The 97,392-nt window shown below is 61.6% G+C and carries 99 protein-coding genes; 72 read left to right on the top strand and 27 right to left on the bottom strand.

From position 1 onward, the window contains the following. The 31 genes from tuf to bfr form a co-directional block, all read left to right on the top strand. On the top strand, window positions 1-1,146 hold a 1,146-nt coding region (gene tuf, locus BT125_RS22675), incomplete at its 5' end, for an elongation factor Tu (protein ID WP_072410523.1). Window positions 1,147-1,301: 155 nt separating this feature from the next. Then, the gene (gene rpsJ, locus BT125_RS22670; protein ID WP_003186070.1) at window positions 1,302-1,613 is read left to right on the top strand and encodes a 30S ribosomal protein S10; all 312 of its coding nucleotides are present in this window, start codon (window positions 1,302-1,304) and stop codon (window positions 1,611-1,613) included. An 80-nt stretch (window positions 1,614-1,693) separates the two neighbouring features. Then, window positions 1,694-2,329 carry a 50S ribosomal protein L3 gene (gene rplC / locus BT125_RS22665; RefSeq protein ID WP_003186059.1) on the top strand — a complete coding sequence of 212 codons (636 nt, stop codon included), beginning with the start codon at window positions 1,694-1,696 and terminating at the stop codon, window positions 2,327-2,329. Between the two features lie 12 nt (window positions 2,330-2,341). After that, window positions 2,342-2,944 (top strand): 50S ribosomal protein L4, encoded by a 603-nt coding sequence (rplD, locus tag BT125_RS22660; RefSeq protein ID WP_003186057.1) that lies wholly within the window; start codon window positions 2,342-2,344, stop codon window positions 2,942-2,944. Next, window positions 2,941-3,240, top strand: a complete 300-nt coding sequence (gene rplW / locus BT125_RS22655; RefSeq protein ID WP_002555488.1) for a 50S ribosomal protein L23 — start codon at window positions 2,941-2,943, stop codon at window positions 3,238-3,240. The genes rplD and rplW overlap by 4 nt, the downstream gene beginning before the upstream one ends. A 14-nt stretch (window positions 3,241-3,254) precedes the next feature. Then, the gene (gene rplB / locus BT125_RS22650) at window positions 3,255-4,079 is read left to right on the top strand and encodes a 50S ribosomal protein L2 (RefSeq protein ID WP_003186055.1); all 825 of its coding nucleotides are present in this window, start codon (window positions 3,255-3,257) and stop codon (window positions 4,077-4,079) included. Window positions 4,080-4,095: 16 nt separating this feature from the next. Further along, window positions 4,096-4,371, top strand: a complete 276-nt coding sequence (gene rpsS / locus BT125_RS22645) for a 30S ribosomal protein S19 (RefSeq protein ID WP_002555486.1) — start codon at window positions 4,096-4,098, stop codon at window positions 4,369-4,371. Window positions 4,372-4,382: 11 nt separating this feature from the next. Beyond that, on the top strand, window positions 4,383-4,715 hold the full coding sequence (gene rplV, locus BT125_RS22640) for a 50S ribosomal protein L22 (RefSeq protein WP_003103908.1): 333 nt from the start codon (window positions 4,383-4,385) through the stop codon (window positions 4,713-4,715). 13 nt (window positions 4,716-4,728) lie between these two features. Continuing rightward, on the top strand, window positions 4,729-5,415 hold the full coding sequence (rpsC, locus tag BT125_RS22635; RefSeq protein ID WP_003176422.1) for a 30S ribosomal protein S3: 687 nt from the start codon (window positions 4,729-4,731) through the stop codon (window positions 5,413-5,415). A gap of 12 nt (window positions 5,416-5,427) precedes the next feature. Next, window positions 5,428-5,841 (top strand): 50S ribosomal protein L16, encoded by a 414-nt coding sequence (rplP, locus tag BT125_RS22630; RefSeq protein ID WP_025215754.1) that lies wholly within the window; start codon window positions 5,428-5,430, stop codon window positions 5,839-5,841. Further along, window positions 5,841-6,032: a 50S ribosomal protein L29 gene (gene rpmC / locus BT125_RS22625; RefSeq protein WP_002555481.1), complete on the top strand. Its 192-nt coding sequence runs from the start codon at window positions 5,841-5,843 to the stop codon at window positions 6,030-6,032. The genes rplP and rpmC overlap by 1 nt, the downstream gene beginning before the upstream one ends. Window positions 6,033-6,034: 2 nt before the next feature. Then, a complete protein-coding gene (gene rpsQ / locus BT125_RS22620) occupies window positions 6,035-6,301 on the top strand; it encodes a 30S ribosomal protein S17 (protein WP_003194644.1) in 267 nt (88 codons plus the stop codon). A gap of 23 nt (window positions 6,302-6,324) precedes the next feature. Beyond that, complete coding sequence (gene rplN, locus BT125_RS22615; RefSeq protein ID WP_002555479.1) at window positions 6,325-6,693, top strand: 50S ribosomal protein L14; 369 nt, start codon at window positions 6,325-6,327, stop codon at window positions 6,691-6,693. Between the two features lie 11 nt (window positions 6,694-6,704). Continuing rightward, entirely contained in the window at window positions 6,705-7,019 is a 315-nt protein-coding gene (gene rplX, locus BT125_RS22610; protein ID WP_003186046.1) for a 50S ribosomal protein L24, read from the top strand. A 20-nt stretch (window positions 7,020-7,039) separates the two neighbouring features. Continuing rightward, on the top strand, window positions 7,040-7,579 hold the full coding sequence (rplE, locus tag BT125_RS22605) for a 50S ribosomal protein L5 (protein ID WP_003186044.1): 540 nt from the start codon (window positions 7,040-7,042) through the stop codon (window positions 7,577-7,579). 13 nt (window positions 7,580-7,592) lie between these two features. Next, the gene (gene rpsN / locus BT125_RS22600; RefSeq protein ID WP_003186042.1) at window positions 7,593-7,898 is read left to right on the top strand and encodes a 30S ribosomal protein S14; all 306 of its coding nucleotides are present in this window, start codon (window positions 7,593-7,595) and stop codon (window positions 7,896-7,898) included. Between the two features lie 211 nt (window positions 7,899-8,109). Beyond that, window positions 8,110-8,502: a 30S ribosomal protein S8 gene (rpsH, locus tag BT125_RS22595; protein ID WP_017848802.1), complete on the top strand. Its 393-nt coding sequence runs from the start codon at window positions 8,110-8,112 to the stop codon at window positions 8,500-8,502. Between the two features lie 12 nt (window positions 8,503-8,514). Beyond that, window positions 8,515-9,048 carry a 50S ribosomal protein L6 gene (gene rplF, locus BT125_RS22590; RefSeq protein ID WP_003186039.1) on the top strand — a complete coding sequence of 178 codons (534 nt, stop codon included), beginning with the start codon at window positions 8,515-8,517 and terminating at the stop codon, window positions 9,046-9,048. A 10-nt stretch (window positions 9,049-9,058) separates the two neighbouring features. Beyond that, window positions 9,059-9,409 (top strand): 50S ribosomal protein L18, encoded by a 351-nt coding sequence (gene rplR / locus BT125_RS22585; RefSeq protein WP_003186037.1) that lies wholly within the window; start codon window positions 9,059-9,061, stop codon window positions 9,407-9,409. A gap of 3 nt (window positions 9,410-9,412) precedes the next feature. Further along, window positions 9,413-9,913, top strand: a complete 501-nt coding sequence (gene rpsE / locus BT125_RS22580; RefSeq protein ID WP_003186035.1) for a 30S ribosomal protein S5 — start codon at window positions 9,413-9,415, stop codon at window positions 9,911-9,913. Window positions 9,914-9,915: 2 nt separating this feature from the next. Then, complete coding sequence (gene rpmD / locus BT125_RS22575; RefSeq protein WP_003176408.1) at window positions 9,916-10,092, top strand: 50S ribosomal protein L30; 177 nt, start codon at window positions 9,916-9,918, stop codon at window positions 10,090-10,092. Window positions 10,093-10,095: 3 nt separating this feature from the next. After that, a complete protein-coding gene (rplO, locus tag BT125_RS22570; RefSeq protein WP_003186032.1) occupies window positions 10,096-10,533 on the top strand; it encodes a 50S ribosomal protein L15 in 438 nt (145 codons plus the stop codon). After that, window positions 10,534-11,862, top strand: coding sequence for a preprotein translocase subunit SecY (secY, locus tag BT125_RS22565; RefSeq protein ID WP_003186029.1), 1,329 nt, complete (start codon window positions 10,534-10,536; stop codon window positions 11,860-11,862). 30 nt (window positions 11,863-11,892) lie between these two features. After that, window positions 11,893-12,009, top strand: a complete 117-nt coding sequence (rpmJ, locus tag BT125_RS22560; RefSeq protein ID WP_002555468.1) for a 50S ribosomal protein L36 — start codon at window positions 11,893-11,895, stop codon at window positions 12,007-12,009. 130 nt (window positions 12,010-12,139) lie between these two features. Continuing rightward, window positions 12,140-12,496 carry a 30S ribosomal protein S13 gene (gene rpsM / locus BT125_RS22555; protein WP_003186020.1) on the top strand — a complete coding sequence of 119 codons (357 nt, stop codon included), beginning with the start codon at window positions 12,140-12,142 and terminating at the stop codon, window positions 12,494-12,496. 30 nt (window positions 12,497-12,526) lie between these two features. Continuing rightward, window positions 12,527-12,916, top strand: a complete 390-nt coding sequence (gene rpsK / locus BT125_RS22550) for a 30S ribosomal protein S11 (RefSeq protein ID WP_002555466.1) — start codon at window positions 12,527-12,529, stop codon at window positions 12,914-12,916. A gap of 18 nt (window positions 12,917-12,934) precedes the next feature. Further along, a complete protein-coding gene (rpsD, locus tag BT125_RS22545) occupies window positions 12,935-13,555 on the top strand; it encodes a 30S ribosomal protein S4 (protein WP_003176404.1) in 621 nt (206 codons plus the stop codon). A gap of 22 nt (window positions 13,556-13,577) precedes the next feature. Beyond that, entirely contained in the window at window positions 13,578-14,579 is a 1,002-nt protein-coding gene (gene rpoA, locus BT125_RS22540) for a DNA-directed RNA polymerase subunit alpha (RefSeq protein ID WP_003186012.1), read from the top strand. Between the two features lie 42 nt (window positions 14,580-14,621). Beyond that, window positions 14,622-15,008: a 50S ribosomal protein L17 gene (gene rplQ, locus BT125_RS22535; RefSeq protein ID WP_003186009.1), complete on the top strand. Its 387-nt coding sequence runs from the start codon at window positions 14,622-14,624 to the stop codon at window positions 15,006-15,008. A 223-nt stretch (window positions 15,009-15,231) separates the two neighbouring features. Next, window positions 15,232-16,680, top strand: a complete 1,449-nt coding sequence (locus BT125_RS22530) for a catalase (RefSeq protein ID WP_072410521.1) — start codon at window positions 15,232-15,234, stop codon at window positions 16,678-16,680. A gap of 157 nt (window positions 16,681-16,837) precedes the next feature. Beyond that, entirely contained in the window at window positions 16,838-17,302 is a 465-nt protein-coding gene (bfr, locus tag BT125_RS22525; RefSeq protein ID WP_025215751.1) for a bacterioferritin, read from the top strand. A 101-nt stretch (window positions 17,303-17,403) separates the two neighbouring features. Here bfr and uvrA read toward each other — a convergent pair whose 3' ends face one another. Then, window positions 17,404-20,238: an excinuclease ABC subunit UvrA gene (gene uvrA / locus BT125_RS22520; protein ID WP_072410491.1), complete on the bottom strand. Its 2,835-nt coding sequence runs from the start codon at window positions 20,236-20,238 to the stop codon at window positions 17,404-17,406. A gap of 179 nt (window positions 20,239-20,417) precedes the next feature. Here uvrA and BT125_RS22515 point away from each other — a divergent pair, with 179 nt between their 5' ends. Both BT125_RS22515 and BT125_RS22510 read left to right on the top strand, forming a co-directional pair. Next, a complete protein-coding gene (locus tag BT125_RS22515) occupies window positions 20,418-21,815 on the top strand; it encodes an MFS transporter (protein ID WP_072410488.1) in 1,398 nt (465 codons plus the stop codon). A 9-nt stretch (window positions 21,816-21,824) separates the two neighbouring features. Then, on the top strand, window positions 21,825-22,346 hold the full coding sequence (locus tag BT125_RS22510) for a single-stranded DNA-binding protein (RefSeq protein ID WP_003206078.1): 522 nt from the start codon (window positions 21,825-21,827) through the stop codon (window positions 22,344-22,346). A gap of 123 nt (window positions 22,347-22,469) precedes the next feature. Here BT125_RS22510 and BT125_RS22505 read toward each other — a convergent pair whose 3' ends face one another. Together BT125_RS22505 and BT125_RS22500 are read right to left on the bottom strand one after the other, a co-directional pair. Further along, window positions 22,470-23,090: a hypothetical protein gene (locus tag BT125_RS22505; RefSeq protein WP_170866864.1), complete on the bottom strand. Its 621-nt coding sequence runs from the start codon at window positions 23,088-23,090 to the stop codon at window positions 22,470-22,472. Between the two features lie 176 nt (window positions 23,091-23,266). Then, a complete protein-coding gene (locus BT125_RS22500; protein WP_072410486.1) occupies window positions 23,267-23,821 on the bottom strand; it encodes a cysteine hydrolase family protein in 555 nt (184 codons plus the stop codon). Between the two features lie 98 nt (window positions 23,822-23,919). Between BT125_RS22500 and BT125_RS22495 the strand changes: the two genes are divergently transcribed. From BT125_RS22495 to BT125_RS22485, 3 genes are all read left to right on the top strand, one after another. Beyond that, window positions 23,920-24,915 (top strand): GlxA family transcriptional regulator, encoded by a 996-nt coding sequence (locus BT125_RS22495; RefSeq protein WP_072410484.1) that lies wholly within the window; start codon window positions 23,920-23,922, stop codon window positions 24,913-24,915. 332 nt (window positions 24,916-25,247) lie between these two features. After that, the gene (locus BT125_RS22490) at window positions 25,248-26,351 is read left to right on the top strand and encodes a DUF3182 family protein (protein ID WP_072410482.1); all 1,104 of its coding nucleotides are present in this window, start codon (window positions 25,248-25,250) and stop codon (window positions 26,349-26,351) included. After that, window positions 26,341-27,099, top strand: coding sequence for an alpha/beta hydrolase family protein (locus BT125_RS22485; RefSeq protein WP_072410480.1), 759 nt, complete (start codon window positions 26,341-26,343; stop codon window positions 27,097-27,099). Before BT125_RS22490 ends, BT125_RS22485 begins: the two co-directional genes overlap by 11 nt. A gap of 141 nt (window positions 27,100-27,240) precedes the next feature. Here BT125_RS22485 and BT125_RS22480 read toward each other — a convergent pair whose 3' ends face one another. From BT125_RS22480 to BT125_RS22465, 4 genes are read right to left on the bottom strand one after another with little or no spacing between them, the layout of a single operon-like run. Then, entirely contained in the window at window positions 27,241-28,245 is a 1,005-nt protein-coding gene (locus tag BT125_RS22480) for a lysylphosphatidylglycerol synthase domain-containing protein (RefSeq protein WP_072410478.1), read from the bottom strand. Next, window positions 28,232-29,530, bottom strand: coding sequence for a cardiolipin synthase ClsB (gene clsB / locus BT125_RS22475; RefSeq protein ID WP_072410476.1), 1,299 nt, complete (start codon window positions 29,528-29,530; stop codon window positions 28,232-28,234). Before clsB ends, BT125_RS22480 begins: the two co-directional genes overlap by 14 nt. Continuing rightward, entirely contained in the window at window positions 29,527-30,336 is an 810-nt protein-coding gene (locus tag BT125_RS22470) for an endonuclease/exonuclease/phosphatase family protein (RefSeq protein ID WP_072410474.1), read from the bottom strand. The genes clsB and BT125_RS22470 overlap by 4 nt, the downstream gene beginning before the upstream one ends. Continuing rightward, window positions 30,333-31,259: a DUF72 domain-containing protein gene (locus tag BT125_RS22465; RefSeq protein WP_072410472.1), complete on the bottom strand. Its 927-nt coding sequence runs from the start codon at window positions 31,257-31,259 to the stop codon at window positions 30,333-30,335. Before BT125_RS22465 ends, BT125_RS22470 begins: the two co-directional genes overlap by 4 nt. A gap of 186 nt (window positions 31,260-31,445) precedes the next feature. Here BT125_RS22465 and BT125_RS22460 point away from each other — a divergent pair, with 186 nt between their 5' ends. Next, window positions 31,446-33,533, top strand: a complete 2,088-nt coding sequence (locus BT125_RS22460) for a mechanosensitive ion channel family protein (protein ID WP_072410470.1) — start codon at window positions 31,446-31,448, stop codon at window positions 33,531-33,533. A 126-nt stretch (window positions 33,534-33,659) separates the two neighbouring features. On the opposite strand, the gene BT125_RS22455 is transcribed toward BT125_RS22460, so the two are convergent. Beyond that, complete coding sequence (locus BT125_RS22455) at window positions 33,660-37,973, bottom strand: DEAD/DEAH box helicase (protein ID WP_072410468.1); 4,314 nt, start codon at window positions 37,971-37,973, stop codon at window positions 33,660-33,662. A 238-nt stretch (window positions 37,974-38,211) separates the two neighbouring features. On the opposite strand from BT125_RS22455, the gene BT125_RS22450 reads away from it, so the two are divergent. Continuing rightward, window positions 38,212-39,096 (top strand): sugar nucleotide-binding protein, encoded by an 885-nt coding sequence (locus BT125_RS22450; RefSeq protein WP_072410466.1) that lies wholly within the window; start codon window positions 38,212-38,214, stop codon window positions 39,094-39,096. Next, window positions 39,089-40,018: an NAD-dependent epimerase/dehydratase family protein gene (locus BT125_RS22445; RefSeq protein WP_072410456.1), complete on the top strand. Its 930-nt coding sequence runs from the start codon at window positions 39,089-39,091 to the stop codon at window positions 40,016-40,018. The genes BT125_RS22450 and BT125_RS22445 overlap by 8 nt, the downstream gene beginning before the upstream one ends. Before the next feature lie 137 nt (window positions 40,019-40,155). On the opposite strand, the gene BT125_RS22440 is transcribed toward BT125_RS22445, so the two are convergent. The 5 genes from BT125_RS22440 to BT125_RS22420 all read right to left on the bottom strand — a co-directional run bounded on the left by BT125_RS22440 (window position 40,156) and on the right by BT125_RS22420 (window position 44,396). Further along, window positions 40,156-40,854 (bottom strand): OmpW/AlkL family protein, encoded by a 699-nt coding sequence (locus tag BT125_RS22440; RefSeq protein WP_060740410.1) that lies wholly within the window; start codon window positions 40,852-40,854, stop codon window positions 40,156-40,158. 248 nt (window positions 40,855-41,102) lie between these two features. Then, the gene (locus BT125_RS22435) at window positions 41,103-41,621 is read right to left on the bottom strand and encodes a DUF3299 domain-containing protein (protein WP_025215734.1); all 519 of its coding nucleotides are present in this window, start codon (window positions 41,619-41,621) and stop codon (window positions 41,103-41,105) included. A gap of 11 nt (window positions 41,622-41,632) precedes the next feature. Then, the gene (locus BT125_RS22430) at window positions 41,633-42,898 is read right to left on the bottom strand and encodes an ABC transporter permease (protein WP_072410454.1); all 1,266 of its coding nucleotides are present in this window, start codon (window positions 42,896-42,898) and stop codon (window positions 41,633-41,635) included. Window position 42,899: 1 nt separating this feature from the next. Further along, window positions 42,900-43,610, bottom strand: coding sequence for an ABC transporter ATP-binding protein (locus tag BT125_RS22425; RefSeq protein ID WP_060740412.1), 711 nt, complete (start codon window positions 43,608-43,610; stop codon window positions 42,900-42,902). A 198-nt stretch (window positions 43,611-43,808) separates the two neighbouring features. After that, window positions 43,809-44,396: a DUF2796 domain-containing protein gene (locus BT125_RS22420; protein ID WP_072410453.1), complete on the bottom strand. Its 588-nt coding sequence runs from the start codon at window positions 44,394-44,396 to the stop codon at window positions 43,809-43,811. Between the two features lie 120 nt (window positions 44,397-44,516). Between BT125_RS22420 and BT125_RS22415 the strand changes: the two genes are divergently transcribed. Further along, window positions 44,517-44,864, top strand: coding sequence for a hypothetical protein (locus BT125_RS22415; RefSeq protein ID WP_072410451.1), 348 nt, complete (start codon window positions 44,517-44,519; stop codon window positions 44,862-44,864). Here the strand turns inward: BT125_RS22415 and trxA are convergent. The 3 genes from trxA to BT125_RS22400 all read right to left on the bottom strand — a co-directional run bounded on the left by trxA (window position 44,861) and on the right by BT125_RS22400 (window position 47,052). Then, complete coding sequence (gene trxA / locus BT125_RS22410) at window positions 44,861-45,733, bottom strand: thioredoxin (RefSeq protein ID WP_072410449.1); 873 nt, start codon at window positions 45,731-45,733, stop codon at window positions 44,861-44,863. The genes BT125_RS22415 and trxA overlap by 4 nt on opposite strands. Window positions 45,734-45,931: 198 nt before the next feature. Beyond that, a complete protein-coding gene (locus BT125_RS22405; protein ID WP_072410447.1) occupies window positions 45,932-46,591 on the bottom strand; it encodes a class I SAM-dependent methyltransferase in 660 nt (219 codons plus the stop codon). Further along, window positions 46,588-47,052 carry a YbaY family lipoprotein gene (locus BT125_RS22400; RefSeq protein WP_072410445.1) on the bottom strand — a complete coding sequence of 155 codons (465 nt, stop codon included), beginning with the start codon at window positions 47,050-47,052 and terminating at the stop codon, window positions 46,588-46,590. The genes BT125_RS22405 and BT125_RS22400 overlap by 4 nt, the downstream gene beginning before the upstream one ends. Window positions 47,053-47,179: 127 nt before the next feature. Between BT125_RS22400 and nrdR the strand changes: the two genes are divergently transcribed. The 12 genes from nrdR (at window position 47,180) to BT125_RS22340 (ending at window position 56,000) form a co-directional block, all read left to right on the top strand. After that, entirely contained in the window at window positions 47,180-47,644 is a 465-nt protein-coding gene (gene nrdR, locus BT125_RS22395) for a transcriptional regulator NrdR (protein ID WP_013694316.1), read from the top strand. Further along, the gene (gene ribD / locus BT125_RS22390) at window positions 47,641-48,774 is read left to right on the top strand and encodes a bifunctional diaminohydroxyphosphoribosylaminopyrimidine deaminase/5-amino-6-(5-phosphoribosylamino)uracil reductase RibD (protein WP_072410443.1); all 1,134 of its coding nucleotides are present in this window, start codon (window positions 47,641-47,643) and stop codon (window positions 48,772-48,774) included. The genes nrdR and ribD overlap by 4 nt, the downstream gene beginning before the upstream one ends. 46 nt (window positions 48,775-48,820) lie before the next feature. Continuing rightward, entirely contained in the window at window positions 48,821-49,483 is a 663-nt protein-coding gene (locus tag BT125_RS22385; RefSeq protein WP_053125813.1) for a riboflavin synthase, read from the top strand. Between the two features lie 16 nt (window positions 49,484-49,499). After that, window positions 49,500-50,591 (top strand): bifunctional 3,4-dihydroxy-2-butanone-4-phosphate synthase/GTP cyclohydrolase II, encoded by a 1,092-nt coding sequence (ribBA, locus tag BT125_RS22380; protein ID WP_072410441.1) that lies wholly within the window; start codon window positions 49,500-49,502, stop codon window positions 50,589-50,591. 253 nt (window positions 50,592-50,844) lie between these two features. Then, the gene (gene ribE, locus BT125_RS22375) at window positions 50,845-51,321 is read left to right on the top strand and encodes a 6,7-dimethyl-8-ribityllumazine synthase (protein WP_003206025.1); all 477 of its coding nucleotides are present in this window, start codon (window positions 50,845-50,847) and stop codon (window positions 51,319-51,321) included. Beyond that, window positions 51,318-51,818 carry a transcription antitermination factor NusB gene (gene nusB / locus BT125_RS22370; RefSeq protein WP_003185935.1) on the top strand — a complete coding sequence of 167 codons (501 nt, stop codon included), beginning with the start codon at window positions 51,318-51,320 and terminating at the stop codon, window positions 51,816-51,818. The genes ribE and nusB overlap by 4 nt, the downstream gene beginning before the upstream one ends. Window positions 51,819-51,836: 18 nt before the next feature. Continuing rightward, window positions 51,837-52,802 carry a thiamine-phosphate kinase gene (gene thiL / locus BT125_RS22365; protein ID WP_072410439.1) on the top strand — a complete coding sequence of 322 codons (966 nt, stop codon included), beginning with the start codon at window positions 51,837-51,839 and terminating at the stop codon, window positions 52,800-52,802. Beyond that, complete coding sequence (locus BT125_RS22360; protein WP_053125805.1) at window positions 52,799-53,302, top strand: phosphatidylglycerophosphatase A family protein; 504 nt, start codon at window positions 52,799-52,801, stop codon at window positions 53,300-53,302. The genes thiL and BT125_RS22360 overlap by 4 nt, the downstream gene beginning before the upstream one ends. Before the next feature lie 11 nt (window positions 53,303-53,313). Next, complete coding sequence (locus tag BT125_RS22355; protein ID WP_072410437.1) at window positions 53,314-54,072, top strand: substrate-binding periplasmic protein; 759 nt, start codon at window positions 53,314-53,316, stop codon at window positions 54,070-54,072. Between the two features lie 109 nt (window positions 54,073-54,181). Next, complete coding sequence (ribA, locus tag BT125_RS22350) at window positions 54,182-54,799, top strand: GTP cyclohydrolase II (RefSeq protein WP_014340439.1); 618 nt, start codon at window positions 54,182-54,184, stop codon at window positions 54,797-54,799. Next, the gene (locus BT125_RS22345; RefSeq protein WP_060740421.1) at window positions 54,796-55,215 is read left to right on the top strand and encodes a hypothetical protein; all 420 of its coding nucleotides are present in this window, start codon (window positions 54,796-54,798) and stop codon (window positions 55,213-55,215) included. Before ribA ends, BT125_RS22345 begins: the two co-directional genes overlap by 4 nt. Further along, window positions 55,215-56,000: a cobalamin-binding protein gene (locus BT125_RS22340; protein WP_072410435.1), complete on the top strand. Its 786-nt coding sequence runs from the start codon at window positions 55,215-55,217 to the stop codon at window positions 55,998-56,000. Before BT125_RS22345 ends, BT125_RS22340 begins: the two co-directional genes overlap by 1 nt. A gap of 126 nt (window positions 56,001-56,126) precedes the next feature. On the opposite strand, the gene BT125_RS22335 is transcribed toward BT125_RS22340, so the two are convergent. The 5 genes from BT125_RS22335 to BT125_RS22315 all read right to left on the bottom strand — a co-directional run bounded on the left by BT125_RS22335 (window position 56,127) and on the right by BT125_RS22315 (window position 62,661). After that, window positions 56,127-58,007 (bottom strand): TonB-dependent receptor domain-containing protein, encoded by a 1,881-nt coding sequence (locus tag BT125_RS22335; RefSeq protein ID WP_072410433.1) that lies wholly within the window; start codon window positions 58,005-58,007, stop codon window positions 56,127-56,129. 146 nt (window positions 58,008-58,153) lie between these two features. Then, window positions 58,154-60,052, bottom strand: a complete 1,899-nt coding sequence (dxs, locus tag BT125_RS22330) for a 1-deoxy-D-xylulose-5-phosphate synthase (protein WP_072410431.1) — start codon at window positions 60,050-60,052, stop codon at window positions 58,154-58,156. 115 nt (window positions 60,053-60,167) lie between these two features. Next, the gene (gene ispA / locus BT125_RS22325; RefSeq protein WP_072410429.1) at window positions 60,168-61,055 is read right to left on the bottom strand and encodes a (2E,6E)-farnesyl diphosphate synthase; all 888 of its coding nucleotides are present in this window, start codon (window positions 61,053-61,055) and stop codon (window positions 60,168-60,170) included. Beyond that, a complete protein-coding gene (locus BT125_RS22320) occupies window positions 61,052-61,294 on the bottom strand; it encodes an exodeoxyribonuclease VII small subunit (protein WP_072410427.1) in 243 nt (80 codons plus the stop codon). The genes ispA and BT125_RS22320 overlap by 4 nt, the downstream gene beginning before the upstream one ends. Before the next feature lie 230 nt (window positions 61,295-61,524). Further along, a complete protein-coding gene (locus tag BT125_RS22315) occupies window positions 61,525-62,661 on the bottom strand; it encodes a Fic family protein (protein WP_072410425.1) in 1,137 nt (378 codons plus the stop codon). Window positions 62,662-62,929: 268 nt separating this feature from the next. On the opposite strand from BT125_RS22315, the gene BT125_RS22310 reads away from it, so the two are divergent. The 13 genes from BT125_RS22310 to BT125_RS22250 all read left to right on the top strand — a co-directional run bounded on the left by BT125_RS22310 (window position 62,930) and on the right by BT125_RS22250 (window position 79,207). Next, complete coding sequence (locus BT125_RS22310; protein WP_060740427.1) at window positions 62,930-63,718, top strand: YfaP family protein; 789 nt, start codon at window positions 62,930-62,932, stop codon at window positions 63,716-63,718. A 29-nt stretch (window positions 63,719-63,747) separates the two neighbouring features. Further along, window positions 63,748-65,457, top strand: coding sequence for a DUF2138 domain-containing protein (locus BT125_RS22305; RefSeq protein ID WP_072410423.1), 1,710 nt, complete (start codon window positions 63,748-63,750; stop codon window positions 65,455-65,457). Continuing rightward, entirely contained in the window at window positions 65,442-66,107 is a 666-nt protein-coding gene (locus tag BT125_RS22300) for a DUF1175 domain-containing protein (protein ID WP_072410421.1), read from the top strand. The genes BT125_RS22305 and BT125_RS22300 overlap by 16 nt, the downstream gene beginning before the upstream one ends. Further along, window positions 66,104-70,672: an alpha-2-macroglobulin family protein gene (locus BT125_RS22295; protein WP_072410419.1), complete on the top strand. Its 4,569-nt coding sequence runs from the start codon at window positions 66,104-66,106 to the stop codon at window positions 70,670-70,672. The genes BT125_RS22300 and BT125_RS22295 overlap by 4 nt, the downstream gene beginning before the upstream one ends. A 1-nt stretch (window position 70,673) precedes the next feature. Continuing rightward, window positions 70,674-72,293 carry a DUF2300 domain-containing protein gene (locus BT125_RS22290; protein WP_072410417.1) on the top strand — a complete coding sequence of 540 codons (1,620 nt, stop codon included), beginning with the start codon at window positions 70,674-70,676 and terminating at the stop codon, window positions 72,291-72,293. Between the two features lie 3 nt (window positions 72,294-72,296). Beyond that, window positions 72,297-73,130: a YfaP family protein gene (locus BT125_RS22285; RefSeq protein WP_072410415.1), complete on the top strand. Its 834-nt coding sequence runs from the start codon at window positions 72,297-72,299 to the stop codon at window positions 73,128-73,130. Window positions 73,131-73,532: 402 nt separating this feature from the next. Next, complete coding sequence (locus tag BT125_RS22280; protein WP_092258175.1) at window positions 73,533-74,114, top strand: YjfI family protein; 582 nt, start codon at window positions 73,533-73,535, stop codon at window positions 74,112-74,114. A 22-nt stretch (window positions 74,115-74,136) separates the two neighbouring features. Then, window positions 74,137-74,835, top strand: coding sequence for a PspA/IM30 family protein (locus BT125_RS22275; RefSeq protein WP_072410411.1), 699 nt, complete (start codon window positions 74,137-74,139; stop codon window positions 74,833-74,835). 356 nt (window positions 74,836-75,191) lie between these two features. Continuing rightward, entirely contained in the window at window positions 75,192-76,226 is a 1,035-nt protein-coding gene (locus BT125_RS22270) for an ion channel (RefSeq protein WP_072410409.1), read from the top strand. Further along, entirely contained in the window at window positions 76,213-76,869 is a 657-nt protein-coding gene (locus BT125_RS22265) for a DUF2491 family protein (protein ID WP_072410407.1), read from the top strand. Before BT125_RS22270 ends, BT125_RS22265 begins: the two co-directional genes overlap by 14 nt. A 15-nt stretch (window positions 76,870-76,884) precedes the next feature. Continuing rightward, a complete protein-coding gene (locus tag BT125_RS22260; RefSeq protein ID WP_060740436.1) occupies window positions 76,885-77,313 on the top strand; it encodes a DUF350 domain-containing protein in 429 nt (142 codons plus the stop codon). A 19-nt stretch (window positions 77,314-77,332) separates the two neighbouring features. Next, a complete protein-coding gene (locus BT125_RS22255) occupies window positions 77,333-78,037 on the top strand; it encodes a DUF1190 domain-containing protein (RefSeq protein WP_072410405.1) in 705 nt (234 codons plus the stop codon). Between the two features lie 12 nt (window positions 78,038-78,049). Further along, the gene (locus BT125_RS22250; protein ID WP_072410403.1) at window positions 78,050-79,207 is read left to right on the top strand and encodes a glutathionylspermidine synthase family protein; all 1,158 of its coding nucleotides are present in this window, start codon (window positions 78,050-78,052) and stop codon (window positions 79,205-79,207) included. Window positions 79,208-79,396: 189 nt separating this feature from the next. Here the strand turns inward: BT125_RS22250 and BT125_RS22245 are convergent, their stop codons facing one another. The 6 genes from BT125_RS22245 to BT125_RS22220 form a co-directional block, all read right to left on the bottom strand. Then, window positions 79,397-80,329, bottom strand: coding sequence for a phosphatidate cytidylyltransferase (locus BT125_RS22245; protein ID WP_060740439.1), 933 nt, complete (start codon window positions 80,327-80,329; stop codon window positions 79,397-79,399). Between the two features lies 1 nt (window position 80,330). After that, complete coding sequence (locus BT125_RS22240) at window positions 80,331-80,951, bottom strand: lysophospholipid acyltransferase family protein (protein ID WP_003205972.1); 621 nt, start codon at window positions 80,949-80,951, stop codon at window positions 80,331-80,333. Window positions 80,952-81,040: 89 nt separating this feature from the next. Then, entirely contained in the window at window positions 81,041-81,496 is a 456-nt protein-coding gene (locus tag BT125_RS22235; RefSeq protein ID WP_072410401.1) for a hypothetical protein, read from the bottom strand. Continuing rightward, window positions 81,486-82,829, bottom strand: a complete 1,344-nt coding sequence (locus BT125_RS22230; RefSeq protein ID WP_072410399.1) for a phosphatase PAP2/dual specificity phosphatase family protein — start codon at window positions 82,827-82,829, stop codon at window positions 81,486-81,488. Before BT125_RS22230 ends, BT125_RS22235 begins: the two co-directional genes overlap by 11 nt. Beyond that, on the bottom strand, window positions 82,829-84,586 hold the full coding sequence (locus BT125_RS22225; RefSeq protein WP_060740442.1) for a bifunctional alpha/beta hydrolase/class I SAM-dependent methyltransferase: 1,758 nt from the start codon (window positions 84,584-84,586) through the stop codon (window positions 82,829-82,831). Before BT125_RS22225 ends, BT125_RS22230 begins: the two co-directional genes overlap by 1 nt. A gap of 11 nt (window positions 84,587-84,597) precedes the next feature. Next, window positions 84,598-85,221, bottom strand: a complete 624-nt coding sequence (locus tag BT125_RS22220) for a CDP-alcohol phosphatidyltransferase family protein (protein WP_072410388.1) — start codon at window positions 85,219-85,221, stop codon at window positions 84,598-84,600. Between the two features lie 639 nt (window positions 85,222-85,860). On the opposite strand from BT125_RS22220, the gene BT125_RS22210 reads away from it, so the two are divergent. The 7 genes from BT125_RS22210 (at window position 85,861) to BT125_RS22180 (ending at window position 96,842) form a co-directional block, all read left to right on the top strand. After that, window positions 85,861-90,636 carry an RHS repeat protein gene (locus BT125_RS22210; protein ID WP_072410384.1) on the top strand — a complete coding sequence of 1,592 codons (4,776 nt, stop codon included), beginning with the start codon at window positions 85,861-85,863 and terminating at the stop codon, window positions 90,634-90,636. Beyond that, complete coding sequence (locus BT125_RS22205; RefSeq protein ID WP_072410374.1) at window positions 90,633-90,938, top strand: contact-dependent growth inhibition system immunity protein; 306 nt, start codon at window positions 90,633-90,635, stop codon at window positions 90,936-90,938. Before BT125_RS22210 ends, BT125_RS22205 begins: the two co-directional genes overlap by 4 nt. Window positions 90,939-91,234: 296 nt before the next feature. Further along, window positions 91,235-92,488: a cystathionine gamma-synthase family protein gene (locus BT125_RS22200; protein WP_072410372.1), complete on the top strand. Its 1,254-nt coding sequence runs from the start codon at window positions 91,235-91,237 to the stop codon at window positions 92,486-92,488. 135 nt (window positions 92,489-92,623) lie between these two features. Then, window positions 92,624-94,054, top strand: a complete 1,431-nt coding sequence (locus BT125_RS22195; RefSeq protein ID WP_060740446.1) for an amino acid permease — start codon at window positions 92,624-92,626, stop codon at window positions 94,052-94,054. 59 nt (window positions 94,055-94,113) lie between these two features. Next, complete coding sequence (locus BT125_RS22190; protein ID WP_072410370.1) at window positions 94,114-94,998, top strand: LysR substrate-binding domain-containing protein; 885 nt, start codon at window positions 94,114-94,116, stop codon at window positions 94,996-94,998. Window positions 94,999-95,028: 30 nt separating this feature from the next. Next, entirely contained in the window at window positions 95,029-96,393 is a 1,365-nt protein-coding gene (gene thrC / locus BT125_RS22185; protein ID WP_072410368.1) for a threonine synthase, read from the top strand. 11 nt (window positions 96,394-96,404) lie between these two features. After that, entirely contained in the window at window positions 96,405-96,842 is a 438-nt protein-coding gene (locus BT125_RS22180; protein ID WP_053125728.1) for an Lrp/AsnC family transcriptional regulator, read from the top strand. The last annotated feature ends 550 nt before the right edge of the window (window positions 96,843-97,392 follow it).

Genomic DNA, 97,392 nt, shown 5'->3' with positions numbered 1-97,392 from the left:
ACCATCGGTCACGTTGACCACGGTAAAACCACGCTGACCGCTGCTCTGACCCGTGTCTGCTCCGAAGTTTTCGGTTCGGCCAAGGTTGACTTCGACAAGATCGACAGCGCCCCGGAAGAGAAAGCTCGCGGTATCACCATCAACACCGCTCACGTTGAATACGATTCGGCCGTGCGTCACTACGCACACGTTGACTGCCCAGGTCACGCCGACTACGTAAAAAACATGATCACCGGTGCTGCCCAGATGGACGGCGCGATCCTGGTTTGCTCGGCCGCTGATGGTCCGATGCCACAAACCCGTGAGCACATCCTGCTGTCCCGTCAGGTAGGCGTTCCGTACATCGTTGTCTTCCTGAACAAGGCTGACATGGTTGACGACGCTGAGCTGCTGGAACTGGTTGAGATGGAAGTGCGCGACCTGCTGAGCACTTACGACTTCCCAGGTGATGACACTCCAATCATCATCGGTTCGGCTCTGATGGCTCTGAACGGCCAAGACGACAACGAAATGGGCACCACTGCCGTCAAGAAGCTGGTGGAAACTCTGGACAGCTACATCCCAGAGCCAGAGCGTGCTATCGACAAGCCGTTCCTGATGCCAATCGAAGACGTATTCTCGATCTCCGGTCGCGGTACTGTTGTGACTGGTCGTGTTGAGCGTGGCATCGTCCGTATCCAGGAAGAAGTTGAGATCGTCGGTCTGCGCGACACTCAGAAAACTACCTGCACCGGCGTTGAAATGTTCCGCAAGCTGCTCGACGAAGGTCGTGCTGGCGAGAACTGCGGCGTCCTGCTGCGCGGCACCAAGCGTGACGACGTTGAGCGTGGCCAGGTTCTGGTCAAGCCAGGCACCGTCAAGCCGCACACCAAGTTCACCGCAGAAGTTTACGTTCTGAGCAAGGAAGAAGGCGGTCGTCATACTCCGTTCTTCAAAGGCTACCGTCCACAGTTCTACTTCCGTACAACTGACGTGACTGGTAACTGCGAGCTGCCAGAAGGCGTTGAAATGGTAATGCCAGGTGACAACATTCAGATGACTGTTACCCTGATCAAGACCATCGCGATGGAAGACGGCCTGCGTTTCGCTATCCGTGAAGGCGGTCGTACCGTCGGCGCCGGCGTTGTAGCCAAAGTCATCGAGTAAGTCTCTTTTAGAGTCAGCTTGATGAGTTGAAAAGCCCCCGCTTAGCGGGGGCTTTTTTATTGGGTTGACACCTACCAGGGGCGTCTATAGAATTGCGCCTCCTTTTAACGGGCGTATTGCGCCCGGTGGGAATAGCAGCCGGAGTCTGAAATCCAATGCAAAATCAGCAAATCCGTATCAGGTTGAAGGCTTTTGACCATCGCCTGATCGACCAATCCACCCAGGAAATCGTGGAAACCGCGAAACGTACTGGTGCTCAAGTGCGTGGTCCAATTCCACTGCCTACCCGTAAAGAGCGGTTCACCGTTCTGGTCTCCCCGCACGTCAACAAAGACGCGCGTGACCAGTACGAGATCCGTACTCATAAGCGCGTTCTGGACATCGTCCAGCCAACGGATAAAACCGTTGATGCTCTTATGAAGCTCGATCTTGCGGCCGGTGTGGAAGTGCAGATCAGCCTCGGCTAAGACTCGGTCTTAGTCGTGTAACGCTCTGAAATGGGCGGCCATAGCGGGTGAAAGCCCCGTACACTCATGAGGTTTACAACATGACTATTGGTGTAGTCGGTCGTAAATGCGGTATGACCCGTATTTTCACCGAAGAAGGTGTCTCCATTCCGGTCACGGTCATTGAGATCGAGCCGAATCGCGTCACCCAGTTCAAAACTGAAGAGACCGATGGCTATCGTGCAGTGCAAGTCACTGTCGGCGAGCGTCGTGCTTCGCGTGTAACAGCAGCTCAGGCTGGCCACTTCGCCAAGGCGAACGTTGCCGCTGGTCGTACCGTAATGGAATTCCGCCTTGAAGAAGGCGAGTACCAGGCCGGCGATCTGATCAACGCTGAAATCTTCGCCGCTGGCCAACTGGTTGATGTAACCGGTCAGTCCAAGGGTAAAGGCTTCCAGGGTACGATCAAGCGTTGGAACTTCCGCGGGCAAGATAACACCCACGGTAACTCCGTATCCCACCGCGTTCCAGGCTCTATCGGCCAGTGCCAGACTCCTGGTCGTGTATTCAAGGGCAAAAAAATGTCCGGTCATATGGGCGCTGAGCGCGTGACCGTGCAGTCCCTCGAAGTAGTGCGCGTGGACGCTGAACGCAATCTGTTGTTGGTCAAGGGCGCTGTTCCTGGCGCTACTGGCGGCAACTTGGTTGTACGTCCAGCAGCCAAGGCTCGCGGTTAAGGGGAAGCTGACATGCAATTAAATGTAAATGACGCTCAAGCGATCGAAGTTTCCGAACTGACATTTGGCGGCGAATTCAACGAGACGCTGGTTCACCAAGCAGTCGTGGCCTACATGGCCGGCGGCCGTCAAGGTAGCAAGCAGCAAAAGACCCGTTCCGACGTTTCCGGTGGCGGCAAGCGCCCATGGCGTCAGAAAGGTACTGGCCGTGCTCGTGCCGGTACTATCCGTAGCCCAATCTGGCGTGGCGGCGGTACCACTTTCGCAGCTCGTCCTCAGGATCACTCCCAGAAGCTGAACAAGAAGATGTACCGCGCAGCAATGCGTTCCATCCTTGCTGAGCTGGTGCGTACTGATCGTCTGGTCGTGGTTCAGGACTTCGCTGTTGAAGCACCGAAAACCAAAGATCTGCTGAACAAGCTGAACGGCATGGGCCTGACTGACGTCCTGATCGTGTCTGACGCTGTTGATCAGAACCTGTACCTGGCTGCTCGCAACCTGCCACACGTCGACGTTCGTGACGTGCAGGGTTCCGATCCGGTCAGTCTGATCGCATACGACAAGGTGTTGATCACCGTGTCGGCCGTGAAGAAATTCGAGGAGCTGCTGGGATGAACCAGGAACGCGTATTTAAAGTTCTGCTTGGCCCGCACGTTTCCGAGAAGGCTACGGTTCTGGCAGACAAGAAAGGCCAGTTCGTTTTCAAGGTTGCTACCGACGCAACCAAGCTGGAAATCAAGAAGGCCGTCGAAAGCCTGTTCAGCGTGAAAGTAGAGCGCGTGACTACCCTGAACGTTCTGGGTAAAAGCAAGCGCACTGCTCGCGGTCTGGGCAAGCGTAATGACTGGAAGAAGGCAGTTATCTCCCTTCAGCCAGGCCAAGATCTCGATTTCAGCAGCAGTGCTGAGTAAGGAAGGGGTGCATCATGGCAATCGTTAAATGCAAACCGACTTCCCCTGGCCGCCGTTTTGTGGTCAAGGTGGTCAACCAGGAGCTGCATAAAGGCGCTCCTCACGCACCGCTGCTCGAGAAAAAATCGAAGTCTGGTGGTCGTAACAACAATGGCCGTATTACCACTCGTCACATCGGTGGTGGTCATAAGCAGCATTATCGTCTGGTCGACTTCCGTCGCAACGACAAGGATGGCATCGCTGCCACCGTCGAGCGTATCGAATACGATCCAAACCGTACTGCTCACATCGCTCTGCTGCTGTACGCAGATGGCGAGCGTCGCTACATCATCGCCCCTAAAGGCGTGAGTGCTGGCGACCAGCTGATCGCAGGTGCCCTGGCACCGATCAAGCCGGGCAACGCTCTGCAACTGCGTAACATTCCAGTTGGTAGCACCGTACACGGCATCGAATTGAAGCCAGGTAAAGGCGCACAGATCGCTCGTTCCGCTGGTGCTTCGGCTCAGCTGATCGCTCGTGAAGGTGTCTACGTGACCCTGCGTCTGCGTTCTGGTGAGATGCGTAAAGTACTGGCTGAATGCCGTGCGACCCTGGGCGAAGTCTCGAACTCCGAGCACAGCCTGCGTTCGTTGGGTAAAGCTGGTGCCAAGCGCTGGCGTGGCGTTCGCCCAACCGTTCGTGGTGTTGCCATGAACCCGGTTGACCACCCACATGGTGGTGGTGAAGGTCGTACCTCTGGTGGTCGTCATCCGGTATCGCCATGGGGCTTCCCGACTAAGGGCGCGAAGACTCGTGGTAATAAGCGTACCGACAAAATGATCGTCCGTCGTCGCAAGTAAATAGAGGGATACGACAGTGCCACGTTCTCTGAAAAAAGGTCCTTTTATTGATCTTCACCTACTGAAGAAGATCGAAGTGGCGGCGGAAAAGAACGATCGCAAACCAGTTAAGACCTGGTCGCGTCGTTCGATGATCCTGCCACAAATGGTCGGTCTGACCATCGCAGTACACAACGGTCGCCAACACGTCCCAGTTCTCGTGAACGAAGACATGGTCGGCCACAAACTGGGCGAGTTCGCCGGTACCCGCACATACCGTGGGCACGTGGCTGACAAGAAAGCCAAGCGTTAAGGGGTAAGGAAATGGAAGTAGCCGCTAAGTTGTCGGGCGCTCGAATCTCCGCCCAGAAAGCCCGCTTGGTCGCCGACCAGATCCGCGGGAAGAAGGTGGGCGAAGCGCTCAACCTGTTGGCTTTCAGCAGTAAGAAAGCCGCCGAGATCATGAAGAAAGTGCTGGAGTCGGCCGTAGCCAACGCCGAGCATAACGAAGGCGCAGACGTTGATGACCTGAAGGTCAGCACCGTTTTCGTCAACGAAGGGCGTTCGCTGAAGCGCATCATGCCACGTGCCAAAGGCCGTGCTGATCGCATCGTCAAGCGGTCTTGCCATATCACTGTCAAGGTTGCTGACAAGTAACGGAGTCGAAGAGATGGGTCAGAAAGTACATCCCATTGGCATTCGCCTGGGAATCGTCAAGGAGCACACCTCCGTCTGGTACGCAGACGGTCGGACTTATGCGGACTACTTGTTCGCTGATCTGAAGGTGCGTGAGTATCTCCAAGACAAACTAAAAAGCGCGTCCGTAAGCCGTATCGATATCCATCGTCCGGCGCAGACTGCACGTATCACCATCCACACCGCTCGTCCAGGTATCGTTATCGGGAAGAAAGGTGAAGATGTTGAGAAACTGCGTCAGGACCTGACCAAGCAAATGGGTGTGCCTGTGCACATCAATATCGAAGAGATCCGCAAGCCGGAGCTCGACGGTATGCTGGTTGCGCAGAGCGTAGCTCAGCAGCTGGAGCGTCGCGTCATGTTCCGTCGCGCTATGAAGCGCGCTGTACAGAACGCCATGCGCATTGGTGCCAAAGGCATCAAAATCCAAGTGAGCGGTCGTCTCGGCGGTGCTGAAATCGCACGTACTGAATGGTATCGCGAAGGTCGTGTGCCACTGCACACCCTGCGTGCCGACATCGACTATGCCAACTACGAAGCTCACACCACCTACGGTGTGATCGGTGTAAAGGTTTGGATCTTCAAAGGCGAAGTAATTGGTGGTCGCCAAGAAGAACTGAAGCCACAAGCACCAGCGCCTCGTAAAAAAGCTGCTAAGTAAGGGGTACGCCAAATGTTGCAACCAAAGCGTACGAAGTTCCGCAAGCAAATGACCGGTCACAACCGTGGCCTGGCATTGCGCGGTAGCAAAGTCAGCTTCGGCGAGTTCGCGCTGAAGTCTGTTGCTCGTGGTCGTCTCACCGCTCGTCAGATCGAGTCAGCGCGTCGTGCTCTGACCCGTCACGTAAAACGTGGCGGCAAGATCTGGATCCGTGTATTCCCGGACAAGCCTATTTCCAAGAAGCCACTCGAAGTTCGGATGGGTAAAGGTAAGGGTAACGTCGAATACTGGGTTGCCCAGATTCAGCCAGGCAAAGTCCTGTATGAAATCGAGGGTGTAACTGAAGAGCTGGCGCGTGAGGCTTTTGCCCTGGCTGCTGCAAAGCTGCCGCTCGCCACCGCCTTTGTTAAACGGACGGTGATGTGATGAAAGCGAATGAACTTCGTGAAAAATCAGCACAGCAGCTGAACGAGCAACTGCTCGGCCTGCTGCGCGACCAGTTCAATCTGCGTATGCAGAAAGCAACTGGCCAGTTGGGGCAGTCTCATCTGCTCTCGCAAGTTAAGCGTGATATCGCTCGCGTGAAAACTGTGCTCAACCAGCAGGCAGGTAAGTAATCATGGCTGAAGCCGAAAAAACTGTCCGTACGCTGACTGGCCGTGTTGTCAGCGACAAGATGGACAAAACCATCACCGTTCTGATCGAGCGTCGCGTTAAGCACCCGATCTACGGTAAATACGTTAAGCGTTCGACTAAGCTGCACGCGCACGACGAAACCAATCAGTGCCACATCGGCGACAAAGTCACTATTCGTGAAACTCGTCCGATGGCCAAGACCAAGTCTTGGGCGCTGGTTGATGTTCTCGAACGCGCTGTGGAAGTCTAAGGGCTAGGGGTCGGAGAAATTATATGATTCAGACTCAATCCATGCTCGATGTGGCCGATAACAGCGGCGCTCGCCGTGTTATGTGCATCAAGGTGCTGGGTGGCTCCCATCGTCGTTACGCTGGTATCGGTGACATCATCAAGGTTACCGTCAAGGAAGCAATTCCTCGCGGTAAGGTGAAAAAAGGCCAAGTGATGACTGCTGTCGTAGTCCGCACTCGCCATGGCGTTCGTCGTGCTGACGGCTCCATCATCCGCTTTGATGGCAACGCTGCTGTTCTGTTGAACAACAAGCAAGAGCCGATCGGCACCCGTATCTTTGGGCCAGTGACCCGTGAACTTCGTACTGAGAAGTTCATGAAGATCGTCTCGCTCGCCCCAGAAGTGCTGTAAGGAGATCCGACATGCAAAAGATTCGTCGTGACGACGAGATCATCGTGATCGCCGGCAAAGACAAAGGTAAGCGCGGTAAGGTGCTGAAGGTTCTTGCTGACAACCGTCTGGTTGTTGGTGGTCTGAACCTGGTCAAGCGTCATACCAAGCCTAACCCGATGTCGGGCGTACAGGGCGGTATCGTCGAGAAAGAAGCGCCACTGCACGCTTCCAACGTCGCCATCTTCAACGGCGAAACCAACAAGGCTGACCGCGTTGGTTTCAAAGTAGAAGACGGTAAGAAAATTCGTGTCTTCAAGTCGACCCAAAAAGCGGTTGATGCTTGAACACTGCTAGGTAGAAGACCATGGCACGACTAAAAGAGATTTACCGGAAGGAAATCGCACCGAAACTTAAGGAAGAACTTAAGCTTTCGAACGTGATGGAAGTTCCGCGCGTTACCAAAATCACCCTGAACATGGGTCTGGGCGAAGCGATCGGCGACAAAAAAGTCATCGAGCACGCTGTTGCTGACCTGGAAAAGATCACCGGTCAGAAAGTCGTCGTGACTTACGCTCGGAAATCCATCGCTGGCTTTAAAGTCCGTGAAGGTTGGCCGATCGGCGTCAAAGTGACCCTGCGCCGTGAGCGTATGTACGAGTTCCTGGATCGTCTGCTGTCGATCTCCCTGCCTCGGGTTCGCGACTTCCGCGGCCTGAATGCCAAGTCCTTCGATGGTCGTGGCAACTACAGCATGGGCGTTAAAGAGCAGATCATTTTCCCGGAAATCGATTACGACAAGATCGACGCTCTCCGCGGTCTGGACATTACCCTGACCACCACTGCTCGGACGGATGATGAAGGTCGCGCACTGCTGCGCGCTTTCAAATTCCCGTTCCGCAACTGATTGGAGTAGGAAAATGGCCAAGAAGAGCATGAAAAACCGTGAGCTGAAGCGTCAGCTCACCGTTGCCAAGTACGCCACCAAGCGTGCAGCGCTGAAAGCTATCATCGTTGATCTGAACGCAAGTCCAGAAGCGCGTTGGGAAGCTACCGTAGCCCTGCAGAAGCAGCCACGTGACGCAAGCGCCTCGCGCATGCGTAACCGCTGCCGCCTGACTGGTCGTCCGCACGGCGTGTACCGCAAGTTCGGCCTCGGCCGTAACATGCTGCGTCAAGCTGCAATGCGTGGTGACGTTCCAGGTCTGGTTAAAGCCAGCTGGTAAGCACTGTCAAAGTCGCGGCGTTCGGGATCGCAAGATCCTGACCGTCGGTGACCTTGAACTTGAATCAAGCCCCTTTTGGGGCTTGATTCATTTGTGGGGTGTGTCTAGAATACCCGGCTCGCCTGAGCCCGTGTTTTTATTGCGCGGATGCGCTCGGCGACACGTACTAGCCGATAAGGCTAATTTTTTGTGTATTAGGAGCGTCTAGCCCATGAGTATGCAGGACCCGTTAGCGGACATGCTAACTCGTATCCGTAATGCCCAGATGGCTGAAAAGTCCGTCGTAAGCATGCCATCTTCTACGTTGAAGGTAGCTGTTGCCAAAGTCCTGAAGGACGAAGGTTACATTGCGGGTTATCAGATCAGCAGCGAAATCAAGCCTCTGCTGTCCATCGAGCTGAAGTACTTCGAAGGCCGTCCGGTCATCGAGGAAGTGAAGCGCGTTAGCCGTCCTGGCCTGCGTCAGTACAAGTCCGTCGAGGATCTGCCAAAAGTTCGTGGCGGCCTGGGCGTGTCTATCGTCTCCACCAACAAGGGTGTGATGACGGATCGTGCTGCGCGCGCTGCCGGTGTCGGCGGCGAAGTTCTTTGCACTGTGTTCTAAGGGGGGATAAGCATGTCACGCGTCGCTAAGAACCCCGTTAAGCTGCCAGCCGGTGTCGAAGTCAAATTCGCAGGCCAACAGCTTTCGGTGAAGGGTGCCAAGGGCACTCTGCAACTGAACATCCATTCGTCCGTTGAGATCGTTGAAGAAGCTGGTGAGCTGCGTTTCGCTGCTCGCAATGGCGATCAACAGACTCGCGCAATGGCTGGTACCACTCGTGCGTTGGTAAACAACATGGTCCAAGGCGTAAGCCAAGGCTTCGAGCGCAAGCTCCAGCTGGTCGGTGTTGGTTACAAAGCGCAAGCAAAAGGCACAGTGCTGAACCTGGCTCTTGGCTTCTCGCACCCAGTGGATTATGAACTGCCGGAAGGCATCACCGCTGAGACTCCTAGCCAGACCGATATCCTGATCAAGGGCATCGACAAGCAGCTGGTAGGTCAAGTGGCCGCCGAGATCCGCGACTTCCGTCCACCAGAGCCGTACAAAGGCAAAGGTGTGCGCTACGCGGACGAAGTCGTCCGTCGTAAAGAAGCCAAGAAGAAGTAGGGCATAGCAAATGACCGACAAAAAAGTTACTCGACTGCGTCGCGCTCGCAAAGCACGCCTGAAAATGCACGAACTCGAAGTCGTGCGTCTCTGCGTGTTCCGCTCGTCGCAGCACATCTACGCCCAGGTCATTTCGGCCGACGGCAACAAAGTCCTGGCAAGTGCCTCGACTTTGGATAAAGAACTGCGTGATGGCGCCACTGGCAACATCGACGCGGCCACTAAGGTTGGCCAGCTGGTCGCTACGCGTGCTAAAGCCGCTGGCGTCTCGCAGGTGGCTTTCGACCGCTCTGGCTTCAAGTACCACGGCCGCGTCAAGGCGCTGGCTGATGCTGCTCGTGAAGCTGGGCTGGAGTTCTAAGTTATGTCAAATAACGACCAAAAGCGCGACGAAGGCTACATCGAGAAGCTGGTTCAAGTTAACCGCGTAGCCAAAACCGTTAAAGGCGGCCGTATCTTCACTTTCACTGCGTTGACCGTAGTGGGTGATGGTAAAGGCCGTGTTGGCTTCGGCCGTGGCAAGTCGCGTGAAGTGCCTGCTGCGATCCAGAAGGCAATGGAAGCTGCTCGCCGCAACATGATCCAGGTTGATCTGAACGGCACCACTCTGCAGTACGCAATGAAGTCCGCCCATGGCGCTTCGAAGGTGTACATGCAGCCTGCTTCTGAAGGTACCGGTATCATCGCTGGCGGCGCTATGCGTGCTGTCCTCGAGGTTGCTGGCGTTCAGAACGTTCTGGCCAAGTGCTACGGCTCGACTAACCCGGTAAACGTGGTTCACGCCACTTTCAAGGGTTTGAAAGCAATGCAGTCTCCTGAATCCATTGCCGCCAAGCGTGGCAAAAGCGTCAAGGAGATCTTCTGATCATGGCTACCGTAAAAGTAACGCTGATCAAAAGCATGACCGGCCGCATCCCTAACCACAAACTGTGCGTTAAGGGTCTGGGTCTGCGTCGCATCGGTCACACTGTAGAAGTCCAGGATACTCCCGAGAATCGCGGGATGATCAACAAGGCTTACTACATGCTGCGTGTCGAGGGTTAATCGATGAAACTCAATGATCTGAGTCCAGCGCCGGGTTCCCGTCGCGAAAAGCATCGTCCGGGCCGTGGTATCGGTAGTGGTTTGGGCAAGACCGGTGGCCGTGGCCACAAAGGTCAGACCTCCCGCTCCGGTGGCACCATTGCTCCAGGCTTTGAAGGCGGCCAACAGCCGCTGCATCGTCGCCTGCCGAAGTTCGGTTTCGTTTCCCTGAAAGCCATGGATCGCGCAGAAGTGCGTCTGTCCGAGCTGGCCAAAGTGGACGGCGACATCGTCACCGTGCAGTCCCTGAAGGATGCCAACGTGATCAACCAGAACGTACAGCGTGTGAAAATCATGCTGTCGGGCGAAGTTGCTCGTGCTGTCACCATCGGAAAGGGAATCGGCGCCACCAAAGGTGCGCGTGCGGCTATCGAAGCAGCTGGCGGCAAGTTCGAGGAATAAATGGCTAAGCAAGGTGCTCTCTCTGCGCTCGGCAAAGGCGGTATGTCTGAACTCTGGGCTCGTCTGCGTTTTCTGTTCCTGGCGATTATCGTCTACCGAATAGGCGCACACATCCCGGTTCCAGGTATCAACCCGGACCGACTCGCGGACCTGTTTCGACAGAATGAGGGGACCATTCTTAGCTTGTTCAACATGTTTTCCGGCGGCGCGCTGGAGCGGATGAGCATCTTTGCACTGGGGATCATGCCGTACATTTCGGCATCGATCATCATGCAACTGATGAGCGCCGTCAGCCCGCAGCTGGAGCAGTTGAAGAAGGAAGGTGAAGCTGGCCGTCGCAAGATCAGCCAGTACACCCGCTACGGCACTGTCGTCCTCGCTCTCGTTCAGGCCATTGGCATGTCCATTGGCCTGGCGGGGCAGGGCGTTTCGTTCACTGCTGATTTCAGCTTTCATTTCGTTGCGGTAACCACGTTTGTGGCGGGCGCGATGTTCATGATGTGGCTGGGTGAGCAGATTACTGAGCGTGGTGTTGGCAACGGTATCTCGATGTTGATCTTCGCAGGTATCGTCGCCGGTCTTCCGAGAGCGATCGGGCAGTCTTTCGAGTCTGCGCGTCAGGGTGATATCAACATTTTCGCCCTGGTTGCCATCGGTTTGTTGGCAGTAGCGATTATCGGTTTCGTGGTGTTCATTGAGCGTGGTCAGCGGCGAATCGCTGTTCACTACGCCAAGCGTCAGCAGGGCCGCAAGGTGTTTGCTGCGCAGACCAGCCACTTGCCGTTGAAGGTGAACATGGCCGGCGTTATTCCGGCTATTTTCGCGAGCAGCATTTTGCTGTTCCCGGCTTCGTTGGGTGCCTGGTTCGGCCAGTCTGAAGGTATGGGCTGGTTGCAGGACATCTCGCAGTCGATCGCTCCTGGTCAGCCGTTGAATATTCTGCTGTTTAGTGCAGGGATTATTTTCTTCTGCTTCTTCTATACGGCGTTGATGTTCAATCCGAAAGACGTAGCGGAAAACCTGAAGAAGTCCGGTGCCTTTATTCCGGGCATCCGTCCAGGTGAGCAGTCTGCGCGCTACATTGATGGCGTTTTGACTCGCTTGACCATGTTCGGTGCTCTTTACATGACGGCCGTCTGTCTGTTGCCCCAGTTCCTGGTGGTTGCGGCAAACGTACCGTTCTACCTTGGCGGGACCTCGTTGCTGATCGTGGTCGTGGTTGTGATGGACTTCATGTCCCAAGTACAATCGCACCTCGTTTCGCACCAGTACGAATCCCTGATGAAGAAAGCCAACCTGAAGGGCTACGGCAGCGGCATGTTGCGCTGAGTAGCGTCCATAAGGTTCGAGGAGTTGGTGATGAAAGTTCGTGCATCGGTGAAAAAGCTGTGCCGCAACTGCAAGATTATTCGCCGCGAAGGTGTTGTTCGGGTAATTTGCAGCGCGGAACCGCGTCACAAACAGCGCCAAGGCTGAGTGTGATTGTGCTTTAAGCCCGGCAGCTAGTGCGCTGCCGGGTTGATTATTTGTTATTACAGCGATATTATCTCGCGCCCTATTTCTTGGCTTCCGGGGCGTAGGTAGCTGTCAATTGGAGTCCCACTGAATGGCCCGTATTGCAGGCGTCAACATTCCAGATAACAAGCATACTGTTATCTCGCTGACCTACATCTATGGTGTTGGTCGCACTACTGCACAGAAAATTTGTGCGGTGACTGGGGTCAACCCAGCGGCAAAGATCAAAGATCTGAGCGACGAGCAGATTGAACAGCTGCGTGGCGAAGTGGCGAAGTTCACCACTGAAGGTGACCTGCGTCGCGAAATCAACATGAAAATCAAGCGCTTGATGGACCTCGGTTGCTATCGCGGTCTGCGTCATCGTCGTGGTCTGCCAGTACGCGGTCAGCGTACCAAGACCAACGCGCGTACCCGTAAAGGTCCGCGTAAGCCGATCCGCAAGTAATCGCCCCAGCGAATCGACAGGAATTTAATCATGGCAAAACCTGCTGCTCGTCCTCGTAAAAAAGTTAAAAAGACAGTGGTTGATGGCATCGCCCACATCCATGCTTCTTTTAACAACACCATCGTGACCATTACCGACCGTCAAGGTAACGCTCTTTCCTGGGCTACCTCCGGTGGTTCGGGTTTCCGCGGTTCCCGCAAGTCCACCCCGTTCGCTGCTCAAGTAGCTGCTGAGCGTGCTGGTCAAGCTGCGCTGGAATACGGCCTGAAAAACCTCGACGTCAACGTCAAGGGTCCAGGTCCAGGTCGTGAATCCGCAGTCCGCGCTTTGAACGGCTGTGGCTACAAGATCGCCAGCATCACCGACGTGACGCCAATCCCGCACAACGGGTGCCGTCCGCCGAAGAAGCGCCGCGTGTAATCCAGGAGATTGTAAAGAATGGCTCGTTACATTGGTCCAAAATGCAAACTCGCTCGTCGCGAAGGCACCGATCTTTTTCTGAAGAGCGGCGTGCGCGCGATCGAATCGAAGTGCAACATTGAAGCAGCACCTGGTATCCACGGCCAACGCCGCGGTCGCCAGTCCGATTACGGCACCCAACTGCGTGAAAAGCAGAAGGTCCGTCGTATCTACGGCGTTCTCGAGCGTCAATTCAGCGGCTACTACAAAGAAGCAGCTGGCAAGAAAGGCGCAACCGGCGAAAACCTGTTGCAACTGCTCGAATGCCGTCTGGACAACGTTGTATACCGTATGGGTTTCGGTTCTACTCGTGCCGAATCCCGTCAGCTGGTATCGCACAAGTCGATCAGCGTTAACGGTCAGACCGTAAACGTTCCGTCCTACCAGGTTCGTGCTGGTGACGTGGTTGCTGTTCGCGAGAAAGCAAAGAACCAACTTCGCATTGTCCAAGCTCTCGATCTGTGTGCCCAACGTGGCCGCGTAGAATGGGTAGAAGTAGACACTGAGAAGAAGTCGGGCGTTTTCAAGAACGTTCCTGCTCGCAGTGATCTGTCCGCCGACATCAACGAAAGCCTGATTGTCGAGCTCTACTCCAAGTAAGGGCTAGAAAATAGGTGCATCCATGCAGATTTCGGTAAATGAGTTCCTGACACCCCGCCATATTGATGTGCAGGTTGTCAGTCCAACCCGCGCCAAGATCACACTCGAGCCTCTCGAGCGTGGTTTCGGCCACACCCTGGGCAACGCGCTGCGCCGCATCCTGTTGTCCTCAATGCCCGGCTGTGCAGTAGTCGAGGCCGAGATTGACGGTGTGCTCCATGAGTACAGCGCCATCGAAGGTGTACAGGAAGACGTAATTGAAATCCTGTTGAACCTGAAAGGTCTGGCTATCAAGCTGCACGGTCGTGACGAAGTTACGCTGACCTTGTCGAAGAAGGGTTCGGGGGTGGTTACCGCTGCCGATATTCAGCTGGATCATGATGTCGAGATCGTTAACCCCGATCACGTAATCGCTAACCTGGCGTCTAACGGCGCCCTGAACATGAAGCTCACCGTAGCTCGTGGTCGTGGTTATGAACCGGCAGACTCGCGTCAGAGCGATGAAGACGAAAGCCGCAGCATCGGTCGCTTGCAGCTTGACTCTTCGTTCAGCCCAGTTCGCCGTATCGCATACGTGGTGGAAAACGCCCGTGTCGAACAGCGTACCAACCTGGACAAGCTGGTTATTGATCTGGAAACCAACGGTACCCTGGATCCTGAAGAGGCTATCCGCCGTGCTGCAACCATCCTGCAACAGCAGTTGGCTGCGTTCGTCGACCTCAAGGGTGACAGTGAGCCAGTGGTTGTCGAGCAGGAAGACGAGATCGATCCGATCCTGCTTCGCCCGGTTGACGATCTGGAACTGACTGTACGTTCGGCTAACTGCCTTAAGGCGGAAAACATCTACTACATCGGCGACCTGATTCAGCGTACCGAAGTAGAGCTGTTGAAGACTCCGAACCTTGGCAAGAAATCCTTGACTGAAATCAAGGACGTTCTGGCCTCCCGCGGTCTGTCCCTCGGCATGCGCCTCGACAACTGGCCGCCTGCAAGTCTTAAGAAGGACGACAAGGCGACTGCCTGATCGTCGTAATCACCGAACGTTGTGTTTGGTAAGGAATGAACCATGCGTCATCGTAAAAGTGGTCGTCACCTGAGCCGCACCAGCTCGCACCGCAAGGCCATGTTCCAAAACATGGCGGTTTCGCTGTTCGAGCACGAGCTGATCAAAACTACACTGCCGAAAGCCAAAGAACTGCGTCGCGTTGCTGAGCCGCTGATCACTCTGGCCAAGACAGATAGCCTGGCTAACCGCCGTCTGGCTTTCGACCGTACTCGTTCGAAAGCTATCGTTGGTAAGCTCTTCAACGACCTGGGCAAGCGTTACGCTACCCGTGAGGGTGGCTACCTGCGCATCCTCAAGTGCGGTTTCCGCGCTGGCGACAATGCGCCTATGGCGTACGTCGAGTTGGTTGATCGTGCTACCAGCGGTGAAGCTGTATCCGCTGAGTAAGTCGGCAACAAACGAAAAACCGGGCCTTGTGCCCGGTTTTTTGTTGCCTGCTGAAAAGTGCCAAGACCGTTTCGCCTGGTTGGGCTATCGGCAAGTCTTCAGCGTTAGATAATGACTATCGATGTCCATGATTTAATGAATTTGGATACTGTCACTAACATGATCAATACTCCTTTCCAGCCGATTAGCCGGCAGTTTGAAGACCGACCTAGGAAGATTGAGCATGAGCCAGATCAAAACGCTTACGACCGCCAGCGGCGCTCCTGTCGCCGATAACCAGAACTCTCGTTCCGCCGGCCCGCGCGGCCCGCTGCTGCTCGATGATTTTCATTTGATCGAAAAGCTTGCTCACTTCAACCGCGAGAACATTCCCGAGCGTCGCGTGCACGCCAAAGGGTCGGGGGCCTACGGCATCTTTACCGTCACCCAGGACATCACCCAGTACACCAGCGCCAAGTTGTTCGAGTCGATCGGCAAGCAGACGCCCACCTTCCTGCGATTCTCCACTGTGGGTGGCGAGCGTGGTTCGGCCGACACTGAACGCGATCCGCGGGGGTTCGCCCTGAAGTTCTACACCGAGGAAGGCAACTGGGACATCGTCGGCAACAACACCCCGGTCTTCTTTATCCGTGATCCGTTGAAATTTCCGGATTTTATCCACACCCAGAAGCGTCTGCCGCAAAGCAACCTGAAAAGTGCCCAGGCGATGTGGGATTTCTGGTCGCATTCGCCCGAGGCGCTGCATCAGGTCACCATCCTGTTTTCCGACCGTGGCATTCCGGATGGCTACCGCCATATGCACGGCTTCGGCAGCCACACCTACAGCCTGATCAACGCACAGGGTGAGCGGCACTGGGTGAAGTGGCACTACAAGACCCTGCAAGGCATCAAGAACCTCGCGCCGGCAGAAGCGGCACGCCTGGCGGGTACCGACCCGGATTATGCCCAGCGCGACCTGTTCGAGGCTATTGAACGTGGTGACTTCCCGAGATGGCGTGTCTGCATCCAGATCATGAGCGAGGCCCAGGCCGCGGCCCATTACGAGAATCCGTTCGACGTGACCAAGACCTGGTCGCAGAAAGAGTTTCCGTTGATCGAAGTGGGTGTGCTCGAGCTCAACCGCAACCCGCTGAATTACTTCGCTGAAGTCGAGCAGGCGGCGTTTGGCCCGAGCAACATGGTGCCAGGGGTTGGTCTCTCGCCGGATCGCATGCTGCAGGGCCGTGTCTTCGCCTACGCCGATGCGCACCGCTACCGTGTGGGCACCAATCACCAGCAATTGCCGGTGAATGCGCCACGTAGCCCGGTCAACACTTACCAGCGCGACGGTGCCATGGCGTTTGGCAGCAATGGCGGGGCGGCACCGAACTACGAGCCTAACAGCTATGTGGAGGCACCGAAGCAGGCGCCGCGTTATGCGGAGCCGGCCCTGGCCCTCAGTGGCGCGGCGGATCGTTACGATCATCGCGAAGACACGGACTACTACAGCCATGCCGGTGCGTTGTTCCGTTTGATGAGCGACGAGCAGAAAGCGTTGCTGATCAGCAATATCGCCGGTGCGATGGCCGCTGTATCGGCGGATGTCGTTGACCGACAGCTCCAGCATTTCTTCAGGGCGGACGCCGCTTATGGAGAAGGTATCGCAAAGGCGTTGGGCGTACAGCTTAACTAAGTCTAAACGAGAAGCAGAACCGCCCTCATTTGGGCGGTTTTTGCGTTATTTAGCCCGGTTTTCTCGGATTTTCTTCGCTTTTATTGCGATGAACGAGTGACCTCTCCGTCAGGTTGGTTCAAACTAGAGCCTTCAAAGCTTGTGGAGATGTAGGGCGATGCAAGGTCACCCAGATGTAATCGATTACCTCAACACGTTGCTGACAGGCGAACTGGCAGCCCGTGATCAATATTTCATCCACTCGCGGATGTACGAGGACTGGGGTTTCACCGAGCTCTACGAACGTATCAACCATGAGATGGAAGAAGAAGCCCAGCACGCCGATGCATTGATGCGCCGGATCCTGATGCTCGAAGGCACGCCGCGGATGCGTCCGGATGACTTGGACATCGGCACCACCGTGCCCGATATGCTCGCCGCCGACTTGCGCCTGGAATACAAAGTGCGCGCTGCCCTCTGCAAAGGCATCGAACTTTGCGAGCAGCACAACGACTATGTGACCCGCGAGATCCTGCGTATCCAACTCAACGACACTGAAGAAGACCATACCTACTGGCTCGAGAAGCAGTTGGGTCTGATCAAGCTGATCGGGTTGGAGAACTACCTGCAATCGCAGTTCTAATCGCGATAGTTGTGGGAGCGAGCAAGCTCGCTCCCACAGAAGAAAAGCAAAAGCCCCTGCCATCGATGAGATGACAGGGGCTTTTTCGTGCTCGGGTGAAGTCAATCCCGATCACGCTCCAGCAACGGCTTGAGGTAGTAGCCGGTGTAGGACTGCTTCATTTCGGCCACTTGTTCAGGCGTGCCCACGGCAATGATCTGGCCGCCCTTGGAACCGCCTTCCGGCCCCAGGTCCACCAGCCAGTCAGCTGTCTTGATCACGTCCAGGTTGTGTTCGATCACCACCACGGTGTTGCCGTGGTCGCGAAGGCGATGCAGCACGTCGAGCAATTGCTGGATATCGGCGAAGTGCAGGCCGGTGGTCGGCTCGTCGAGGATGTACAGGGTCTTGCCGGTGTCGCGCTTGGACAGCTCGCGGGACAACTTGACCCGCTGGGCTTCGCCGCCGGACAACGTCGTCGCCGACTGCCCCAGCTTGATGTACGACAGGCCGACATCCATCAGGGTCTGGAGCTTGCGCGCCAGGGCCGGCACCGCATCGAAAAACACCCGGGCCTCTTCGATGGTCATCTCGAGGGTTTCGTGGATGTTCTTGCCCTTGTATTTGATCTCCAGGGTTTCGCGGTTGTAGCGCTTGCTCTTGCAGACGTCGCACGGCACATAGATGTCGGGCAGGAAGTGCATTTCCACCTTGATCAGGCCATCGCCCTGGCAGGCCTCGCAGCGCCCGCCCTTGACGTTGAACGAGAAGCGTCCTGGGCCATAACCCCGTGAGCGGGACTCCGGCACGCCGGCGAACAGTTCGCGGATCGGCGTGAACAACCCGGTGTAGGTCGCCGGGTTGGAGCGCGGCGTGCGGCCGATCGGGCTCTGGTCGATGTCGACCACCTTGTCCAGGTGCTCCAGGCCCTTGATGCTGTCGTGAGCGGCCGCTTCCAGGGTGGTGGCGCCGTTCAGGGCCGTGGCGCTGAGGGGGAACAGGGTGTTGTTGATCAGCGTCGACTTGCCGGAGCCGGATACGCCGGTCACGCAGGTCAGCAAGCCGATCGGGATTTCCAGGTCGACGTTGCGCAAGTTGTTGCCACGGGCGCCCTTGAGAGTCAGCGACAGCTTCTTGTTGCGCGGCGTACGTTTGGCCGGAACCTTGATCTTCACCCGGCCCGACAAGTACTTACCAGTCAGCGAGTCAGGGTGCGCCATGACTTCTGCAGCAGTACCCTGGGCAACGATATGCCCGCCATGGACACCCGCGCCCGGGCCGATGTCCACCACGTAGTCCGCCAGGCGGATGGCGTCCTCGTCGTGCTCGACCACGATCACCGTGTTGCCGATGTCCCGCAGGTGTTTCAGGGTCCCGAGCAACCGGTCGTTATCCCGCTGGTGCAGGCCGATGGACGGCTCGTCGAGGATGTACATCACCCCCACCAGGCCGGCGCCGATCTGGCTGGCGAGGCGGATACGCTGGGCTTCGCCGCCGGACAAGGTGTCTGCGCTGCGATCGAGGGTCAGGTAGTCCAGGCCGACGTTCACCAGGAACTGCAGGCGTTCGCGGATTTCCTTGAGGATCTTGTCGGCGATCTCGCCACGACGACCGGTGAGCTTCAGGCCGCCGAAGTAATCGGTAGCGTCGCCAATCGGCAGGTTGGTCACCGCCGGCAGCGTCTTCTCGCCGACCCAGACATGCCGCGCCTCGCGTCGCAGGCGAGTGCCTCGGCAGTCAGGGCAGGGCTGGGTGCTGAGGAACTTGGCCAGTTCTTCGCGCACGCTGGCCGATTCGGTCTCGCGGTAGCGTCGCTCCAGGTTCGGCACGATACCTTCGAACGGGTGGGAGCGCTTGACGATATCGCCACGGTCGTTGAGGTATTTGAAGTCGACATTCTGCGAGCCGCTGCCGTGCAGGATGAATTTCTGCTGGTCGGCGGGCAATTCGTTGAACGGCTTGTCCAGGCTGAACTTGTAATGGGCCGCCAGCGAACCGAGCATCTGGAAGTAATAGACGTTGCGCCTGTCCCAGCCGCGAATCGCCCCTTCGGCCAGGGTCAGCTCGCCATTGACCAGGCGCTTGGTGTCGAAGAACTGCTTGACCCCCAGGCCGTCGCAAGTCGGGCAGGCGCCAGCCGGGTTGTTAAAGGAGAACAGCTTGGGTTCCAGCTCGCTGATGGCGTGGCCGCAGATCGGGCAGGCAAAACGTGCGGAGAAAATGATCTCCTCGCCGGGTTCATCGTCCATCGGCGCCACAAGGGCAATGCCGTCGGCCAGTTTCAGGGCGGTCTCGAAGGACTCGGCCAACCGCTGCTGCAAGTCGGCACGGACCTTGAAGCGGTCGACTACCACATCGATCGAATGCTTCTTCTGTTTATCCAGCTTCGGCAGTTCGTCCAGCTCGCACAGCTTGCCGTTGACCCGGGCCCGCACGAAGCCTTGGGCGCGCAATTCTTCGAACACCATCAGGTGTTCGCCCTTGCGTTCGCGAACCACCGGGGCCAGCAGCATCAGCTTGCTGCCTTCGGGCTGGGCCAGCACCAGGTCGACCATCTGGCTGACGGTCTGGGCTTCCAGGGGAATGTCGTGGTCGGGGCAGCGGGGAATGCCGACCCGCGCATACAGCAAGCGCAGGTAGTCGTAGATCTCGGTGATGGTGCCGACCGTCGACCGGGGGTTATGGGAGGTCGACTTCTGTTCGATGGAAATGGCCGGCGACAGCCCTTCGATGGTGTCGACGTCGGGTTTTTCCATCATCGACAGGAACTGCCGGGCATAGGCCGACAGCGATTCGACATAACGTCGCTGGCCTTCGGCGTACAGAGTGTCGAAAGCCAGGGATGATTTGCCGGATCCGGACAGGCCGGTGATGACGATCAGCTTGTCCCGTGGCAGGGTCAGGTCGATGTTCTTCAGGTTGTGGGTACGGGCCCCACGAATCAGGATCTTGTCCAAAGTGGCCTCGCTCGGCGGGCGTCGAAAACGTAGGAGTATACGGGCAAATACTGGATGGATGCACACTATTGGCGACGCGATTGCAGCCATACATGAAGACTGCGCGGCAAACGGTCGCCATATACCCTCTCAATCGATGGGACTGGTAGAATCGCCGCCGGTTCACATGAGGTTTTTCCATGCAAGATCCCCACAGCGAACGCATGAGTCGTGGCGAGACACGCGCAGCAAGCGGTCTGGCCCTAGTGTTCGCCTTCCGTATGCTGGGCATGTTCATGGTGTTGCCGGTGCTGGCGACCTATGGCATGGACCTGGCAGGCGCCACCCCGGCCCTCATCGGCCTGGCGATTGGCGCTTATGGCCTGACCCAGGCGATCTTCCAGATCCCGTTCGGGATTATTTCCGACCGCATCGGCCGGCGTCCGGTTATCTACCTGGGGCTGATCGTCTTCGCCCTCGGCAGCGTGCTGGCGGCCAATGCCGACTCGATCTGGGGCGTGATCGCCGGACGCATCCTGCAGGGGGCCGGGGCCATTTCCGCGGCCGTCATGGCGCTGCTGTCGGACTTGACCCGCGAACAGCATCGGACCAAGGCCATGGCCATGATCGGCATGACCATCGGTCTGTCGTTCGCCGTGGCCATGGTGGTCGGTCCCTTGCTGACCCGGGCCTTTGGTTTGTCGGGCCTGTTCCTGGCGACCGGTGCCATGGCGTTGGTTGGGATTCTGATCGTGGCCTTCATGGTGCCAGGTGCCACCGGGCCGTTGCAGCACCGGGAATCCGGGGTGGCGCGCCAGGCATTGATCCCGACGCTCAAGCACCCGGACCTGTTGCGCCTGGACCTGGGTATCTTCGTGCTCCACGCCATGCTGATGTCCAGCTTCGTGGCCTTGCCGCTGGCCCTGGTCGAGAAGGCCGGCCTGCCCAAGGAACAGCACTGGTGGGTCTACCTGACCGCGTTGCTGATCTCGTTCTTCGCCATGATCCCGTTCATCATCTATGGCGAAAAACGACGCAAAATGAAACGAGTTTTGCTCGGCGCCGTCGTGACGCTGATGCTCACTGAGCTATTCTTCTGGCAGTTCGGCGATAGCTTGCGGGCCCTGGTGATCGGCACGGTGGTGTTCTTCACCGCGTTCAATCTGCTGGAAGCTTCGTTGCCGTCGCTGATCAGCAAGGTTTCGCCGGCGGGCGGCAAGGGCACGGCGATGGGGGTCTACTCCACCAGCCAATTCCTGGGTTCGGCGTTGGGCGGGATCCTCGGCGGCTGGCTGTTCCAGCATGGCGGTTTGTCGGTTGTGTTCCTGGGATGCGCCGCGCTGGCTGCACTTTGGCTGCTTTTTGCTGTTACCATGCGCGAACCTCCCTATGTGACGAGCCTGCGCTTGCCCTTATCGCCCGAGGCGATTCGTGAGGCTGGCCTGACCGAGCGTCTGAAGGCCGTCGTTGGAGTAACCGATGCAGTGGTGGTCGCCGACGAGGCGGCCGTGTATATCAAACTCGACACCGAATTATTGGATCGCGCGACGCTCGAGCGCCTGGTGAACAACCCGGCCCCGACCACGTGCGAAGCCTAGGAGAACGTTATGGCCCGTGGGGTTAACAAAGTCATATTGGTCGGTACTTGCGGCCAGGATCCCGAAGTTCGCTACCTGCCGAACGGCAACGCCGTGACCAACCTGAGTCTGGCGACCAGCGAACAGTGGACCGACAAGCAGACCGGCCAGAAGGTCGAGAAGACCGAATGGCACCGCGTGTCGATGTTCGGCAAGGTGGCCGAGATCGCCGGCGAATACCTGCGCAAGGGTTCGCAGGTGTACATCGAAGGCAAGCTGCAGACCCGCGAGTGGGAAAAAGACGGCATCAAGCGCTACACCACCGAAATCGTGGTCGACATGCAAGGCACCATGCAATTGCTGGGTGGCCGTCCACAGGGCGACCAGCAACAAGGTGGCAACAACTACCAGCAGTCGGCTCCGGCCCCGCGTCAGCAGGCGCCTCGTCCACAGTCGGCGCCACAGCCGCAACGTGAGCGTCCGGCCCCACAACAGGCCGCGCCGCAACCGGCTCCGGATTTCGACAGCTTCGATGACGATATTCCGTTCTGATCCTCGCCTGAGCGCAATACGCAGGTAGACACGAAAGCCCCAAGCGCTCAGCACTTGGGGCTTTTTATTTGTCTGGCGCAAACCGATTCGTGACTTTGGGGACACTGGCAACTCCGGCCTTGCTCACAGATCCAGATCCAATACCTCCTGCATCCTCTCGCCAATCGACTGACTCAACCACGCGGCATGAAACGCCATGTCCTGATCCGTCAGATCCACCCCTACCCGAAGTGCGGTGGCCTTGCCATTGCCCCCGGCGAAGCCCACCACAAAGTGACAGATGTTGGCGGAAGCGGTCGTTTTGTAAGGCTTGATGTAATGGATGTCGCTGTACGGCACGCATTCGTCGGTGGTTTGCCGGGCAGGGCGGCGTTGGGTGAAGGTGAGGCGTTGCTGGCGTTCGTCAAAGCAGAAGCCGAGCACCTTAGGTTCGGATGCCAGCCAGTTGAGCACGCAGACGGCCGCCAATGCGCTGATTAATATGAGCGCTATGGACAGAGGGTCCTCGATCACTCTTGTGTGGATGGGCGACAGGTTTTGTCCGACATGAAACAGCTTCGTCGATAGCACTGCCAGCCCGTAGACCGGCAAGGTCAGCAGTATCACCACGGCATACACCATCGTGCCCAGGTATCCCGGCCTGGATACGTCGTTTGAGCAATCCCACGTGGGCGGGTGCAGTGGCGCTGATGTAGCGGTCGGGAACGGGGATTCGACCAGGCGCGGCGGGCGTTTGCGTTTCATACGGCTGGCTCTTGGGAAAAATGCCCGGCTATTTTTATCGTTGTTCCTCAAGTACGCCTAGTAAAACAGTAGGGGCGCAGCGGCGAGAAGCTGAAGGGGATGGCGCGCGAAGCGCAGCAGATGGGGAAAAACCGCACTTGGAGGATGAAGCGCGGTTTTTTAACAGCGTCGTGTGTTTATTGATGGTCAGCCAGGAATTGCTCGGTACTCACCACACTCGCGTAGGCAAACCCCAGCGCTGCCATGAACGCCGCATGCACCTGGGCAGCCGGTACGACGACGCCGTTGAATTCCAGGTCGAGGGTGGCGCAGGCGTCGTGGATCACTGTGACGCCGTAGCCCAGATCCGCCGCCGCCCGCACCACGCCATCGACGCACATGTGGCTCATGCTGCCGACCACCACCAATTGTTCGATGCCCTGCTGGTCGAGGACCGCTTGAAGTTCGGTTTCGCGAAACGAATTGACGAAGTGCTTGAGGACCACCGGTTCATCGGCGCGGTTGAGCACCTTGGGGTGCAACTGTGCGCCTTCGGAGCCTGGGGTGAAGAAGGGCGCGTCGTCGGAGGTGAATTCGTGGCGGATGTGCACCACGCTGTCGCCGGCCTGGCGAAAGGCTTCGATCAACCGTACGGCGTTATCGGCGGCGGCATGGGCACCGACCAACGGCCATTTGCCCTGGGGGAAGTAGTCGTTCTGGATATCGACTACGATGAGCGCTTGCTTGGACATGAGGGCTTCCTTGATCAGGTGGGGTAGGGCGCCAGTATTGGCCTTTACCGCCGGTTCGAGGATTGGCCGCAACGACAATAAGCGAGGGAAAACTGACAATGGCGCAGCAAAGGGCAGTCGCCGAGCTTGGGGTGCTCATCTACCCCGGCGCGCAAATGGCGGCAGTGCATGGCTTGACCGATCTGTTCGCCGTGGCCCAGCGGATCGCGGCCGAGCACGCCAGTGCACCATTGCCACGGTTGCGGGTCAGTCACTGGCAGACCGACAACGGTGAGACGCCGCGGCGGGTGTTCGACAGCGAAACCGGCCCGGCAGGCCATTTGGTGGCGCTGCTGATCCCGCCGTCTCTCGCCGGCTTCGATGACGACCTGGCCTCGCCGACGCTGATGGATTGGCTGCGCGCGCAGCATGCGGGCGGCACGGTGTTGGGCGGTGTGTGTGTTGGCTCGATCCTGTTGGCCGAAAGCGGCCTGCTCGATGGGCGCAGCGCTACCACCCATTGGACATCGGCCAAGGATTTCGCCGCCCGTTACCCGAAGATCAAGCTCAACGCCGACAAACCGATTGTCGACGATGGCGACCTGATCACCACCGCCGGGCTGATGGCCTGGTCGGAGCTGGGACTGCGCCTGGTGGACCGCCTGCTCGGGCCCAGCATCGCCACGCGCACCGCGCAATTTCTGGTGATCGAACACAGCGACAGCGCGAGCCAGTGCGGCAGTAACTTCGCGCCCATCCTCGGCCATGGCGATGCCGCGATTCTCAAGGTCCAGCATTGGTTGCAAAGCAACGGTGCGGTGGAGGTTTCACTCGGTGCGATGGCCGAACGGGCCGGGCTGGAAGAGCGCACCTTCCTGCGCCGGTTCCGTGCCGCCACCGGGCTCAGGCCCACCGAGTACTGCCAGCACCTGCGGGTCGGCAAGGCCCGGGAAATGCTGGAGTTCACCAATGGCACCATCGACCACATTGCCTGGACCGTCGGCTACCAAGACCCCAGTGCCTTTCGCGCGACGTTCAGGAAAATCACCGGGTTGGCGCCGAGTGATTATCGGGCGAGGTTTGGGGTGAGCCCGCTGGGCATTCCCAAAGGCTGACACTGGACCTTTTGTGGCGAGGGAGCTTGCTCCCGCTGGGCTGCGCAGCAGCCCCACCATCCCAACTGACACACTGCGGTGTGGGTTCCTTGGGGGCGCTTCGCACCCCAGAGGGAGCAAGCTCCCTCGCCACAGGGGGCTGCGTCTGCTGCTGAATATCGTGCAATTTGCGGGATGCCAAGCGAGTGTCGTGCAGAATGAAATAGGCCAGTTGCTATCAACTGCATACAAGGCGCCCGCTTGGCTGACCCTTCCTTGCCGATGACATCATTGGCCTGATCTCTGCACCTATCCTTACCTAAAGCCATCGAGCGCAGGAAAAAGGGCACCGCATGACATCAGTCAATCGCAACAAACGGGTCGTGGCCTATTCGGTCAACCCACAAGCGCCTCGCCACGAGGTCGAGACCAACCGTGCACTGGCCCAATGGCTGGCGCAGATCCTGGGTTGGGAGTACGGCGACAGTCATGATTCCCAGGCCGGTCATGATCTTTATCTGTTGCCCACCCAAACCCTGATCGGCACCGAAACCTTGATGCGCCTGGGGGTGAAGGGGCCGGAGGATGTGTGGGGCGGGTATGTCGAGCATGATTTTATCTGCACCAAGGCGATTACCCACGGTCTGTTGAATAAGGACGCGGTGGCGCCCAAAGGCTGGTCACCGCTGTTTGCCAAGCTCACCCGGGGCGCGGTGCTGGACGGCGTGACGGTCTTTTCACTCAAGGATGCCCGCCCGGCCGCCGAACATTTGCTCTACACCGGGCCGATCCGCATCAAGCCGATTCATGCCTGTGCTGGGCGTGGCCAACGGCTGATCAAGAGCCTGGCGCAGTTCGATGAAGTCGCCGCCGGGCCCGACGCCCAGGCGCTGTTTCGCGATGGCGTGGTGCTGGAACAGCACCTCAACGAGGTCAAGACCCAGAGCGTCGGCCAGAGCTTCATCAACGGCCAGGTCCTGAGCTATTGCGGCGTGCAACACCTGACCCACGACAGCGAAGGGCTGGAGGTGTACGGCGGTTCGGACCTGCTGGTGGTGCAGGGCGGCTATATCGAGTTGCTCAGGCTCGAACTGCCTGATGACGTGCGTGAGGCGGTGCGGCTGGCGCAAGTGTTCGATGACGCCGCCAACCAGGCCTACCCGAGCTTTTTTGCGTCGCGGCGTAATTACGACATTGCCCAGGGCCTGGATGCCGCCGGCCAGACCCGTGGCGGCGTGTTGGAGCAGTCGTGGCGCATGGGCGGGGCCAGCAGCGCCGAACTGGCGGCGTTGCAGGTGTTCGTCGAAACGCCTGAGACCAGCGCGGTGCGGGTGTCTTCGGTGGAAACCTACCTCGACCAACCGCTGCCAGCCGGGGCCAAGGAGGTTTATCGCGGCGAGGCCCACAACAGCGACTTTCTTCTCAAATACGTAACGGTTCAATCTTATGACGGCTAGAAGTGAAACCATTCAAATCGAGATCGACGACGAACGGATGAACGGGACCTTCCTGAGCCCCAAATCGAAGGTCCCTGGCGTGTTATTCGTACACGGCTGGGGCGGCAGCCAGGAGCGCGACCTGGAACGGGCCAAGGGCATTGCTGGCCTGGGTTGTGTCTGTCTGACGTTCGACTTGCGCGGGCACACCGGCGGGGCAGGAATTCCCTTGTCCCGGGTCACTCGGGAAGACAATTTGCGGGATTTGTTGGCGGCCTACGATCGCCTGTTGGCCCATCCGGCCCTAGACACTTCGGCGATCGCCGTGGTCGGCACCAGCTACGGGGGATACCTGGCGTCGATCCTGACGTCGCTGCGCCCGGTGCGCTGGCTAGCCCTGCGGGTGCCGGCGCTGTACCGCGACGAACAATGGCACACGCCCAAGCGCGACTTGGACAAGAGCGACCTGCTGGACTACCGCAGCACCCTGGTACACGCCGACACCAACCGCGCCTTGCATGCCTGTTCGCAGTTCACTGGTGATGTGTTGCTGGTGGAGTCGGAGACCGACGATCATGTGCCTCATGCCACGATCATGAGCTACCGCGCGGCGTGCCAGCAGACCCATTCGCTGACCCACCGCATCATCGATGGCGCCGACCATGCCTTGAGCGACCCCGTGTCACAACAGGCCTACACCTCGATCCTGGTGGACTGGATCACGGAAATGGTGGTGGGAGAACGGTTGAGCATCATTCAGGCGCGGTGATCGTGTGGTATGTGAGGGGGCCTCTTCGCGAGCAAGTTCGCTCCTACATTGGATCTGCGATGAACGCCAAACCCATGTCCAATGCACATCCCCTGTGGGAGCGGGAGCGAGCTTGCTCGCGATGGGGCCAGGCGTGGCACCTCAGCGCTTGACCCCAGGCTTGATTCGCAACGCCTTGGCCTTCGCCTCGATCACCAGATACATCACCACGGTAATCAGCAACGGCAGGATGAAATAGATCGCCCGGTAAGCGATCAGCCCCGCCAGCAGGCTGCCCCGCGACACCTCATGTTGCAGCAGGGCAATGAACACCGCCTCCAGCACCCCAAGCCCCGCCGGAATGTGAGTGATGACCCCGGCAATGCTGCTGATCAGCAACACCCCGAGCACCATCGGGTAATCCAGTTTGCTGGGCAGCAAGGTGAAAATCACCGCGGCCATCAGCGACCAGTTCAGCGCGCCCAACGCCAGTTGCAGCACCGCCATGCGCAGCGACGGCAGGTTGATTTCCATGCCGCGCACGGTCCAGGCCCGACGCTTGGAAAACCGGCAGGCCACCAGGTATCCGGCACTCGCCAGCAACAACAGCACGCCCACGCCTTGCAACGCGCCGCTGCTGAGTTTCCAGCCCGGCGGCATGGTCACCAGGCCGCTGCTGAACACCACCCCGGCCAGGGTCATGTAGCCGAACCAGTTGGTGGCCAGGCTCAGGCCGAGGATTTTGGCGATGTTCCCGCTGCTGACGCCCAGCCGCGAATACAGTCGGTAGCGCATGGCGATACCGCCTACCCAGGCGCTGAGGTTGAGATTGAAGGCATAACTGATCACCCCCACCGGCAAAATCTGCCGCCAACCGAGTTTCTGGCGGATGTAGGTGCGCCCGATCAGATCGAAGCAGGCATAGGTGATGAAGCTGGTGATGGTCAGCGCAGCGGCGATGATCAAGGTGCGCACCTTGAAATCTGCCAGGGTGGCGAACACCTCGGACCAATCGATGCGCCGTGCCAGGGCGGTGAAGAGCACGATCAACAGCAGGAAAAACGCCAGGGTCAGCGGTCTTTTCCAACGGCTCCAACGGGATTTGGGCTTGGCCTGTTCCGGCGCATGGGCATCTCTCGGCGCGGTCTGCGCTTCAGAGTGGTTCATGGGGTTCGCTCCGGACCGCCGTCGGCGGTGAAAAAGGTTTCAGACGCGGTTTATGGGCCGGCAGCCAGCCGGCCCAGGCCGGGAAGTGGCGCAAAAAGTGGAACACCATGAAACCGATGGTCATGCGCCACAGCAGACCCCGCGGCGCATGGTTTTCGGGCATGACCGTGCAGTGTTCGCGGCTCAGGTAGTCGAGGCGCTCGAACAGCTCGCGGTTGAACGTCCGATCGCGGATCAGCACGTTGGCTTCCAGGTTCAGCGACAGGCTCAGCGGGTCGAGGTTGCTTGAACCCACCGTGCTCCAGTCTTCATCCACCAAGGCGACTTTGCCGTGCAGCGGCCGCTCGCAGTATTCGTAGATCACCACGCCGGCCTTGAGCAGGTAGCTGTAGAGCATCCGAGCCGCGAGCTTGGCGATCATCATGTCCGGTTGCCCTTGCAGGATCAGCCGCACCTCCACGCCGCGCCGGGCGGCGTTGCGGATCTCGCGCAGCAACCGGTAGCCGGGGAAGAAATACGCATTGGCGATCACCACCCGCCGCTGAGCGCTGCGCAGCACTTGCAGGTAGACCTCTTCGATGTCGGTCTGATGCTCGTGGTTATCCCGGTAGACCAGGCGCACCTGGCCATCATGGTCGCTGAAGGCCAGTTCGTTGCGACGGCTACGGCGGCGTTGCCACCAGTATTTGGCCCGGGCGGGCCGGCCGCTCTGCAATAGCGCGAAGTGATGGATATCCACCACCGCCGGGCCTTTGACCTCCACGGAGTAATCCTGCTTGGCCTCGGGGCCGAAATCCCCCAGGTGGTCGGCGGAAAAGTTGATCCCGCCGATGAACGCAATCACCCCGTCCACCACCACGATCTTGCGGTGCAGGCGGCGGAACCAGTTGGTGCGGATCCCCAGGTGCCGGGGTGCCGGGTCGAACATCTGCAAGCGCACCCCGGCGTCGCTCAACGAGGCCAGGAAAGCGGTGGTCAACTCACCGCAGCCGAAGCCATCGAGGCTGACGGTGATGCGCACGCCACGCTGGGCGGCTTCCACCAGCAGGTCCCGCAGTTCGTAGCCGACCTTGTCCTCGAACAGAATGAAGGTCTCAAGCAGGATTTCTGTTTCGGCCCGGCGAATGGCCTCGAAGACCCTGGGGAAATACGCCTCGCCGTTTTCCAGCAGCGTGACGCGATTGTTGCCGTGCCAGCCGTATTCGATATCGGCCAGTGCCGGGTTGCGTTCGGCGGGCGTCGTGTCGACCTGTTCCACCGTTGCCTTGTCCATCGTCGCGCTCATAATTCGATCTCCACCGACAGCGGTGCATGGTCGGAAAGGTGCGACCAGGGTCGTACGTTCAACACCTTGGGATGACGGGCCTTGAGGTTGCGCACGTAGATGCGGTCCAGGCGCAGGACCGGCAGGCGCGCCGGAAAGCTGCGGGCCGGCTTGCCGCAATGTTCGGCGAACACTTCCCGCAGGCCGCAGGGTTCGAGCAATTCACTGGCTTTGCCGCGCCAATCGTTGAAATCGCCGGCAACGATAACCGGTGCGTCGGGCGGCAGTTCGCTCAAGCGTTGGCAAAGCAGCTTGAGTTGCTCGACACGATGACCCTCGCGCAGTCCCAAGTGGACGCAGATGGCATGCACATCCGGCCCATCGCCCGGCAGGCGCAGCACGCTGTGGAGCATGCCGCGGTTTTCATGGCCGCTGATGGACACGTCCAGGTTGTCGTGGCGGATGATCTGGAATTTCGACAACAACGCATTGCCATGGTCGCCTGCCGGGTACACCGCGTTGCGTCCATAGGCGAACTGTGGCCAGAGGGTGTCGGCGAGGAATTCGTATTGCGGCATGCTCGGCCAGTTGCTGTAGCGTCGGGGATGGTGTTCGTGGGTGCCATGGACTTCCTGCAGGAATACCACGTCGGCGGACACACTGCGCACCGCTTCGCGCAGCTCCGGCAGGATGAAGCGCCGGTTCAGGGCGGTGAAGCCCTTGTGGGTGTTGACGGTCAGCACGGTGAAACGGCTGACCTTGTCGAGATCCTGAGCCCCTTGCTGGGTCGGCTCGCAGGTCGCTTCGCTGGTTTGCGGACGGTTCATGGCAACACCCCTTCGGCCGGTCGCTGGCCGGGCGCGGTGGCGAGGTCCTTGTCCAGATGGAAACGTTCCAGCAAATGGCGTGCGTCGTAGGGCGCGCGGACTTTGATGTCGTTGTCGAAATAGCAGAATACTTCCCGGCTCTTGCGTGCCCGGGGTTTCTTGTCCGGGTCGATCAGGTGCGCGTCGCTCGGCTGCTTGCCGTGGCTCCAGGCCTCGATCCGATCGCCCCAGCGCTTCAACGCCTCGTCGGTGTAGCCGCTGGCGTACAGCTCCTCGGCGCCGTGCAGGCGCAGGTAGACGAAATCGCTGGTGACGTCTTCGCGATAGGGCCATTTGCCGGCCGTGTCGGCGATCACCAGGGCCACGTCGTAGCGCTTGAGCAACGTGATGAAGTGCGGGTCGATGAAACTCTCATGACGAATTTCCACGGCATGGCGCAGTGGGCGCTTTTTGTCAGTCGTGGTGCTGGCGTGGCCATCCAGGCGCGGCTCATGCTCTCGGGCCAGGGCGGCGGCGCCTTCGGTGTCGTGGGGCAATTGCTTGAGGAAGTCTTCGAACAGCTCGGGGTCGAACTTGAAGCTGGGTGGAAACTGCCAGAGGATTGCCCCCAATTTCTCCTTGAGCTCCAGCACGCCGGAGGCGAAGAAGTTGGCCAAAGGCTTGTGGATGTCCCGCAGGCGCTTGATGTGGGTGATGAAGCGCGGGGCCTTGATGCTGAACACGAAGCCGGGCGGCGTCTCGGCATACCACTGGGCATACCGTTCGGGGCGTTGCAGGGCGTAGAACGATCCATTGATTTCGATACTGTTGACCGCTCGCGAGGCAAATTGCAGTTCCCGTTTCTGGGTCAGCCCCTTGGGGTAGAAATCCCCCCGCCAAGGCGTGTAGCGCCAGCCGGAAATACCAATGTGGATCGCCGTCATGTATCCCTCCCGTGCCAATGACCTCGTACCGCCTGTGTCTTTTGATGACTGTCGCGCGGCCTGGAAAGTTTCGATGGGATGCCCGGCGGCAGAGAACCAAAAGGTTTTGTATTGACCTTGCGAGCGAACTTGCCGGCCCAATATTGATCAGTTCCTTACCGATCCCGTGTGAAGGAGCCTCGCGTTTTGTCTCGATTGAGCACTGTATTGCTGCTGTTCTTGCTGGCGCTGACCGGCACCAGCGCCTACGGGACCGCCGCTGTCCCTGGCACCACCAAGCCCGATGAACCGCCCGCCGAACCTGCGCCGCTGGTGCAGGGCGGTTTATTAGGGGCCATCAGTTCGAGCATCGACGACGTCCAGGACAAACTCGATCTAAACCAAAGCCTGGTGGATGCCTGGCGCCTGCGGGCGGACCGGGCGGCGGACGAGGTGGACCGGCTGGTGGACCAGACGTCCCGTTCGTCTTGGCGCGTGGCGGGGGATTTCCTGTTGTTGTCCAGTGTCTGGATCGGCGCGTTTGCGCTGATCTGGTCCGCGGCGCGGTTGTTGTTGCGACATCTGGGCCACCGGCGCTGGCTGCGCACCCGCCGGCGCGTGCGCGATCTGCTCGGTTATCTGTTGCCGTACACCGCTGGGGCATTGATCTGCCTGCCGCTGACCCTCTATGTCAGTCACTTTCTGCAAGTCTCGGTCGGTCGCGCCCTGGCGTTGTGCTTCGCCTACGCTACCAGCAGCGGTATTTTCTCCACCTCGGTATTGCTGTGCGTGATCGTGATGTTCAACGCCGGCCACAAACGCCGGGCGGTGGCGATGATCCGGCGTTTCAGCCCCCGACCATTGTTCCTGATCGGCTTTCTCGCCGCCCTCAGCGATGCCCTGACCAGCCCGCAAATCGCCCGGCAACTGGGCGGCAACATCACCAGCAGCGTCGCGGTGTTCACTGGGTTGTCGGCGTCGATGATCTTTGGCTGGCTGGTGATCCGCATGCGCCGCCCGGTGGCGCACCTGATCCGCAACCGCCCTCTGGCCCAGCGCTTGAAACAACCGGCCTTGCAGGAGTCGCTGCGGATTTTCTCCGGGCTCTGGTATTGGCCGATCCTGTTGATGGTGCTGGTGTCGGCGGTGAGCCTGATCGGTGTCGGCGAGGACAACCAGAAAGCCCTGCGTTGCGCGCTGTTCACCACTATCTTGCTGATCGCCACGGTGTTTCTCAGCACGGTGCTCCAGCATGTCTTCAAGTCGCCCAAGGCCGAGGCCATCCAGCACAACAGCGCCTACAAAGGGCGACTGTTGAGCCTGTTACACGCTTTGTTGCGGATCGTCATGGCGGTGGCATTCATTGAAGTCCTCGGACGGATCTGGGGCATTTCCTTGTTCGAGTTCGCCTCGCGCAATGCCATAGGCCGGGCGATCAGCGATTCCTTGAGCCGCATCGGCCTGATTTTCCTGATGACCTGGCTCACGTGGGTGGTGCTCGACACCGCGATCCAGGAAGCCTTGAAGCCGCCGCTGAACAAGCGCGGGGCCCGCCAGCCCAGCACCCGGGTCAAGACCATCCTGCCGCTGTTGCGCAACGCGGCGAAAATCATTCTGGTGGTGATTTGCGCAATCACCACCATGGCCAACCTGGGGATCAATGTCGCACCGTTGCTGGCCGGTGCCGGGGTGGTGGGGCTGGCGATCGGTTTCGGTTCGCAGCAACTGGTGCAGGACGTGATCACTGGGCTGTTCATCATCATTGAAGACACGCTGTCCATCGGCGACTGGGTGGTGCTCAGCTCCGGCCACGCCGGCACTGTCGAAGGCCTGACCATCCGCACCCTGCGCCTGCGTGACGGCAAGGGTTTCGTGCACTCGGTGCCGTTCGGCCAGATCAAGGCGGTGACCAACCAGTCCCGGCAATTCGCCTTTGCGTTTTTCTCCGTGCAATTCACTTATGACACCGATGTCGACCAGGCCATCGAGCTGATTCGCGAAGCCGGGCGTTCGATCGCCGAAGACCCGTTCCTCAAGTTCAACCTGCAAGGGCCGCTGGATGTGTTCGGCGTGGACAAGATGGACCTCAACGGCGTGGTGCTCACGGCGCAGTTCCGCACCGTGTCGGGTGGGCAATATGCGGTGAGCCGAGCGTTCAACCAGCAGTTGAAGAAGCTTGTGGATAACCACCCGGCGGTGCACTTTGCGCAGACTTATCCACAGCAGGTGATGTTGCCCAAGCGGTTCGTGGAAGAGTCGAAAGAGGGGGAAGAGGTGCCTGATCCATCTCGGTAGTGAGTGAGGTTTGTGGTGGGGCTGCCAGCCCTATCGCGAGCAAGCTCGCTCCCACAGTAGGTTTGTGGTGGATGTACAACCCCTGTGGGAGCGAGCTTGCTCGCGATAGGGCCCGTCCAGACACCCTCAACCTTTCTGAACAAGCTTGTTCCGGACCTCAGCCATCCCTTGAGCATCCAACTCGATCCAAAGATGCTGCTTGCCGGCAATCTGCGCCGCCACCGGCAAGCCGTCCCGATACACCAGCCGATTACTCGCCAGCGCCGGCACTTTCGCCCCTGGCAGCAAGGTGCCGGCCAGGTTCAGCGGGTCGACCCCGCACACGGCCACCAAGCTGCCATCGGTGGGACGGCGACGGGTTTCGCGCAGCAACGCAATCGCTTCGGGCAGGGCGAATTGTTCGCCCGCCAGGCCGCTGACAAAACGCCCGCCGCGAATCTCGCCCCGCGCCTCCAGGCGATGGAAAGTGCGCAATAGCTCGCGCCAACTCGGCAGCCACTCAGCCTCCCGTTCCAGCAAGCGCCAGAACACCACGCCGTAACGGCGCAGCAGGGTCATGGCGATGTGTTCCAGGGTCTGCGGCGCGGTGGGCGTGGGGCGGTTGCCTTCCACAGGGGCGGGTTGGCTGCGGCGCAACAAGGCCCAGCGCCCGGCGTCGTCCATGCCACCGACAAATGCGCCGCGCCCGCGCCGGCTGCTGCGGGCCTGGCGTTTGCTGGCCGGGGTGATCAGTGCGCGCAAGCCGGCAAAGCTGTCGGCATTCACCAGCCCGGCACCCACCAGTTCCTGCAAGGCGATTTCCAGTTCGCTGCGCAGCAGGTGGGCTTCATGGGCCAGCTCATCGAAAAACAGCGCGCCATGCTCGCTCAGGGCCTGATGGACTTTCTGCGTCTTGGGCGACAACTCATCAAGGGCTGTTTGTCCGGCCAGGCTGCTCCATAACGCCACCTGGCTGCGCGGCAGCAACACCACCGGCGTGCTGCGCAGGGCACTGGCGGAGGGTTTCTGGCGCGCGCTCAGGCGCGTCCATACCCACTTGCCGCTGCGGCACAACTCATCGAGCCAACTCGGCGAATAGTCCTTGATCCGCCCGGACAACAGGTCGCTGTCCCAGGCCGAGGCGGCGGCCGGGTAGCCTTCGAACTGGCCGAGGATCGACGGCAGCACGGCATTGCCCCGGCCCTGGGTGGACGACGACAGGTGCTGCCAGTCGAACAGGAAGCGCATGAAATCCTGCAACATCACCGGCTCGATTTCCCGGCGCAGGCGCTTGACCGTGTAGCGATGGATCCGCGCCAGCAAATGCCGCTCGCACCATTCCTCTTGGCCGATGCCCGGCGTGAACCTTCCACGCAGCACGTAGCCTTGCTGCTCGAGCTGCGCCAAGGCCTGGGTGACCTGCGGGGTCGACAACCCCAGCGGGTAGGCGATGGCCTTCAACGGCAGCGGACCGAAGGCACTGAGCCGGGCGCGGAGCACTTCCACCAAGGCTTCGTCAACGTTCCAGGCTTCATCGAAATCGGCCAGTGGGGTCAGCGCCGGTTCCCAGCGAGCCTGTGGATAAAGGGCTTGCAAGCAGGTCAGGCGTTCCAGCGGCAGCCACAGACCCCGCTCGGCGCTGATCTGTATGTGGCTGGCGCGGCCACTCGCGGCCAGTGCCCGCAGCCAATCCAGCCACGATGGGTTGGCATCGGCTTCGCTGTCGGCAATGCTGGCCAGACTCATCAAGGCTTCGTGCATCTCATCGAGATTGGCCGGCTTCGGCCAGGCCTCATCCCGGACTGACTGGATGGCTTCGGCGTCCAGCGCGCCAAGGTCGTCGGTGGATTGTGGATCGCTCCAGCGCCGGTTGATCACCGCTTGGGTCCGCCGTTCTTCCAGCGGCGCGTCGTCGAGAAAGGTGTAGGGACGGGCGCTGAGGATTTCTGCCGCCAGCGGCGAGGGCGCCGGCAGGTCGCGGCTGATCAGGCGAATCTGGCCCGCTTCCATGCGCCGCAACAACGCTAGCCAGCCGTCGCTGTCCATGGCTTCGTGCAGGCAATCGTCGAGGGTCTGTTCGACCAGCGGGTGATCGGGGATCTCCCGCTCCCCGGCGAGATTTTCCAGGCAGGCGATCTGGTCCGGAAACACGCTGGCGATCAGGTCTTCGCTTTTCATCCGCTGGATCTGCGGGGCGACTTTGCGCCCGCCGGTGTAGCGCGGCAGGGCCAGGGCCACGCCAGCGTTCCAGCGCCAGCGCACGCCGAACAGCGGTGCATCCAGCACCGCCTGGACCAAGGTCTGTTCGGCGCTGTGGCTGTTCAGGTAGCGCCAGACTTCGTCCAATTCGAAGCTGTGGCTGGTGGACAGCGAGAGCACGATGGCGTCTTCACTGGCGGCGGCCTGCAATTCGAAGTTGAAGGTGCGGCAGAAGCGCTTGCGCAAGGCCAGGCCCCAGGCGCGGTTGATGCGGCTGCCGAAGGGCGTGTGGATGATCAGCTGCGTGCCGCCGGACTCGTCGAAAAACCGTTCCATCAGCAGCGTGTCCTGGGACGGCAGGGCGCCAAAGGCCAGGCGCGCCGGGGCCAGGTAATCGATCAATTGTTCGGCGCTGGCGAGGTTCAGGCGCAAAGTGCCGGTCAGCCAGTCGAGGGCCGGTTGCAGGTTGCCCGGCGTGGCGCCGAGCAGGTGGTCGAGCTGGGCTTGCAGGCGCGCCACGGCCAAAGACAATTCGTCGCTGCGCCCCGGGGCTTCGCCGAGCCAGAACGGAATGGTCGGCGGTTGGCCCTGGGCGTCCTCGACCCGCACGCGACCGGTCTCGACGCGGATGATGCGGTAAGACGTATTGCCCAGTTGGAACACATCGCCGGCAATGCTCTCCACCGCGAAGTCTTCGTTGACGCTGCCGATGTTCAAGCCCTGGGGTTCGAGCAGCACGCTGTAGTCGGCGTTGTCCGGAATGGTGCCGCCGCTGGTCACCGCCGTCAGTTTGCTGCCCCGGCGCCCGCGCAGGGTCCGGGTCACGGCATCGCGGTGCAGGTAGGCGCTGCGCACGCCCTGGCGGCCATTGAGGCCTTCGGCGAGCATCTGCAACAGCGCCTGGTAATGCCCTTCGTCCAGCTCGGCGTAGGGCGAGGCGCGGCGGAAGGTCTCCAACAGCGCCTGTTCCGGCCATTCCTGGCAACTGACTTCGGCGACGATCTGCTGGGCCAGCACATCCAGCGGCGCCTTGGGGATGTGCAGGATGTCGAGTTCGCCACGGCGCACGCAATCGAGCAGGGCCGCGCATTCGATCAAGTCGTCGCGGGTGGTGGCGAACAGGCGACCCTTGGGCGTGCCGCCGACTTGGTGGCCTGAGCGTCCCACTCTTTGCAGGAACGCCGAGATCGAACGGGGCGAGGCAATCTGGCAGACCAGGTCGACATCGCCGATATCGATGCCCAGCTCCAGGGAGGCGGTGGCGATCAGTACCTGCAGTTCACCGCGCTTGAGGCGTTGTTCGGCGTCGAGGCGAAACTCCTTCGCCAGGCTGCCGTGGTGGGCGGCCACGGCGTCCTTGCCCAGGCGCTCGCTCAAATGCCGGCTGAGGCGCTCGGCCAGGCGCCGGGTGTTGACGAACACCAGGGTGGTGCGATGTTCCCGAGCCAGCTCGGCGAGGCGATTGTAGACCAGTTCCCACACGTCATTGGCCATCACCGCCGACAGCGGCACTGGTGGCACCTCGATGTCCAGGTCCCGGGGACGGGCGTGGCCGATGTCGACGATTTCACAGGCGCGTCCTTCACCGACGAGGAACCGTGACACCGCTTCGATGGGCTTTTGCGTAGCCGACAGGCCGATGCGCATCAGGGGTTCGGCGCACAGGGCTTGCAGGCGCTCCAGGCTCAAGGCCAGGTGGCTGCCGCGCTTGCTGGCGGCGATGGCGTGGATTTCATCGACGATCACCGTGCGGGTGCTGGCGAGCATCTGCCGGCCGGAATCGGAACCGAGCAGCACGTAGAGCGATTCAGGCGTGGTGACCAGGATGTGCGGCGCGGTCTTGCGCATCGCCGAGCGGTCTTTTTGCGGCGTGTCGCCGGTCCGTACGGCGGTGGTGATCGGCAAGGGTGGCAAGCCCATTCGTTGCAACTGCTCGGTGATGCCGGCCAGGGGATTCTGCAGGTTGATCTGGATATCGTTGCTCAGGGCCTTGAGCGGCGAGACGTAGACCACCAGGGTCTGGTCCGGCAGGCCGCCTTGTTCCAGGCCGCGGTGCACCAGGTCATCGAGCACCGCGAGGAACGCGGTCAAGGTCTTGCCCGAGCCAGTGGGCGCCGCGACCAGCACCGAGCGACGCTGGCCGATCAACGGCCACGCTTGGGCCTGGGCGGCCGTGACCGTCGGAAAGGTCTGGCTGAACCAGGCGCGAACGGCGGGGTGAAAGCCTGCCATGGCGTGGTCGGCTGCAAGGGGCAGATTCATAAGGCAGTTTATGCGGGTGGAGCGGGGGGGATGCAAGTATCGGCTGAGATGTCCATCGCCTGTCAGGGCCTCATCGCGAGCTTGCTCGCGATAACGGCCTCAAGGTGCACACAAATGCGGGATCCACACTTTACGGATGACGGTTGCGCACTAAACCCGCAAAATGCAACGATTCCGGCAACGCCTGCGGGCGTTGTCGACCAAATTCTTGTGCCAATAGACTGGGCCTGCTGACTTTATGCGAATGCGCCTTATGTTACTGGGCGGCGGAAATGCCCTTGGGCAGGCGCTGATTCGCCTCGGTGCAGAAGAAGACATCGGTTTTCTTGCCCCCCGCCCGCCCGAAGACGGCTGGGATGCCGCGAGCCTGACGCAACTGCTCGACGACACCCGTCCGGACGCCTTGATCAACCTGGCGTACTACTTCGACTGGTTCCAGGCCGAGGCCGTCAGCGAGCAGCGCCTGGCCAGCCAGGAGCGCGCTGTCGAGCGTCTGGCCGGGCTGTGCCAGCATCACAACATCGTCTTGCTGCAACCGTCGAGCTATCGGGTGTTCGACGGTTCCCGTGCCACGGCCTACAGCGAGAAGGACGAGCCCGTGCCCCTGGGCGTGCGCGGCCAGGCGCTGTGGCGGATCGAGCAAAGCGTGCGCGCCACCTGCCCGCAACACGTACTGCTGCGTTTCGGCTGGCTGCTGGACGACAGCGTCGATGGCATCCTCGGCCGTTTCCTGGCCCGGGCCGAGCAGCCCGAAGAGCTGTTGCTGGCTGACGACCGCCGGGGTAATCCGACGCCCGTGGACGATGCCGCGCGGGTGATCATTTCGGTGCTCAAGCAACTCGATTGCGCGGCGCCGCTGTGGGGCACCTATCATTACGCCGGGCATGAGGCGACCACGCCACTGGCGCTGGGCCAGGCGATCCTCACCGAAGCCCGCGCCCTGCATCCGCTGGCCATCGAGTCGCCCACGCCCCAGGCCCATGCCGCACGGCCGGACGCCGCGGAAGAACCGCAGCACGCGGTGCTGGCCTGCAAGAAAATTCTGCACACTTTCGGGATCAAGCCCCGCGCCTGGCGCGCAGCACTCCCGGGCTTACTGGATAGGTTTTATCGCCATGGCTGAAGGCCCTGTTTTAATCACCGGCGGCGCGGGTTTCATTGGTTCGCACCTGACCGACGCCTTGCTCGCCAAGGGGCATGCGGTGCGCATCCTCGATGACCTGTCCACCGGCAAGCGCAGCAACCTGCCCCTGGACAACCCGGCGGTCGAACTGATCGAAGGCGACGTCGCCGATGCCGCCCTGGTGGCCCGGGCCATGGCCGGTTGCAGCGCCGTGGCGCACCTGGCGGCGGTGGCCTCGGTGCAAGCCTCGGTGGACGACCCCGTGCGCACCCATCAGAGCAATTTCATCGGCACCCTGAATGTCTGCGAAGCCATGCGCCAGGCCGGTGTGAAGCGGGTGCTGTTCGCTTCCAGCGCAGCGGTCTACGGCAACAACGGCGAAGGCGAGTCCATCGACGAAGAAACCCCCAAGGCCCCGCTCACGCCCTATGCCTCGGACAAGCTGGCCAGCGAGTTCTACTTCGATTTCTATCGCCGCCAGCACAACCTGGAGCCGGTGGTGTTCCGCTTCTTCAACATCTACGGCCCGCGTCAGGATCCGTCCTCGCCGTACTCCGGGGTCATCAGCATCTTCAGCGAACGGGCACAGAAAGGCCTGCCGATCACCGTATTCGGCGACGGCGAGCAGACCCGGGACTTTGTCTATGTCGAAGACTTGGTGGACTTGCTGGTGCAGGCCATCGAGAAGCCCGAGGTGGAAGTGGGCGCAGTGAACGTCGGCTGGAACCAGGCCACGACCCTCAAGCAGATGCTCCATGCCCTGGCCGCCGTGGTGGGCGACCTGCCACCGATCAGCTACGGCCCGGCGCGTTCCGGCGACATTCGTCATTCCCGGGCTGACAATCGTCGCTTGTTGGAGCGTTTCAGCTTTCCCCCGCAAACACCGATGAGCGTGGGGTTGGCGCGGTTGCTGGGGCGCTGAGTTTCAGCAACTATGAAACCACTGTGGGAGCGGGCTTGCTCGCGAATACGCTCAGTCAGTCACCTGTTAAGTGACTGACCCACCGCATTCGCGAGCAAGCCCGCTCCCACATGGATTGTGTCGCTATCGAGTCGCGGTCAGAACTTGTAGCCCAACCCCACCATGTAGATGAACGGGTCCACATCGACATCCACCTTGGCCCGGGTACCGCCGGCCACGGCGTTGTTGTCCACATAGGCGGTGGTGTCAATGTCGATGTAGCGGATCTGGCCGTTGATCATGATGTTGTCGGTCAGCATGTAGTCGGCACCGACTTGCCAGGCCATGCCCCAGCTGTTTTTCGCTCGGAAGTTGCTGAAGCCATTGGCGCTGGCTTCGCTGCCCACGTGTTCGTCGTAGATCCAGGTGTAGTTGATACCGGCGCCGACATAGGGCTGGAACGCCGACTTGGCGTCGAGCGGGTAGTAGACCAGGCTCAGTGTGGGCGGCAGGTGCTTGAGGGTGCCGAGCTTGCCGTTGGCCGCGCCCAGGGCGGTACCTTTGATTTTCACGTCGTGCTCGAACGGCGAGGCCGCCAGCAGTTCGATACCCCAATTGTTGGTCAGCATGTAGGCGAAGTTCAGGCCCAGTTGCGTGTCGCTGCTCATGGTCGCCTTGCCGCCCAGATCGGCGCCGGCCAGCGGGCCACGGTCGACCTTGACGCTGGAGCTGTCGGCCTCTGGATTGACGGTGATCGCGCCGGCGCGAACGATGATGTCACCGGCCGTATGGGCCTGGGCGAGCGGGGCAGCGAGCGCGAGGGCAACGAGGGAAGCGCTGAGCAAGGACTTGTGCATGGGGGCTCCAGAGAACATTTCAAAATTGATGTCCCATGGTACGCAGCCGCCTGGCCCGGTCTTTTGACACAGCTCAATGAGTCTTAGTCGATTAATTGACTCAGCTCAATGAAATGCTGATGAGCAAGCCTTGACGGCCCCATCGCGAGCAAGCTCGCTCCCACACAGGTCGCATAGGCACTGAGATCTCCTGTGGGAGCGAGCTTGCTCGCGATAGCTATCTGACGGACTGCCCATCACCACCCGATTCACTCCGGCAGTTCATACACATAAATCTTCTGCGCCTCCATCTGATACCCGGCATCGGCCAGTTCACTGGTGGACGGCTTGACCTGCATCGGCCCCTCGACCCAGTACGGCTGGTACAACTCGTCGAGCTTTACGCCGACCTCGCTTTTCACATGCACGATCTGGTTCGACGGCGGTGGCGGCACATGGATGCAGGCGCCGAAATACGGCACCAGCAGGAAGTCCGTAGTGCGACCTTCCTCGCTGACTTCCAGCGGCACGATGTAGCCCGGCAAGCGAATCTGCTGGCCATCAAGGGCCTTGACCACCGGCGCGTTGGGCAAATCCTGCTTGGCCGCTGGAGCGGACTCGGCAGCCAGGGCGTCGCTCATCTTCGACAGGTCGTGCAGCGGTGTCATGTTCGGCACTTCCGGCGGTGCGTCCGGTGGGATCATTTCCGACCAGGCCAGGTCCCTCGGCTCGGCCGCCCACAGCGGCAGGGCGACCATCATCAACAGCGCAAGCAGGGCGCGGGGCATTTTCACGGTCCTCATAAACGGATCGACAGGCCATCGGCCAACGATTGGCGATAGGCGCGCCAGGCCGGCACGCTGCCCATCAGCAGGGCGGCGACCAGGATGCCAGCCATGAGCGTCCATTCATATTCGCTCGGCCAGCCCAGGGGCAAGTACAAGCCATAGGCCGACTGTACGTAACCCTGGGCAGCGGCGATGCCGATGTACAGCAAGGCCAGCCCGGCGGTGACCCCGGCCAGTGCCAGGGCAAAGGCTTCGAACACCAGCAGCGTCGCGATGTGCCACGGCCGCGCGCCCACCGAACGCAGGATCGCCATTTCCCGGCGACGTTCGTTGAGGCTGGTGAGGATCGCCGTGAGCATGCCGATCAACCCGGTCAGGACCACGAACAGCGAAATCACGAACAAGGCCTTTTCCGCCGTGCCCATCAGGCTCCACAACTCCTGCAGTGCTACGCCGGGGAGGATGGCCAGCAGCGGTTCGCCACGGAACTCATTGATTTCGCGTTGCAAGGCGAAGGTCGAAATCTTGCTGTTGAGGCCGAGCATGAACGCGGTGATCGCTTGGGGTGTGAGGTCCATGTTGCGGGCCTGATCGGCACTGATGCGCCCAACGCCCTGGGCCGGCACGCCATTCTTCCAGTCGATGTGGATTGCCTCCATGCCGCCGAGGCTGATGTGCAGCGTGCGGTCCACCGGGGTGCCGGTGCGCTTGAGAATCCCGACCACGGTGAAGGGCTTGTCGTCATGCTTGACCAGGCTGATCGCCGCCACACCGTGGGCCAGCACCAGTTTGTCACCGAGTTTGTAGTGCAGCGCCTCGGCGACTTCGGCACCGAGCACCACTTCGAACGGATCGGTGGCGAAAGCCCGCCCATCGGCCAACTCCAAGTGTTGCTGGCGGCCGTATTGGTAATGTTCGAAGTAGGCCTCGGTGGTGCCCATCACCCGGTAGCCGCGATGGGAGTCGCCCAGGGACATGGGGATCGCCCACTTCACCTTCGGGTTTTTGGCGAACTGTTCGAAGCTGTCCCAGCGGATGTTGTTGGTGGCGTTGCCGATGCGAAACACCGAATACAGCAGCAGGTTCACCGAGCCGGAGCGGGCACCGACGATCAGGTCGGTGCCGCTGATGGTGCTGGCGAAGCTGGCTCGCGCCTCGGTGCGCACTCGCTCCACCGCCAGTAACAGACAGACCGAGAGGGCGATGGCAAACGCGGTGAGGATCGCGGTGAAGCGGCGGTTCGCCAGGCTGGCCATGGCTAGACGGAACAAATACATCTCAGACCTCGAGTGGCGTGGCGGCGCGATTGAGATCGGCCAGCGAGAGGTGGCGGTCGAACAGCGGCGCCAGGCTCTGATCGTGGCTGACGAACAACAGGCTCGACCCGGCCTCGCGGCATTCGGCGAACAACAGCCGCAGGAAGTTTTCCCGGGCGTCGTAGTCCAGGGCTGACGTTGGTTCGTCGGCGATCACCAGTTCCGGTTGACCGATCAAGGCCCGGGCGGCGGCGACCCGTTGTTGCTGGCCGATGGACAACGAGTCGGCGCGACGCTCCAACAGGTTCGGATCGGTCAAGCCCAGGTGAGCCAGCAGCGTGGCGGCCGCTTGATCGACACTGCCGTGGCGCTGGGTAGCCCGCTGCGCGCGCAGTTTCGAGAAGTGGCAGGGCAATTCGACGTTCTCCCGTACCGAGAGAAACGGCAGCAGGTTGAACTGCTGGAAGATGTAGCCGGTATGGTCCACGCGAAAGCGGTCGCGGCGGCCGGCGGCCAGTTCGCTGAGTTCCTGGCCGAGCAGGCGGATGCTGCCGCGATCCGGCGTTTGCACCCCGCCCAGCAGCCCCAGCAGCGTGGTCTTGCCGCTGCCACTCGGGCCCTTGAGGAACAGGGTTTCACCCGCTTCCAGGCGAAACGCCGGGATATCCAGCAAGGGCGGATGCCCGGGCCAACTGAAGCCCAGGTCGGACAGTTCGATGAGTGCTTGGGTCATGTTTGCCGATTTCACAGATTGAATACCTGTGGGAGCGGGCTTGCTCGCGAAAGCGGTACATCCTTCGACATCCAATGTTGAATGTTCCATCGCCTTCGCGAGCAAGCCCGCTCCCACATGGATGTGTGGCGAACCCTGATTTTGCATCCACAGCAGATCAGCTATAGGAGCAGGCTCCCACATGGGTTTTGCGGTGAATCAGAATTTCAGGGTGGGGGCCTTGGCCGTCACTTCCACGCCTTGTTGGCCACTCGGGCTGATCAGTTGTACCTGAATTTTCTGAGTGGCCGGGAAGGTTTTGAACAGTGTCGCCAGGTCCAGGTTCTTCAATGCACCAGCGGCGGCGCAGGTGAACTGATAGTGGGCATGGATCTCACTGTGCTCGTGGTGTTCGTCGCCATCGGCGTCTTCGTCATGGTCTTCGTGGTCCGGTTCATCGCCGAACAACGGGCTTTCCAGTTCCTGTTGGGCCACGGTGCACTTGGCGGCGGCCGGCAGGTTGAACAGCGCCAGCGGCTTGTCCAACTGCGCCCGTACCGCGGCGACCTTGGCCTTGTCGGCATCGCTGGTGGCGGCGTGTTCGAAGCCCACCAGGTTCATCGCCGGGCTTTCCAGCTCCAGCTCCAGGGTCTGGCCATCCAGTGCCGCGTTCAGTCGAGCAACGCCGTGTTCATGGGCGCCGAGGCTGCCATGTTCGTGATCATGGTCGTGGTCATGCTCCACCGCCGCATGAGCGACAGCCAATGGCAGCAGGGCGAACGGCAAAGCGAGAAGCAGACGACGCATGACGAGTCTCCGAAAAGGTTATGTAATCTTATAACGAAAGTGCGGAGAGTTTGACCGTCTGCTTGGCGTCGCGCAAGGGCCATGGGAGCATGCGTACATGAAATATTCAGGAGCACGGTAATGTTGCGGATACGCGGAACCGTCGGCGAATGGCCGGTGGACTTGACGATCGAAATGGATGAGGGCGACTGGGCGCAGTTCGGCGCGCAATTGCAAGTGGCCAAATCCGAAGGCGTAGCGACACCGGCGGCCAAACCGACGAACCAGGACGATGCCCAATGGCAGATCGCCAAGGAGCTGCTGCGCAAGGCCGGTCAACTGAGCGGCCCGGACCTGCTGGAACAGCTCGAAGGCCTGACCGGCAGCGCCTCGGCGGGCAAGCGCCTGTTGGTGCGCTTGCGCCACTGCGCTGAGGTCAAGGTATTGAGCGGCGGCGATACGCCGCTCTATAGCTGGAGTGGGGCTTAATACAACGCCGCGAACAACTTGCGACGATAGGTCGTCACCAGCGGATGATCGTTGCCCAGCAGTTCGAATACCTGCAACAAGGTCTTGTGGGGCAGGCCTTCGCTGTAGCCGCGGTTACGCACGAACAGCTTGAGCAGCGCATCGAGGGCCGCTTCGTACTGTTGGCGCGCCAGTTGCTGGATCGCCAGTTGGTACACCGCTTCATCGTCTTGCGGGTCTTTCGCCAGGCGCGCCTTGAGATCGGCGGCGTCCGGCAGGTGCTTGGCCAGACCGAGGAACTGGATCTGCGCCTTGGCACCGGCGAGGGCAGCCTTGTGCTCATCGCTTTTCACTGCGTCGAGCACCGTCTGTGCTTCGTCCAGCTCGCCGCGCTCGGTCAGGCAGCGGGCGTACAGGATCAGGGCCTTGGCGTTGGTGTTGTCGTCACCCAGCAACACCGTGAGCAGGGCTTCGGCGTCGGCGAAACGACCGTCGTCGAACAGCGCCTGGGCCTGTTCGAACGGGTCGGCGGCGGCCGGCGGCGGCATCTGCACATGGGGTTCGAGCATCGCCCGCACCGCCGATTCCGGTTGGGCGCCGGCAAAGCCGTCAACGGGCTGACCGTCCTTGAACAACACCACCGTCGGCAAGCTGCGAATGCCGAAGCGGGCCACAATGTCCTGTTCGATGTCGCAGTTGACCTTGGCCAGCAGCAATTCGCCTTGATAGCTCTCGGCAATGGTTTGCAGCATTGGCATCAGCGCCTTGCACGGCGCACACCACTCGGCCCAGAAATCCACCAGCACCGGTTTGTGGAAAGAGTTCGCGATCACCGACTGATCGAAATCGGCCGTGGTGGCGTCGAAGATGTAGGGCGTTTCCTGAGTCATTGGGAATCTCGTAGAGCGCTTGAATGGGGCAACTATACGGCGTGGTGGGGGGTGGCTGAAAGCGGGGTGGTCTTTCGCCCTGTGGTGTCTGACAGGACGCCTTCGCGGGCAAGCCCGCTCCCACAGTTGATCTCCAGTGGATACAACATTCGCGTTCACTCTAGATCCCCTGTGGGAGCGGGCTTGCTCGCGATGCTTTTAGGGCCAGCGCCGCGCGTGGTACAGGCTCACATGGCGAAACTCTTCCGGCTCGGCCAGGTCCGGCAGGGTCATGGCCTGGAGCATTTCGATGCGCCGGTACAGCGGATGCTGGAAATCCCGCACCCGGGAATCGGCCACCAACGCCTCGCGACCACGGTTGAGGAACTGGTCGAGCAGCGGCAGGTTGGCCCGGTCGTAGAGCACGTCGGCGACCAGGATCAGGTCGAAACGATCAGCCTCGGCGAAAAAGTCCGTCGAATAACCTAGCTCCACGCCATTGAGCGCGGCATTGGCCTGGCAGGCGGCAATCGCCAGCGGGTCGAGATCGCAAGCCACCACTTCCAGCGCCCCGGCCTTGACCGCCGCGATGCCCGCCACGCCGGAACCGGCACCAAAATCCAGCACCCGCTTGCCTTCGACCCACTGCGGCTGCTCGGCGAGGTAGCGCGCCATCGCCAAGCCGCTGGCCCAGCAGAAACTCCAATAGGGCGGCTCGTGGAGAATGCGCCGGGTTTCTTCCGGGCTGAAGGCGCGGTCCATGTTGTCGCCGTCGATCAGCCACAACTTCAAGTCAGCGCCGGGTAGCGGACAAGCCACCAGGCGTGCGTCGCCAAGCAATTCACTCAACGCCCGTTGCAGGTCTTGCGGTGCACTCATGGCGCTTTGACGAATTGCAGGGTACCCAATGCCTGGGTGGTCGGTTGGCTGATGCGTTGTTCCGGCAAGTGCAGGATCAGTTGACCGGACTGGCTGGCGCGACCACGCAGTTCCACGCGGGCGCCCACCGGGAAGGCTTCCGGGTTGAAACGCAAGCGGAAGGGCAGGGCCTGGTTGGTGCCGATCAGACTGGAACTGGCAAGCAGCTGTTGGGGACGGTCCTTGTCGTCGATCACCAGCAGCGCCAGTTCCACTTCGGCTCCGGCCGGCACGCCTTGCAGGGTGCCGCTCAACTCGCGCTGGTACGCCGGCAGCGGTCCCAACTCGGTGGCCTGCCGGGCCTTTTCCTGGGCTTGTTTCGGCGCGGGGGCCGGAGCGGGCGTGGCGGGCTTGGGGGCATCGCTGCTGCACGCCATCAGCAGGCTGAAAAAACTGAGCAAAGCGAGCGATCGTAGCGGCATGTGTGGCTCCAGCAAGGTGAATTCCATGGATCTGACGGTAAGCCCGTCTGTATACCGTAAACCCTATGGCTTGTCTTGCCAGTGGGATGCGCTACCATGGCCCTCCCTTTTTTTGTTGCCTGCCACCATGCACTGTCCCTTCTGCGGTGCCAACGACACCAAGGTCATCGACTCGCGACTGGTCGCCGAGGGCGAACAAGTCCGCCGCCGCCGCGAGTGCCTGGCTTGCGGCGAGCGTTTCACGACGTTCGAGACCGCTGAACTGGTGTTGCCGCGCCTGATCAAAACCGACGGCAGCCGCCAGCCGTTCGACGAAGAAAAACTGCGCGCCGGCATGCAGCGCGCCCTGGAAAAGCGCCCGGTGAGCGTCGAGCGCCTGGAAGCGGCGCTGGTGCATATCAAGCACAAGCTGCGGGCCACCGGCGAGCGCGAGGTCAAATCCCTCGTGGTCGGCGAACTGGTGATGGCCGAGCTGCAGAAGCTCGACGAAGTCGCCTACATCCGTTTCGCCTCGGTATACCGGCGCTTCCAGGACCTGAACGAGTTCCGTGAAGAAATCGACCGCCTGGCCCGCGAACCGGTGAAAGAATGACTGTCCCGGCGCAGCAGGCCGTCCTCGACGCCCACTACATGGCCCGTGCCCTGGAGTTGGCGCGGCGCGGACACTACACCACCCACCCCAACCCCCGGGTCGGTTGCGTGATCGTGCGTGACGGGCAGATTGTCGGCGAAGGCTGGCACATCCGCGCTGGCGAGCCCCATGCTGAAGTCCATGCCCTGCGGGCCGCCGGTGACAAGGCCCGGGGCGCCACGGCCTACGTGACCCTCGAGCCTTGCAGTCATCACGGGCGTACCCCGCCTTGTGCCGATGCGCTGGTCAACGCCGGCGTGGCGCGGGTGGTGGCAGCGATGCAAGACCCTAACCCGGCAGTCGCCGGGCGCGGCCTGCAACGCCTGGCCCAGGCCGGTATCGCCACCGAAAGCGGCGTGCTGGAAGGTGAGGCGCGCAAGCTCAATGAAGGTTTTCTCAAGCGCATGGAACAGGGCCTGCCGTTCGTGCGGGTCAAGCTCGCCATGAGCCTGGATGGCCGCACTGCCATGGAAAGCGGCGAAAGCCAGTGGATCACCGGCCCGGCCGCACGTTCGGCGGTGCAACGCCTGCGGGCCCAGGCCAGTGTGGTGCTGACCGGCGCCGACACGGTGCTGGCGGACAATGCCCGGCTGACCGTGCGCGCCGATGAACTCGGGCTGGATGCCGAGCAGACTGCGTTGGTCATGAGCCGTCCGCCGTTGCGGGTACTGGTGGACGGGCGCCTGCGGGTGCCGCTGGATGCGGCGTTTTTCAAGGCCGGCCCGGCGCTGGTCGCTACCTGCATGGCGGTGGAAGAACAGTACGCCAACGGTCCTGAATGCATGATCGTGGCAGGCGATGACGGCCAGGTCGATCTGCGTCGGCTGCTGGTGGCGCTGGCTGCCCGGGATGTCAATGAAGTGCTGGTGGAGGCCGGTCCGCGCCTGGCAGGGGCTTTCGCCCGACTGGGGCTGGTGGACGAGTTCCAGATTTTCATCGCCGGCAAGTTCCTCGGTTCTTCGGCGCGGCCACTGCTGGACTGGCCGCTGGCGCAGATGAAGGACGCTCCCCAGCTGAAAATCACCGAAATCCGCGCCGTGGGCGATGACTGGCGAGTCATCGCCGTTCCCGTTCCACCGGTCAGCGTATAATTCCCGGCTTTCGCCCAGGCGGCGGCCCGTTCTCGAGGAGGACTCCATGTTTACCGGCATCATCGAATCCATCGGCAGCATCCGTGCACTCACCCCCAAGGGCGGCGATGTGCGGGTCTACGTCGAAACCGGCAAGCTCGACCTGAGCGACGTCAAGCTGGGCGACAGCATCGCGGTGAACGGCGTTTGCCTGACCGCCGTCGAGCTGCCAGGCAACGGCTTCCTGGCGGACGTCAGCCGCGAAACCCTCGACTGCACGGCCATGAACGACCTCAAGAGCGGCAGCCCGGTCAACCTGGAAAAAGCCCTCACCCCCACCACTCGCCTGGGCGGACACCTGGTCAGCGGCCACGTGGACGGCGTCGGCGAAGTGGTTTCGCGCACGGATAACGCCCGGGCCGTGGAGTTCCGCATCCGCGCGCCGAAGGAGCTGGCCAAGTACATCGCCCATAAAGGCTCGATCACCGTCGACGGCACCAGCCTGACGGTCAACGCGGTGGATGGCGCCGAATTCCTGCTGACGATCATTCCCCACACGTTGAGCGAAACCATCATGGCTTCGTACCGGCCAGGTCGGCGGGTCAACCTGGAAGTCGACTTGCTGGCCCGTTACCTGGAACGCCTGCTGTTGGGCGACAAGGCCGCAGAGCCGGCCGCGGGTAACATCACCGAAAGTTTTCTGGCCGCCAACGGCTACCTCAAATCCTGACCCAAGGGGGTGCCGCGTGGCGCTCAATAGCATCGAAGAACTGGTTGAAGACATCCGCCAAGGCAAGATGGTCATCCTCATGGATGACGAAGACCGCGAGAACGAAGGCGACCTGATCATGGCCGCCGAGTGCTGCAAGGCCGAACACATTAACTTCATGGCCAAGCACGCCCGTGGCCTGATCTGCATGCCGATGACCCGCGAGCGCTGCGAACTGCTCAAGCTGCCGCTGATGGCTCCACGCAACGGCTCGGGCTTCGGCACCAAGTTCACCGTATCCATCGAGGCTGCCGAAGGCGTGACCACCGGGATCTCCGCCGCTGATCGCGCGCGCACCGTACAGGCTGCCGCCGCTCGGGACGCCAAGGCCGAAGACATCGTCAGCCCCGGCCATATCTTCCCGCTGATGGCCCAGGCTGGCGGCACCCTGGCCCGCGCCGGCCACACCGAAGCGGCGTGCGACCTGGCGCGCATGGCCGGTTTCGAGCCCAGCGGCGTGATCTGTGAAGTGATGAACGACGACGGCACCATGTCCCGCCGTGCTGAACTGGAAACCTTCGCCGCCGAACACAACATCAAGATCGGCACCATCGCCGACCTGATCCACTACCGGATGATCCACGAACGTACCGTTCAGCGGATTGCCGAGCAGCCGCTGGACAGCGAACTGGGCCAGTTCAACCTGGTGACCTACCGCGACTCGGTGGAAGGCGACGTGCACATGGCGCTGACCTTGGGCACCGTATGCGCCGAAGAACCGACCCTGGTGCGCGTGCACAACATGGACCCGCTGCGCGATTTGCTGATGGTCAAGCAACCCGGCCGCTGGAGCCTGCGGGCCGCCATGGCCGCGGTGGCCGAGGCCGGCAGCGGCGTGGTGTTGCTGCTCGGCCACCCGCTCGATGGCGACGTGCTGCTGGCGCACATTCGCGAAACCGCGGATCAAACCGCAGTGAAAAAACCGACCACCTACAGCATCGTCGGTGCCGGTTCGCAGATCCTTCGTGACCTGGGCGTGCGTAAAATGCGCCTGATGAGCGCACCGATGAAATTTAATGCGATATCCGGTTTCGATCTGGAAGTTGTAGAATACGTGCCCTCCGAATAATGGCCCGGAGATTTCAGCATTGTTGTTCGCTTGAGTAAGGCTGGTTGGATTCATTGTGGCGAGGGAGCTTGCTCCCGCTTGGGTGCGCAGCACCCACAACAGAGGCCGCTTCGCAGCCCAGCGGGAGCAAGCTCCCTCGCCACAAAAGCTTGAAAAAGAACAGCATGATGGGATTTCCGATGCAGTATTCGTGGCTAATATCACTGAAGGAGCGCGTATAGAACGCGCTCTGGCTCTTTAAGAGATCTGACGAATGACCCTGAAGACCATCGAAGGTACCTTCATCGCCCCTAAAGGCCGCTACGCTCTGGTAGTGGGCCGTTTCAACAGTTTCGTGGTCGAGAGCCTGGTTGGCGGTGCGGTCGATGCCCTGGTTCGCCATGGCGTGAGCGAAAGCGACATCACCATCATCCGCGCCCCTGGCGCCTTCGAAATTCCGCTGGTTGCGCAGAAAGTCGCTCAAAAGGGCGAATATGCGGCGATCATCGCCCTGGGCGCGGTCATTCGTGGCGGTACTCCGCACTTCGAATACGTGGCTGGCGAATGCACCAAGGGCTTGGCCCAGGTGTCCATGGAATTCGGCGTGCCGGTCGCTTTTGGCGTGCTGACCGTTGACTCCATCGAACAAGCCATCGAACGTTCCGGCACCAAGGCCGGTAACAAAGGTGCCGAAGCTGCCCTGTCCGCCCTGGAAATGGTCAGCCTGCTGGCGCAGTTGGAGGCCAAGTGATTAGCGACGAAAGCGATCGTTTCAACCCGCGCGATCCAAAGCCTGCGGACGCCGGCAAGCCATCGAAAAGCGTCAAGCGTCGCGAAGCCCGTCAGCTCGCGACCCAGGCGCTCTATCAATGGCACATGGCCAAGCAATCGCTTAACGAGATCGAAGCGCAGTTTCGGGTCGATAACGATTTCAGTGATGTCGACGGTGCTTATTTCCGCGAGATCCTGCACGGGGTTCCACAGTTCAAGACCGAAATCGACACGGCGCTCACGCCTTGCCTGGACCTGACCATCGAAGAGCTGGATCCGGTCGAGCTGGCGGTTCTGCGCCTGTCCACCTGGGAACTGCTCAAGCGCGTCGACGTACCGTACCGCGTGGTGATCAACGAAGGGATCGAACTGGCGAAAGTCTTCGGTTCCACCGATGGCCACAAGTTCGTCAACGGTGTGCTCGACAAGCTCGCCCCGCGCCTGCGTGAAGCTGAAGTGAAGGCGTTCAAGCGCTGATTGGCGCTTGTTATCCCAATGGGTGAGTTTGAGCTGATCCGTAACTACTTCGCCGCCGCGCCTTGCGCGCAGGGCGGCGAGGGCATTGCGCTGGGGATCGGCGATGACTGCGCCTTGCTGGCCGTTCCTCCCGGGGAACAGCTGGCGGTCTCTACCGACACGCTCGTGGCCGGTGTGCATTTTCCAGACCCTTGCGACCCGTTCCTGCTCGGCCAGCGCTCGCTGGCCGTGGCGGTCAGCGACCTGGCTGCCATGGGCGCCAAGCCTTTGGCCTTTACCCTTGCCCTGACCTTGCCGACGGTGACCACCGATTGGCTGCAAGCCTATGCCCGCGGTTTGAACCAGATGGCCCAGGCCTGTGGCGTGGCGCTGGTGGGAGGGGACACCACGCGTGGGCCGTTGAGCTTGACCATGACCGTGTTCGGCCACGTGCCGTCCGGCCAGGCCCTGACCCGCAGCGGCGCGCAGCCCGGCGACCTGCTGTGTGTCGGCGGCGAACTGGGCAATGCCGCTGGCGCCTTGCCGTTGGTGCTCGGCCAGCGTCGCGCCGAGCCTGGGATTGCCGAGCCGCTGCTGGCTCATTATTGGTCGCCCCGACCGCAGATCGACTTGGGCCTGGCGTTGCGGGGGAAGGCCCGCACGGCGATGGATATTTCCGATGGCCTGCTGGCCGATTGCGGGCATATCGCCCTGGCGTCCGGGGTAGCCTTGCAGGTTGAACGGGACCGACTGCCGCTGTCCAACGCTCTGGTAGCGTTTCTTGGCGGGGGCGATGCCGCGCAGGCCGCCCTGAGCGGCGGTGACGATTACGTGTTGCTGTTCGCCCTGCCACCGAGCCAACTGATGGCGTTGCAGGCCGAAGGCTGGCCGATCCATGTGATCGGCAGCGTATTGGCCGGGCAAGGCGTCACGCTGGTGGACAGCGACGGGCACGACATCACCCCGCACGTACGGGGCTATCAACATTTTCGGGAGACACCGTGACAGATCATCCCAACCAGGTCCCGGCAGAGTTCGTTCCGCCTTCGGTCTGGCGCAATCCCTGGCATTTCCTGGCATTTGGCTTTGGTTCGGGCACTTTACCTAAAGCGCCGGGCACCTGGGGCTCGCTGGTTGCGCTACCCTTCATACCGTTGTGGCAGATGTTGCCGGACTGGGGCTACTGGTTGATGCTCGGCATCACCATGCTGTTTGGCTTCTGGCTGTGTGGCAAAGTGGCGGACGACCTGCGGGTGCACGATCATGAAGGCATCGTCTGGGACGAAATGGTCGGCATGTGGATCACCTTGTGGCTGGTGCCGGAAGGCTGGTATTGGCTGCTGACGGGATTTCTGGTGTTCCGTTTCTTCGATATCCTCAAGCCATGGCCGATCCGCTGGATCGACCGACATGTGCACGGAGGTGTCGGGATCATGCTCGACGATGTATTGGCCGGGGTTTTCGCCTGGCTGGCAATGCAAGGATTGGTGTGGTGTTTCACCTGAAGGAGCCAGGCATGGGCGTAAGCCGCGCACTACTGCTGTTGCTGTGTTTAGGAGCCTGTGTGGGGGTGAGGGTGGCCGAGTCGGCGCCGCTGCCCGACAAGGTCCGAGCGGCCAGCGAGGAGTGGGCCGATTACACCCAGGCCGATGGCCAGGGCATGGGCTGGGACATCTTGCGCGCGGTGTTCGAGCCTGAAGGCGTCAAGTTGGAAATCCGCAGCGTGCCCTACACCCGTTCGATCGGGTTGGTGCAGCGCGGCGAGGTGGACGTGCAGGTTGGCGCCTATCGGGATGAATCCGAAGGCGTGCTTTACCCGAAGTGGCATTACGACGTCGATCACATCTATGCCTTGGGGTTGGCCTCCAAGCCGACGCCCACCCTGGCGACGATTGGCAATTATCGGCTGGTATGGATGCGCGGGTACGAATACAACAACTACCTGCCCAACATCCGGCGTTTCAATGAGATCCACCGGGCGGTGGGTATCTTGCCGATGCTGATCCATGAGCGAGCGGATTTTTACATCGATGCGTCGATGGAAATCGAAGAAGTGCTCGCCAAGGCCGATAACCCGAAGCAGTTCAAACTCTCGCCGCTGATCAATTTGCCCCTCTACCTGGGCTTTGCCAACAACGCCAACGGACGGGCATTGAGCGAACTGTTCGACCGGCGGATGGAAGTGCTGGTGAAAACCGGCCAGCTCAAGCCGATTTTCGAACGTTGGAAGCAACCTTATCCTTTCGACGAGAATGGCAAGCCACCGAAGCCGTAATCAAACTTTTCGATGGTTATGGCCGACAATTCAGCCTAAGCGTCGGTCGGGACGTGCTGTTACAATGCCCGCCTCTGCGAAACTCCAGTACTAGATCAGGAGCACACCGGTGCCTGTCGTTTTTGTTGCCGCTTCCAAGCTGCCAACGCCCTTTGCGCAATTCACCATGCATGGTTTTCTCGATGAAGCCACCGGCCGCGAGCATGTCGTGCTCAGTCTGGGTGATTTCGCCGACGGTTCTCCGGTGCTGGGCCGCCTGCATTCCGAATGCCTGACCGGCGACGCCCTGTTCAGCCAGCGCTGCGATTGCGGTTCGCAACTCGAGGCCGCGCTGCAGGCCATCGCCCGCGAAGGCCGTGGCGTGTTGCTGTACCTGCGCCAGGAAGGCCGTGGCATTGGCCTGTTGAACAAGATTCGCGCCTATGAACTGCAAGATGGCGGTGCCGATACCGTTGAAGCCAACGAGCGCCTGGGCTTTGCCGCCGACCTGCGCGACTACAGCATCTGCCTGCCGATGCTGGAGCATCTGGGCGTGAAGTCGCTGCGCTTGATGACCAACAACCCACGCAAGGTCAAGGCGTTGACCGACATGGGCATCGTGGTGGCCGAGCGTGTGCCACTGCACACCGGCCACAATCCCCACAACAAACTCTACCTGGCAACCAAGGCCAGCAAGCTCGACCACATGATGGGCAACGAGCACCAAGGCGAGGTCGACCGGGCGTGACGCGCGGTCAGGTTCGGCGGCGGCTGTCGGTCAGTTGGTGGAAATACCTGGCCCTGGCCTTGCTGCCACTGTTCGTGATCAACGCGGTGTTTGGCCAGGGCGAAGCGATTCTGCCGGTGCTGGCGATGCCGTTGTTCATTGCCGGCCTGGCGTCGATGTTTGTCAGCCTGCGATTTTTCGGGCCGTATAAACAGGCCCTGGTCGCCACCCAGAAAGCCCTCGACACGCCCGAAGAACCCCAGGCCTGGATCGACCTGGCGGCCCGTCGGCGCGCCGCCTTCCTGGTGGCCGGGCTACCGGCCTGGATCGGCGCCCTGGCGGTGTTCGTGGGCCTGGAAGCGGTGCCGTTGATGCTGCTGGCCTTGTCGACCGCCGTGTTGTTCTACCTGTACCGCATCCCGCGTCAACTCGGTTGATGAGCCGCTGGCTGGCGGTCCTGCTGCTGGCCGTCAGCGCCTCGACGATGGCCGCCTCGCGGGTCGTCAGCCTGGCGCCGTCGCTGTCGGAAATCGTCGTTGAACTGGGCTCCGCCGACCTGTTGGTGGGCGTGCTGGATGGCGGGGAACGCCCGCCGGCGCTCAAGGACGTGCCCTCGGTAGGCCGTTACGGGCAACTGGACATGGAGCGCCTACTCAGCCTCAAGCCCGACCTGCTCCTGCTCTGGCCTGGCAGTGTCGGCCCGGCCCAGCGCGAGCAGCTCAAGGGCCTGGGCATCCCCATCCATGTCGCCGAGCCCCGCAGCCTCGACCAACTCATCACGCAAATCGAAGCCATCGCCCAGCAGCTCGGCCGCCCGGAACAGGGCGTGCAACGGGCGGCGCAGTTGCGCGTGCGTCTCGAGGCGCTACGCCAGCGCTATCGACGGGACCCGCCGTTGCCGGTGTTCTATCAGGTCTGGGACCGGCCGCTGTACACCGTTGGTGGTGGGCAGATCATCAGCGATGCGCTGAGCGTGTGCGGTGCCCACAACGTTTTTGCCGACCTGAGCGTGCCGGCGCCGCAGGTGAGTGTGGAAGCGGTGCTGCAACGTAGTCCGCAAGTCATCCTGGCCACGGAACAGGCGCAGCTCGATGCCTGGAAAACCTGGCCGGTGGCGCAGGGGCGGTTGTTGTTGGTCAACGACAAAGGCCTGGAACGGCCCAGTGGGCAGATGATCGAGGCGACGGCGCGGCTATGTGAGTTGATTGCGCCAGACAGATAGACCGCGGCGCGGCCTTCGCGAGCAAGCCCGCTCCCACAGTTGACCGCGTCCTAGCCGGCAACATCGATCAACTGTGGGAGCGGGCTTGCCCGCGAAGAGGTCAGTCCAAGCACCACAAGCTCTGGATCAGAGTGACGGTGTCCAAGTCACCCCAAACAACCACGCCCGACCTTCCTCCCGATACCCATACTGCCCCCCATCATGGCTATACAGCGCCCGGCTGTAACCCTTGTCCAGCAGGTTATCCACCTTCATCTCCAGCTTCACCTCCCGGGTCAGCGCCCAACTGCCGCGCAACCCGAGCAGGGCAAAGCCGCCCAGGGCGTTGCGGTTGTCTTCATCGTCGTAGCTGCCGCTCACCGCTTGCCAGGTGGCGCCCAGACCGAGGCGGTCGAATTGCCGGTCCAGGTCCAGGCTCAAGGTCCGTCGGGCGCGGCGGGCAAGGGTGTGACCGCTGTCGCGGTCGCGCGGGTCGATGACGGCCAGGGCCAGATTGCCCTGCCAGCCGAAGAGATCCTGCAGATAGGCCATTTCAAAGCCGTTGATGCGCGCCGAGGCGACGTTCTGCGGGCGTGAGTCGCGGCCAAAAATGATCGCGTTCTCCAGGTCGGTGCGGTACAGCGAGGTTTCCAGGCGGGCGCTGTCGCTCAGTTGGCTGCGCCATTGCAGCTCGTAGCTCTTGGCCGTCTCGGGCTTCAGATCAGGGTTGCTGAAGTCCGGGTAGTACAGGTCGTTGAAAGTCGGTGCGCGGAAGCTCTCGCTGTAGGTCAGCAACAGGTCGTTGGCCGGATTGACCGGCAGGGTGAGGGTGCCGCTCCAACTGTTCTGGCCGCCAAACTGTTGGTTCTGGTCGCGACGCAGGCCCAGTTCCGTCGAAAACGTTTCGGCCTGGAAGCGGTGCTGGATGAACGCTGCGCGGTTCCAACGGCTGTCTTCGTCGAACGGCGTGCTGCTGTTGACCCGGTCCTGATACCAGTCGCCGCCGATGATCAGGCTGTTGCGCTCATCCAGCATCACATCGTTTTGCCAGGTCACGGAGTCGCGGTAGGTGTTGAAGACTTCGCGGACATCGCTGAGCTTGTCGAAGGTCTTTTCGCGGTTCTCGCTGTGGCCCAGTTCCAGGCGGGATTTCCAGGCGTCGTTGATTTGCCCGTCCACATAGGTGCCGAAGCTGCTCACCGCGAACTCGCTGTAGGGTTGTTGGGGCAGGAACTCGAAAGTGCTCGGGTCGAAGCGGCCGAACGGGTTGTCGTATTCGCTTTTGCCGCGGTTATCCAGCAGGTTCAGGCCAACTTCCAGATCATCGCTGGCCGCATGGCTCAGGCTCAGGCTGAAGGACTGGTTGCGGTTGGCATCGTCGTCGCGGTCGCTGGCGTAGGACTCGTGGGTCCGGTTGCTACCGTCACTGTCGTCGAGGCTGGCGCCGAGGTTGAAACGGGTCTGCTCGTCGCCGCCGGACAGGCCCAGGCTGCGCTCCCAGGTCTGCTGGCTGCCGACCCCTACATGCAGGCGCGGTTGCAGGCCCTGCGTGTTGCCGCGACGGGTGAAAATCTGGATCACCCCGCCCACCGCGTCGGCACCGTAGATCACCGAGCGCGAACCGCGCAGCACTTCCACGCGTTCGATCTGGTTGATGTTCAGGCGTTGCAGGTTGCTGTCACCGGAGGTGGCGTTGCCGATGCGCTGGCCGTCCACCAGCACCAGGCTCTGGGCCGATTTGGTCCCGCGGATGTAAATTCCCGGCAGGCTGCCGCGCCCACCCAGCGGCGCCACTTGCACCCCCGGCACGCGGCTGAGCAAGTCCGTGACACTGGCCGGTTGCAAGCGCTCGATGTCGTCGCGGGTGAACACGGTGTTGGCGGCACTGCTGTCGTTACGGGCCTCGACCTGGCGGTTGGCGCTGATCACGATGTCGGGCAGCTTCAAGGCCTGGTCGCGTTCGAAGGTGTCGGCCAGCAGTTCCGGGGTTGGCAGCAGGGAAAGGGTGAGGGCGAGACGCAGTTTCATGGGGGTTCCGATCATGTGTGCTTCACACAAGCCAATGTGGGAGCGGGCTTGCTCGCGAAAGCGGTGTGTCAGTCGAATTCGATATTGACTGATACACCGCTTTCGCGAGCAAGCCCGCTCCCACAGGGTTTTGTATTGTTTGAAAGTTACCGGCCCAACAACTGCAACCGCAGCCGCACCGCCGCTTCGATCCCCGCCTCATCCAACCCGCATTCGGCCAGCATCTGCGCTGGCTTGGCGTGTTCGACGTAGCTGTCCGGCAGGCCCAGGTGCAGCACCGACTTGAGGATGTTCTCCCGGGCCAGGAACTCGCTGACCGCCGCGCCGGCACCGCCCATGATGGCGTTTTCCTCGATGGTCACCAGCAGCTCATGGCTGCCGGCCATTTCGCGCACCAGGGCTTCGTCCAGGGGTTTGACGAAACGCATGTCCACCACGGTAGCGTCCAAGGTATCGGCGACTTTCAAGGCTTCGGCCAGTTGCACGCCGAACACCAGCAGGGCGGTTTGCTTGCCCTGGCGACGGATCACGCCCTTGCCGATCTCGATGGGTTCGAGGTTGGTCGAGAGAGTCGCGTTCGGGCCGGTGCCACGAGGGTAGCGCACCGCCGCCGGGCCATTGAACAGGTGGCCGGTGGTGAGCATCTTGCGCAGTTCGTTTTCGTCGCTCGGGGTCATCACCAGCATGCCGGGGATGCAGCGCAGGAACGACAGGTCGAAGCTGCCTGCGTGGGTCGGGCCGTCCTCGCCTACCAGGCCGGCGCGGTCGATGGCGAACAGTACGTCGAGGTTCTGCACCGCCACGTCATGGATTAACTGGTCGTAGGCCCGTTGCAGGAAGGTCGAATAGATCGCCACCACCGGCTTGGCGCCTTCACAGGCCATGCCGGCGGCGAGGGTCACGGCGTGCTGCTCGGCAATCGCCACGTCGAAATAGCGCTGGGGGTAGCGTTCGCTGAACGCCACCAGGTCCGAGCCTTCCTTCATCGCCGGGGTAATGCCCACCAGGCGTGGATCGGCGGCGGCCATGTCGCACAGCCATTGGCCGAAAACGCTGGAATACTTCGGTCCGCTGGCCTTTTTCGGCGCGGCGGCCGGGGCGTCCAGGGGTTCGAGCTTGGTGATGGCGTGGTAGCCGATCGGGTCGACTTCCGCCGGGGCGAAGCCTTTGCCTTTCTTGGTGACCACGTGCAGGAACTGCGGGCCCTTGAGGTCGCGCATGTTGCGCAGGGTAGCGATCAGGGTAGGCAGGTCGTGGCCGTCGATGGGGCCGATGTAGTTCCAGCCCAGTTCTTCGAACAGCGTGCCGGGCACCAGCATGCCCTTGGCGTATTCTTCGGTGCGGCGGGCGATTTCCCAGGCACCGGGCAGGCGCGACAACACCTTCTTGCTGCCTTCGCGCATGCTGGCGTAGGTGCGGCTGGAGAGGATCTTCGCCAGGTAGTTGGACAACCCGCCGACATTGCGCGAGATCGACATGTCGTTGTCGTTGAGGATCACCAGCATGTCGGCGTTGACTTCCGGCGCATGGTTCAGTGCCTCGAAGGCCATGCCCGCGGTCAATGCGCCGTCGCCGATCACGGCAATGGCCTTGCGCTCGCTGTTTTGCAGACGGGCGGCAATCGCCATGCCCAGGGCGGCGCTGATGGAGGTGCTGGAATGGCCGACGCCAAAGGTGTCGTATTCGCTCTCGGAACGGCGCGGGAAGGCGGCGATGCCGTCCTTCTGGCGCAGCGTGCTCATGCGCTCGCGACGATCGGTAAGGATCTTGTGCGGGTAGGCCTGGTGCCCCACGTCCCACACCAGCCGGTCGTCCGGGGTGTCGAACACGTAATGCAGCGCGATCGTCAGCTCGATGACGCCCAGGCCCGCACCGAAGTGCCCACCGGTCTGGCCGACCGTGTAGAGCAATTCCAGGCGCAACTCATCGGCCAGGGTTTCCAGCTCGGCTTCACCCAGGCGACGCAGGCCGTCCGGCGTGTTGGCGCGGTCCAGCAGGGGCGTGGTCGGGCGCTTGCGGGGAATCTCTTGAAACGTCGTGGGCATCAGGCGAATCGTTATAGGTATAGAAAGAGGCGGCAGTTTACCTTATGGATCGCAAGCTGCCCACGCGTAGGCCGGAACTTGGCCGATACGCACTAATGAATGGGTTGACCCTGTATCAGCTGCGTCGTTCGACGATATATCGCGCCAAGTCGCGCAACGGCTCGGCCGCCGCGTCAAAGGGTCGCAGCGCGGCCAAGGCCTGGTCGCGCAACTCCAGGGCGTAGGCCTTGGCTGCGTCGAGGCCGAGCAAGGCCGGGTAGGTCGGCTTGTCCCGCGCGATGTCGGCGCCCTGGCGTTTGCCCAGGGTCTGGGTATCGCTTTCCACGTCGAGGATGTCGTCCTGCACCTGGAACGCCAGACCGATGGCCCGGGCGTAGACTTGCAAGGCCTGCAACTGCTCGGGGGTGGACCGACCGCTGGCCAGGGCGCCGAGGCGCACGCTCGCCTCGATCAAGGCGCCGGTCTTGTGCCGGTGCATGTATTCCAGGGCGCTCTGGTCCAGCTTCAGGCCCACTGAACCCAGGTCGATGGCCTGGCCGCCGACCATTCCGGCGGGGCCCGCCGCCAGCGCCAGGGCGCTGACCATGTCCAGGCGAATCTGTGCCGGGCAGTCGCTCAGGGCCGGGTCCAGCAGGGCGCTGAACGCCAGGCTCTGCAAACCGTCGCCGGCCAGGATCGCGCAGGCTTCGTCGAATTGCTTGTGGGTGGTGGGCTGGCCGCGGCGCAGGTCGTCGTCGTCCATGGCCGGCAAATCATCGTGGACCAACGAATAGGCGTGGATCAGCTCCACCGCGCAGGCCGCGCCATTGGCCTGTTCGGCCTGGCCGCCCAAGGCTTCGCACGCGGCATAGGCCAACAGCGGCCGCACACGCTTGCCGCCGTTCATCACGCTGTAGCGCATGGCTTCGTACAGGCGCGCCAGTTCCGGGCTCGGGGCGCTGAACAGCGTATCCAGTGCAGCATTGACCCGGGCCTGGCTGCTGGCCTGATAGGCACCAATCATTCAGATTGTTCCGCGTCGAAAGGCTCTTCGGTCAGCTCGCCGTCGCGCTCGAGCAGCAATTGCACCTTCTGCTCGGCCTGGGCCAGCGCCGCCTGGCAGTCGCGAGTCAAGCCGATACCCTGCTCGAAGGCGGTCAGCGAGTCTTCCAGCGACAATTCGCCGTTCTCCAGGCGTTCCACCAGCGTTTGCAGGTCGGCCAGAGATTGTTCGAAATCCAGTGCAGCTTTTTTGCGGGCCATGGCGGCTATTCCGGTTGACTGTTAAACCGGCGCGACACTAGCAGACATGGGGTTTTGGGGCAAATCAGGGCAGGGGGATCGAAGCGGGGCAGCGGGCTTGCACCGACCTGCTTTTGTGGCGAGGGAGCTTGCTCCCGCTGGGCTGCGAAGCAGCCCCCAACCTGCTGGGATCAAGTCGGATTGCGGCTGCTGCGCAGTCGAGCGGGAGCAAGCTCCCTCGCCACGGGATTTCAGCCAACTGGATAACTGACCCGATACCGGGTACTGCGTCCACCGCCGGGCATTCGTTCCAGGCAGCCTTTCTCCAGCAGCTCGGCGAGATGGCGGGTCGCCGTCGCCTTGGAAACCTTCGCCACCGCTTGGTATTGGGCTGCGCTGATTCCGCCCTCGAAGCCTTTTTCACCGCCATCGAGCATTCGGTTGAGTACCTTGATCTGCTCAGGCGTAAGCGCGCTGTTGCGATGAGCTTGCCAGAATCTCGCTTTGCAAAACACGCTGTCGATCCGCTTCATCGCCTGCTGGAGGCTGCGCAACAGCGTCTGCAGAAACCAGGTCAGCCAGGCAGTGATATCCAGTGTGGCCTTCTGGCTGTTCTCCAGAATCCGGTAATAACCGGCGCGGTCGTCGAGGATGCTCACGGACATGGCGTAGAAACGGATTGCCTGGGCCTCGCCCTGGGCCAGTGCCAGGTCGGTCAGGGTGCGGGTCAGGCGGCCATTGCCATCGTCGAATGGATGCAGGGTGACGAACCAGAAATGAGCGATGCCAGCACGCAACAACGGATCGAGGTCGGTCTGATGGCGACTGGTCTCGAACCAGTCGATGAACGTTCGCAATTGCTGTTCAAGACCCTGGCGAGGAGGCGCCTCGAAGTGAACGGTGGGTCGGTCCAACCTGCCTGAGACTACTTGCATCGGTTCGTCACCGCGCAGCGTACCTACGCGGATCCGTCGGTGGGCAAAGTCGCTGCTTTGATCAGGAAATAACCACCCATGCCATTCCAGCAAGCGCTCGACAGTCAGGGGCTGGTTGAAATGCCGGGTCGCGTCCAGCAAGAGGTTCGCCAAGCCTTCGCTGCGTTGGCTGACTGGGGTGTCGTCGCCTTGTTCCAGGCCGAGGCGGCGAGCCAGGGACGAGCGCACCGAGCCGACATTCAATTGCTCTCCTTCGATAGCCGATGAGGTCACGATGTTTTGCAGCAAGGCATCCAGTTCGCTCTGGGCGCTGAGCGAAGCCGTGACCGCGCCCGTCATGCCGAGCAACTGGCCTTGGGTCTGCACGCATTCGCGAAGCAGCGGTGCCAATGCTTCAGCTTGCCAGCGGAAGTCGGGCCAGTCGGGCTGTTGCCAGATCCAATGGGGTGCCATGCGCCTGTCCAAAGATGAATGAGCCGAATAATAGCCTTATTCGGCTCATTTCGTGAGCCGAATAAGACTATTATTCGGCTCACCCACCTCTCAGTACGTGATTTCCCACACATAATCGCGTGTTCCCCGATTGTGGAAAATCCGCCGAATAGCTAATCTTCGCGCCATCTACGGCCCCTTGTAACGGGGCCTCCAGACGAAACCCGAATAATGACAAGCAGCGCCGAGGAAGGGCGCCGGGTTGCGTTGTGCATGGCAGGAGGCATACGTGCGTTTTCTTTCTTTATTGATCGTGTTGCTCGGTGCGCCGTTGGCGTGGGCCGAGCCTTCGGCCGAGCTGTCGGAGCCGGTCGGGGGCTGGCGTTACAGTGGTTTGCTCGATCGCACGGAAAACCCCCAGGTCGCCTATCCCACCCCGCCCATCGACCGAGGCGTGCAGCGTAACCGCACGATGATCGAGGGCCGGATCAAGGACATGGGCACGGCTCGCCAGCCCCATAGCCTGGCGGTCAACGGCAATCCACTGAATCTCTATACCGACGACGAGGGCCGTTTCGCCCGGCCGTATGCGTTCGGCGCCGGTTCCAACAGCGTCGAGGTGCGCAGCTCCGAAGGCCGCTCCCTCAAGCGCGTGCAATTCTATGAAGCCAACAACCTGCGCACCCCGGCACAGATCCGCGTGGTGCTGGGCTGGGATGACCCCCAGGCCGAACTCGATCTGCATATCGTCACACCCGACGGCCAACATGCATTCTTCGGCCGGCCGGCGCTGACCAATGGCGGCGGCCTCGACCCGGACGGCGTCGATGGCCCCGGCCCTGAAATGTTCACCATGACCGCGCCGATGCACGGCACCTACCTGGTCTACGTGAATTATTGGGGCAACTACGGCAGCGGCGGCTACAACTTTGATGAGGCCAGCAACCAGAACGAGGTGATCACCTCGCAGATCAACCTGGTGCTCAACGAAAACACCGTCGATGAAAAACGCGAGACCTTTGTCGTGCCCCTGCGCGCCATTGGCGATCTGTTGCTGGTCAAGACTTTCAATTACTAAGCTCCACGGATGAACAGGCCCTTGTGAATATGAGCGACAACACTGCTTCCCCGACCACGCCGACCCCTGTCGCCAAACCTGTGCGCCGCTGGCCGGCGATACTGATCGGGCTGTGCCTGGTAGCGGGTGTGGCCGCCGGGTTGGGCTGGTTCATGACCAAGCCCAAGGCGCCGCCCATGGAGTTGGCGTTGGAAAAACTCGGCCTGAGCCGCCCCGACGGCTTGCTCGAGGCGCATTCCCTGAGCCAGTTGCCCAAGGACCTGTTGGCGGTGCCGTTCCTCAAGGCCACGCTCACCGAGGACTTCGTCTTCTATTACGAGGCCCACGCCGACCGCCTCGGGCTGATCGGCAGCCTGCGCCGGATCATCTACGAGCATGACCTCAAGCTGCAGGACAGCCTGATCGAAGAGCTTTTCGACCAGCCGGCCGATGTCGCGTTGTGGCGCGGTGCGGACGGTCGCCTCAAGGATTTCCTGTTGGTGATGGATCGCGGCGGCCTGGCGAAGGTGCTGGAGCCGTTGGCGAAGGTCGCACTGGATGACGCGCAACTGAGCAAGCTCAGCGACCTGAAGGTCGGCGGTGACGACGTTGCGCTCTACCAGCTCAGCTACAACGCCAGCAAATCCCTGCTCTTCGCCTCCCATGGCGACAAGATGGTCGTGCTGTCCAACCCGACCAAGTTGTACGACCCGGCCAGCGGGTCCGCGGTTGAACCGGGCAGCGTGTCGACCACCGCCCTGGCTGCCTTGCTCAACGGCGACAAACTGTTCCCCGAAGCCTTCGGCCTGCCGCCCAAGGCGCCGGAGGTCAAGCAACGCATCTCGGTCAACGCCAGCGTGCTCGCCATGGGCTACCAGCGTTTCATCCCGAACTTCGCCGGTTTGCGTTTCGACATGGACGACAAAGGCTGGCACAGCTTCCTGGCCATGGACGAGCTGGAAAACCAGCCGGACTTCGACTTCAAGCCGATCTGGCAAGCCATGCCCATGGGCGCCAGCGCCTGCGTGGCCTTGCCCCTGGCCGCCGAGCAACAGAAACCGTTGCTGGTCAAACTCGGCGCCGACGAGAAAGCCGCCCAGGCCATGGTCGACCATGTGGCCGGCGCCGCAGGCCTGTGCTGGTACGCCGATTCGCGCCTGTACACGCCGCTGTTGGTGGCGAGCCTGAATGAGGACGATGGCAAGCTCGATGCCGACCTGGGCAACCTGTTCGGTTCGATGGTCGGCGCCTATGAAAACAATGTCGCTGAACATGCCTTCCCGGTCGTCGAGAAACAACAAGGCTCGACGCACCAGTGGCTGCGTCAGGTCAGCTCCAATTTCGGCCCTTACCTGGCCAAGGAAGCGGAGCAGCCCGAGGCGATTACCGGCAAGGCGTTCCTGCGGGTCAGCCTGGCACGCCACGGTTCGACCTTGCTGTTCTCCCTTGATGACAAACTCGTGGACAAGGCCCTCGGCACCCTCGACAAACGCTTCCCGCCCATGGCCGACGTCGTGCCCAAGGACCTGCTGATGCCGGTCTACTTCGGCCCGGATTCCATGGCGCAACTGATGCAGCGTGAAACCCTCGACAGCTTGCCCCAGGACATGGAGCCGGTGTTCTACAACGCCGCGCAAACCTACCTGATCCCGAAACTGCGCACCCTCGGCGGCTATGGCAAATACGCGCTGACCTTGCCTGCCGGCAGCGAACCGGATGGTCACTGGCAGTGGCTTCCGCTGGAATGGAAAGCGCTGTGACAGCACGGATCCGCAATCCCGCGTTGACGTTGCTGCTGGCGTTGCTGCTCGGCGGGCCGGCGCTTGCCGTCGAGGCGCCGGCGCCGGCACTGGATGTGCAGCAATCCCAGGTCTTTCGCGCCTGGTTCGTGCGCATTGCCCAGGAACAACTGACCAGAGGCCCGAGCCCGCGCTGGTATCAGCAGGACTGCGCTGGGCTGGTGCGCTTCGCCGCCAACGAAGCGCTCAAGGTCCACGATGAAAAATGGCTGCGCAGCAATGGCCTGTCCAATCGCTACCTGCCGCCGGAACTGCCGCTCAGCGATGCGCAACGGCGCCTCGCCCAGCAATGGCAGCAGGGCGGCGGCAAGGTCGGGCCCTACGTCAACGCCATCAAGCTGATCCAGTTCAACAGTCGCCTGGTGGGCCGCGATGTCGCCCAGGCCCGGCCCGGCGACCTGATGTTCTTCGACCAGGGCGACGACCAGCACCTGATGATCTGGATGGGCCGCTACATCGCCTATCACACCGGCACCACAACCCCTACCGACAACGGCATGCGCTCCGCAAGCCTGCAACAACTCATGAACTGGAAGGACACCCGATGGATACCCGACGCAGCCAACCCCAACTTCATCGGCGTCTATCGACTCAACTTTCTCTCCCAATGACCGGTGCCCGCATGCTGCGTTTGTGTTCAAAATTGCCCCTGTTGTTCGCCCTGTTGCTGGCACCTGTCGTGAATGCCGAAGACACGGTGGAGCCCAGCGGCTACATGCCGGTGGCCGGTGAAAGTTTCTTCCTGCTGGCCGACAGCAGCTTCGCCAGCGACGAACAGGCCATGGTTCGCCTCGAAGCGCCGGGCCGCGACTACCGTCGGTTCCGCATGGAGCCCTACGGCGGCGCCGACATCCGCGTCTATCGCATCGACAAGCCGCTGGACTTCCTCAAGCGCCAGAAAAACCTGCACCGCGTGGTCAGCGACGGCCAGTTCAAGGGCGAAGGCCTGTCGAACACCCTCGCGTACCTGTGGGACAACTGGTACCGCAAGTCCCGTCGGGTGATGCAGCGGGCGTTCTCCTACGAGTCCCGCCAGCAAGTCACCGAAGAAGTGCCGGAATTGAAGATCGGCAACGCCTTGGTCGCGCCGACGCCGTATGAAGCGCCGGCACAATTCGCCTTGATCCCGGGCTTGCCGGTGGTCAGCCAGTTCCGTTATCCGCTGTGGCAGGCCAAGCCGATCCAGCCGCCAGCCGGGGTCAACCTGGCCGGTTCGTCCAGTGAGTTCGTCAGCGTCGCGCCGGGCAACGTCTATGTGCCGCTGGGCCAGTTGAAGCCGGGCCTGTACCTGGTGGAAGCGCTGATTGGTAAGTACCGCGCGACCACCATGGTCTTCGTTTCCAACACCGTGGCCGTGAGCAAGATTGCCGGCGACGAGCTGCTGGTCTGGGCCGCACGCAAGCATGAAGGGCGTTCGGTGCCCAAGGTCAATGTGCTGTGGACCGACGGCCTGGGCGTGATGAGCAGCGGTGCCACCGATGAGGACGGCCTGCTGCGCCTCAAGCACGTCAGCCCGGAACGCTCGTTCGTCATCGGTGAAGACGAGGAGGGCGGGGTATTCGTCTCGGAAAACTTCTACTACGACAGCGAAATCTACGACACCAAGCTCTATGCCTTCACCGACCGGCCGCTGTACCGGCCGGGGGATTGGGTGTCGCTGAAAATCGTTGGCCGTGAGTTCAAGAATGCCCGCGATTCGGTGCAAGCAGCCGCCGCCGACGTGAATGTCAGCGTGCTGGACGCCACCGGAACCGCGCTGCAAACCCTGGCCCTGAAGCTGGACTCCAAGGCCGGCACCCAAGGCCGTTTCCAACTGCCGGAAAACGCCGTGGCCGGCGGTTACGAACTGCGCTTCAGCTACAAGGACCAGCTCTACAGCAGCGCCTTCCGCGTGGCCGAATACATCAAGCCGCACTTCGAAATCGCCCTGAACCTGGCCAAGCAGGATTACCGTACCGGCGAGCCGGTCAAGGGCAATCTGGTGCTGCTGTACCCGGACGGCAAGCCGGTGGTGAACGCCAAAGTGAGCCTGAGCCTGCGCGCCCAGCAACTGTCGATGGTGGACAACGAGCTGCAATACCTGGGGCAATTCCCGGTGGAACTGACCAGCAGCGAAGTGACCACCGATGGCAAGGGCAATGCGACCCTCGACCTGCCCGCCGCCGACAAGCCGAGCCGCTACACCCTCACCGTGTTCGCCAGCGATGGCGCGGCGTATCGGGTCAAGACCACCAAGGAAATCCTCATCGACCGTGGCGCGGCGAATTTCCGCCTGAGCGCCCCCCAGCGGTTCAGCGCCGTCGGCCAGAAAGTGGCGTTCAGCTACGCCAACGAAGGCGGCAACGAGCAAGCCAAGGCCGTGACACCGGGCAGCTACGCCTGGGTGCGCCTGGAAGACCAGAGCACCGGCGAAGGCAAGTTGGCGGCCAAGGACAAGGGCTTCAGCCTGACCTTCGAGCGCCCGGGCACCTACAACCTGACGCTCAAGGACGACCATGGCCGGGTCATCGGCGCCGCCGCCCATGCGGTGACCGGTGAAGGCATCAAGGCCGTGCCGGGCACGGTCGAGATCGTCTTCGACAAGCCTGAATACAAGACCGGTGACGAAGCGCTGGCGCTGATCACCTTCCCGGAGCCGGTCAGCGATGCGTTGCTGTCGCTGGAGCGGGACAAGGTCGAGGCCACGGCGCTGCTGTCCAAGGGCGGCGATTGGTTGAAGATGGAAAAACTCAGCGACACCCAATACCGCGCGCGCATTCCGGTGAAGGACGCCTTCGCGCCGAACCTGACCTTCTCGGTGTTGTACACCAAGGGCGGCCAGTACAGCTTCCAGAACGCCGGCATCAAGGTGGTCACGCCGCAGATCGACGTTGCCGTCGTCACCGACAAGGCGACTTACCGCCCCGGCGACACGGTGACCGTGGACCTGAGCACCCAGTTCGCCGGCAAGGCGATCCCGGCGCACCTGACGGTCAGCGTGGTGGACGAAATGGTCTACGCCCTGCAACCGGAAGTCGCGCCGACCATCGACCAGTTCTTCTATCACCCGCGCCGCAACAACGTGCGCACCAGTGCCAGCCTGTCGTTCATCAGCTACGACGTGGCGCTGCCAGGCAGCCCCGGCGCGCCGGGCAAGGCCAACCGCAGCGAACGTGGGGTCAAGGTGCTGGAGCGGCCGCGGCGTGAAGACGTCGACACCGCCGCGTGGCAGCCGGAGCTGGTGACCGACGCCAACGGCAAGGCGCGCTTCACCTTCAAGATGCCGGACTCCCTGACCCGCTGGCGCATCACGGCCAAGGCGATCGCGGACGACGGCCAGGTGGGGCAGAAGAAGCAGTTCATCGCCTCGGAAAAACCGCTGTACCTGAAGTGGAGCGGCCCGACCCGTTTCCGCACGGGCGACAAGCCGCAACTGGGCCTGTTCGCGTTCAGCCAATCGAAAAAACCGCTGAAGACCGAACTGCTGATCCGTTACGCCGGCGCTGAGCAGCGTGTGGCGGCGGAGCTCAAAAACGGCATCAACTACGTGGCGCTGCCGGCCATGGAACTGAGCAGTGGCGACTTGAGCGTGCAGTTGCAGTTGAACGGCGAAACCCAGGATGCCCTGGCCATGCACCTGAACGCCAATGGCAACGGCTGGCAAGTCACCCAGAGCCAGCGCGTTGACGTGGCGGGCGCCGACACCCCGCTGACCCTGCCGGCCGACGCCAGCGATATTCGCCTGCGTCTGGATGACAGTCCGCAAGCGTTGTTCCGTTCCGCCCTGGACGACCTGCTGAGCTACCCGTACGGAGGCGTCGAGCAGACCGCCAGCCGTCTGCTGCCGTTGAGCATCGCCTATCCGACCCTGGCGTCGAACCCGCAGGTCCGCGACCGCTTGCGGTTGATCATGCAAAACAGCCGCTTGCGCCTGGTGCAGATGGCCGGACCGTCGGCGAGCTTCACCTGGTGGGGCCAGGACGGTGAGCCGGATGCCTTCCTCACCGCCTATGCCTATTACGCCGACTGGCACGCCAGCCAGGCCCTGGACCTGAGCCTGCCGCCGGAACACTGGCAGCGGGTGCTGGAAGTCTATGCCAAGCAGGCCGGTGATACGCCGCTGCTGCAACGGGCGTTGATCCTGTCGTTCGCCAAGCAGATGCAACTCCCGGTGAACACCTTGCTCAGCGGCCTGATGGATGATCTGGCGAAGGCCAGTGAAGACAGCACCGAGAGCGTACTGGACAGCGGTGAAGACAGCCTGGTCATGTACGCGCCGGATTCGGCCCTTGGCTTGGCCAGCGCCCGTGTCCTGACCGCGTCCCTGGCGAAACAGGCGAAGGTGCCGTTGCCGGCGGCCTTCAGTCGTCAAGCGGATGCGGCGCAGCAGCAACTGGAACTCAGTTCTCAACCGTTCGTCGAGGCCTTGGTGTTGTCGTTGCAAAGCTTCGATCAGGCCCGCGCCACCGCGTTGCTGGAGCGGGTGTTGCCGCAGCAGTCCACCCTGGAACGGGCCCTGGCCCTGACCTGGTTGCAGCGCAGCATCGAACAGGCAGCGCCGGCCGTGGCCTTGGCACCGGGCGAAGGCTGGGCAGCCAAGCAGGGCGCGACCGGTGAAACCTACTGGCAGTGGCAGGGCGCGCAGCTTCCAACGATGCTGACCCTGACCGGTGCCCAGGAGCGCCCATTGCAAGCGGCACTGAGCTTCCAGAGCCAGCAACCGCCGGTAGCGCCAATGGCGGTGTCCATCACCCGGCGTCTGTCGCGTCTGGTGCCGGGGGACGAGGCCTTCACCTTCAAGCTCGAAGCCGTGGGCAACAAACCGTTGTCCAGCGACAGCCTCTACCTGGATGAAGTGATCATCAACAGCAAGGCCTCGACGCCACTGCGCTACGGCATGCTCGAAGTGCCCCTGCCGCCGGGCGCCGATGTGGAGCGCACCACGTGGGGCATCCAGTTGATGGGCAAGGCCGACAGCGAACCGGCGTCCCTGGAAAAGGCCCGCTTCGAGCCCGGCCAGATGGCGTATGCGGTTCCGGTGGATGCCCTCAGTGGCGAGCTGCGCCTGCGGCACTTGGTGCGCTTCTCCCAGAAGGGCCAGTTCACCTTGCCGCCGGTGCGCTTCACCCAGGTCTACGCGCCCCAGAATCAGGCTCGTGAACAGAAACCGGCGCTTGGTCAGGTCACGGTCAACTGACATGCGCAGGCGGTGGGTTGGGTGGTTGTTGTGCTTGATCCCTGCGCTGGCAACGGCGCAGGACGAGCCGTTGCGCCTGGCCTTCGACGGTCAATTGCTGCGGGTGAGCCAGGCCCAGGTGTTGGATCGCCAGCCGTTGCCCGCTTCCTTGCAGGCGCCACTGGGCAGTCTGTGGAAACTGTTTGTCTACGCCTGGTTGGTGGACACCGACGCTCGCGAGCCGGTCTATGAGTGCCGCGGCGAGTCGAAGGAAGAGGTCTATTGCTGCAATGCCGGGCAGAGCATCGGTCGCGATCAGGCGCTGGTGAAGTCCTGTGGCTTGTACTTCGAGCCGCAGCGGCTCGGGCTGTCGGCTTCGAACTGGCGCGATTACTGGCAGGCCCGCCAGGCGCCGGCCTGGTTGTTGGACTTGCCGGCCTTGCAGCCCCAGACGCAGGTGCCGGTCGCGGAACTGCTCAAGGCCCTGGCCATGCTGCCGGCCCAGGACCAAGCCCGTCGGGTGCTGCTGGATGTGGTGCTCGGCGCGGCGGACGGGCGGTTGGTCGGCGAGTTGGGCAGTCGCCTGCGGGTCAAGACCTGGAGCTGGCTGGGTGACCAGGGGCCTTCCTCCCGACAAGGCGGTTTCGCCGGTTGGCTGGCCGACGGCACCCCGGTGTGGGCCGGGGGGCGTGGCACCAGCCAGCAAGTCCTGAAGGTCTACGGCGAAGGTTTGGCGGCGGCATTGCCGTCGCGCTGGCCGGCGGAAACCGGGCGTTGCGTGGAAGTCGGCCTGTTTGCCCGCTATCCCTGGCAGCGGGTGATGGCCGGTGACCGGCCTGCCGTGCCGGGGCAATTGCGCGGTGATTACCGCGTCGAATTCACCAACGGCAACCAATTGGACATCCACAGCGATGGCGAGCTGTTCCTGATGCCCGGCAAGCTGGTGGCGCGCCTGGACCGGGAGGAATACGTCGCCCGGGTCCTGCAGCGCGAAGCCAAGGCCGAGCCCGCCGAAGCCGCCAAGGCACTGGCCGTGGCGATCCGCACCTATCTGCTGCAGAACGCCCAACGCAACGGTGATTGCTTGAGCATCGACGACAGCAGCCATCGCCAGCGCGTCGCGCCACGCCCAGCGGCGCCTGAAACCCGCGCCATTGCCGCCTGGACCAGCGACCTGGTCCTGGCCGGCACCGACGTCACCTACCACTCCGACCAGCCCGGCCCGGACAAACTATCCTGGGCGCAAGCCGTAGAACAAGCCAATGCCGGTCAACGGTACGACGCCATCCTGCTGCACGCCTACCCGCGTGCCAGCCTCAGCCGTTGGGACAATCCGGTGGCGTCCTGCGAGGCGCTGCCCGCCGCCCAGGACTGGCTGCTCAAGCAGCGCCGGGGCTGGCGTGAGCGGCTGGAAGGTGAAGTGGGCTACAACGAAATCAGCACTTTCGCCGTCTGCCGCGTTGCCTTTGGCCGGCCTTATGTCGACCGCGAGCGCCAGCGCATCTATGTGCGCGGCGTGCTGTCGCTGCAAGACCGTCTCGACCTGACCCATGAATATCTGCACCTGGCCTTCGAAGCTCACCCCAACGGCCAGGACGAAACCTATATCGAAGGGCTTGCCCGTCACCTCTTGCTGGAATAGACCATGACACTCCGTTATCCACAGGTCTTGCTGTTGCTCTGCGCCCTGACCGCGTTGCCACCGGCCATGGCCGCTGACGCCATCAAGCTAGACACCCCCATTGGCGGCTGGCGCAGCGGGGCGCCGGGCGGTGAAGGCGAAAGCTTCAGCCAGACCGTCAACTACCCGGCCTCGTCGGTCAACACGCCCCAGGGCCAGGCCAACACCGCCCGCATTACCGGGCAAATCAAAAGCGCGCCCAAGGACAGCAACGCGCCGGGCCAGTTGATCGTCAACGGCGTCAGCCTGCCGCTGAAGCTGGATGAGGAAGGGCGCTTCGACCGGCCATTCTCGTTCCCCAACGGCAGCAACAGCGTGGAAGTGCGTAGCCCCGACGGCCAGCAACGCCACCGCACGCAATTTCTCAACACCAGTGGCGGCGCCACACCGGCCAAGCTGCGGGTGTTGCTGACTTGGGACAGTGACGGCACCGATCTGGACTTGCACCTGGTCACCCCCGACGGTGCGCACATCTGGTACGGCGACCGTGCCGTCGCCAACGGCGCCGCCCTCGACGTCGACGTCACCACCGGCTACGGCCCGGAAATCTTCGCCATGCCCGCGCCGATCAAAGGCCAGTACCTGGTGTATGTGAACTACTACGGCGGCGGTTATCGCAGTGAAGAGGACGGCGAAGAAGGTGAGGGCGGTGGAGAGCAGGCGCAACAAGCCCTGACCACCGCACAGGTCACCGTGATCACGGAAGAGGGCACGCCGAACGAGAAAATGGAAACCTTCGTCGTGCCGATGCGGGCGGTGGGCGAGCTGACGCTGGTCAAGAGCTTCAGTTACCCATAAGGCACACCGGGATCTCTTGTGGCGAGGGAGCTTGCTCCCGCTGGGCTGCGAAGCGGCCCCCATCGAGGCTGACTGCATTTTTTAACTGACACACCGTAGCGCCTGGCTTAGGGCTGCTTCGCACCCCAGCGGGAGCAAGCTCCCTCGCCACAAAGGCGGTCGGTAAGCGGGCCTCTGCAGGGTTCATCCGCCGTTTGTGACAAAATAAAAATCTCACGCGTGAGCTATTGTGGGCTTTCGAAACTACCTGTAGTGTTTCTCACGCGTGAGTTTTTCACAGTGGGGTCCAGCACCATGCAAAGTAGCTCTCCAGCAGATCCGCCTGGCGGGTCTGTGACCGATACAGCGAGCCGCAAGGGAGAGCGCTCGAAATCCTCTGCGAAAAAACCATCGAGCTTCTATATGAAGCAGATGCGCGCGGGCTTGAGTGCCGCCGGGTATGTGAAACACGAGACTTGGGTGCTTCCCGAAAACCGAAGCCTGCTCAAGCAGATGGAGAAACAGCTACGCCAACCGATTCTGGCTGGCTCATTCATGTCGGAGAATTACATGAGCGCAGGTAACAACTGGAACATTGACCGCCTCTACAGCGCCCTTCAGGCTCTGGACGAAGTGGTCGCGAACGACATCACTCTCTCCCTCGTCCAAGGCTCCGAGTCCAGCATCAAGCTGGAAATGAATGACTTCGGTGGCTTGCCGATCTACATCGCAGTCGTGGGCGACCAGATCATCGTCGATACCGTCCTGGTGGATGTCGAGTCGATCAGCGACGTGGCGGCCTTCAACGACGCCGTGTTGCGCAGCCGGGAAATGTTCCCGCTGTCGTCCATCGGCATCGAGACCATGCCCAACGGACAGGTCGTCTACAACATGTTCGGCGCGCTGAGCTCCGACTCCAGCCTGACCAACGTCGTCACCGAGGTGAAAACCCTCGTCGACAACGTCCAGCGCGCCAGCGAAGCGTTCGAACGCTTCTTCATCTAATTCGCCGAACAGGAACCATCCAATGACTCAGTCCATCTGGAGCAAGTTGTTCACCGCACTGCGTGGCGGTGCCAACGAAGTCGGCGAATCGATCGTCGACCAACAGGCCCTGCGCATCCTCGACCAGGAAATCCGCGATGCCGACAGCGCGCTGGCCAATGCCAAGCGTGAGCTGGTCACCATCATGGCCAAGCACAAGCTGGCGACCGATCGCGTCGGCGAATACAACGCCAAGATCAAGGACCTGGAAGCCAAGGCCCTGGCCGCGATCCAGGCCAACCGCGAAGACCTGGCGCTGGAAGTGGCCGAAGCCATTTCGACCCTGACCAACGAACTGGACGCCGAGCAAAAGCACGCCACCGAATTCGGCGGCTATGCGGACAACATGCGCAAGGACATCACCAAGGCCGAAAGCCGCATCAAGAGCCTGCGTCAGCAAGTGGACATGGCCAAGGCCCGCGAAAGCGTGCAGAAGGCCCAGGTCAGTGCCTCGATCGCCAGCGGCGGCGCCAATGGCAAGTTGGAAACCGCCGTTGGCACGCTCAACCGCCTGCAGGCCAAGCAACAGCAACGTGCCGCTGAACTGCAGGTCCAGGATGAACTGGCCGAAGCTTCGACCGGCACCGACCTGGAACGCAAGCTGCGCGATGCCGGCATCACGCCGAACGAAGGCAGCGCCAATGCGATCCTGGAACGCCTGAAGAAAAAATCGGCTGAGTGATCTGTTCGGGCTGATCAATTCGGGCAGGCCGAGCACAAAACCTGTGGCCTTGCTCCCGCTCGACTTTGTAGGAGCTGGCGAAGCCTGCGATCTTTTTATCTTTCGCTTGGGATTCAAGTGTTTGGGGAAAGATCGCAGCCTCGTTGCACTCGACAGCTCCTACACAGCCTCTAGGGCTCGGCGGGAGCAAGCTCCCTCGCCCCAATAGTGTCCGGCGCTCCTGGATTTAATTGTGACGCAGGTACTTTTATCCCAGCGCCGCAACAGGTTTAATGCTGTCCGGCCACTACGCTCAAGCGTTCACACGCCAGAGCGATTTCCCGCCAGGAACGAAGCCCCACGGAGTCAGGGACGAAATGTCGATTTTCCTTTTGTTGCGCACCTACGCTTCGTCCTTCTTCCATCGGTTCGGTTGGGCGGGCCTGGCCATTGCGTTGGGCGTGCACCTGTCCACGGCCTGGATCGGCCTGGTGCTGCTGGGCGAGCAACACCTCATCGCCGCCGCCACGTTTATCTACTTCTATCTCACCACCACGCTCACCGTCGGTTATGGCGACCTGTTGCCACAGACATCCGCCGGGCGAATTTTCGTGGCTATCTGGGTCATGCTCGGGGGCATCGCGCTGCTGACGGCAGCCATCGGCAAAACCACCAGCAGCGTCATCGATGTTTGGAGAAAAGGCATGAAGGGTAAAGGCGATTTCACCGGCAAGGTCGGCCACACGGTTCTCATCGGCTGGGAGGGCGTTTCCAGCGAACGGGTCATCGAACTGCTGCTGCAGGACGAAACCTCCAATGACAACCTGATCGTCATCTGCGATTGCGATCTTGAAGAAAACCCCATGCCCGGCAAGACGTCGTTCATCAAGGGCGACAGCCTGTCCTCCGCCGCACTGCTGCAGCGTGCTGGCGTGCCGGGTGCCGAACGCGTCCTGGTGCGCACCCATTCCGATGACCTGACCCTGGCCACCGTGCTGGCGGTCAATCAACTGGGGCCTGCCGGGCATGTGGTCGCCCACTTCAATGACAGCGAAATCGCCGCCCTCGCCAGCGCCTATGCCCCAAGCCTGGAATGTACCTCCAGCATGGCTATCGAAATGCTGGTGCGGGCCTCCCAGGACCCGGGTTCGTCAGTGGTCATCAATGAGTTGCTCTGTGTGGGCGAAGGCGCCACCCAGTACCTGATGAAACTGCCCGAGGCGTTTGAAGCGACGTTCGGCGAGCTCTACACCCGAATGAAAGAGCAGCACAACGCTACGCTGATCGGCTACCGCGCCCAGGGCGCCCGACACCCGGCGATCAACCCGCCCGGCGCTACCCGCGTCGTGGGCGGAGAACTCTTCTACATCGCCTCCACGCGACTCAAGGAAATTTCCCATGGGGTGGTTTAAACAGTTGATGGGCCTTCAGGCCCCGAACACGACAGCCAGCCAGGGCGCCCCCGTCACCGGGCCGTTGGGCCTGGCCTCCGGCAAGCAGGTCATGTTCGATGCCACGCTCAAGTTGTTGCTCGACGGCAACAGCACCGTGGTCATCCCCGGTTCCCAGCAGATCTGGAGCCTGGGCATCGTCGATCTCGGGCAGTCGAACTGGCTGTCGCGCTGCTACATGAACGACGAAGACTACTGGCTGCAAGTGCACACCAGCGGCGACATCGCCGGGCAGGTCGAGTCGGTGATCCTGTTCAACTACCTCAGCTACGTCACCATCAACAGCGAAGCGGAGTTGCGTCGCCTGGCCGGCCCTGAAAGCCTGATCGGCCTGCCGACCTACACCCACGACGGCGTCGAGTACACCCGCGAATGGGGCACCGAGGCGGGCCAGACAGAATTGGTGACGTTGAGCGAGCGCGTGAGCAATCCGGATGAGTCCTACAGCGTCGAGCACCGTTCGATGCTGTACGCCCGCGACACCGGCCTGACGGATCGCCGGGAGTTCCTGTTGTTCTCCGTCGAAGAGGACGCCGAAGGCACCGTCAGCCTGAGCACTTCGCTGGGTATTTCGCTGTACACCACTGACCTGAACACTCTTTGAATAAGGAAGAAGTCCATGCTTGAAGCGCTCTCCATTTCCCTGAACAAGGCCGCCGTGTTCGGCTTCGCCCTGTACATCCTCGGCGCCGCCGTGCTGTTCGCGCTGTTTCAGTTCATCTACATCCATGTCACGCCGCACAAAGAATTCGAACTGATCCGCTCGGGCAACGTGGCGGCGGCGATCGCCCTGAGCGGCGCCCTCATTGGTTTCGCCATTCCGGCCAGCAACGTGATTGCCTACTCGATCAGCATGCTGGACTTCGTCGTCTGGACGGTGATCGCCGCTGTCGTACAGTTGCTGGCGTTCCTGGTGACCAGCCTGGTGCTCAAGGGCGCTTCCGCGCGCATCAAGCAGGGTGAAATCGCCGCGGGTATCTACATCGCCGCCGTGGCCATCAGCGTCGGCCTGTTGAACGCCGCGTGCATGACGCCTTCCACGAACTGATTGCGCCACGGAGAACCCGATGAAACGAAGCAAGTACGTCCAGCTTTCGCTGGCCGCGTCGGTCGCCCTGGCGATATCCGGTTGCGGGCCTGCGGAAAAAACCTACAAGTTGCAGAAGAAGTACAACTTCCAGTCCGTCCAGGAATGTGTCGATGAAAAGCTGCCGGTGGACATTTGCTCCACCGCCTACATGACCGCCATGGGTGAGCATCGTCGCATCGCGCCGGTATACGATAGCAAGGCCGATTGCGATGCCGACTTCGTGCCCGATTGGTGCCAGCAGGACTCGGCCGGCAAGTTCCTGCCCAAGCTGGGTGGTTTCGAGCTGAACGCCGATGGCGAAGTCACGCAGTCCGAGGTCGATGCCGCCCGGGCCCAGTTGCCGGCTTCGGAAGCGAACGTCGGTGGATCAGGCTTTGGCAACCTGTTGACCGGCCTGTTGATCGGCAACATGTTGAGCGGCAACCGCAGCAGTTATTACTCCGAGCCGGTCTACCGCTACCGCGATGACCGCGGCAACTTCGGGTCCTCGACGCTCAGCCAGCGGGTTTCCAGCGGCTCGACGTTCACCAAGTCCAACCAGGCGCGGTACGGCAGCTACACCGACTCCATCAAGTCCACCAGCAAGCCGATGTCCGTTGCCTCAACCACCTCCCGTGGCGGCTTCGGCAGCAAGTCCAGTGCCCGCAGCGGTTGGGGCGGTTCGAGCAGCTCCGGCGGTTGAGGAACCAGCGCCATGAAGAAGATCCATTGCGCAGAGCGTCCTGACTGGAAGCAGACCGCCGAGCAGCTCGGCTTTCTGTTCCACACCATCGACGACGAACCCTATTGGGACGAAAGCGCGTACTACCAGTTCACCCTCAAGCAGATCGAGGACGACCTGGAAGACCCGACCACCGAGATCCATGACATGTGCATGGACCTGGTGGCCCGCGTGGTCCAGAGCGAAGAGTTGCTGGAGCGCTTGAGCATTCCCGCGCCGTTCTTCGACCTGGTGCGCACTTCATGGCTCGAAGGCCACCCGCACCTGTATGGGCGCATGGATTTCTCCTACAACGGCAGCGGCCCGGCCAAGCTGTTGGAACTCAACTACGACACGCCGACCAGCCTCTACGAAGCGGCGGCGTTCCAGTGGGGTTGGTTGGAGCAATGCATCGAGCGCGGCACGCTGCCGGCCCATGCCGACCAGTTCAACAGCATCGACACCAAGCTGCACCAGGCCTTCGCCCAGTTGCAGCTCACCCAGCCGTTTTATTTCGCCTCGATGAAAGACTCAATCGAAGACAAAGGCACCACGGACTACCTGCGCCTGATCGCGGAAAAAGTCGGCATCGAGTCGCGGCACATCGATATCGAGGACATCGGCCTCAACAGTGACGGGCGTTTCGTCGACCTGGAAGAGCGCTGGATTCCACACCTGTTCAAGCTGCATGCCTGGGAGTTCATCTTCCACGAGCCCTTTGGTGCGGCGATTGCCCAATGCGATACGCAGTTTTTCGAGCCGGCCTGGAAGTCGATCATCTCGAACAAAGGCATCCTGCCGCTGCTGTGGGAATTCAACAAAGGCCACCCGAACCTGCTCGCGGCTCACCTGGATACCGATACCAGCAAAGCCGTGCCCAAGGGCTGGGTGCGCAAGCCGTTCTTTTCCCGGGAAGGCGCCAACATCGAGCTGCAGACCGTTGATGGCTTGATTGTAAAAGAAGACGGCCCCTACACCGACGCGCCGTTCATCCTCCAGGAATTCGCGCCGCTGCCGAAGTTTGACGACAGCTACACCCTGATCGGCTCCTGGGTCATCGGCGACCAGGCGGCCGGCATTGGCGTGCGGGAAGACAACAGCCTGATCACCAAGGATTCCAGCCGGTTCCTGCCGCACCTGATCCTCGACTGACCGCCACAAGTCCCCCAGGAGCCGTGTGCTTCCCTGTGGGAGCAAGGCTTGCCCGCGACGAAGGCGACGCGGTCTTTCTGACTGACCGAGGCGGCTGCTTCGCGAGCAAGCTTTGCTCCCACAGGGACGGGTGAGTACTTGCCCCCAGGCTGTGCTCCCACAGGTTCAGGTGTTCACCGAAGACTTTGCTCAGGTCCACCAGTACCGCACCAGGTGGAAGAAGATCGGCGCGGCGAAGCAGACCGAGTCCAGGCGGTCGAGCATGCCGCCGTGGCCTTCGATCATGTGGCCCCAGTCCTTGACGCCGCGGTCGCGTTTGATCGCCGACATGACGATGCCACCGGCAAAGCCCAGCAGGTTGATCAGCAAGGCAATGAGGAACGACTGCCACGGATTGAACGGCGTGATCCACCACAGCGCGCCACCGATCAGCGAGGCCAGGAAAATACCGCCGACAAAACCCTCGACGGTTTTCGAGGGCGACAGGTTCGGCGCGATCTTGTGTTTGCCGAACAGCTTGCCGCACACGTACTGCAACACATCCGACAGCTGCACCACGATCACCAGGTAGGCGATCAGCAACAGGTTGCGGCCTTCGAAACCGGCGATGTCCAGGGTCAGCAGGGCGGGCACGAAGGAGATGCAGAACACCGCGATCATCAAGCCCCACTGGACCTTCGAAGCGCGCTCGAGGAAGTGTGTGCTATCGCCGCCCAGGGACGCCAGGATCGGCAGCAGCAGGAACACATACACCGGGATGAAGATCGAAAACAGCCCGTACCAGTCGTAGTAGATCAACAGGTATTGCAGCGGCAGCGCCAGGTAGAACGCCGCCACCAGGGCCGGGTAGTCACTGCGCCGGGTCGGTGTCAGGGTCAGGAACTCACGCAGGGCATAGAACGACACGGCGTAGAACAACAGGATGACCGCCGCGTTGCCGAGCCAGAACGCCACGCCGATCACCAGCACCATGATCCACCAGGCATTGATCCGGGCGTTGAGGTTATCGATCACCGAGTTCGGCGCGCCGCGGGTTTTCAGCCTGAGAATGAAACCGATCAACGAAGCCAGCACCAGGATGGCGCCGATCCCGCCAAACAACATCAGGGTATATCGATCCATGTCAGACGTGCTCCGGGGCCAGTGCCAGCAGCGCGGCGCGGCTGCGTTCAAGGAATTGCTCTTTGCTTTCGCCTTCTTCGATGCACAGCGGCGCGCCGAAACTGGTGGTGCACAACAGCGGCAGCGGCAGCACACGACCCTTGGGCATGACGCGGTTGAGGTTGGCGATCCACACCGGGATCACCTCGACCTCGGGGTGATTTTTCATCAAGTGATAGATCCCGCTCTTGAAGGGCAACAGGCCTTCCTCCGGATTGCGCGTGCCTTCCGGGAAGATGATCAGCGAGTCGCCGTTTTCCAGCGCATCGAGCATCGGCTGCAATGGGCTGTAGGAAGGATCCTTGCGCTCGCGGTCCACCAGCACGCCGTTGAACACCCGGTTGATGATGTAGCGACGCACCGGGCTGGTCTGCCAATAGTCGGCCCCCGCCACCGGGCGGGTGAGCTTGCGCAGCGCCGGCGGCAGCGAGGCCCAGAGCAATACGAAGTCACCGTGGCTGCTGTGGTTGGCGAAGTAGATCCGTTGCACCGGCGTCGGCGCGCAGCCGAGCCACAGGCTGCGAGCGCCCGTGACCATGCGGGCGGCGGAGGTGATGAGGTTGGCGACCACGGGTTCGAACATGAAGATTCCTTGTCCTGAGAAGTTCGGGTAGTGACGCAATCTTTAACAGCTGTGGCGAGGGAGCTTGCTCCCCCACCACAGAAGCCTATCTAGATACTTGAAGCCAACCAGGGACTGGCCAGGATGAAGCCCAGCACCAGGACGACTTGTACGGCCAATAAGCGTGACTGTCGACGCAGCAGCAACAACGCGCCGTGCCGGCGTTCGGTCCAGAGACGGCCGGCGCGTGCGGCCGGTTGCAGGCCCAGCGCGGTGAGGGCCTGATCCAAGGTATAGGTGCGTTCGGCCAGGGACTGGGTGCTGTCAGCCATGCGCTGGAACAGATCGGCGTCAAACGCCACGCGCAGCGCCCAGTATTTTTCCAGCACGCCGAGCACCAGTAGCGCCACACTCAACAGCAACAACCACGGATCGATGACGCCCACCAGCCACTGCCCCAACCCCAGCAGCGCCCCAAGCAGCGTCAGCCCGGTGGACAGCTGGTCCAGCGAATGACCCCGGCGCAACAGGCTCGCCACGGTGTGGAGCTCCATATCACTGATCATGGACATGCCCCTGTGCTGTGGATAATTGCTCCAGCGCCCGACGGTGCGCCGCCTGCAAAACGATACGCGGTCGGGCGCGCTGGATTTGCACGATCGCCGCATCAACGTTCGCCGCCCGGCCGCTGTGCAGCAGCCAGGCCACCACCGCCGTGGCGCTGCGCGAATAACCCAAGGCGCAGCAGACCAGCACCGGCCCGTGCTGGCGCAAGCTTTCGATAGCTTCTGCCGCGTTCAGGCATTGTTCGGCGGTCGGCGCCGTCAGGTCGAGCACCGGCAATGAGCGATAGGCGACGCCCGTGCTGTCCATGGACAGTTCCGCGCAGAGGTCGAGCACGCCGGTAAACGCACTGTCCTTCAATTCCATCGGCGTGGGGATTCGCCCCAGCCAGACGTTATCCGCCACCTGGTCGGGCTGCGGATGCTTGCGCGTCCAGCCGCGAGAATTGATCCACGCCGCCGCCAGATAAGGCGCCAGCAACCAGCGCGCTGCCGGACTCAAGCGCCCATCGGCACGCTTCTGGAAACCGTCGGCGCCGAACACCAGGTAATTCAGCGCCACCATGAGCACTGCGACCGCCGGCCAGATCAGCCAGAGCCATGCGCCGCCCAAGGCAAACGCCGGAATGAACAGCACCGCCGCGCCCAGCCCATAACGCCAGGCCAAGCGTCGGCGAGCAGGATCCGCCGCCAGACGCGCACTCAGCAGCGGACTGGGTCGATCCAGCGGCCACAACCAGACACACAGCCAACCGGCCAACGCGCCCGTGGGCAGGTCAATGAAGTGATGTTGATACGTGGTCAGCACCGACACGCCGATTAACGCGAACCAACCGTGCATCAGCCAACGCCAGACACCCTGCAAATGCCGCTGATAGCAGACCCAAAGGATGACCAGCAACGCAATGTGCAGCGACGGCGCCTGGTTGAACGGCTTGTCGAAACCCGCCAGCACCTCGAACAACCAACCGAACACGCCATCCATCTCTGGCCGGGGGAAGGTGAAGCGCAACGGCCAGAGCAGGAAGCAACTGACCGCAATCACCTGGGCCGTGAGCAGGCGCAAGGCGTGGCGCTTGAGTTCGTCACGGCTGCTGGGCAATAGCAAGGACAGGCCGTACAACAGGTCGATCGACCAGTAAGGCACGATGGTCCAGGCCATGAACGGCATGTGGGTTTCCCAGGCGAACACCAACGTGCCGACGTCGTCACGCTGGGAAGTGACCCAGGTGGCGAAGCCGTAGGTAGTGAAGAACAGCGGCGCCAACAACAGCAGCCACAGCACTGCCGGTTTCAGCAGTGCGGGTTCGCGGGCCGGAGCGATGACGGCGCTCATTACTGCACTCGCTGCGCCAGCGAAACGCTGAAAATGCCCCATTCATCGACCCGCAGGGTGATCTTGCGGAAGCCCGCCGCCTCAACCAATTGGTCCATTTCCGCCTGGGTACGTCGACGCATCACCCAGGCCTGGCCGGCGCGGTGGCTGGTGAGGGCGCGGGCGATCAGTTCCAGCTGCGGGTGCCACGGCTGGCCGGTGTAGACCAGGAAACCACCAGGCTCCACGGCTTCGGCCAGGCCCGCGAGGGAGCCGCCGACCAGTTGGTTGTCGGCGAACAGCTCGTACAGGCCCGACACCACGGCGAGGGTCGGCTTGGGTTCCAGCGCCGCCAGGTCCTGGCGGTCGAAGGCATCACCTTTGACGAATCGAGCGATATCGCCCAAGCCTTTTTCAACGATCAGCGCACTGCCATCGCGCACGTTGATGTCGCTGTAGTCGCGCAGCAGGATCGACTCGGGTAACGGGCTGACCCCTTGCAGGGCTTCGAGAATGTAGCGGCCATGGCCGGCGGCGATGTCGACGATGCGCACTTCGCGGTCTTGGGCGCGCAACTCGGCCATCGCCAGGCGCAGCAGCTCCTCGACGTTCAGCTTGCGCTGGCGAATGCCGCGCCAGCCGATGGAGTTCAGGTAGTTCTGGTCGATCATCTTGCCCAGCGCCGAGGTGCCGGTGGGGCGGTTGCGGTAGACGTAATCCAGGGTACTGCCGGAGTCGAACCCGGTGTCGAAACCCAGCTTCACCCCGGCCGACAACTTGCTGCCAAAGCGCATGCTGGCACGGGTCATGCGCCAGTAGAGGTCGCGTAGCGAGTTGTGGGGCAGCGGCGTGGCCAGGGTTTCGGCTTCGGCGCAGGTCGCGCCCAGGCGATCGGCGTCCAGCAGGGAAGGGCGGTCCAGCGGTCGGGCGAAGTTTTGCAGGATGAAGCGGCGCGCACTGGCAACGGCTGGCGCACGGTTCTTCTCGCCCAGGGTGTCGTGGAAAAAGCCCGGCAGGATGTGCTTTTCCTTGTGCAGGCTGCCCAGGCGCTCGAAGAATTGCTCCTGGGGTTTGCGGTGTACCACGAAGTCCGAGCCGGAGATCAACAACTGCGTCGGCACCTGAATCGCCTGGGCATCGGCCACCACGCGGTCGGCGGCTTCGTACAGGCCCAGCAGCACGTTCACCGAAATGGCCTTGGTGATCAACGGGTCGCTGTCGTAGGACGCCACCCGCTCCGGGTCATGGCTGAGGAATTTCGCCTTGACGTAGCTGTTGACGAAGAAATTGCCGCGGAACTTGCGCATCAGCGCCAGGCCTGGACGGGCGAACGGCACGTAGAGCTTGACCTTGAACGCCGGCGACGCCAGCACCAGCGAGCGAATGCGCGGCGCGTAGTCGTGGACCCAGGTGGACACGATCACCGCGCCGACGCTTTGTGCGACCACGGCGATGTTCGCTTCGTCGATTTGATGCGCCGTGCCGATGTGATCGCAGAACGTCTGCACGTCCCGCGCACTGGTGGCGAAGCTCGGGCTGTCGCCCCGTTCACCCGGCGACTGGCCATGGCCACGGGCGTCCCAGGCAAAGAAGTCGAACCCGGGCAGGTCCAGCTCATCCACCAGGTGCGCGATGCGCCCGGAGTGCTCATGGCCACGATGAAACAACAACACAGCCTGGCGGGGTTCACCCGCTGCCGCGTCGACAGCCGGCCAGTGTTGGTAGAACAGTTCCACGCCATCGTGGGTGGTGAATGTCCGGTGTTGGGCTTCGCGCATTGCAAGTTCCTTTATGCTGAGGGAGCGTTTTCCTTCACCTGGCCCAGGCCATGACGCACCCGATTGACCAAGGTATAAACCAGCAGGGCGGCAACCACCGCCATCACACCATTTATCCAGAGCGTCCCGAGCCAACCCAGGGCAATACCGGTCGCCAACACGCCAAACACGAAGGCCCGGTCACTCTTGCCCATCGGCCCGTCATACCGCCGCGAAGCCCCCACCATCGCCCCCAGCACACCGGCGTATTCGCTGAACAGCGCCAACAGCGTGACCAACAACACGAGCAGAAGACTGGTATCGGCAAACAAGGCAAAAGGCAGGATCAGGGCAACGTCGGCGATGATATCGCATAGCTCATTGAGGTAGGCGCCCAGATGGGATTGTTGGCCAAATTCCCGCGCCAGCATGCCATCCACCGCATTCAACGCCATGCGCAGGAACATCCAGACCGGAACCAGGACGAAAATCCACGGATGGCTGGCGAACCAGGCAATGACCGCCCCCACCAACACCGAGACGATACCCGCGAGCAGGGTGACCTGGTTGGCGGTGACCCCGTTGTTGTAGAGGCGTTGAACCATGGGGCGCAGTAGGTTTTGAAAGGCAGGCTTGAGTTGGTAGATGGAGGGCATCGGGGGAAGATCTCGGCCGGTTGCGGGGCTGGGCTTATACAGATGCGAGATTACGATAGGTTGAGGGGTTGCTGGCGGGTATTTCTCGAGAATGAGCGCGGGTAGGCATCTATTCGCGCATTTATTTGCGCAAGACACTCCGGAAAATTGAAAAAAAACACAGACCCGTGGCGAGGGAGCTTGCCCCCGCTGGGGTGCGGTAGGAGCTGCCGAAGGCTGCGATCTTTTGATCTGATCTTTCGCTTGATACTCAATTGGTTTTGGAAAGATCGCAGCCTCGTTTCACTCGGCAGCTCCTACGGCGCAGCCGAGCGGGAGCAAGCTCCCTCGCCACAATGGTTCATACAACCTTAAGTTAACCAGCGCCTGTGAGAACAGCAGTTCACGTATTCCCGACCCCACCACAATCCCCCTGTGGGAGCGAGCTTGCTCGCGATGGCGGCACATCAAACAAATGACCTTCAGCCTGCTGACCATCTGCATGCTCATGTCGTGGCATCTATAGTCATCGGCGGGGTTCGCACGCCAAGCGTTTGAATTTAGCGAATCGCCCTACATCCATCCCCTCTTTCCCTGACTTATTTCCCTCGCCATCGCAGGCAGAGTCTCGCGCCCACTCCTACGCCGCGAGCTGCCTGCATGCCTGACTACGACAAAATCCTTGCCCAGGGCAACGTCATTGGTTCGCTGGTGATGGCGGCCATGGACCCCGAGCAGCCGGATGTCGAAGCGGTTTTCCAGGACTTTCGAACCTGCCTGAACGACTACGACGCCTGGGCTGAAAGCTTTTGGGCCGGCTGGGCGCTGGATCTTGAGCAAGTGTTCAAGGTCGGCAACGAGGTGTCCCTGGCGGCGCCGAAGAACCTGGACAAACCCGTCAGTGCCGCCGTGGTGGCTTGCCCGGCGGAAGGGCCACTGACGCTGGTGCACATGTTCCAGGCGGCGCGTTTCGTGCCGATTGGCGACACACCGGTGATGCTGGAGCCGGTCATCGATGGCACGCCGGGGAAGGAAACTTTCGGCGAGCCGACCCATCGCGTGATCGGCCCCAGCGGCATCCTGGAAGTGCCTGAGTGTTGGCGAGGCCAGCGTTATCGCATCACCTTTTTCCCCCATGTCACGGCCGATCACGTCAAGGCGTTGTATGCGTCTTACCAAGGCGTGATCGACGAACTTGAGGGCTGGCTGAAAGCGGAGTGGGAGCAGTTTCAGCCGCTGTGGGCAGAGTTTTCCGACGCCGGGTTTCTTCAACGCTACGACGTGTTGCAGCAGGCTGATTGGCGCGGTTTCAAAAACGCCCTGCATCAACTCTGGGACGACGTTAAGCAGGTTTTCGGGCTGCTGGCCGATCTGCAGGCCAACAGCGAAAAACTGTTGGAGTACCTGACTCAAGCCGAGCTTGAACAGCTACTGAAGGCATCCTCCGAGGCAATTGCCAAAGGGTTGATGGTGTTGAGCGACGAGCCGTTGCTCTTCGTTCACGTGGCTGCGTTCACCAGTTGGCTGCGGATGTTGCCGCCTCAGTACGCGGCCGAAGTCGTCGGAGAACTGCGCGCCTCGGTACTGATCAATTTCCTGCTGATGCGTTTGACCGGGGGGCTGGGTCTGCGCATGAGCGGTAACGTATTGGGCCGGGTCCGCTCGGAGCGGGCCCGGGAATGGTTGCTGGCATCGAGCCTGAGACTGGGCCAACTCACCCCCGACCGGCTCAATCAACATGCCGATGTGCTCAAACCGTTGGTGGTCAGTCAACGCGCACCTTTAAAACCGACGCCTGTCGGACCCTTGCACATCACCCCGGAACACTCTGCGCCATTGTCTGTGAGCAACCCGGCCGCCGTGGCGCGGGAAAAATCCCAGCCGTCTACACGCCTGAGCGAACACGAACCCCACGACGACGTCCCGGCCCAATCGAAAAACCCCAACGGCGACAGCGCCGACACCGCGGCCCAGACCCAGACCAGCGGCTGCCCGGTGTCGATGGTCACCGGCGAAGAACTGCTGACCCTGGACGATGGCACCCTCGACGGCCGCTTGCCGTTCGTCTTCACCCGGCTGTACCGCACCAGCGCCGTCGCCCTGGATGTCGGCCTCGGGCGCGGCTGGAGCCATGCCCTGGCCCATCGCCTGGAGCTCGACGGCGAGCAGATCACCTGGGTCGACCAGGAAAACCGTCGCACGATCTTTCCGTTGCCCACCACCCAGCGTCCGGCGATCCACAACAGCCTGGCCCGGGCGGCGATCTACCTGGGGGCCGCGCCGGACGAACTGATCATCGCCCAGCCCGGGGAAAACGCCCAGTTCCTGCACTTTCGCGACGGCCACCTGATCGCCCTCAGTGACCGCTACGACAACCGCCTGACCGTCCAGCGCAACATCCACGGCGACATCAGCCGCCTGGACAACGGCGCCGGGCGCTCCCTGCGCCTGCGTTACGAACAGCGCCACCTGGTCGCCGTCGACTACCAGAGCTTCCACCCGGCCCTCACCCTCGACGACGCCTGGCGAACCGAGCAGACGCTGGTCTCCTACCGCTACGACGGACGTTTCCGACTGATCGAAGCGACCAATGCCGCCGGTGAAAGCGAACGCTACGACTACGACGACCAGCACGTCATCCTCCAGCGGCAACTGGCCGGCGGGGCGAGTTTCTACTGGGAATGGCAAGGCGTCGGGCCGGCGTCCCGCTGCGTACGGCATTGGGCCTCGTTCGCGCAGATGGACAGCCGCTACACCTGGGGCGAGGACGGCCGTGTCACGGTCCGGCACCTGGATGGCAGTCAGGAAGTGTATGTCCACGACGACCGGGCGCGGTTGGTGCGCAAGGTCGAGCCCGACGGCGGCGAGCACCTCAAGGCCTACGACGAACAGGGCCGGTTGATCGCCGAACAGGACCCGCTGGGGGCGGTCAGCGAATACCGCTACGACGACGTCGGACGGCTGCTGGCGCTGATTCCGCCGGACGAAGCGCCGACTTCCTACGAATACCGCAACGGCTTCCTGCACGCCCGGTCCCGTGGCAAGGCCGTGTGGACCTATCGCCGCAATGCCCGGGGCGATGTGATCGCGAGCATCGATCCCGACGGCCAGCGCACGGAATATGCCTACGACGCCCATGGGCAACTGCTGGCCAGGTATGACCCGGACGGTGGCGAACATCGTTTCACCTGGAGTCGTCTGGGCCAACTGACCGAAGAGGTCCTGCCCGACGGCGGTCGTCGGTGTTTTGCCTACGACGCCCTGGGACGTTTACTCAGTCGCCGGGACGAACACGGCGCCCTCACGCACTACCAATGGGACGCCGTCGGCCGCCTGCTGCAAGTCACCCTGCCCACCGGCGCCACCCGGGCCTGGAGCTACAACGCCTACGGCAAGGTCATCGCCGAGCGCGACGAGCAGGGCCGAACCACCCGCTACGAATACGCCGACGACCTGCACCTGGTCAGCCGCCGCCTGAACCCCGACGGCAGCGAGCTGAAGTACCGCTACGACTCGGCGCGGCTGTTGCTGACCGAGATCGAAAACGAATCCGGTGAACGCTATCAGCTGGACTACACGGCCAACGGCTTGATCCGACAGCAAGTCGGCTTCGACGGCCAACGCACCGCCTACGCCTACGACCTCAACGGCCACCTGCTGGAGAAAACCTCGCACGGCGAGGACGGTTCGCAACGGCTCACCCGCTACCAGCGTGACGCGGCCGGGCGGCTGCGGATCAAGACCTTGCCCGACGGCCAGGCCATCGAATACCGCTACGACGAGCTGGGCCGTCTGATCCTGGTCGACGATGGCAGCGATCAGCCGCTGGCCTTTGAATACGATGCCCAGGATCGGTTGGTCACGGACCACCAGGGCTGGGGCACCCTGCGCTATCGCTATGATGCCTGCGGGCGCCTCAACCACCTGCGCCTGCCGGACGACAGCCAGCTCGACTACCACCACGCCCCCGGTGGCGCGCTGACCGCCATCGACCTCAACGGCGCACGCCTGACCGAACACCGCGTTGACGGCGGCCGCGAACGGCAACGCCAGCAGGGGCTGCTGCGCAGTGATTACACGTACGACGAACAGGGCCGCCTCAAGGCCCAGACCGTGTGGCAGAACCCCCAGCAGCAACTGTTCTGGCGCGACTATGCCTACAGCCCCCGGGGCAACCTCCAGAGCCTTTCCGACCACCGAAACCGCCGCCGCTACCAGTACGACCCGCTGGATCGCCTGACCCGCATCGACTTTTCCCACAGCGAACCGCCGGAACACTTCAGCCACGACCCGGCCGGCAACCTGCTGATGCAGGACCGCCCTGGGCCGACCACCCTCAAGGGCAACCGCCTGCTGAGGGAGGGCGACCGCCACTACGACTACGATGCCTTCGGCAACCTGATCCGCGAACGCCGCGGCCAGGCCCTGGTCAGCGCCTACCGCTACGACAGCCAACACCGCCTGATCGGCGTCACCACGGCCGACGGCCGCGAAACGTCCTACCGCTACGACGCCTTCGGCCGACGCATCAGCAAGACCGTGGACGGCCTGACCACGGAATTTTTCTGGCAGGGCGACCAGGTCGTCGCCGAAAACAGCCCGCACCACCACCGCAGCTACGTCTACGAACCGGGCACCTTCCGCCCACTGGCCCTGCTCGACGGCGAAGGCCCCGACACCCGCCCGTTCTACTACCACCTCGACCACCTGGGCACGCCCCAGGAACTGACCAACCCCACCGGCCAGATCGTCTGGTCGGCGCGCTACAACGGCTACGGCAAACTCACCGAGCTCACCCACGGCAGCGGCGAACAACTGGAACAACCGCTGCGCTTCCAGGGCCAATACTTCGACCCGGAAAGCGGCCTGCACTACAACCGGCACCGCTACTACAATCCCGAGACCGGCCGCTATTTGACGCCTGATCCGAGCAAGTTGGCGGGTGGGCTCAATGGGTATCGGTACACCCTGAACCCGACGGGGTGGGTGGATCCGTTGGGGTTGGCGTGCAAATGCCCTGGTGATATCGAGGCTGATGGGCCGTTCAGCGAGATTGTGCCGGGGGGAGGGTTGGCTGCGCATGAGGCTCGAGGAGGACATTTGATTGAAAAACATATTGGTAGAACAGATGCACAGCTAGCCCAAAGGCTAGAGGCGGAGCCACATATCCCAGCGGCCTCCACGTTCCCTGATCGACCTACTGCTGAGTTGACGGCAGCAAGGGCATTGGCGGCGAATGAAAAGAGAATTGAAAAATTCTTAGCTAGTAAGAAAGATAAGACGACTATTAATCATACTTTCACCCATCCCGTGGGGACCAGTTTGCTAAATGGCCGTACCGACTATCTGCCGGCATCAAAAGTTTTATTAGTTTTGAAAAAAGACGAACGAAGACCCTTGGGGTACTTTTTGCTAACAGGATTCCCGGAAGTATGAGTACAGAATTTCCTGAATTACATGATTTCTTTGGGGCTTATTTTCACCAGGATTGGCCTGATGAACATGGAACGGCTGAGGAAGTCCTCGACGCCTTCCTGACAGAGTCTGATGTTGATGATTTGAGGGCTATTCAACAAGAACTCAACGACCTAATTGAACGGAAGAAAGATGAGTCGGAATTGAGGGCGTATTTATTGAGGGAGCTGAGTTGTTATTACGGTTACTGGATAGCATGGGACACGGGCGAGGCATGGTTACGTCATATTGCCCGTAGGCTGAGTTCTAGAGTTGATCGCTGAAACTGAAGTCTTCGATCTCTTGTTCATGAAAGTTGAAGCCCCAATGTGGGAGCGAGCTTGCTCGCGATAGCGGAGTATCAGTCACCCTCAATGGCAACTGACCCACCGTCATCGCGAGCAAGCTCGCTCCCACAGGTTCATCGGTGATTCGCCGGTCGCTACTCGCCTGCAGCCATTAAAAAAACCACCCCTTTGGCACCGATAACATCGTTTCTCGGCCCCGCGGCTTTTCCCTATATTGGCTCTCAGATCCGGTGGATGGCTCAACGTCCACCCCCTCAGTGTGAGTAGCCTCAATGAACAATAAACCTGACAGCACAGGGCTTGATAACGCTGGCGCGGGAACCCGGGCGGTCTGGGGTGGGGAGCAAGTCAGGCACCCCTACAACGCCACGCAAACCCCCATCGTGGCCAGCGCCGCGTACGGTTACGACGACATCGACGTCTGGTACGACGTCGCCTTGGGCAAGGCCCCCGGTTTTATCTACAGCCGCATGAGCAACCCCACCGTCGAGACCCTCGAAGCCAAGATTCGCGAGTTGGAAATGGCCGAGTCCGCGGTGGCCTTCAGCAGCGGCATGGCGGCGATCAGCAGCGTGCTCTACACCTTCCTGGCCCATGGCGATCGCGTGGTGTCGACCAAGGACAGTTACGGCGGCACCAACAAGATCTTCGAAGAATTCCTGCCGCGTACCGGCGTGGCGGTGACCCTGTGCGAGACCTTCGATCACGACGACATCGAGCGTGAAATCGCCAAGGGCTGCCAGGTGCTGTACCTGGAAACTCCCACCAACCCGACCCTGAAAATCCTCGACATCCCGCGCCTGGTGGCGGCGGCCAAGCGTGTCGGCGCGGTGGTGGTGGCGGATAACACCTTTGCTACGCCACTGAACCAGAGCCCGCTGGCCTTGGGGGTGGATGTGGTGATCCACAGCGCGACCAAGTTTCTCAGCGGCCATGGTGACGTGCTCGGTGGCCTGGTGTGCGGCCGCGAAGCATTGATGGCCAAGGTGCGTCATTACCGGGAAATCAACGGCGCGAGCCTCGACCCATTTTCGGCCTACCTGATCATCCGTGGCATGAAGACCCTGGCGCTGCGCATGCGCCAGCAGCAACACAGCGCCCGGGCCCTGGCCGAATTCCTCTGCACCGAACCCCTGGTGGAGTCGGTGAATTACCCCGGCCTGCCCAGCCATCCGAACCACGCCGTGGCCTGCGCGCAAATGTCTGGCTTCGGCGCCATCGTCAGTTTTGTCCTGGCCGGTGGCATGGACACCGTCAAGCTACTCCTGCCGCGCCTGCGCTTCGCCCATTGCGCGGGCAACCTGGGCGCGGTGGAAACCATCTACGGTCCGGCCCGCACCACCAGTCATGTCGAGAACACCTTGGAAGAACGCCAGGCCCTGGGTATTTCCGAAGGGCTGGTGCGGGTTTCGGTGGGTATCGAAGACACAGACGATTTATTGGACGACCTCAAACAGGCCTTCGCCTTTGTCAAAAAAACACTTGATCCGCAACTCAATGAAGTCCTCACCGAGACAGTGACCTGAAGTGTGAATGTTGATACTCCGCGACAAGGCTGTCAGCGGGGCGTTCATGAATAGGAATAATAATAAAAGCTCAGTGGCGCTTGTCTTACTCGCGCAGAGGTAGAGGCGCGCCCTGACATTTCATGAGAAACAACCATGTCCATAACAGAACAACAAACTAATACGCGGACCGGCTTCAAGCAGGAAATGCAGACGCGCCATATCGTCATGTTGGCACTAGGCGGCGTCATTGGTACCGGGCTGTTTCTCACGTCCGGCTACACCGTCAATCAGGCCGGCCCCATGGGCGCGGTGATCGCCTACATCATCGGCGCGCTGATGGTCTACATGGTGATGATGTGCCTGGGGGAACTGGCGGTGCAGATGCCCGAAACCGGCTCGTTCAGCACCTACGCCACGCGTTTCCTCGGGCCCGGCACCGGTTACACCGTGGCCTGGCTGTATTGGCTGACGTGGACGGTGGCCATCGGTTCCGAGTTCACCGCTGCCGGTATCCTGATGTCCCGATGGTTTCCCGACACGCCGGTGTGGATTTGGAGCGCGCTGTTCGCCGGCGTGGTGTTCCTCACCAACGTGGTCTCGGTGCGTTTGTTCGCCGAGACCGAGTTCTGGTTGTCGTTGATCAAAGTACTGACCGTGGTGGTGTTCCTGCTGATCGGCGGTGGTGCGATTCTCGGCCTGTTGAACATCGATCAGGCCCATAGCATTGGCTTGAGCAACTTCACCCGCGAAGGACTTTTTCCTACCGGCTTCATGCCCATTGCGATGACGCTGCTGGCGGTGTCCTTCGCGTTCTCCGGCACTGAATTGATCGGCATCGCCGCCGGGGAAACCAAGGACCCGCAACGCAATGTGCCGCGGGCCATTCGCACCACCGTGCTGCGCCTGGCGGTGTTTTTCGTCGGGACCATTTTTGTCCTGGCGACCTTGCTGCCCCGCGAGCAAGCCGGCCTGGTGGAGAGCCCCTTCGTCACGGTGTTCACCTACATCGGCATTCCGTACTCCGCCGACATCATGAACTTCGTGATCATCAGCGCCCTGTTGTCGGCGGCTAACTCTGGGTTGTACGCCGCCTCGCGGATGCTCTGGACCCTCAGCGACCAAGGCCACCTGCCCAAGCAATTCTCGGCCCTGACCCGCATGGGCACGCCGCTCAACGCGATCATCGTCAGCATGGCCGGCGGCGCCGCCTCGTTGCTCAGCAGCGTGTTCGCCGCCGACACCATCTACCTGGCGCTGGTGTCGATCTCCGGCCTGGCCGTGGTGGTGGTGTGGATGAGCATCGCCGCGAGCCAGATCGCGTTCCGTCGCCACTATGTGGCCAACGGCGGCGATATTCGCGACCTCAAGTTCCGCGTTCGCGGTTATCCGTGGGTGCCGCTGGGGGCGCTGGTGTGCTGCAGCCTGGCGTGTGTCGGGATCGCCTTCGACCCTGAACAGCGGGTGGCGCTGTACTTCGGCTTGCCGTTCATCGCCTGGTGTTACTTCGTGTATTACATTACCCGCAAAAGCCGCGAGCGACGCTTGTCGGTTGCCCTCGTGGCACAACCGTCCGACGCGTTCTAAGCCGCGTCGACGGGGCGGGCAAACGTGCCCGGTGCGTGGGGGTCAACGAGGTCCAGATCATGAAGCAAAAAACGTTGCCCCCGTTGAATTGGCTGCGGGCATTCGAAGTGTCGGCCCGCTGCCTGAACTTCACCCACGCCGCCGACGAATTGTTTTTGACCCAGGGCGCGGTCAGCCAGCAGATCCGCCAATTGGAAAACCATCTGGGGGTGGCGCTGTTCAAGCGCTTGCCCCGGGGGCTGGGCCTGACCGAGGAAGGCCAGGCGTACCTGCCGGTGGTGCAGGACGCGATCACGCGACTGGCGGTGGGCACCAACGAGATCTTTGGCCAGCACAAGCGCCGGCCGATCAAGGTGCGCGGCAGCCTGGCGTTTTTCGTGCACTGGCTGGCGCCGAAACTGGTGGATTTTCGCCAGGCTCATCCTCACGTCGACATCCGCTACATCAGCAACATCTGGGTCAAGGAACTGGACGGCGAAGACGACATGGAAATCCGCTGGGGCCACGGGCAATGGCCCGGCCTGGTGTCCCAGCGCCTGACCTGGGACACCTTGTTCCCGGTGTGCTCGCCGGCCTTGATGGCGACGCTGAAGGTGCCGGCGGACGTGGCGAAGCATTCGTTGTTGCACGTGCTGGGCTACGAAGAAGGGTGGGGGTACTGGCTGAAAATGGTCGGTGTCGACAGCGTCGATTCCTCGACCGGCATGCAATTCGACACACTGGTCTGCACCTTGCGCATGGCCGAACTGGGGCAGGGCATCGCCCTGGCGCGGTCGTCGATGGTCAGTGAGTTGCTGGACGACGGGCGCCTGGTCGAACCCTTCGCCCAGCGCATCGAAGCCAGCGAATCGTTTTACCTGGTGCGCAGTTCCGGGGCCGAGCAACACCCCGACGCGGCGCGGTTTTCCACCTGGCTGGTGGAGCAGGCGCATCGTTTCAAGTGAGCCGTTTCAAGTGAATATCCGGAGTTGACCATGCGCTATGTGAGTACCCGAAATTCCGCCGTGCAGGTCGATTTCGAAAAAGTTGTGCTGTCGGCCATCGCCGAGGATGGCGGCCTGTTCGTCCCTGTCGAGCTGCCGCAGTTCGAACCCCAGGACATCGCTAACTGGTCCACATTGGCCTACGACGAACTGGCCTATCGAGTGATGCGCCCGTTCGTGGGCGAAGCGATTCCCGAGGCCGACTTCAAGCGGGTGCTCAAGGAAGCGGGCAGCCAGTTCAGCCATCGGTCCCTGGCGCCGTTGCATCAGGTGGATCGCAACGAGTGGGTCCTGGAATTGTTCCATGGGCCGACCCGTTCCTCGAAGGATTTTGCCGCGCAATTGCAAGCGCGACTGGTGCAGTACTTTTTGCGCAAACGCGGGCGTCGCGCTGTGGTGATCGGCGTCACCAACGGCGACACCGGCCTGGCCGCCATCGAGGCCTTCAAGCACTGCGACGAGACCGATGTGGTGGTGATTTATCCCGAGGCCGGTGTGCCGCAAGACCAGCTTCAAGACCTGCAAGCGACGGCGCATCCGCGGGTTCATCAAGTGGCCGTCGATGGCAGTTTCGATGAATGCCAGACCCTGGTCACCCAACTGTTCCGACAGCACGAGGCGATCAGTTTCAATTCCAGCAACTGGGTCAGCGTCATGGCGCAGTTGGTGTTTTATTTCCACGCGGTGCTGCAGTTGGGCGGCGGCCAGCGACCCATTGGCTTCAGCGTGCCGGCGGCGAGTTTTGCCGAGGTCTATGCCGGCTACATCGCGCAGAAGATGGGCTTGCCGATCACGCAGATGATCGTCGCCACCAACCAGAATGACGCACTGCATCAGTTCTTTTTGAAGAACCACTACTCGCGGTTGCGCGCCAGCAAGACCCTGTCGCCGGCCATGGATTTGTCGATCTTTTCCAACCTGGAACGGTTTCTCTGGGAGCTCTATGGGCACGATGGTCAAGCGGTGAGCGCGCTGATGCACACCTTCGAAACCCGTGGCGAGATGACCATCGCCAACGAGTTCTGGCTACAGGCGCGGATGATCATCGACTCGTACGCGGTCAGCGATGAACAGACGCTGGAGGAAATCACCTCGCTGTACCGCGACACCGGCTACGTCATCGACCCCCACACCGCCACCGGCGTGCTCGCGGCGCGCTTGTACCGCCGCAGCCTGGTGGCGCCGATGGTGACCTTGGGCGAGATCTCACCGGCCAAATCGGCGCAGTTGCTCGGCGACTTGGGCATCAGCATTGCGGCGCAACAGCGTCCAGTTTCCGAACATGGCCCGGCGCAGATTCATCGCATCCAGCCGGACGACCTCGGTGCCCTCCATCAACTGCTCGGCGCCCTATAACCGGAGGCCCCATGAAGCGAATCCTCGATCCCCTCGATGAACGCATCATCGCCGAACTGCGCCTCAACGCCCGCGCCGCCCACGCCGAGCTGGCGGCCAAGGTCAACCTCTCGCGCAACGCCGTACGCCAACGCATCGAACGCCTCGAACGCGACGGCGCGATCCAGGGCTATACGGTGCGCACCGGGGAGGGCGCGCAAGCGTCGTCGAACATCAACGCCGTGATCTTCGTCTACCGCTACGACCGCATGCGCGGCGCCGAGGTGTTGCAAGCGTTGCAGGCCATGCCGGAAGTGCTGCAGTGCGATGTGATGAGTGGCGAGTTTGACTTGATGCTGCGGGTGGGTGCGGCGAACCCGGAGCGGGTGCATAAAGTGTGGAAAGAGATCTCCGCGCTGCCGGGGGTAGAGAACACCGTGACGTCGTTTGTGTTGTCGTCGGTGGTCTAATGCCGCAGACGCCCAGCCACCACAATCTCCGTGGCGAGGGAGCTTGCTCCCGCTGGGCTGCGAAGCAGCCCCAACCAGGCTGACCACAATCCACCAGGCCCACCGCGCAGGCCAATTCCAGGGGGCGCTGCGCAGCCCAACGGGAGCAAGCTCCCTCGCCACAAGAGCGGTCGGCGGTGTGTCAGCCAAGCAGTTGCATGCCTCAACACCAATGGACCAAACACTGAAAAAACCTGTGGGAGCGAGCTTGCTCGCGATAGCGGTACACCAGCCACCACTGATGTACCTGACCTGGCCCCATCGCGAGCAAGCTCGCTCCCACAGAGGAATGGGCCCAACCACTACCGTGGCGAGGGAGCAAGCTTCCTCGCCACAAGAGCGGCCGGCGGTGCGTCGGCCAAGCAGTTGCATGCCCCAACACCAATAGACCAAACACTGAAAAAAACTGTGGGAGCGAGCTTGCTCGCGATAGCGGTACACCAGCCACCACTGATGTACCTGACCTGGCCCCATCGCGAGCAAGCTCGCTCCCACAGGGGGAATGGGCCCA

Origin of the sequence: Pseudomonas sp. NFACC04-2 (genome assembly GCF_900119265.1) — a bacterium.
Taxonomy (GTDB): domain Bacteria; phylum Pseudomonadota; class Gammaproteobacteria; order Pseudomonadales; family Pseudomonadaceae; genus Aquipseudomonas; species Aquipseudomonas fluorescens_AA.
Note: the sequence above shows the minus strand (reverse complement) of the source record. Positions and strands in the feature narration are given on the sequence as shown.

Excerpts from the sequence above, each read along its gene's own strand:
- BT125_RS22415 (WP_072410451.1), top strand. The coding sequence starts at position 44,517 with ATGTTGCGGATACGCGGAACCGTCGGCGAATGGCCGGTGGACTTGACG.
- BT125_RS22490 (WP_072410482.1), top strand. The coding sequence starts at position 25,248 with ATGACATCAGTCAATCGCAACAAACGGGTCGTGGCCTATTCGGTCAAC.
- rplC (WP_003186059.1), top strand. The coding sequence starts at position 1,694 with ATGACTATTGGTGTAGTCGGTCGTAAATGCGGTATGACCCGTATTTTC.
- BT125_RS22225 (WP_060740442.1), bottom strand. The coding sequence starts at position 84,586 with ATGCGCGAAGCCCAACACCGGACATTCACCACCCACGATGGCGTGGAA.
- BT125_RS22255 (WP_072410405.1), top strand. The coding sequence starts at position 77,333 with ATGAAACGAAGCAAGTACGTCCAGCTTTCGCTGGCCGCGTCGGTCGCC.
- BT125_RS22315 (WP_072410425.1), bottom strand. The coding sequence starts at position 62,661 with ATGGCACCCCATTGGATCTGGCAACAGCCCGACTGGCCCGACTTCCGC.
- BT125_RS22265 (WP_072410407.1), top strand. The coding sequence starts at position 76,213 with ATGGGGTGGTTTAAACAGTTGATGGGCCTTCAGGCCCCGAACACGACA.
- rpsM (WP_003186020.1), top strand. The coding sequence starts at position 12,140 with ATGGCCCGTATTGCAGGCGTCAACATTCCAGATAACAAGCATACTGTT.
- BT125_RS22295 (WP_072410419.1), top strand. The coding sequence starts at position 66,104 with ATGACCGGTGCCCGCATGCTGCGTTTGTGTTCAAAATTGCCCCTGTTG.
- rpmJ (WP_002555468.1), top strand. The coding sequence starts at position 11,893 with ATGAAAGTTCGTGCATCGGTGAAAAAGCTGTGCCGCAACTGCAAGATT.
- BT125_RS22285 (WP_072410415.1), top strand. The coding sequence starts at position 72,297 with ATGACACTCCGTTATCCACAGGTCTTGCTGTTGCTCTGCGCCCTGACC.
- BT125_RS22245 (WP_060740439.1), bottom strand. The coding sequence starts at position 80,329 with ATGGATCGATATACCCTGATGTTGTTTGGCGGGATCGGCGCCATCCTG.
- BT125_RS22220 (WP_072410388.1), bottom strand. The coding sequence starts at position 85,221 with ATGCCCTCCATCTACCAACTCAAGCCTGCCTTTCAAAACCTACTGCGC.
- nrdR (WP_013694316.1), top strand. The coding sequence starts at position 47,180 with ATGCACTGTCCCTTCTGCGGTGCCAACGACACCAAGGTCATCGACTCG.
- rplR (WP_003186037.1), top strand. The coding sequence starts at position 9,059 with ATGACCGACAAAAAAGTTACTCGACTGCGTCGCGCTCGCAAAGCACGC.
- rplQ (WP_003186009.1), top strand. The coding sequence starts at position 14,622 with ATGCGTCATCGTAAAAGTGGTCGTCACCTGAGCCGCACCAGCTCGCAC.
- rpsJ (WP_003186070.1), top strand. The coding sequence starts at position 1,302 with ATGCAAAATCAGCAAATCCGTATCAGGTTGAAGGCTTTTGACCATCGC.
- BT125_RS22430 (WP_072410454.1), bottom strand. The coding sequence starts at position 42,898 with ATGTATTTGTTCCGTCTAGCCATGGCCAGCCTGGCGAACCGCCGCTTC.
- secY (WP_003186029.1), top strand. The coding sequence starts at position 10,534 with ATGGCTAAGCAAGGTGCTCTCTCTGCGCTCGGCAAAGGCGGTATGTCT.
- rplO (WP_003186032.1), top strand. The coding sequence starts at position 10,096 with ATGAAACTCAATGATCTGAGTCCAGCGCCGGGTTCCCGTCGCGAAAAG.
- BT125_RS22355 (WP_072410437.1), top strand. The coding sequence starts at position 53,314 with ATGGGCGTAAGCCGCGCACTACTGCTGTTGCTGTGTTTAGGAGCCTGT.
- BT125_RS22495 (WP_072410484.1), top strand. The coding sequence starts at position 23,920 with ATGGCGCAGCAAAGGGCAGTCGCCGAGCTTGGGGTGCTCATCTACCCC.
- BT125_RS22200 (WP_072410372.1), top strand. The coding sequence starts at position 91,235 with ATGAACAATAAACCTGACAGCACAGGGCTTGATAACGCTGGCGCGGGA.
- BT125_RS22480 (WP_072410478.1), bottom strand. The coding sequence starts at position 28,245 with ATGAACCACTCTGAAGCGCAGACCGCGCCGAGAGATGCCCATGCGCCG.
- BT125_RS22300 (WP_072410421.1), top strand. The coding sequence starts at position 65,442 with ATGGAAAGCGCTGTGACAGCACGGATCCGCAATCCCGCGTTGACGTTG.
- BT125_RS22485 (WP_072410480.1), top strand. The coding sequence starts at position 26,341 with ATGACGGCTAGAAGTGAAACCATTCAAATCGAGATCGACGACGAACGG.
- BT125_RS22440 (WP_060740410.1), bottom strand. The coding sequence starts at position 40,854 with ATGCACAAGTCCTTGCTCAGCGCTTCCCTCGTTGCCCTCGCGCTCGCT.
- BT125_RS22515 (WP_072410488.1), top strand. The coding sequence starts at position 20,418 with ATGCAAGATCCCCACAGCGAACGCATGAGTCGTGGCGAGACACGCGCA.
- rpsN (WP_003186042.1), top strand. The coding sequence starts at position 7,593 with ATGGCCAAGAAGAGCATGAAAAACCGTGAGCTGAAGCGTCAGCTCACC.
- rpmC (WP_002555481.1), top strand. The coding sequence starts at position 5,841 with ATGAAAGCGAATGAACTTCGTGAAAAATCAGCACAGCAGCTGAACGAG.
- BT125_RS22530 (WP_072410521.1), top strand. The coding sequence starts at position 15,232 with ATGAGCCAGATCAAAACGCTTACGACCGCCAGCGGCGCTCCTGTCGCC.
- BT125_RS22305 (WP_072410423.1), top strand. The coding sequence starts at position 63,748 with ATGAGCGACAACACTGCTTCCCCGACCACGCCGACCCCTGTCGCCAAA.
- BT125_RS22335 (WP_072410433.1), bottom strand. The coding sequence starts at position 58,007 with ATGAAACTGCGTCTCGCCCTCACCCTTTCCCTGCTGCCAACCCCGGAA.
- BT125_RS22250 (WP_072410403.1), top strand. The coding sequence starts at position 78,050 with ATGAAGAAGATCCATTGCGCAGAGCGTCCTGACTGGAAGCAGACCGCC.
- BT125_RS22190 (WP_072410370.1), top strand. The coding sequence starts at position 94,114 with ATGAAGCAAAAAACGTTGCCCCCGTTGAATTGGCTGCGGGCATTCGAA.
- BT125_RS22420 (WP_072410453.1), bottom strand. The coding sequence starts at position 44,396 with ATGCGTCGTCTGCTTCTCGCTTTGCCGTTCGCCCTGCTGCCATTGGCT.
- BT125_RS22210 (WP_072410384.1), top strand. The coding sequence starts at position 85,861 with ATGCCTGACTACGACAAAATCCTTGCCCAGGGCAACGTCATTGGTTCG.
- ribE (WP_003206025.1), top strand. The coding sequence starts at position 50,845 with ATGACCCTGAAGACCATCGAAGGTACCTTCATCGCCCCTAAAGGCCGC.
- BT125_RS22465 (WP_072410472.1), bottom strand. The coding sequence starts at position 31,259 with ATGACGGCGATCCACATTGGTATTTCCGGCTGGCGCTACACGCCTTGG.
- rpmD (WP_003176408.1), top strand. The coding sequence starts at position 9,916 with ATGGCTACCGTAAAAGTAACGCTGATCAAAAGCATGACCGGCCGCATC.
- bfr (WP_025215751.1), top strand. The coding sequence starts at position 16,838 with ATGCAAGGTCACCCAGATGTAATCGATTACCTCAACACGTTGCTGACA.
- BT125_RS22275 (WP_072410411.1), top strand. The coding sequence starts at position 74,137 with ATGACTCAGTCCATCTGGAGCAAGTTGTTCACCGCACTGCGTGGCGGT.
- ribD (WP_072410443.1), top strand. The coding sequence starts at position 47,641 with ATGACTGTCCCGGCGCAGCAGGCCGTCCTCGACGCCCACTACATGGCC.
- BT125_RS22435 (WP_025215734.1), bottom strand. The coding sequence starts at position 41,621 with ATGCCCCGCGCCCTGCTTGCGCTGTTGATGATGGTCGCCCTGCCGCTG.
- clsB (WP_072410476.1), bottom strand. The coding sequence starts at position 29,530 with ATGAGCGCGACGATGGACAAGGCAACGGTGGAACAGGTCGACACGACG.
- BT125_RS22385 (WP_053125813.1), top strand. The coding sequence starts at position 48,821 with ATGTTTACCGGCATCATCGAATCCATCGGCAGCATCCGTGCACTCACC.
- BT125_RS22500 (WP_072410486.1), bottom strand. The coding sequence starts at position 23,821 with ATGTCCAAGCAAGCGCTCATCGTAGTCGATATCCAGAACGACTACTTC.
- rplD (WP_003186057.1), top strand. The coding sequence starts at position 2,342 with ATGCAATTAAATGTAAATGACGCTCAAGCGATCGAAGTTTCCGAACTG.
- thrC (WP_072410368.1), top strand. The coding sequence starts at position 95,029 with ATGCGCTATGTGAGTACCCGAAATTCCGCCGTGCAGGTCGATTTCGAA.
- BT125_RS22240 (WP_003205972.1), bottom strand. The coding sequence starts at position 80,951 with ATGTTCGAACCCGTGGTCGCCAACCTCATCACCTCCGCCGCCCGCATG.
- BT125_RS22260 (WP_060740436.1), top strand. The coding sequence starts at position 76,885 with ATGCTTGAAGCGCTCTCCATTTCCCTGAACAAGGCCGCCGTGTTCGGC.
- trxA (WP_072410449.1), bottom strand. The coding sequence starts at position 45,733 with ATGACTCAGGAAACGCCCTACATCTTCGACGCCACCACGGCCGATTTC.
- rplN (WP_002555479.1), top strand. The coding sequence starts at position 6,325 with ATGATTCAGACTCAATCCATGCTCGATGTGGCCGATAACAGCGGCGCT.
- ispA (WP_072410429.1), bottom strand. The coding sequence starts at position 61,055 with ATGATTGGTGCCTATCAGGCCAGCAGCCAGGCCCGGGTCAATGCTGCA.
- BT125_RS22505 (WP_170866864.1), bottom strand. The coding sequence starts at position 23,090 with ATGAAACGCAAACGCCCGCCGCGCCTGGTCGAATCCCCGTTCCCGACC.
- BT125_RS22320 (WP_072410427.1), bottom strand. The coding sequence starts at position 61,294 with ATGGCCCGCAAAAAAGCTGCACTGGATTTCGAACAATCTCTGGCCGAC.
- rplF (WP_003186039.1), top strand. The coding sequence starts at position 8,515 with ATGTCACGCGTCGCTAAGAACCCCGTTAAGCTGCCAGCCGGTGTCGAA.
- BT125_RS22340 (WP_072410435.1), top strand. The coding sequence starts at position 55,215 with ATGAGCCGCTGGCTGGCGGTCCTGCTGCTGGCCGTCAGCGCCTCGACG.
- BT125_RS22195 (WP_060740446.1), top strand. The coding sequence starts at position 92,624 with ATGTCCATAACAGAACAACAAACTAATACGCGGACCGGCTTCAAGCAG.
- rpsD (WP_003176404.1), top strand. The coding sequence starts at position 12,935 with ATGGCTCGTTACATTGGTCCAAAATGCAAACTCGCTCGTCGCGAAGGC.
- rpsC (WP_003176422.1), top strand. The coding sequence starts at position 4,729 with ATGGGTCAGAAAGTACATCCCATTGGCATTCGCCTGGGAATCGTCAAG.
- BT125_RS22280 (WP_092258175.1), top strand. The coding sequence starts at position 73,533 with ATGAAGCAGATGCGCGCGGGCTTGAGTGCCGCCGGGTATGTGAAACAC.
- BT125_RS22290 (WP_072410417.1), top strand. The coding sequence starts at position 70,674 with ATGCGCAGGCGGTGGGTTGGGTGGTTGTTGTGCTTGATCCCTGCGCTG.
- rplB (WP_003186055.1), top strand. The coding sequence starts at position 3,255 with ATGGCAATCGTTAAATGCAAACCGACTTCCCCTGGCCGCCGTTTTGTG.
- BT125_RS22455 (WP_072410468.1), bottom strand. The coding sequence starts at position 37,973 with ATGAATCTGCCCCTTGCAGCCGACCACGCCATGGCAGGCTTTCACCCC.
- BT125_RS22445 (WP_072410456.1), top strand. The coding sequence starts at position 39,089 with ATGGCTGAAGGCCCTGTTTTAATCACCGGCGGCGCGGGTTTCATTGGT.
- BT125_RS22270 (WP_072410409.1), top strand. The coding sequence starts at position 75,192 with ATGTCGATTTTCCTTTTGTTGCGCACCTACGCTTCGTCCTTCTTCCAT.
- BT125_RS22405 (WP_072410447.1), bottom strand. The coding sequence starts at position 46,591 with ATGAGTGCACCGCAAGACCTGCAACGGGCGTTGAGTGAATTGCTTGGC.
- BT125_RS22400 (WP_072410445.1), bottom strand. The coding sequence starts at position 47,052 with ATGCCGCTACGATCGCTCGCTTTGCTCAGTTTTTTCAGCCTGCTGATG.
- BT125_RS22180 (WP_053125728.1), top strand. The coding sequence starts at position 96,405 with ATGAAGCGAATCCTCGATCCCCTCGATGAACGCATCATCGCCGAACTG.
- BT125_RS22470 (WP_072410474.1), bottom strand. The coding sequence starts at position 30,336 with ATGAACCGTCCGCAAACCAGCGAAGCGACCTGCGAGCCGACCCAGCAA.
- rplX (WP_003186046.1), top strand. The coding sequence starts at position 6,705 with ATGCAAAAGATTCGTCGTGACGACGAGATCATCGTGATCGCCGGCAAA.
- thiL (WP_072410439.1), top strand. The coding sequence starts at position 51,837 with ATGGGTGAGTTTGAGCTGATCCGTAACTACTTCGCCGCCGCGCCTTGC.
- rplP (WP_025215754.1), top strand. The coding sequence starts at position 5,428 with ATGTTGCAACCAAAGCGTACGAAGTTCCGCAAGCAAATGACCGGTCAC.
- rpsE (WP_003186035.1), top strand. The coding sequence starts at position 9,413 with ATGTCAAATAACGACCAAAAGCGCGACGAAGGCTACATCGAGAAGCTG.
- rplE (WP_003186044.1), top strand. The coding sequence starts at position 7,040 with ATGGCACGACTAAAAGAGATTTACCGGAAGGAAATCGCACCGAAACTT.
- rpsQ (WP_003194644.1), top strand. The coding sequence starts at position 6,035 with ATGGCTGAAGCCGAAAAAACTGTCCGTACGCTGACTGGCCGTGTTGTC.
- rpoA (WP_003186012.1), top strand. The coding sequence starts at position 13,578 with ATGCAGATTTCGGTAAATGAGTTCCTGACACCCCGCCATATTGATGTG.
- rplW (WP_002555488.1), top strand. The coding sequence starts at position 2,941 with ATGAACCAGGAACGCGTATTTAAAGTTCTGCTTGGCCCGCACGTTTCC.
- dxs (WP_072410431.1), bottom strand. The coding sequence starts at position 60,052 with ATGCCCACGACGTTTCAAGAGATTCCCCGCAAGCGCCCGACCACGCCC.
- BT125_RS22235 (WP_072410401.1), bottom strand. The coding sequence starts at position 81,496 with ATGATCAGTGATATGGAGCTCCACACCGTGGCGAGCCTGTTGCGCCGG.
- rpsK (WP_002555466.1), top strand. The coding sequence starts at position 12,527 with ATGGCAAAACCTGCTGCTCGTCCTCGTAAAAAAGTTAAAAAGACAGTG.
- BT125_RS22425 (WP_060740412.1), bottom strand. The coding sequence starts at position 43,610 with ATGACCCAAGCACTCATCGAACTGTCCGACCTGGGCTTCAGTTGGCCC.
- BT125_RS22205 (WP_072410374.1), top strand. The coding sequence starts at position 90,633 with ATGAGTACAGAATTTCCTGAATTACATGATTTCTTTGGGGCTTATTTT.
- rplV (WP_003103908.1), top strand. The coding sequence starts at position 4,383 with ATGGAAGTAGCCGCTAAGTTGTCGGGCGCTCGAATCTCCGCCCAGAAA.
- BT125_RS22510 (WP_003206078.1), top strand. The coding sequence starts at position 21,825 with ATGGCCCGTGGGGTTAACAAAGTCATATTGGTCGGTACTTGCGGCCAG.
- BT125_RS22230 (WP_072410399.1), bottom strand. The coding sequence starts at position 82,829 with ATGAGCGCCGTCATCGCTCCGGCCCGCGAACCCGCACTGCTGAAACCG.
- BT125_RS22450 (WP_072410466.1), top strand. The coding sequence starts at position 38,212 with ATGCGAATGCGCCTTATGTTACTGGGCGGCGGAAATGCCCTTGGGCAG.
- rpsH (WP_017848802.1), top strand. The coding sequence starts at position 8,110 with ATGAGTATGCAGGACCCGTTAGCGGACATGCTAACTCGTATCCGTAAT.